A 112,204-nucleotide genomic window follows, 5' to 3' on the forward strand; every position below is an offset into this window, starting at 1 on the left:
GTCTAGCGCGCCGAGATCCGCGAACTCACCCATCCAAGTAGTGCCGACCATGGCGGCGTCTGGCAGCGACTGGGCCGTGATCGCGGTAGTGAACTTGTTGTGCGCGGCATCCCACGGAATCGCCGTCACCTTCACCTTGGCGCCCGGATTCTGCTCCTCGAAGGTCTTCACCAGCTTGGGCAGGTGCTCGCCCTCGGTACCCATCGCCCAGACGGTGATATCGCCGGTGGCGGGCCCTTCGGAGATCGTGGTGCTGGCTTGTGGTGCTTCACCGGTGTCCTCCGCGCGCCCACAGGCGGCGAGGGCCAGCGTGGTGGCAAGGAAAATGCTGACTAGCCGGGCGGATTGCGTGACCATCATGTCTCCTCGTTCGATGCCTCTGATTCCCCCGGTTGCGTGCCACAGCTGGTGCGCAGCACGATCTGCGTCGCCAGTACGTCGTTGCGGGTGCGGTTCCGCTCCCCGGTGATGCGTTCATGCAGGCGTTGCGCGGCCAGCCGGCCCAACTCGGCCATCGGCTGACGAACCGTGGTCAGCCCGGGCGAGACGTACCGCGCGGCCATCACGTCGTCCCACCCCGTCACCACGACTTCACCCGGTACGCCGATCCCCTTGGCCTGCAGGGTTTTGATCGCCGCCAGCGCGAGCTCGTCGTTAGCGCAGACAAGCCCGTCCGGCCGGCTTTTGAGGGTCAGCCAGTGCTCCGCCATGGCAGCACCGGCCTCCTCGGTGAGCGGCAACTGCTCGGGCTTGGGCGCCGGCAAATCGCGCTTGCGATGTGCCGCGGAAAAGCCCTTGTACCGCTCAGCGACGTCGTACCCGCTGTTCGGATCCCCGACGAAGACCAGGTCTTTCCGGCCACTCGCGAGCAGCCGACGCGTGAGCTTCTCGGCACTACCGGCGCTCTCGGTGCGGACCGAGTCGCATCCGCTGACCGGGGGATGAGCCAGCAGTACGACGGGCACGCCCGCCTGGCGCAGGCCTTTGACCGCGTCGAGGTTCAACGCGTTGCCGTGCACGACGATCCCGTCGACGCGGCCGGCGAGTTCCCGCAGGGCCCGGCCGGCCTCGTCGCTGCGCCCATGCGTGACGGTGATGATGACGGATTGCCCGCGCTCACCGGCCCAGCGCTCGTACCCCATCAGGAGATCGCCGTAGAACGGACCGGCCAGGTCGGGCAGCACCAGCCCGTGCGCCTCATGCCGGTGGACCGCGAGGCTCCGAGCGGCTCGCAGGGGAACGTAGTTCAGCTCCCGGGCGGCCTCGGCCACCTTGAGCCGCGCCTTCTCCGACACCGGCCCGGTGCCCTGCAACACCCGCGACACCGTGGCGATCGAGAGCTTCGCCAACGCTGCCACGTCATAGATCGTCGCCGGGCGGGACGGCATGTTTCTCCTTCTGGGGCAGGAGTGGAAGCGCTTACAGTTTTCGACCTTGCCCGTTTCCGCGCCATTGGTCAAGGCTTCGGCGCGAATCATGCGACGATGGCTCGGTGACCTCAGGCGAACGCGACGACAGACTTTGGCTGGTCCGCCACGGCGAGACCGAGTGGAGCAAGAACGGCCGCCACACGTCCACCACGGACCTGCCGCTGACCCCGGAAGGCGAGAAGACCGCGGCCACGTTGCGCGAGCGATTGGCCGGGCACAGCTTCGATTTGGTCCTCACCAGTCCACGGGTGCGCGCGCGTCATACCGCCGAGCTCGCGGGCTTCCCCGACGCCGAGGTCGACGAGGATCTGGTCGAGTGGGACTACGGCTCGTACGAGGGCATCACCACGGCCGAGATCCGCAAAACCGTGCCGGGCTGGACCGTCTGGTCATCGCCGGTGCCGGGTGGCGAGACTGCTGCCCAGATCGCGACCCGCCTCGACCGCGTCAACCGCCGCATCGCCTCGGTCGACGGCGACGTACTCGTCTTCGGCCACTCCCACGCCCTGCGCGCCCTCACCGCCCGCTGGCTCGAACTAGACGTCACCGAAGGCCGCCACTTCGTCCTCAACACCGCCACCATCTCCACCCTCGGCTGGGACCGCGGCTCCCCCGTCGTCCATCACTGGAACATGTAAGTCAGCCCGGGAGGGCGTTCCACTGGGCGAGGGTGCTGGCCAGGAGGGTGGCGGTGGGGAGGGCGTCGAACTCGTCGCGGTTGACGAAGCGGGCGTCGCGGGCGTCGTCGCCGGGTGTCAGGGTGCCACCGGTTCGCTCCGCTTCGTAGTCGCGGATGACGTAGAGCACGCCGTTGGGGCCGTCGCGCTCGACGGTGCCGACCAGCTCGCCGACCTCGATCGTGATTCCGGTCTCTTCGGCCACTTCGCGGGCGACGGCGACCGGATCCGACTCGCCCGGTTCGACCCGGCCGCCGGGCAGCGACCAACGGCCCTCATCCGGGGCGTGACCTCGCTGAATGAGCAGTAGCCGGCGCTGGTCGTCGTATACCAGGGCGCCGACGCAGTCGACCGACGGGCGGTCCGGATCCGTGTCCATGGTGGAAAAGGGTAAATGTCGTCGGTGCGCGCCGATAGCATTAGAGCTGACACTTGTCCATAGAAGGGCTGCGACCTCCTCGTGCGCATCGACCTGCACACCCATTCGAACCGCTCGGACGGTACCGCGCCGGTCGCTGACCTGATCGCGAAGGCCAAACGGGAGGGCCTGGACGTGATCGCGGTGACCGATCACGACACGGCCGACGGCTGGGTCGAGGGGCGCATGGCCGCGGAGGAGGTCGGAGTCGGCTTCGTGCCGGGGATCGAGATCTCCTGCAAGCTCAACGGCACCAGCGTGCATCTTTTGGGGTACATGCCTGATCCGTCGTTCGGGCCGCTGTCCGACGAGCTGACCTTGGTTCGCGAGGGCCGGACCGACCGGGTGCCCGCGATCGTTGCCCGCCTCAACGCGGTCGGCGTCAGCCTGACGGTCGACGAGGTGCTGGCCCAGGCGACCGGGACGCCGTCCGTCGGGCGGCCGCACGTCGCGGACGCGCTCGTCGCGAACGGCACGGTCGCGAACCGTGGCGAGGCGTTCGACCGGTTCCTGGCCGACGGACGTCCCGGACATGTCACGCACTATGCGATCGAGCCGGGCCGGGCCATCGAGATCGTGCGCGCCGCCGGTGGTGTGCCGGTGATCGCGCATCCGTGGGGCCGGTCGAGCCATCGGGTGCTCAAACCCGAGGTGATCGAGCGGCTCGTCACCGACCACGGCCTGGCAGGGTTGGAGGTCGACCATCAGGACCATTCACCCTCGTCGCGCGAGATGTTGCGCGGGATCGCGAAAGAGCTCGGCCTGATCGTGACCGGGTCCAGCGACCACCACGGCCTGGGCAAGGTCGATCACGAGCTCGGCGTGAACACCACCGCATTGGATCAGTTCGAGTTGCTGCTCGCGCTGGCCAAGTCGAATGCCGCGGCGAGTGCGGCCAACCCACCAGAGGCCTATCTGCCGTGAACGACGTCATCAACCTCGGCCTGCTGTCGGAGGTCTTCGTCACGCTGTTCGTGATCATGGACCCGCCTGGCACCGTGCCGGTCTTCATCTCGCTGACCGCCGGTCAGTCCCGCGCGGTGCGTAAAAAGGCCGCCTGGCAGGCCGTATCCGTCGCCTTCGGCGTGATCGTGGTCTTCGCCGCCTTCGGCCAGCAGATCCTGCACAACATGGGCATCACGCTGCCCGCCCTGCAGGCCGCCGGCGGTCTGCTGCTCCTGCTGATCGCGCTGCAACTGCTGACCGACACCGCCGAGGACCCGGTCCAGACCAAGAACGTCAACATCGCTTTCGTTCCCTTGGGTACGCCGTTGCTGGCCGGTCCTGGTGCGATCGTTGCCACGATGGTCTTCGTGCAGCGAGCCGACGGGTCGTTGCCGGACGTGGTCGCCATTTCGGTTGGCATCGTGCTGATCCACTTCGTGATGTGGCTGACGCTGCGCTTCTCCGGCCTGATCATGAAGGTGCTCGGCGAGAACGGCGTTCTCCTGGTCACCCGGATCGCCGGTTTGTTGCTGAGCGCAATCGCCGTCCAGTTGGTCGCCGACGCGGTCGCCGACTTCATCCGGGCGGGCTGAGGCATGCTGCCCGGGATGCCGGCACGGCTCTTCGTCGCCACCCCGACCAAACTGCTGAACTTCGCCGACTGCAAGCGGAAATACCGCTACACGTACCTCGAGACCCCGCGTCCGCCCAAAGGTCCCGCGTGGGCGCACAACACGGTGGGCGCCACGGTGCATGAGACCCTCGCGGACTTTTGGCGTTGGCCTTCCGGACGACGTACGGCGGTCGAAGCGGTCAACCGGCTCCGGTCGAGTTGGCGGCACGAGGGCTTCCGCGACGAGGACCAGTCGGCCCGTTGGCGCGAGCGTGCCGCGGACATGGTCGGCCTCTACCTCAAGGACATCGACCCGTACTTCGAGCCAAGAGGCGTCGAGCGCACGGTCTCGTTCACGACTGCCCGCGCCAGCCTGCGCGGCCGGGTCGACCGGATCGACGAGCGGCCCGCCCGCGACGGTAGTGGCGGCACGGAGCTGGCGATCGTCGACTACAAGACGGGCCGTCGCCCGCTGACGCCGACCGACGCGCGGTCTTCTTTGGCGATGGCGCTGTACGTCCTTGGCGCGCGCCGCGTCCTCCGCCGAGCGTGTACGCGCGTGGAGCTGCACCACCTCCCGACCAACACGATCGCCGCCGCCGACCACGACGACGAGTCGCTCGCCCGGCACCAGCGCCGCGCCGAGTCCATCGCCGACGACGCGGCCGCCGCCGAAGCCCGCTGGCACGCCGGCCTCACCCCAGCCGAAGCCGACGAGCTCTTCCCACCCGAGCCGTCCGCTCTGTGCGGCTGGTGCGATTTCGCCCGCATCTGTCCCCAAGGCCGCCGAGCCGCCCCCACCAAAGAGCCGTGGGCCGGCCTCGACGAGGGCGACGGCCCACCCCTCATCACCGACGACCTCTGACCACCTCAGCGGTCTTCGGAATCGGGTTGACGGGTTTGTGCGGGCGGGCGTAGCGTCCCAGGTCTTCCTTTGACAATTGGCACGGCCGCCATCCGTGCCGCAACAGTGGTGTCCTAACCCCCGGGTCCTGACGGATTCGGGGTATTCGCGCGTGCTCTTATTTCCTTGGGAAGGAGGTTTTGATGGGGTTGTACTGGTCGATCGCGACACGCTCGTTTCGCCGCTTCTCGACCTACCGGATCGCGACGGCGTCCGGGATCTTCACGAATACCGTGTTCGGCTTCATCTTCTGCGGGGTCTACCTGACCCTGTGGGATCTGCGGCCTGGCCTAGGTGGGTACGACGTCTCCAACGCGATCACCTTCGTCTGGCTGCAACAAGGTTTGCTGATGCCAGTGGGAATCTTCGGCGCCTCCACCACGAGCGAGCTGGGTGAGCGGGTCCGGACCGGCGAGATTGCCGTGGACCTCTACCGGCCGGCACACCTGATGGCCTGGTGGATGTCGATCGACGCGGGCCGGGCGGGCTTCCAGTTGCTGGTGCGCGGGGGAGTGCCGTTGCTGGTCGGCGGACTCGTCTTCGACCTGACCTTCCCATCCGAACTGCTGCAGTGGCTCGGGTTCGTCGTGGCGGTGTCCTTCGGGATCACGGTGAGCTTCGGTCTGCGGTATCTGGTGGCGTTGTCGGGCTTCTGGATCACCGATTCCAGGGGCGTGGAGAACTTCGCGATGGTGCTCTCGCTGTTCTTCTCCGGCAGCATTCTGCCGCTGGTGGTCTTTCCCGGCTGGATCGGTGAAGTGGCCCGCTCGAGTCCATGGGCGGCGACTCTGCAGGTGCCGGTCGACGTCTGGCTCGGGCGGAATCCGGGTGGTCTCGCCAGCGCGTTGTGGTTCCAGCTCGGCTGGATCGCCGTACTGCTGACGGCCGGTTGGCTGGTCACGTCGGTCGCGACGCGCCGGGTGGTGATCCAGGGTGGCTGAGCCTCGAGCACTTCGGCGTTGGTCGCAGCAGGTGCTGCTCTGGCCGGCGCAGTACTGGATGCTGATTCGGATGTGGGTTCGCTCCGCGCTGGCCTATCCGTTGTCGTTCGTGCTGATGCTGATCAGCGGCATGCTCATCACCGGTACGGACTTCTTCGCGGTGCTGATGATGTTCTCGCACATCACTGCATTCGGTGGGTTCACGCTCGGCGAGATGGCTCTGCTCTACGCGACGGCCGCGATGGCCCTCGGTATCGCGGACCTCGTCACCGGCTCGATCGAACGCGTCGGCCAGCGGATCCGAAGCGGCGAACTCGACGTCTACCTGATCCGCCCGGTGCCGGCCTTCATCCAGGCCGCCGCGGACAACTTCGCGCTGCGCCGGCTCGGCCGTCCGATGCAGGCGAGTGGCGTACTGATCTTCGCCCTGGTGAGTCTTGACCTGGATTGGACCCTGGCCAAGATCGCCCTGCTCGTCTTGTCGATGATCACCGGCAGCATCATCTTCGCCACGATCTTCGTGCTGGGAGCGGCATTCCAGTTCGTGGCGATCGACTCGGCGGAGCTGGCGAACTCGTTCACCTATGGCGGCCAGCAGCTGACGCAGTACCCGCTGGCCATCTTCGGCAAGGAGATCCTGCGCGCGGTCACCTTCGTCGTACCGCTTGCCTTCGTCAACTACTACCCGGTGCTGTATGTCCTCGGGAAGCCGGCGCCACTCGGCCTGCCCTCCTGGACCGGACTGCTGGCAGCACCCGTCGCCGCGCTGATGGTCGTGGTGGCATCACTGGCCTGGCGGGGCGGACTCCGTCGATACCGAAGCACCGGGAGCTGACCATGCCAACCAATGAACCTGTGATCGAGCTCGATAACGTGTCGCGGGCGTTCACCGTCCGGTCCCGGGTGGGGTTGCGCCGGACCAGCCGTGAGGTCCGGGCCGTCGACGGCCTGTCCTTCTCGGTCCAACCCGGCGAGATCGTCGGCTATATCGGCCCGAACGGTGCCGGCAAATCCACCACCATCAAAATGCTCACGGGCATCCTCGTACCGTCCGGCGGCTCGATCCGCGTGGCAGGAGTCGACCCGTCACGGCACCGGCTGAAGCTGGCCAAACGCATCGGCGTGGTCTTCGGGCAGCGCACGACCTTGTGGTGGGACCTGCCCCTGCGCGACTCGTTCGCCGTGCTGCGCAAGCTGTACGACGTCCCGAAGGCGCGCCACGAGGAGAACCTGGCCACCTTCGTCGAACTGCTCGACCTCGGCGACCTCCTCGACGTACCCGTGCGGCAGTTGTCCCTCGGCCAGCGCATGCGCGGCGACATCGCGGCCGCCCTGCTGCACGACCCGGAGATCGTCTACCTGGACGAACCGACGATCGGCCTTGACATCATCAGCAAGGCCCGATTGCGCGAATTCCTCAACCAGGTCAACGCCGAACGCCGTACCACTGTCATCCTCACCACCCACGACCTCGACGACATCGAGGCCCTCTGCACCCGGGTGATGGTGATCGACCACGGGCACAAGGTGTACGACGGCACGCTCGAAGGCCTTCGAGCCAGCCAAGGCGCCCCGCGAACGCTGGTGGTCGATCTAGCCGCCTCGACCGATCCGATCAGCATCGACGGCGCCACCGTGATCAAGGTCGATGGTCCTCGCCAATGGCTCTCCTTCCCGGCCGGCACCTCCGCCGCCCCACTCGTAGCCCAGGTAGCCGCCAACTACCCCCTCGTCGACCTCTCCGTAGCCGAACCCAGCATCGAAGAAGTAATCGCCCGCATCTACGCCTCCTAGCCCAAGTCGCCCCCACCCGAGTCGCCCCACCCGAGTCGGCTCGGCCCGAGTCGGCTCGCCCGAGTGGGCACGGACCAAGTCGGCTCGGCCCGAGTCGGGTCTAGTTCAGGTCGGCGACTGAGGCGGCGAAGACGGTCTCGGGGGAGAGGGCGTCCGGGTCCGATCGCCATTTGGCCAGTACGTCGGCGTCGGTCTTCTCGTCGAGCAGGCCGACGTTGTCGGCGATGAGGCGGGTGGCTTCGCCGACGCCGATCTCGGTGTAGCTGTAGTCGCTGATGAAGAAGTAGTCGTGCCGAAGGCCTTCGTTGCGGTGGAACTTGCCGGTGTTGACCACGTAGGACCAGATGTCCTCATCGATCAGCGCCAGCACCCAGACCGACCGCTCGTCTTCCTTGGCGAGATAGAGCTTCGTCATGTGATCATCCTGCCGTCCTGTACGTCACCTCGTGGCCTTCGGGTCGCCCGGTCCGCGGATGGATCCGGGGATCGGCCGCTGAATCCGGCGGACCGCTCGGCGGATTGCCCAGCAGACTGCCTGGCAGATTGCTCTGCAGACTGGGTGGGGGATTGTGCGGGAGGTCGCTCGGCTCGCGAGGTTGCTTGCTTGCCGTAGCACCGCGCCGCAACGGCCACACCGTGGAGCTCGGTGAGCTGCTCGATACCCGTCGGCGTCGCCATCTCGGCGGACAGCCGGATGCACTCCGCCCGCGCCTCGCTGCGCCGTTGCCCGGGTTGTCGCGGATCACGCTCCACCTCGTACAGCCTGGTCGTTCGCGCTTTCACCTCAGCCGATTCGGGCGTGTGGAACTGAACCTCCACCTGCTGCCGAGTCGGGTCTCGCATCACGACGTGCACCCCTTTGTACCGGCTGCCGTCGAGGTAGGAGTGGTGCGCCGAATCGACCGTCCAGCCGCGGTCGACCAACCGATCGACGGTCTGGCGGGTCGAGTCCACCAGCGTGTCCGGTGAGGTGGCCAGGACGGTATAACGCAGGACGTCATCGGTCAGCGCCGGGCGTTTTCGCTGGGACGCCGTCCAGAACTTACGCGCCAGCGACTCCGGCCCCTTGACCCGATGATCGAGCTGGTGGGCTTTGTCGCCAGGCTGGATCGCCGCGACGAGATCCGCGGTGACCTGGTCATGCCGCCCGATGGCGGATCGCAGCAGTCCGAGTGCTTGTCCTGTCGCACGCGGGCCGAAGGCGGTCACAAGCTCCGCCTTCGTAGGCAGCGGATCACCCCAATCGAGCGGATGGTGCCGGGACATCAAGGTATGCAGCGCCGCCGGCTCGGGCAGCTGGTGGAATGGCTCGGACATCGGACCCCCTTGGTCGTCTGGTACAGAAAAAATACGAGGATTCGGCCTGCTGCCGTGGGGCTTTCTCGCGATCTGTGGATAACTCGCTTCCTGATCAGGGACTGGAAAAGTGTGGGAGTGGCCCAACCGGATGGAGGTTCGCGGGGTAGATAGGGTGTGGCGACGATGATCGATGAGCCGAGCGCATTGACGGCTCCGCCCGATGACGGACCGGAGTTCGTCGAATGGGTCCGGCCGCACCTTCCCGCGATGGCCCGGTTGGCCGCGCGGCTGGCGGTTGGAGCGGACCGGGACGACATCGTTCAGGAGGCGCTCGCGCGGGCCTGGTCGAAGCGGCAGCAGTACGACGCCACCCGCGGTTCGGCTTCGGCCTGGTTGATGGCGATCACGGCGGATCAGGCCCGGAAGGCGGCGCGACGGTTACGACCGATCGCCGAGCTCGATGACGAGCGCGCCGAGGCCGAGGGCGATCCCGTCCGGCTCGCGGATCCGGATGCCCGGATGGACGTCGCCAACGCCTTGACCGGGTTGTCGGAGCGGCAACGGCTCGCGGTCGACTGTTTCTACTTCGCGGACTTGTCGGTGGCCGACACCGCCGCGGTGATGGGTTGCTCCGAGGGCACCGTCAAATCCACTCTTTCCGACGCGCGGGCCCGCCTGCGCTCGATGCTGGAGGTCACCGAATGAACAGGTCCGACGAGGTCGATGACCTGCTCCGGCAGGCTGGTGCGCACTGGCGTGCGGAACAACCCTCGGCACCTGAGCCGGATCTCGCCCGCATCACCGGTACGACGCGTGCTCGCGGGCCGCGGCGTTGGGTGCCGGCCCTTGCGGCGGCGAGTGTTGCCGCCATCGCGGCCGGCGCGCTGATCGTCCTGCCCGGCAACAAACCCGCCGACCCGGCCGCCGTGCCGCCCAACGCGTCCGCGAGCAACGGCAGTAACGGAAGCAACGCGAGCAACGGCAACAACGACCTGCGGGTCCGGGACGGGGATCTGGTCGAGGCCGAGGGCAGGGTCATCGCCGCGCCGGGACAGCCGGTGATCTTCTGCGCGCCGTTCGCCGAGATCCTGATCGGCAAGAAGCCGGGTGACGAGGCTCCGTCGTGCCCGCTCGGCAACCGGGTGGTGCTGACCGGTCTCGACGTCAGCAAGCTGACCGATCTGGTCAAGGGCGTGCGGTTCGACTCGATTCGTGTCACCGGTTTGTGGCTCGGCGGCACGATCGCGGTCCAGCAGCAGCTGCCGATCCCCGGCGTCACCACCGAGGATCCGACTCAGCCCGACTTCCTCACCGACGTACCGTGTGCGCCGCCGGTCGGAGGCTGGAAACCTGGCACCGGCGAGCAGTTCCCGACGGCCATGACCTCGTATGTGAGCAGCCGGCCGGATCAGTTGGCGGAGCTGTGGCTCGGCTGGCCGGACGGTGTTCCGGGTGGCACAGGCGCCACCGCCGGGAACAAGCCCAGCGTGGCGGTGGTCGAGGTCGTGCAGGGTGACGTCGATCAGGTGCGGACCGATCTGGCCAAGGTGTACCGCGGCAACCTCTGCGTCGCGCGGGGGAAGTACAGCCAGACTGTCAGTAGGAGCGTGCAGACCCAGCTGGACGCTCTGGTGGGGGACCCGAGCCTCGGGATCAGCAGCGCCGGATCGGTGATGGGCAGTCGGCGGGCCGAGATCGACCTGACCGTCGTCACCGAGAAGGTGTGGGCGGCGCTGAGCAAGGTTGGCATCGACAAACTCGACCTGCGACCCGCCGTCCGCCGCATTCGCTGACGGCTCGAACAACGCACAGAGCAACGAGCGGCGGCAAGCTGCTCGACCTGGATCTAACGGTCGGGCCTTGCTGTCGCTCACCCCATTCGAGGCTCGTCGAAACAATGCCGTCGCATTAGCACCCCGTGCAATCGTGATTCCGGACTCGGCTCGGGGCCGCTAGTGAGGGCGACGGTGAACGTTGTGCGTAGAGGCAAATCCCTATTGCAAGGATCACTGGCGGCGCTGATCGCGCTATCAGTGACGGCGATCGCCAACACGACTGACCACCCGCAAGCTGTTCCGGCCGTCAGGGCTGCAGTCGCAACACAGACAGTCCTGGACCTTCCAGCCAAGCCGAACACGTTGCGGAACCCACTCCGAGAAAACGCCGCTGATCCCTGGATGGTCTACGACAACGGCACCTACCACCTCCTCTACACCCACGGCGACAAGCTGGTAGGTGCAAGCGCCACCTCCGTCACAGGCCTGTCGACGGCACCACAGCAGACACTGTGGACGCCAACCGCCGGAGAGTCCTGCTGCAACCTCTGGGCGCCAGAGATCCACAAGCTGAACGGCAAGTGGTACCTCTACTACACAGCCGACAACGGCACCGACGCCAACCACCGGATGTTCGTCCTGGAGTCGGACCAGCCCATGGGCCCGTACGTCTTCAAGGCGAAACTCGACACCGGCCCGTTCCACTCGATCGACGGCTCGGTCCTGAAGCTTCCCGACGGCCGGCTCTTCCAGGTCTGGTCGAGCGGCCGCTCCGACGGGCAGCACCTCTACATCGCACCGATGAGTGATCCCTGGACGATCAGCGGTCCGCCCGTGCTCCTGGCGAAGGCGGATCAGCCATGGGAGCGCAACGGCCGCCTCGTCGTCGAGGGCCCGGTCGCCCTCATCCGGGACGGCCGGGTCTTCCTCTACTACTCCGGCAGCGCCTGCGAGACGCCCGACTACGCCCTCGGCGTACTCGAGCTGACCGGCCCCGACGTACTCGGGCGATCATCCTGGACCAAGTCGCCCGCACCGGAGTTCCGCCGGAACGACGCCGGCTGGGTGTTCGGCACCGGGCACAACGGCTTCTTCACCTCGCCGGACGGCAAGGAGACGTGGATCGTCTACCACGGGGTGACCAGCTCGTCGGGTGCCGTGGTCGGGAGCTGCAGCACCGGTCGCTCGATCCGGATCGGCAAGGTCACCTTCGACGCGTCCGGCCGTCCCCAGCTCGGACAGCCCAAGGCTGCCTGGCAGACGATCTCCTTGCCTTCCGGCGATCCAGGTGCCGAGATCGTTGCCGACAGCACCTTCAAACTGCTGCCCAAGAACAACACGGGCAATGCGCTCGATGTCGTCGACTGCTCGACAGCGGACGCCGCGAACGTACGGCTTTGGCTGGACGTCGGAAGCGCCTGCCAGAAGTGGCGGCTCGAATACGTGGGAGACAGCTCGTACAAGTTGCTGGCAAGTCATAGCGGCAAGGCCCTCGATGTCGCGGGCTGCTCGGCGGACAACAACGCGGACGTCATCCAATGGCCGTACTGGGGTGGCGACTGCCAGGAGTGGTACCTGGACGCCCTGCCCGACGGCTACTACAAGATCACGTCGAAGGTCGGCGGTAAGGCTCTCGACGTTGCCGGATGCTCAACGGCACACGGAGCCGACGTGCGGGTGTGGCCGTACTGGGGCGGCGCCTGCCAGCAGTGGAAGTTGGTGCGGGTATGAAGCGCCTCGCCGCTGCCCTGACCGGGTTCGCCGTTCTCGTCCTCGGCCAGCAACTCCCGGCCGCCGTTCCCGCCGTTCCCGAAGCCCCAGCTCACGTCGAGCAGGTAAACCCGGACGTCAAGACGCGCAAGAAGGGCATCATTCCGCCTGGCGGCATCACGTCGTCGAAGACCGGCGGCAATACGATCGACAGCGAGTTGCGCGAGGAAACGCCGCGCGCGGACGGCTGGCGGCATTACGACTCGCGCAAGCTGGTCGAGCGCCTGAAGGCGATGAACGTGAACACCTATCTCTTCGGTATCTGGGAGGCGCCGACCGACTGGGACGACCTGCGCAAGGAGTTCGCCCCGCTCGCGAAGGCGGCCGGCATCGACGTCTGGGTGGACCTGGTCCCACCGTCGGAGTGCCAGGCTGATCGACCCGAAGGCCCTTATCTGGAAGGGTATTGCTCGCGTCCGTACAAGCTCGACTTCATCGCCTGGGCGCGGAATATCGCCACCTTGTCGCTGCAGTATCCGAATATCAAGGCCTGGCAGATCGACGACTTCCTCGTCGCGTAGAACAGCGACCTGTTCACCGAGCCGTACCTTGCCCGGATCAAGGCGACCCAGGACGCGATCAACCCCAACCTCGGCTTCCTCACCACCATGTACCTGTGGGACTACACCCCGGCGCACCTCACCAAGCTCGCGCCGTACATCGACGGCGTGCTCTTCCCCTACCTCGGTGGTTCGCAGAGCACGACGGACCCGCGGTACGTCGAGGCGCAAATGGACGAGCTGCTCGGCAAGCTGACACCGCTCAACCTCGACCTGATCCTGCTGGCATACACCGATCGGTTCCTCGACGCAGCCCTGCCGCCAAGCCCGGAGTACGTCGCGGAGGTGCTGCGTCGAGCCGCGCCGTACGCCGCTGACGGGCGGATCGGTGGTGTGGTGGCCTACGGCGCGCCCGTCAACTACGACCGCCGGCCGACCATCGCGTCGAACAACCTCGCGCAGACCGGCAATGGACGCCTGAGCTTTGCCCAAGGCAACTACGCGCACGCCGCGGAGGGGAGCTTCTCGGAGGTCTACCAGCAGGTCGACGTCGATCCGGCGGCCGCGTCGTACAAGCTGTCGCTCTCGACGTACGACCAGGTCAGCCGTACGCCGGCGAAGTCGGGCCAGCTCTTCAAGGAGGTGCTGGTCGATGACCAGGTCGTCTGGCGGTCGGACGTCGCCGACGAATTCGGGTGGACCTGGGCGCCGGCCGAGATCGACCTCACGAACGCGCTGCGCGGCAAGAGCACGGCCAAACTGAGCCTCAAGTTGTACGCCGAGAAGGCGACTCAGCATTTCCCGATCGACGTCGGGTTCGACAGTCTCAAAGCGACGGGCTTCACCGTAAGCAACCCGGGTTTCGAGGACAACAACCCGGACACGCGCGTCTGGCAGTTCAAGCAGCTCAGTCAGACCATCTACGGCTCGATCGACCGGTGGAGCGAACACCAGGCCAAGGACGTGTACGACGTCATTGCCGCGCACTTCGGCGGTCTACCCGTGCCTGGCATTCCGTCGACGCCGTCGGCGCCTATCCCGGCGCTGCCGCGCACTGGTGCGCCGTACCGGCCTGGAGCTGCTAATGCCGTTCGTAACAGCGCGATGTACGGCAAGGGCCGGTTGAGCTTGTTCGTGCCTGAACGGACTGCGACGGGCACCTCCACCTGTGTCTGGGCAGAGCAGTGGGCGACGGTCGATCCCAACTCGCCGCGGTATGAGGTGTCTTGGCACGACTTCGACCAGTACGTCGGCGGGCTGCCTGACTACCACCTCAAGCAGGTGACGATCACCAACAGCAAGGGCAAGAAGCTGCTGACCAGTATGGACGTCACGATCGATCCGAACCTGTGGATGAACGGCCAAGGGCTGTGGGGTCCGGTGGACGTCACGCAGTTCGCCAAGGGCGAGTCGAAGGTCCTGCTGCAATTCGCTCTCTGCGAGGCGAAGGGGGTCGGCGACTACATGGTCGACGTCGGCTACGACAACATCGAGACCGTCGGCCTTTCCCTGGTCAACGGCGACTTCGAACGAGGCACCACCGGCTGGACCATCATCGACCCCCACCCGGGTATGGAAGCAGCGGTCATCACCGCCCCATAAGTCGAGTCTCACCAGCGGCGGACGCGCCAGATCGCGAGCAGAACGAGGACGAGAGCCAATCCGAGGAAGATCCCGGTCTCGATGAGCTGGAAGTCCCAGAAGCGGGATGCGGGGTGGTAGCTGACGGCTTGTCGGAGACCGTGCTGGGCAAGTGTCGCGTCGTCGACGAGGCCGCCGCCGAAGAGGTGGAATTCGTCAGCGTCAGTGAGCCGGTTCCCGTTGGGTCCGACGAGAAACGAGTCGAGCACCCAGTTGTTACCGTTCCTGATCTCTTCGGTGAGGGTTCCGGTGCCCGGTGCCGGATCGACTGTGGTGGTAGGTGTCATGTACCGCGGCCGCAACCAGAACTCAACGAAGAGCCTGGTAGGAAGGAAGACGGCGAGAGCCACGGCCATCGCTGGAATGATGCGCCTGATGACCGCGCCGGCCAGGATGCCGACAGCCATGGCCAGCAGGAAGTAGCCGGCCAGAACCGGGGCGGTGTAGTTGAATCGCTCGACGCTGAACGCGGAGGTCACCACGGGCCGCAGCCACCAGCCGAGCACAACGCTGAGAGCTATCGCGGCGGCGGCCACCCCGCTGAGGACGAGTGCGAGTGTGCTGACGACCCAGCGGGTCCGTGGAACGGCCTGAGTCCACGCCAGCTGCCAGGTCCCACGCTCGTACTCGCGGGCAAGCAAGGGCGCGCCGATCAGAACTGCGACCAGCACGGGCAGGAAGTTCAGTTGACCAGCTGCCTGCATCGGGAGCCCTGCGAACTCGCTGCGGAAGGCGTCGATGAGGCGCGCGCAGGCGTCGGTTGTGTCGCCGGCCTCGTGGCAACCGGCGACGCCCTGTTGGTGGTAAGCGTCGTACATCGGAATGCCGGTGATCAGGGCGACGGCGCCGAGCACGGCCAGGACAGCGCCGATAGCGGCCGCTTCGGCTCTGTGCTGGCGCCACGTGAACCACGTCATGTCAGTGCCTCCCGTTGCTCATGAGGTCGCGAGCGCCGGGCGGAGGCCGCCTGGTGGAGATAGGCCAGCACGAGCTCCTCCAGGCCGATCGGATGGGATTCCCATCCGGGCAGCACCGGGCTCCCGTCGGTCCGGACAATGGCGGTGGAGTGCCGATCGCCGCGGGTCACCTGCACCACCTCCGGCGCCGTGTCCACTAGTCGATCGGACGGGCCCGTCAGCAGTCGGTGTGCGGCCAGCAGGTCATCGATCTCTCCGGCGACCTCGATCTGCCCGCCGGCGAGAACGATCAGGTAGTCGCAGACCTGCTCGAGCTCGGCGACGATGTGGGACGACAGCAATACCGTGAGGCTGCCCTCGGCGACGGCGGCCATCAATGTTTGCAGGAACGCATGCCGTGCGAGCGGATCCAGTCCGGCGGCGGGTTCGTCGAGGATCAGCAGGGCCGGCCGCTTCGCCAGAGCCAAGGTCAGGGCGACCTGGGCATGCTGACCGCCGGAGAGCGCCTCGGCCCGTTGGCCGAGTGGAATTCCGAGGCTGTCGAGTCGCGACTCCGCGAAGTCCTGATCCCAGCCGAGATTTAGCGACCGTCCCATCCGCAACAGTTCCCGCACCCGGAGACGGTCGTAGAGCGGGTGTTCCTGGGCGACAAAGCCGACCTGGGCGAGGGACGCCGGCGAGTCCGCCCTGGCCGGCGCTCCCAGCACCGTGATGGTCCCTTCGGTCGGCCGGAGCAGCCCAGCGGCCAACCGAAGGAACGTGGTCTTTCCCGCTGCGTTCGGCCCGACCAGCGCGATCACCCGCCCTGCGGGCAGGGCCAGCTCGCAGTCACGAAGAGCCCACAACGATCGGTAGCGTTTGCCAAGACCGGACGCCTCCAGCACAGGGGCGCTCATGCCACACCCTCTTGTGCCAGCTCATGGTTGGCGGTTGAGAAAAGCGCCACAATCGCCTCCTCGTCCAGACCTGCCTCGTACGCGCTCCGCAGCCATTTCTCCAGTCCGCGGCGCAACGATGTGTACGTCGCGGGTGTCACAGTCACAGCGGGCGCGGCGGTGATGAAGGTGCCGACGCCCGGCCGGGACGCCGCCAACCCTTCCTGCTCGAGCTGTCGATACGCCTTGGAGACCGTGTTGGGGTTGATCGCCAACTGCTCCACGGCCTCCCGGATCAGCGGCAGCTGGTCGCCCTGCTGGAGATACCCCAGCAGCACGCCCTGCCTGACCTGGTGAACGAGCTGCAGATACGGCGGCACCCCTGATCGTCTGTCCAGCCGAAACGCGAACACCGGTACCTCCAGAGCCACTATCGCTATTCTCCTACGAAGATAGTAGAACTATCGCGAAGTGATCCGTCAAGGGTTCGGGGTTGGGTCAGGACGTGAGGCGGGGGAGCGCTTTTTCCAGCAGGGTGGTCAGTTCGGCGCAGAGGTCGCCGCGGGGTTCGTCGACGGCCAGGGTCATGCGGAGGGCGTCCTTGTCGTGTTGGGTGACGGAGCTGCACTCGATGACCGGGCCGCCGGGTTCGGTGAAGCCGCGGGCGGCGACGTACACCTCGCGGTCGGCGATGGTGCGCGGGGACGCGTTCCAGACTTCGCCGAGGGCGCTCGCCTGGCCGTATGCCATCAGGTCGGTGCGCAGGGAGGTGCCGTCGGACGTCTCCCAGCGGCAGGCCTTGTCCTCGCCATCACCGGGCTTCGGGAATCCTTCCTCCAGTTGCCCGGGGAGTTCGCCGGTCTGGATGAGGGAGCAGAGGTCCGCCGCCTTCGGCTTCGAGCAACCGGCGCTGAGCACCACCGATGCCGTCGCGATTGCCGTCAACAGGACCACTCCGAGCCGCCGCATGTTCGCCTTTCCGTCGGACGCTGACCGGGACGACCTTAATGACCGACTACTCGCCGCCTTGACGCGACCCGGTCTGCAATCCCGGCCGGAGGCTAGCGCCGTAGGCCGTGACGGGAAGCGAGCAGATTCGAGGAGCTTCGAAAGGATATCGATTTCCCGAGCGTGCTGAGAGGGTTCATTCGACCCTGGTTCTCTCCCGGAGGCAGCCTGATGGAACGACCTGGACGGATCATCCTGACCGCGCTGGCGGCGACGCTGGGCCTACTGGTGCCGGCCACGCCGACCGCACCCGCCTTAGCCGCGGACCAGACGGCCGCCACGACCCAGCAGCTGGAGAAACCGGTCGGGTGGGATGCCCTGCGCAAACTCGACCGGCTGCCGTATCTGGAGCCGGGCGTGAGTGCGCGGCAGTTCTCCAGTTTCGGCCGGGACGGGACCAACGACGACGGCTTTGTCGGCACCTACTCCTGCCTACGGCCGATCGCCGCCGGCTGCGTGATCGCCGAGGACAGCGGTCCGGGCCAGGTGGACTCGATCTGGTTCACCCGGATCCGCAACGACCAGCCCGACGTGACCGATACCGGCACGATCAAGATCACCCTGGACGACCACGTCGTGCTCAACCGATCGCTGACGGACGTCACCAACGGCGCCGCGGGTGCGCCGTTCGTCCATCCGCTGGTGGCGAACAACGCCCAGTCCTCGGGTGGGTTCCAGATCAAGGTCCCGATGCCGTATCGCCAGTCCATGCAGGTGGTCGTGCAGCACAACCCGCTCTTCTACCACGTGAACTACCGGCACTTCCCCGACGCGGAGGGCGTGACGACGTTCAACCCGGCCGACCCGGCGAACGACGTACTCGCCAAACTGCGCGCGGCCGGTACGGCGGATCCGAAGCCGACGTTGCCCGGGGCAACTATCGCGGACGCGACGAAGGCTCTTGCGGCCGGGCAGGAGGTGCCGTTCGCGGCGCTTACCGGGCCGGGGTCGATCAGCCAGTTGCGGCTGCGGTTCGCCGGGGTGGTGCCGTCCGACGCGACGCTGGCGGGCCTTCGGCTTCGGGTCAGGTTCGACGGGCGGACGCTGGTCGATTCGCCGGTCGGGGAGTTCTTCGGCACCGGGCTCGGGGCGTACGACGTGCGCTCGCTGATGTTCGCCGTCGACCCGGCCGCGGGTGGCTGGTTCACCACCTGGTGGCCGATGCCGTATCGGGAAGGCGCGACCGTCAGCCTGGTCAACACCACTGGCCAATCCATCGCAAACGTCCAGCTCCAGGTGACGAGTGCGTCCGACAGCAAGTGGACGAACGACCTCGCGCCCGGCGGCCCCGCGGCGTATTTCACGACCGTCTCGAAGGCCGGGCGGACCACGTTCGGCGAGGACTGGCAGGTGGCGGACGAGATTGGCCGCGGAAAGTTCGTCGGCGTCACGCAGACGATGGCGGCGGCGCCCGAGGCGGGGAGGACGCGCGGATACCTCGAGGGTGACGAGCGGATCCACGTTGATGGCGCGGCCGGTCCGGTCCAGCACGGCACGGGTACGGAGGACTTCTACGAGGGCGGCTGGTACTTCGGGTCAGGCCGGTTCAGCGCGCCCTTCAACGGCAACACCGGGCACGAGGTCGGGCAGTTGGGTTGTCCGCAGGAGTGCGATGGCGTCTATCGGTTGATGCTGGTCGACTCCGTGCCGTACAACTCGGCCTTCCGGTTCGGCATCGAGCACGGCCAGTCGAACGACATCGCCGGCGACTACGGCTCCACCGCCTACCTCTACACCCAGCCGACTCCCAGCACCCGGCAGACCGACGTACTCGATGTCGGCGATGCGGCGGCCCGGGCGGCGCACGCGTACGGCGACAACGGCACGCAGGCGGAGCTCACCACGGCGTACGAAGGGGATCTCGACGACCTCCAGGTCTGCGACCAGGTCCGTTCGGGCACCGGGCCGATTTCGTTCAAAGTCGCGGTCGATGCGGCCAATGCGGGTGTGCTGCTGAAAAGAACGAGCGACCAGGCCCGGGCGTACCAGGAGGCCGCGGTGAGTGTGGACGGCACGCCCGTCGGCACTTGGCGGCAGCCGCTCGGCAATGGCGGCTTCCGCTGGCTGTCCGACGAGTTCGCACTCCCGGCCTCGGCCACCGCGCGCAAGACCAGCATCACCGTGCAACTGACGCCGGCCGGGGCAGTGCCGTGGACCGCCGCCCGGTACGTCGCCGCCAGCCTCGTCACGCCGTACGTCGACAGCGTGGCGCCGACCGCGGTGAACGGGCTCACGGCCGCCGCGCGTGAGCGGTCGATCCGGCTCGACTGGCAGCCTGCGGGCGATGACTCGGGCGTTCCGTCGTACCAGGTGCAGTCGGCGACAAGTGCGACCGGTCCGTGGCAGACGATCGGCCGGACAACCGTGACAGTCTTTATCCACAAGGCCTTACCGGACGCGCAGCAACGGTTCTACCGGATCGTCGCAGTCGATGCCGCAGGCAACAATGGGCCAGCAGGCGAGGTCGTGACCGCGACGGTCAAGCGCTCGACCAGTACGGACGCCAACGGCGACGGCAAGGACGATGTGGTGACCTTCACCCGGGGATCGCTCGGGGACGTCTACGTCTCGCGGTCGGACGGCACGCGGTTCATCGACAACGGGGTCGCCTGGAACGACTGGTTCGCGCCGTGGAACGAGGTCCCGCTGACCGGTGACTTCAACGGCGACGGACTGGACGACATCGTCACGTTCACCCGAGGCGCTGCCGGGGACGTCTTCGTGGCGCTGTCGGATGGCGGCCGCTTTGTCGGGGACAGCTGGAAGTGGCACGGGGACTTCGCCTTCGACGCGGAGGTGCCGGACGTCGGGGACTTCGACGGCGACGGTCGCGACGACCTGGTCGTGTTCACCGGTGGCACCAAGGCGAGCGCGTTCGTGGCGCTGTCGAACGGCCGTGGCTTCGTCGGTACGGCGTGGAAGTGGCACGGGCATTTCGCCCTCGGCGGGGAGATCCCGGCGGTGGCCGACGCGAATGGCGATGGGCGCGACGACATCGTCACGTTCACCCGGGGCGATCAGGCCGATGTGTTCGTCGGCAAGTCGACCGGCGCCGGGTTCGAGGCCGCACCGAAGTGGCACGACCACTTCGCCATGGGGACGGAGTGGCCGCAGCCTGGGACACTCCGTCCCTGACGATCACTTGTCGTGGAAGAACTCCACCAGCAATCGAGCGGTCGCCTTCGGCTGGTCGATTGCCGGGGAGTGCCCGGCGTCCGGCACCACCTGCGGGCTGATACCGAGGACCTCCGCCATCGTGTCCTGGATCGGCCGCGGCCAGCCGTCGTCCGTCTCGCCGTACACGACCTGCGCGCGGACTCCGCTCTTCGCGAGCTGGTCGGTGCGGTCCTCGGAGTCGAGTAGCCGTCGGGTGATGCTCGCCAGGCTGACCGGCGCGTTCGCGGTGAACCGGCGGCGCAGCCAAGCGGCGATGTCGGCCGGCGGCTCGACCCACGACGGGTCCTTGCGGTCGTGCTCGAGCTTCAGGCTGTACACCTGGTCGATCGGCAGGTTGTCCAGGCCGTACGCCAGCATCTCCAGGCCTTGGCGCTTCGCCTCGTCGGCGAAAGCGGCCGGGCCCGAGCAGAGCAGCGTGATCGTCGAGAACACCGAGGGGTCGGTCAGCACGGCCTCGCGCGCGACCAGCCCGCCGAACGAGTGCCCGACCAGCTGGCTGTAGCCGCCGAGCGCCTTGCTCATCGCGACCACGTCCGCGCCGAACTCCGCCAGCGTGTACGACGCGGGGTCGTCCGGGCCGGGCGTCTCGTGCTGTCCGCGCTGGTCCACCGCGACCGCGCGCCAACCCCAGGCGGCCAGCTCGGCGACCAACGGGGTGAAGTCCTCCTTGCTGCCGGTCCATCCCGGCACCAGCAGCACCGTGCCCAGCGGAATGCCGATATCCGGCACGGCCTGGAGGGTCGCGAACGAACCCCGATCGGTATCGAGCGTGGCGGGAACGACCCCACCCGGCAACGTCAGACTGCGCGGCGTACTCACGGGGACAACCGTAGCCGGTCGTTCCGGCGCGCTGACGTACACCGGGGCGGGTTCCGTACGGCAGAATGTGGCGCGATGGCCCGGGTGCTCGCGGTAGCGAACCAGAAGGGCGGCGTGGCCAAGACCACGACCGTCGCTTCGCTCGGTGCTGCGCTCTCGGCCATGGGGCAGCGCGTGCTGCTGGTGGACCTCGATCCGCAGGCCTGCCTGACGTTCTCCCTCGGCTTCGACCCCGAGGACCTCGAGACCTCGGCCTACGAGGTGCTGCTCGGCTCGGCCCGGCTGAAAGACGTCGTGGTCACCTGTGAGGAAGGGCCCGACCTGCTGCCGGCGACGATCCAGCTCGCCACGGCCGAGGTCAAACTCGCGGGTGAGAGCGGCCGCGAGCACGTGTTGCGTACGGCGCTACGGCCCGTCTCCCCGGCGTACGACTGGATCATCGTGGACTGCCCGCCCACCCTCGGCCTGCTCACGGTTGCCGGGCTGTCGACCGCGACCGACGTACTGATCCCGCTGCAGTGCGAGACCCTCGCGCATCGCGGCGTCGGCCAACTGCTCGACACGATCCACGACGTCAAACGCCTGACGAACCCGGCCCTGCGCGTCCTCGGTGTCCTGCCCACCTTGTACGACGGACGCACCAACCACGCCCGGGTGGTGCTCGACACGATCGCCGAGTCGTACGGCCTGCCGGTGCTGTCGCCGGCCATCCCCAAGTCGATCCGCTTCGCCGAAGCACCAGCGGTTGGGCGAAGCATCCTCACCACGTCGAGCCGCTCGGCAGGGGCCGCGGCCTATCGTGAGGTCGCGGCCGGCCTGCTGTGAGCTACTGGGTCTCTTGGGGAACCACAGGTTGAGTGGCGGGACGGCGGTTGCGGCGGATGACGAACCAGAGGGGTATCCCGATGAGGGCGACGGTCGCCACGAAGGGCAGCACGGCGCCGACGGCGGTGAGTAGGCCGGAAACCGTTGTGGTGAAGGCGTTCCAGCCCTTGCTGAGGCCGGCCAGGAAGCCACGGTCGTCCTTGTTCTCGGGCGGCACCTCGCCGGGACGGACCAGGGTGACGGTGATGGTGGCGAGTTCGGTCTGACCTTCGAGCGCCTTCTGCTTGGCCAGCAGGGCTTCGAGATCGGACTCGCGGCGGGTCAGCTCGGCCTCGACCGAGACGATCTCGCCGATGGTGTTCGCCTTGGTGAGCAGTGTGCGCATCCGGTTGAGCGCGGCCCGCTGGGTGGAGATCCGGCTCTCGACGTCGACGACCTGTTCGGTCACGTCGGTCGACTCCTGGCGGACCTCTTTGACCTTGCCGACCTCGGCCGTCAGCCGCCGCACGGTCGCGTCGTACGCCGAGGACGGAACGCGCACGACCAGCTGAGCGGTGCCCGCCTTGCTGTCCGGATCGAAGCCGCCGTGTTCGGAGGCGATCATGCCGCGTTGACCCGCGACGATCGCGGCGACCTTCTCGCGAGCGGGCGTGATTTCGCCGGCCTCGATCGTGAGGAAGCCGGTGCGCACGATGGATCGCGTGAACGCGGGCTGGGAGCCGCCCTTACCGGCGGTGTCGGGTTTGCCGGCTTCGGTGTTGCCGGTCGTATCACCGTTCGTTCTGCCGCCGGCCTGGTCGGACTGGGGCTGGGCGGCGGTGCCGCTGTCCGCGGTCGACTCGCGGTCCGAGCCACCACCGCAACCGGACAGCAGCACGGCCGCGGTGAGCATCAGCCCGGCTACCGCGGCCGGATATCTCGTCAGTTTCATGGCCGACCTCCGGGTCTCACTCGAATGGTGCTTTCGAATGAGGACGCACGGAGGTGCCCGGTTCGTTGCAGTGCTGCCGAATTACTCCGGAGCGGTGAAGGTGACCTCGGTTGCGGCCTTCTTCCGGATCCGCTTCGGCTTCTCCGCCGGAGCGTCCGCGGCCGCACTGTCAGCCGCCTCGGTGTCAGCCGCTGAGGTGTCAGGCGCCGCATCGGTCTGTGCTGCCTTAGCCGGTGCCTTCTTCGCCCGCGAACGCTTTGCCGGTGCCTTCTTGGCGGGCGCGGCCTCAGCCTCGGCCTCGGCCTCGGCCTTGCTCGGCTCGGCTTCGGTGAAGGCGGGCTCCGCCTTTGCCTTGGCGGCCTTCGCCTTGGGCTTGGTCGTCTTCGCCGCGGCCTTCTTCGGCTTCGTCGGCTCGGCCTCGGCCGCAACTGGCTCGGTGACAACCGGCTCGGTCGCGACAACTTCGGCCGGTGCCTCAGCTGCGGGCGCGGTCGATGCCGCCGTACGGCGAGAGCGGGTCCGCGGCTTGCGGGCGGGCTGCTCCTCCGTGGGCGCGTCCTGCGTCACCACGGCCTCGTCGGTCGCCGGCTTGGCGTCCTCGGTGACCGGCGTGGCGTCGGTGGCCGGAACGGCGTCGGTTGCCTCGGTCTTGCGGCGGCGACTACGGGTGCGCTTGGGCTTGACCTCGCCGTTCTCGCTGGTCACCTGGGCCGGAGCCTCGGTCACCACGCTGGCTGCGGGAGCGTCCGTGGTCGTCGTGGTGCCCTCGAGCGGCTCGCCGGCACGAAGGCGGCGACGGGTGCGGTTGCGATTGCGGGACGGACGATCCGACTTCTTCTCGCCCTGATCCGCCTGCTTCTCAACGCGCTCGCCACGGTCCGAACGATCGCCGCGACCGGACCGGTCCGAACGAGCGGAGCGGTCAGAGCGGTCAGAACGATCAGAGCGGGCGGGCCGCTCCTCGACCTTGGCCGGCACGATCCGGCCCTTGGCCTCGGTCGGGATGCCGAGGTCGTGGTAGAGCTCCGGAGAGGTGGAGTACATCTCCTGCGGCTCGTCGTACGGCAGGTCGAGGGCCTTGTTGATCGTCTTCCAGCGAACCAGATCCGCCCAGTCGACGAAGGTGACCGCGATACCGCTCGCACCGGCGCGACCGGTCCGGCCGATCCGGTGCACGTACGCCTTCTCGTCCTCAGGGCACGTGTTGTTGATGACGTGGGTGACGCCCTCGACGTCGATACCGCGAGCGGCGACGTCGGTGCAGACCAGTACGTCGATCTTGTCGCCGCGGAATCGGGTCAGCGCACGCTCACGGGCCTGCTGGTTCAGGTCGCCGTGAATCGCGGCGGCCTGGAAACCACGCTCGATCAGATCGTCGGTCAGCCGCGAGGCTTCGCGCTTGGTCCGGCAGAAGATCATCACCCGGCCGCGGTCCTCGGCCTGCAGGATGCGGGCCACCACCTCGGGCTTGTCCAGCTCGTGCGCCCGGTAGACGAACTGCGCCGTGGTCGGCACCATCTCGGTGGAGTCGTGCGACTCGGCCCGGATGTTGAGCGGGTGGCGCATGTGGGTGCGGGCCAGCCCGATCACCGCGGACGGCATGGTCGCGGAGAACAGCATCGTCTGGCGCAGCTCCGGCGTCTTGCGCAGAATGCGCTCCACGTCGGGCAGGAAGCCCAGGTCGAGCATCTCGTCGGCCTCGTCCAGCACCAGCACCTTGATGTGGCTCAGGTCGAGCACACCGCGGTTGGCCAGGTCGAGCAGCCGGCCGGGCGTCCCGACCACTACGTCGACACCCGACTTCAGCTTGTCCAGCTGCGGGTCGTAGGCGACACCGCCGTAGATCGTCAGGACGCGCACGGTCCGGACGGTCGACGCCGTCTCGAGGTCCTTGGCGACCTGGATCGTCAGCTCACGGGTCGGGGTGACCACCAGCGCCTGCGGCTTGCCGGGGGCGGCCAGTTCCTCGTAGTCGGCCTCGCCGGGGGAGATGGTCCGCTGCAGCAGCGGGATGCCGAAGCCGAGGGTCTTGCCGGTACCGGTCCGAGCCTGGCCGATCAGGTCGGTCCCCATCAGCGCGATGGGGAGCGTCATTTCCTGGATCGGGAACGGCTCGATGATGCCGACGCGATCGAGCGCGTCACAGATCTCGGGCAACACCCCGAGCTCTCTAAAGGTGGTCAGGCTGATCGCCTCTCACATCTCTGTTCGGGCCTATTCAGCCCATTTTTCGGATACAGCGTTCGGACACAAAAAACATGGGCCGGGAGCAGCCGCGCAGGCGCGTCACCGGCGAATCACCGTCCAGTGTACCGGGACCAGCGTCGCGTCCGGCCGATAGTGTGCTCGCCATGACCGAAACGACGGCCTTCGACGACCCCGCCTACCGGGCCGCGGCGGTGGATCTCCTGGGTGTTCTCGCGTACGGCGAGCTGACCGCCTTCGAGCGGATCGCCGAGGACGCCAAACTCGCCCCGACCCTGAATGACAAGGCCCAGCTGGCCGCCCTGGCCACCACGGAGTTCGGCCATTTCCAGCAGTTGCGGGACCGTCTGGTGGAGCTCGGCGTCGACCCGATGGAGGCCATGCAGCCGTTCCAGGTGCCCCTCGACGCCTTCCACGACCACACCGCGCCGTCCGACTGGCTCGAGGGCCTGGTCAAGGCGTACGTCGGTGATGGTCTGGCGAACGACTTCTATCGCGAGGTCGCGGCGTACGTCGATGCCGGCACGCGGGCGCTGGTGCTGGAGGTGTTCGCCGAGTCGGGTCAGGCCGAGTTCGTGGTGGACCGCGTCCGCGCCGCCATCGAGGAGGACCCGAAGGTGGGCGGACGCCTCGCGCTCTGGGGCCGCCGCCTGGTCGGCGAAGCGCTCAGCCAGGCCCAGCGCATCGCCGCCGACCGCGATCCGCTGGCCGCCCTGCTGGCCGGCAGCGTCGACCGCCCTGGCCTGGACCTGGCCGCCATCGGCCGCATGTTCACCCGCCTGACCGAAGCCCACACCGCCCGCATGAACGCCCTCGGCCTGCAGGCCTGATCAAAAGCCAACCGGCCGCCACCCGTAAGGGCAGCGGCCGGTTCGTTCGTTCAAACAGCCAAATTCAGACGGTTAAATCGGCTAAGCCTTCTTCGACCGGCCGGTGACCGCGGCGGCGACCATGACCAGTACAGCGGCGGCCAGCACGCTGATCACCCATCGCCACCAGTCGATGCCCTTGGTATCCGTCCCGCCCAGGGCGTCCCACAGCCAGTAACCGATCAAGGCACCGCCGACGCCGCAGATCAGAGTCAGCCAGATCGGGATGTTGTCCCGGCCCTTAGGTGCGACCCACTTGCCGAGCAGACCGATGATGAAACCAAAGATGATGGTCCCGATGATCTCTCCCATGGGGAGCCTCCTTGCGAGTGAAGTTCAGGTCACCCTCACAGGTGGCCACTCAACCTCATCGTGCCCGCTCAGTGGCACAGAGCAACAGGGACACGCCAACTGGTTTGGCCTCAATCCGGCTGAGTCAGGAGGCGCCGAAACCCACCGGGCGGACGGTCTCCGCGCCGATCTCGACGTAGGCCAGCCGGTCGGCCGGGACGATGATCCGGCGACCCTTGTCATCGGTGAGCGCCAGCAGACCTTCCTTGCCGCTGAACGCGTCCCCTACCGCCTGCTCGATCTCCGACGCGCTCTGTCCGCTCTCCAGCACCAATTCACGATTGCTGTGCTGGACACCGATCTTGACCTCCACGAAACCCTCCGGGCACGTCATCACCGGCGGCTCTCGCCGGTCCTGAAAATGAGCCTATCCGGTGCCACGGACGGAACCCGCACGCGTCCGCCCAGAGCAGAAGCCCGGGCAGAAGCACGGCGCTAGATCGGGTCAGCCTTCAGTACGCGGGAAGCCGCGGATGCCGCGCCAGGCCAGTGCCGAGACGAGGTCGGCGGCCTGCTGCTGCGCGAGTGACGGGTTGTCCGACGCGAGCCAGTAGCGGGCGCTGACCTGGGCCATGCCGACGAGGCTGACCGCGAGCACCATCGACTGCTCCTTGTTCAGCCCGGCGTCCGCGCTGATCACCTCGGAACAGGCCTCGGCGCACGCGTGGGTGACCCGGTCGACCCGCTCGCGCACGGCCGGCTCGTTGGTCAGGTCGGACTCGAACACGAGCCGGAACGCGCCCTGCGCGTTCGCGACGTACTCGTAGAAGGCGTGGATGGTGGCCGCCACCCGTTGCTTGTTGTCCTCGGTCGAACGCAGCGCTTCCCGCACGGAGGCCACGATCGCCTCGCACGAGGTGTCCAGCAGCGCGAGGTAGAGGTCCAGTTTGCCGGGGAAGTGCTGGTAGAGCACGGGCTTGGAGACCCCGGCCCGTTCGGCGATGTCGTCCATCGCGGCGGCGTGATAGCCGTTCGCGACGAACACTTCCTGGGCGGCCTCGAGCAGCTGGGCGCGGCGGGCCAGACGAGGCAGGCGGCTGCCACGCCTAGGCGCGGTCTCCGGTGACGTCGACACGACGTGCTCCTTCAGTGGTCGGACCGGCGAGGTCGGTCACCGGGTCGTTCCGGCGAATCCTACCTAGCGGTAGACGTCCGGTCATCCGCCCAGGTCAGGAAGTGGTCATTCCGGTAGTGGGCGAGGGTCGTCGTACAGGCCCTCGAGCACGTCGCCATGCTGCTCGATCCGGGCCAGTACGTCGCCCGGGAGGAAGACCAGATCGCCCGGATCCGACGCTTGCGCGACCTCGTCCCAGTCCAGCGGCGTGGAGACCCGCGGCTCGTCGCTGCCGCGCAGGGAGTACGGCGCGAGCGTGGTCTTCGCGGAGTGGTTCTGACTCCAGTCGATGAACACCTTGCCCGGCCGCAACGCCTTGGTCATGGTCGAGGTGACGGTCTCGGGAATGGCCTCGGCCAGCTGGTCGGCGATCAGTTTGGCGAATTCGCTGGTCTTGCGCGACGAGGCCGGCTTGATCGGGACGTAGAGGTGCATGCCCTTGTTCCCGGACGTCTTCGCCCAGCACTCCAGCCCGAAATGATCGAGCAGATCCCGCACGGTCTGGGCCACGTCGCAGCAGTCGATGATCGTCGCACCCGGTCCCGGGTCAAGGTCGAAGACGATCAGGTCCGCTGTCGGCGATTTGCCGTCGGCCGAGTCGCCGATCCGCCATTGCGGCACGTGCAACTCGAGCGCGGCCAGATTCGCCAGCCAGACGATCGTGGCGATGTCGTCGGCCACCACGAAGTCGGCCTCGTCGCGGCCGGTGGAACTACCCGGCGTCGGCAGGGTCACGGTCCGCACCCAGTTCGGCGTACCGCGGGGTGCGTTCTTCTCGAAGAAGTACGCCGCGCCGGTTCCGTCGGGCCAGCGTTTCCGGGTCAGCGGGCGATCGCGCAGGTGGGGGAGCAGCACGGGCGCGGCCTGGAGGTAATAGTCGATCACCTCGGCCTTGGTGAAACCCGTCTCGGGATAGATGACCTTGCCGAGATTGGTCAGCTTGAGCAGCTGGCCGTCCACTTCGGTCGTGAGTTGCTGCGGCATACCCCCAGTCTTGCCCACCCAAAGCCAAGTGGTCAGCACCGGAGGTTCGTCGGCGCCGACCACTTTGGCGTGGGGTTAATCTGGACGAGTGGCAAGTTACTCCGAGGTAGTGGGGCGCGAATCCGTCGCGCTCGCGGCGCGGGAATGGCCGACGCGTTCGGTCCAGGTTTCGGGCGTGCCGATGCTGGTTCGGGACGTGCCGCAGGACACGCAAACTGAAGACACCGCGCTGTTCGTCCACGGGCTCGGCGGTTCTTCCACGAACTGGACGGCTCTCGGTTTGCTGCTGGCCGACAGGGTCCGCGGTGTCGCGATCGACCTGCCGGGCTTTGGCCGTACGCCGCCACTAGGTGGTCCGGCCGGTATCGCGGAACATGCCGAGACGCTGCTGGAATTCATGGACGGCGAGTTCGACCGACCGGTGCACCTGTTCGGCAATTCGATGGGCGGCTCGATCGCGGTCATGATCGCGGCCCGCCATCCGGAGAAGGTCGCCTCCCTCACGCTGGTATCACCCGCGATGCCGAATCCGCGGCCGTCCGTGGTGTCGGCCTGGTTCATCGCGTTGTCGGCGCCGCGGTTGGGGCCGGCCGTGTTGCGGCGTTCGGCGCAGTTGCCGTTCGACCGGCGGGTGAAGGCCGCGATGTCGATGGTCTTCGGCGACCCGCGTTCGCTGCCGCCCGAGTTCGTCGCGATGTACGAGGCCGAGTTGCGTCGCCGCGACGAGCAACCCTGGATCACGGACGCCGTACTGGCTGGAGCCCGGAGCATCGTGCAGTCGCAGTTGGTGCCGTCCAAGCGATCGTTGTGGGCCGATGCGGCTCGGGTGACCTGCCCGACCGTGCTGGTGTACGGCGGCCGCGACCGGCTCGTCGACGCGGGGATCCGGGTCCGTGCCCAGCAGACCTTCCCGAACGCGCGTCTGCTCTATCTGCCGCAATCGGGCCACGTCGCGCAGATGGAACACCCGGACCAGGTCGCGACGGCCTTCCGGCAGCTCATCCGGTCCTGAGTGCTCATCCGGTCTTGAGTAACGGGCCCGAGCGATAACCGAGGGCCAATCGAGACGTTCACGGACAACTTTCACTCGACGCTTGGAGTCCTTCCAAGGACGCACAAGTACAGAGCTGAAAGTGAGGCACACCTGTGGGTGTTTTCGGCAGATCCGCTGGTGGGGTGGCGATCGTTATCGCCGCTCTGCTCGGCACCACTTTGACCACTCCGGCGGCCGCCGCGCCGGGGCCTGGCGGTGGCACCAACCAGGAGAGCAAGGCCTGGTCGATCGATGCCAGTGGCAACGGTCTTCGCATCACCCTGCGGCTGCCCGAGGCGATCGGGCTGCGCGCCGCGCTGCCGTTGCTCGCGGTGGACGGCCGCCCGATCGGTGTGGCCCGCCAGTCCGCCGACGGCAAGACGCTGACCCTGGTCACGACTGACTCGTCGGTGCTGGGCGCTAAGAAGGTGGAGCTGGTCTGGTCGACCGAGCTCGGCAAGGACGGCGCCGCCCGCCGTTCGCCGCAGACCGGTGCCGACTGGTCCAAGGCAGCGCAGGGCAAACCGCTGCCGGTCGATCCCGGTTCCACTGGCAAGTTCAAGGTCGACACCTCGGAGTACAACCTGGGTGACGAGGCCGTCTACCTGTCCGGGATCAAGGCGAAATCCGAGCTCCGCGGCAAGGTCTACACCCCGCGCGGCGCCACCGGGAAGCGTCCGCTGGTGGTGTTCCTGCACGGCCGGCACGGCTTCTGCCACGGCACCTGGCCCGATCCCGAACCGGCCAAGCCGTGGCCGTGTCCTGCCGGGACGAAGGCCACGCCGAGCTACCGGGGGTACGACGCACCAGCGAAGGCCCTCGCCAGTCACGGCTACCAGGTCGTCTCGATCAGCTCGAACGCGATCAACGCGTACGACGGTGACGCCTTCGACTCCGGCGCGTTCGCCCGGGCGGAGCTGATCCTGAAACACCTCGACCTGTGGCGGAAATGGTCCACGATCGGCGGCAGCCCGTTCGGCAAGAAGTACGTCGGCAAGGTCAACCTGGCGAACGTCGGGCTGATGGGCCACTCCCGCGGCGGCGAGGGCGTCGTACGGGCCGCCTTGCTGAACGCCGAGCGCGGGGCCAAGTACGGCATTCGCGCGGTGCTGCCGTTGGCGCCGGTCGATTTCGCGCGGGCCACGCTGCCGGGTACGGCGATGAGCGTGATCCTGCCGTACTGCGATGGCGACGTGTCCGACCTGCAGGGGCAGCACTTCCACGACGACACGATGTACGCCGCCGGCGGTGACCGGGCCGCCCGGTCGACCGTGCTGGTGATGGGCGCGAACCACAACTTCTTCAACACCGAGTGGACGCCGGGGCAGTCCGAGGCGCCATCGGGTGACGACTGGTGGGGTGAGGAAAAGGCCGAGCCGTGTGGCGGTAAGGCCGCGGCCAGGCTCAAACCGCTCGAGCAGCAGGCGGTCGGGCGGGCGTACATCGCGGGCTTCTTCCGGCTCGAGCTTGGTCGCGAGACCGCGTTGCTGCCGCTGCTGGATGGCTCGAGCACCCGCGCGGCGTCGGCCGGCCGGGCGATCACGCGAGTCGTTGCGCAGGCTCCGGCCACCAACCGGTACGACCTGGCTCGGCTCGACCGGCCGTTGCCGGCGGGCTCGATCACTGGCAAGGCGACCGCGAAGGTCTGCACCGGGATGGCGTATCCGCCGCCGTCGCCGTTGAAGGCCATGAGCAAAGCGCCAGCCAGCCCATGTCTGGTGCATGAGAACAGCTCGCTCTTCCCGCACTGGACGCCCGCGGCCTATTCGCCCGAGGCGCCGACCACTTCGGTCACACAGCTCAAGTGGACCGGCACGGATGGCGTCATGCGGTTCGCCCTGCCCGTCGGGAAGCGCGACGTCCGGCGGTTCGCGGCGTTGAGCTTCCGGACGGCGCCGGGGCTGGAGGTCAAGCAGAAGACGGACTTCACGGTTCGGATCGTGGATGGCAAGGGCAAGTTGGTCGACCTGCCGGTGTCCGCGTTGAGCGATGCCTTGGTGCAACTGCCGGGCAACGAGGGCTCGATTCCGAAGACGATGTTACGCACTGTGCGGATCGCGCTCGCGGGGCTGAAAGGCCTTGATCTGAAGGACATCCGGTCCATCGAGTTCCGGACGAACAAGGCTGCCACGGGTTCGGCGTACATCTCGAATCTGGCCTTATCCAAGGCCGCGCTGAGTGTCTCGGCGCCGTCGACGTTGCCGCGCCTTTCGGTGAACGACCTGGGCACGATCAAGGAAGGCGATACCGGCAGCCAGACCCTGACGTACACCGTCAAGCTGTCGCGGCCGAGCGCCGTACCGGTCACGGTCAACGCCGAGGCGGCAGCGGACTCGATCTACCGCAGTGCCGGGGACGAGCCCGTGTACAGAAAGCTCGTGTTCAAGCCGGGACAGACGACTCAGCAGGTCTCAGTGCGAGTGGACGGCAACACCCGCGACGGCTATGACCAGCGGCTGAGTCTGGTGTTGTCGGCACCGACGGGCGCCATCGTCGGGCAGTCGTTCGGTCAGACTCTGGTCCTGGACGACGATCCGGACGCGGTCCTGACGGTCGGCGACGGCGTGGGAACGGAAGGCGGCATGATCCGGTTCCCGATGAAGCTGTCCGGGCCGAGCGACAAGTTCATCTACGCCGCCGGGCGCCTGGCCAGCGGTACGGCGATCCTGGGCAAGGACTTCCGTAGCTCGCAGGACCAGGGTGGAACGCCGCCGGAGACCCAGGAGTTCGGCAGCCTTCAGCAGGGCGAGACCGAGGGCTGGGTGGAGGTGCCGGCGCTCGCCGATACCGAGGCCGAGCCGGACGAGAAGTTCACCTTCACGGTCACCGAAATGAACGGCAAGCAACTGCCGAAGCCCCTGGTGCTGACGGGGACCATCCACAACAAACCCTGACGCTTGCGCCTTCCGGACGGAACGCAATTGAACCGAAGGCCAATCGAGATGTGCGGTGGCAACTTTCTCACCAGTCTGAGAGTCCCTTATAACGAACCATTCAGGCTGAGAGAGAGGCACACCTGTGGGTGTTTTCGGCAGATCCGTCCGGGGGGTGGCAGCGGGCGTCGTCGCCGTGCTGCTGACTTCGCTGGCCGTGCCGGTGGCGGGGGCCACCAGCACGGCGTCGGCGAGGTCGAACAGTCAGGTGGGGCAAGGTGACGACTGGACGGTGAAGCCGGCAGCCGGGGGATTTCTGATCACCAAGCGCCTCGATGCGCCGGTGCGGATGCGTGCCGCGCTGCCGCTGCTGGCCATCGACGGCGTGCCGGTCGGGGTGGCCCGCCAGTCGCCCGACGGCCGGACCCTGACCGTGCTCAGCACCAACCCGGCCGTGACGACCGCCAAGTCCGTCGAGCTGATGTGGTCGAGCGAGATCAACGAGCAGGCTGGCCGTTCGACCGCGTCGACCGAGAGCCCGGATTGGTCGAAGGCCGCGCTGGGCAAAGCGCTCGCCGTGGACCCAGGGTCGACCGGTCGGTTCAAGGTCGACATCTCGGAGTACAACCTCGGCAACGAGGCGCTCTTCCTGTCCGGCATCAAGGCGAAGAGCGAAGTGGCCGGCCGGGTCTACACCCCGCGCGGCGCGACCGGGAAGCGTCCGCTCGTCGTCTTTCTGCACGGGCGCCACTCGGTCTGCTACGGCAAACAGTCCGGCCCGGATCCCGTAAAGCCGTGGCCATGCCCGAAGGGCCAGAAGGCCATTCCGAGCTACAAGGGGTACGACGCACCCGCGAAGGCTCTCGCCAGTCACGGCTACCTGGTCGTTTCGATCAGCGCGAACGCGATCAACGCCTACGACGGTGAGGTCTTCGACGCCGGCGCACTCGCCCGCGGGCAGTTGGTGCTCGCTCACCTAGACCTGTTCAACAAGTGGTCGACCGTTGGCGGCGGCCCGTTCGGCAAGCGCTATGTCGGCAAGGTCGACCTGCGCCGGGTCGGGTTGATGGGCCACTCCCGCGGCGGCGAAGGCGTCGTACGGGCCGCTTTGCTGAACTCCGAGCGCGGCCGGAAGTACGGCATTCGCGCGGTGCTGCCGCTGGCGCCGGTCGACTTCGCGCGGGCCACGCTGCCCGACACCGCGATGAGCGTCATCCTGCCGTACTGCGATGGCGACGTGTCCGACCTGCAGGGGCAGCACTTCTACGACGACACCCGTTACTCCGTGACCGGCGACCGCGCGGCGCGATCGACCGTGCTCGTGATGGGCGCGAACCACAACTACTTCAACACCCAATGGACGCCGGGCCGATCGGTCGCGCCCTCGTGGGACGACTGGGGTGGCGCGAGTAAGACGGCTCCGTGCGGTTCGGCGTCCGCGCCGCGGCTCAAGCCGACCGAGCAGGAGGCGGTCGGCAGGGCGTACATCGGGGGCTTCTTCCGGCTCGAGCTCGGTGGTGAGTCGGCGCTGCTGCCGCTGTTCGACGGTTCGACGACTCGGGCCGCCTCGGCCGGGCGAGCTGTTGTGCGCGTCGTTTCGCAGGCGCCGGCCAACCGGCGGTATGACCTGGCTCGGCTCGACCGCGCGCTCCCGGCGGGTTCGGTGACGGGCAAGGCGGTTGCCCGGTTGTGCACGGGGCTCAAGTTCACCGAGCCGCGAGGCGGGCATCTGGCGGCCAACACGGCCAGCACGGCCAGCACGGCCAGCACGGCTTGCCGTACGACGGACGACCCGTCGCAATTCCCGCACTGGACTCCGGCGGCGATCGCGGCCGTGGCGCCGACCACGACGGTGACCAACCTGAGCTGGACCGGGACCACCGGGTCGATGCGGATCAACCTCGCGCCGAAGCTGCGGGATGTCCGTCGCTTCTCGGCGTTGTCGTTCCGCGCGGCGCCGGATGCGAGTGTCCGGCTGAAAACGGACCTGACCGTCCGGGTTCGCGACGGCAAGGGCCGCGTGGTCGACGTACCGGTGTCCTCCGTCAGCGACGCGTTGTCGAAGCTGCCGGGGCAGAACCGTGGCGGTCTGCCGAAGATGATGTTGCGCACGGTCCGGATCCCGCTCACGTCGCTGGCCAAACTCGACCTGCGCGATATCCGGTCGGTTGAGTTCGTCACCAACAAGGCCGCCACCGGCTCGGTCTTCCTGTCCGACGTGGTCTTCTCGAAGCCGTGGATGAGCCGTCCGCAGCCGCCCGCGCAGCCGATCGCCTCGGTGAACGACGTGACCATGAAGGAAGGCGACAGCGGTACCAAGTCGGCCGTCTTCACGATCAGGCTGTCGAAGGCATCGCGCGTGCCGGTGACCGTCTTCGCCGAGACCGCCGGATGGTTCACCGACGTGGTCGGCGCGACGGCTCGCCGGGTGGTGTTCGCTCCAGGCGTGACCACGGTGAAGTTCGCCGTGCCGATCCACCCGAACAAGCACGATGGCGAGGACCAGCGCTTCGACGTACTGCTGTCGAACCCGACCCAGGCGATCGTCGGCGACTCGTTCGGCGCGGGCAAGGTGCTCGACGACGACCCGCCGCCGATGGTCCAGATCGGCCCGGGCGTGGGCACCGAGGGACCGGAGAAGACGGTCAGCTTCCCGGTCAAGCTGTCGCTGCCGTCCGACCGCGGCGTGCAACTCACCGGTGAGCTGATCAGCGGCACGGCCACCCTCGGCAAGGACTTCACCAGCCCCGAGGACGACGGGGCGGGCGTTCCGGAGAAGCCCATCTACGGTTTCGTCGCCGAGGGCAGCACCACCGGCGAGATCCTGGTCCCGATCACCGACGACCGCCTCGCCGAACCCGACGAAACCCTCACCCTCAAGATCACCGCCGTCGACGGCGGCATCCTCAAAGTCCCCACCACCTACCCAGGCACCATCCACGACAACGACTGACCCGGTATATCCAGTGCCTGCGCCGGAAGCACCGAAGAATTTCCGGCGCAGGACACCGACGACGGCACCGGCTGACTGACTAGGCTACTGGCCATGCCATCGGACCTTGAGCGGATCGCCCAGGGACTGATCGACTACCTCGACGCGAACCCGCGCCTGGCCGCGGAGCTTGGCGCCGCGGCAGCACAATGCCAGCAGTTGGCAGTGGAGGTCGCTGAGCTGGCGGTGATACTGCCTGAGGCGGCTGCTGCAGCCGAGTACCTCCAGCAGGCCGCGAATGACTGCGGCGAGGCAGCACAACTGTCCTCCCGTGCGACTGTGATCGGGCACAACTGGGCGGTTGAGGCGGTCGGCGCCAGTGGCCCGACCGTAGGTGATCGACCGGGCTCGCAGGATGCAGCGGCCGGCAACAAGCCTGAGTCTGCATCGCCACCACAGAGCCCGGACGCCGCGGACTCACCGTCGCAGCCTGAGCAGATTGAGCTGAACTTCGGCGACCTGCTGGTACCCGATCCTGGTGCGGCAGACGATAAGGCCCAACCTTCGACAATCGAGTTGTCGACCAGCGACCTGGAGCACCGACGCGTTCTGAATCATCCGCCAGGCAACGCGACGATCGTGGTGGACGGCCGATTCACCTATAGAACTGATGAGCGTGGCCGTGTCATCAGCGCTAACGCGATTCTCGACATTGTCGACGTGAAGCATCCTCGGGACGTGGCAGCGCAGCGCAAGCTGATTGGGAAGCTACCCGGCGACCACGCGGGTCATATCTTCGCCCGCATCTTCCAGGGACCGCTAGGTTCGCTGAACCTGACAGCGATGGAAGGCGCGAAGGTCAACCAAAGTGCATACAAAACCTTGGAAAACCGATGGCGACAATTGATCGAGAGCGGCAACGAAGTCGAGGTCTTCATCGAACTGAAGTACCTAGGCGATAGCGTTCGGCCTGACCGCATCCAGGTCGGCTACAGCCAAGACGGCAAGGTCCGATGGACCACGATCCGTAACACCCCACGACAGCAAGGAGGCCGCGACGGTGGACAGCGAATCTAACGAGCGCCTGGTCGCCGTGGGCAAAGCCCTGGTGCGGGCCGCCCCAACCGCATGGACGAAGCTTGAGCTGCACGTGACCGGAGCGGGCGGAATGACCGAGACAGCCCTTGACATCCACCATCCCGACAACACGATTGACCAATCAGGGGCACTGGATAGCGACGGCCGCGAAGCGGTTCACGACCTTCGGGAATCGATGTTCCAGCCCGGCAAGGGAACCTGGTTCAACGCCACGTTGACCCTCGATCGAACCGGCAAGTTCAACGCCGAGTTCGACTACGACAACGCCCCGTTCGATGGTGTTGCCGACGCTGAGCTGCTTGTCGAAGACCAACAGTTGTTCCCACGCGATCCGGCGAACCTCCCAAACTGGCATCCGTCCGCAAACAGCTGACCTTAGCCGGTCACGCGTCTAGGCCGCGCCTGACCGCGGCCGACGGCACGCCGCTCTGCTGGACGCCGCTCAAGGCAAGTGGGCGGGCACGGTACGGAGTCCGGGATTTGGGCTGGAAACGTCCGGGATGTGCACCATGTGGACGGGTGCGGGGGAGGGTTGGGGAGTGGGGGACTATGGGGGTATGACACTTCCACCCCTGGTTGAGCCGGCTGACGAGCTGACCATTGACGAGGTGCGGCGGTATTCGCGGCACCTGATCATTCCCGAGGTCGGGATGGCCGGGCAGAAGCGGCTGAAGAACGCCAAGGTGCTGGTGATCGGCGCCGGTGGGCTCGGCAGCCCCGCTCTGCTCTACCTGGCGGCGGCCGGAGTCGGCACGTTGGGCATCGTCGAATTCGACACCGTCGACGAGTCGAACCTGCAGCGCCAGATCATTCACGGCCAGTCCGACGTCGGTAAGTCCAAGGCCCAGTCGGCCAAGGACTCGATCCTCGAGACGAACCCGTACACCAATGTCGTTCTGCACGAGGTCCGGCTGGACAACGACAACGTCTTCGAGATCTTCGAGCAGTACGACCTGATCGTCGACGGCACCGACAACTTCGCCACCCGGTATCTGGTGAACGACGCCGCGGTGCTGCTCGGCAAGCCGTACGTGTGGGGCTCGATCTTCCGGTTCGACGGGCAGATCAGCGTGTTCTGGGCCGAGCATGGCCCTTGCTACCGCTGCCTCTACCCCGAGCCGCCGCCTCCCGGCATGGTGCCGTCGTGCGCCGAGGGCGGCGTCCTCGGTGTGCTCTGCGCCTCCGTCGGCGCGGCCCAGGTCACCGAGGCGATCAAGCTGCTCACCGGTATCGGCGACCCGTCGCTCGGCCGGCTGAACATCTACGAGGCCCTCGACCTGAACTGGCGCACCCTGAAGGTTCGCAAGGACCCGAACTGCGCCATCTGCGGCGAGAACCCGACCGTCACCGAGCTGATCGACTACGAGAGCTTCTGCGGTGCGATCACCGAGGAGGCGGCCGACGCCGCGGCGGGCTCGACAATCTCGGTCAAGCAGCTGAGCGAGTGGATCAAGCTCAAGGACAACGGCGAGAAGGACTTCCTGCTGGTCGACGTCCGCGAGCCCAACGAGTACGAGATCAACCGGATCCCGGGCGCGGTGCTGATCCCCAAGGCCGACTTCCAGACCGGCGTCGCGCTGGAGAAGCTGCCGCAGGACAAGCAGCTCGTCTTCCACTGCAAGTCCGGCGTGCGGTCGGCGGAGGTGCTGGCCATCGCCAAGGGCGCAGGCTTCTCCGACGCCGTGCACGTCGGCGGTGGCGTGGTGGCCTGGGTCGACCAGATCGACCCGTCCCAGCCGTCGTACTGACCCTGCATCAACCGAAGAAGGGCGCCGCGGATCTCCTTCCGCGGCGCCCTTTCTTTCTGTACGTCGTACGTCGCTTAGCGGAGCAGGCGGTTTGCCTCCCGCAGGGTGTTCGCGGCGACCTGGCGGCCGAGGGTGACGCCGGTCGTATCAGCGGTGCGGGTGTGGATGCCGGACCAGACCCGGGCGTCGACGTTTTCCTCGGTGAGCTTGCGCCACGTCGTGTAGGTCCGGGTGACGCCCGGCGCCGACGGGCTGCCGATCGTGTACGGCTTGGCCGTCCGCGGCCCGACCAGCGTGGTCAGCACCTGCTCGGCTGATCCGGAATACGTGGTGTGGCCGCTGGGGTAGTCCGGGTGGGCAGGAGTGGTGTGGTGCGGCGTCCAGGTGGCGTCGCCGCCGGCCCGGATGGCTGTGACGGGACGCCAGCGCAGGTAGGCGTACTTGGTGTCAGAGGTGGCGATTTGCGTGTCCACCGCTGCCACGTGGAAGAGCGCGACGAGCTTGGCCCGGTCGGCTGGGGACTTACCGGTGGTCTCGGTTAGCGCTACTCGCACGGGCTCGGTGTAGAGGACGTACGACGAACCGAGCCAGAAGACGGCCGTGTCCGTCTGGGCTTGCGTGCGGGTGGTGCTTCCGGCTGAGCCGACCGTACGTACCTCGGTGAGGTCGCGGTTGTAGCGAGCCGACCCGAGTGCCGGAGGCGGCCCTGGTCGGTACTGGTTCGCACTACGCAGCAGGAAGGGCTTGGCGACCCTGTTGCCGTACTGCGTGGCTGGAGAGTTTGCGGGCGGTGTGGGCTGCCAAATGCCTGGAGCAGCGGGTGGTGGGGTGAAGGGCGCGTTCACCGAGGCCGGGTCTAGCCCGTCACCTGTTCTTGAGGTCAGCACCGCCTTGGCTTGTCGCCGTCCTTCCGCGAGACCGGTGGACTCGGCGGAGCCGTCGGGGATCCGCGCCAGCGTGGTGGCGAGGGCCTGGTCGAGTTGGGCGGCGCGGGCCGGGATGAGCGTGACCAGCGTTTCGTGTACGGCGCCGGCGAGTGCGGCGTCCTGGTAGTCGCGCGTAGCGGCCGGTTTGTGCAGCAGGGCGCGGGTGGCGGCGAGCCAGCCGATCGCCCAGGTCCGGTTGTTGGTGACCTGGGTGGGCGCGCCGGCGGTGGAGATCGTGCTCGCGGTGACGTCGTACCACTCGAGTGCGACGTCGGTGCGGGCCGTGGGGTTGGCCGCGGCGGGGGTGATGGCGATGGCTGTGGAGAGGGCAAGGGACGTGAAGATGCCCAGCGGGCGGTGACTCATGAATGCTCCTTGGAAAGGCGGGACGAGCAGGCGGGGCTGAAGGTGCTTGGGCACGGTCAACAGCTGGCACTGCACGTGCGCATCAGGTCGATGTGGCGACGGGCCACTAACCAGACGGCTGCACTCATGGCCGAAATCATGGCATGCCGACGACACTGCGTGATGGGCGTTTTACTTGATGGACAAACTTGACTTTGGAAATCTCCAGTTGGACTGTCGGTGCGGCCGCGTAATCTCGGAACATGTGCAGAAACATCACTCCGCTCCGGGGCCTTGAGCCGGCCGCCACCCCGGAAGAGATTCAGGCGGCCGCGATGCAGTTCGTTCGCAAGGTGGCCGGTGTGAGCAGCATCAGCGCCACCACCAGGGAGCCGCTGGAGCGTGCCGCGGCCGAGATCGCGAAGATCACCACCGCGCTGCTGGAGGAGTTGCCCGAGCGCCGGGTGCCACCGCAGACCGTGCCGCCGCTGCGCCGTCCCGAGGTCAGAGCACGCCTCGGCCTGAGCTAGGCGTTTTTGGAACGGGGTTCCACCAGGCGGCCGGGCGGTATACGTTTTCCGCATGCGCTTCGCGATCAAGACCCGGCCCGAACACACCACCTGGGAGCAGCTCCGCGATGTGTGGATCGCTGCCGACGAGTTCGAGATCTTCGAGTCCGCCTGGAACTGGGACCACTTCTACCCGCTGACCGGTGATCTGACCGGCCCGAACCTCGAGGGCTGGACGACGCTCGCGGCGCTGGCGCAGGCCACGAAGCGGATCCGCCTGGGCTGTCAGGTCAGCGGCATGATCTACCGGCATCCCGCGGTGCTGGCCAACATGGCGGCGACCGTCGACATCATCTCCGCGGGTCGGCTGGAGCTCGGCGTCGGCGCGGGCTGGAACCAGCTCGAGTGCGACGCGTACGGGATCGAGCTGCCGCCGCTGAAGGAGCGGTTCGACCGGTTCGACGAAGGCGTCGAGGCGATCGTCGGCCTGCTCAGCGACACCGTCACGAACTACGACGGCCGGTACGTCAAACTCACCGATGCTCGATGCGAGCCCAAACCCGTGCAGCGCCCGCATCCGCCCATCACGATCGGCGGCAAGGGCCCGAAGCGAACGCTGCGAGCCGCCGCCCGATGGGCCCAGCAGTGGAACGTGATCGTGCCGAGCGTCGACGAATGGCTGCCGCTGAAGGAGATCCTGGTCGGCCACTGCGACGACATCGGCCGCGATCCCAGCGAGATCACGTGCTCGGTGAATGTCCGGATCGACCCGGAGCAGCCGCTCGAGAACGCCGTCGCGGAAGCAGCGACGTACCAAAAGGCGGGTGTCGACCTGATCGTCATGAACCTCCCGCACCGGGCTGCCCCCGAGACACTGGAGCCGCTCGCGAAGGCGCTCGCGACCCTGTCCTAAAGGACAGGTTTTCCCTGCGGAGCAAGGGATGGCGGGCATCGGCACGCGTTGACAGGATTCGTCGCAACCTCGACGAAAGGGTTCCCGTCATGCGACGTTTCCTCGCCGGTCTCGCCATCACCGGTGCTTTGCTCTCGACGACCGCGATCACGGCTGACGCAGCACCCGCGCGGGTGTACGGCGAGCAGGCCGTAACCGCTTGCGAATACTGGAACGCGGCGAAGTCGAACTACGTGAACATCCGGTCCTGGCACTCGACGTCATCCTCGATCAACGGGCAACTCCAGAAGGGCCAGCGGTTCTGCCTGGTCGGTACGCAGACCTGGCCCGAGCAAGACGGCCACATCTGGGTCTACGGCTACAGCTACTCGTCAGGCATTCGCGGTTGGGTGGCGTCGGACCTGCTTGCCTGGCCGTGAGGAGTGCCCCTTCGGCACTAGTCTCAGGTGGGTGGAGATCAGTCCTGAGGACCTAAGCCGCTGGCATAGCGCACTGGCCGATCTGGCCGACGTGCGCGACTGGAGCCGGCTGTGGGGGCCTGACGGCGACGTGCTGGTACTGCGCGACAGAGTTGCCGCTGCGACCGGCTGGCTACCCATGCCACCCGGGCCGTCCATCGACGATCGCCAGCGCTCCTGGGGCTTCGACACGCCCAGGAGCACGGTGATCGACGTACATCCGCAGAACGCGCTGGTCCGGCTCAAGCAGGCATTGGTGGCTCGGGACGTTAGTGACGAGCAGGAGTTCGCAGAGGCTGTAGCAGTCGCTCTACCCCGCTGGAGCCGCCTTGTCGCGGCTGCAGCAGTTGTACTTGGGCAAGAGCCATTCCTGTCCGAACCAGCTCTCGAAGACACCAGAAGGCTGGCTGTTTGGCAGCGACCGGGTGCCGAGATCCGCCTGGCCTGCAAGGCGCCCGAGTGGTACGACGAGGAACTGCCGGGTATTACGTTCGCGCTCTCCGTCCACGCCTCGGCTCGATGACCACCCGCCTGGCCGACGGTTCGGAGATCCGGACCCGGGCGAAGGCCTTGCAATGGCTGGCCGAGGGGATCGAGGCGAGCCGGTCCGGGCGGCCGCCGTTCGACCTGGGTGCGCCCGACGGCACGCGGCGGTTGCTGTACTCGGGCAACGTGATCGACCCGGCGACGAACCAGACCGTGCCAGTCGATCCGTCCAGGCCCGCCGAGCCGGGCAACGAACTGCACTCCGGCGCCGTGGCCCGCGCGATCACCAACGAACTGCCAGACACGATGACGCTGGAGCAGACCCGGGACGGTGGCCTGGCGGACGGCCTGCGCCTGTACGAGGACGGCACGCATGCGCCGTTGCCGGGTGGGCGGACCGATACCGACCTGCGCGAACGCGGTCGTAGTGTCGCGGGCGGTCAGTTGCGGGTGCTGGACGGATTGGCGCCGCCCGGAAGCAGCGCCGTACCGGCGACGAACGGCGAACGTCCGGCCGCGTATCAGCGTGGTGCCGGGCGGAGCCAAGGGATCGAGAGAGGCTGAACGGGTGGATCGGGAGGAGTACATCGAGGCGGTGCTGGTCGCGGTGGAGTCGATTCCGCCCGGCCAGGTGGCGACCTACGGCGACATCGCGGCGTACGTCGGGCAGGGTGGACCGCGGCAGGTCGGCGCGATCATGCGGGAGTACGGCGGCGGGGTGCCGTGGTGGCGCGTGATCCGGGCCAGCGGCGTACCGGCCGAGGAGGTCGGCGACGAGCAGATCCAACGCCTGCGCGGCGATGGCGTGCGGGTCACCAACGGCAAGGTCGACCTGAAAAGCACCCGTTGGCGGCCGTCCTCCTGAGAGTCTGTCGGCCATTGTCGGTGGCGGATGATGGGATGTCCTGGTGACCGCCCGAACCAGCTCCCGCTATCGCCTGGTCCGGCCGTCCGCGCGTCCGGCCGGCGGCCTCGTGCAGGCGCCGGTGCTCGATGCCGACCAGCAGTCCGTCGTCGACCATCCAGGCGGGCCGTTGCTGGTGCTGGCCGGTCCCGGCACGGGCAAGACCACCACCCTGGTCGAGGCCGTGGTGGACCGGGTCGCCAACCGGGGCCTGAATCCGGATGACGTGCTCGTGCTCACCTTCGGGCGCAAGGCCGCGACCGAGTTGCGCGACCGGATCACCGCGCGCCTCGGGCGGACCACGCGCGTGATGCCGTCGTTGACGTTCCACTCGTTCTGCTACGCGTTGCTCCGTAGGTTCACGCCGGCCGACGCGTTCGACGTACCACTGCGGTTGCCGTCCGGGCCCGAGCAGTCGTCCCGCTTGAGCGAGGCCCTCGGCGGCAGCCGCGAGGTGGGTGCGGTGCGTTGGCCGTCCAGCCTGCATGCCGCGCTGAAGACGCGCGGTTTCACCGACGAGGTGCAGGCGGTGATCGGCCGCGCGCGCCAGCTCGGGCTCGACCCGGAGGACCTGTCCGCGCTCGGCCGGTCGGCGGATCGGGCCGAGTGGGTGGCGGTCGGCGACTTCTTCGAGGAGTACTTGCAGATCCTCGACCACGAGCAGGTGCTGGACTACTCCGAGCTGATTCATCGCGCGGTGATCCTGGCGCAGCAGCCGGAGGTCCAGGCTCGGTTGCGGCAGGAGTTCAAGGTCGTTTTCGTCGACGAGTACCAGGACACCGATCCCGGTCAGACCCAGCTGCTGCAGGCCATCGCGGGGGACGGGCGCGATCTAGTGGTCGTGGGCGATCCGGATCAGTCGATCTACACGTTCCGTGGTGCCGATGTGCGCGGGCTGATGCGATTCACCGACGAGTTCCGCACGACCTCGGGTGGGCCCGCAGCTCAGATCGCGCTCGGGACAACTCGCCGCTTTGGTACGACGCTGCAGCGCGTCTCGCGCAACGTGGTGAACCGCCTCGGCGTGCCGGGCACGCTCGATCGCGAGACGTTCGAGCGGTTCCGTGATCCCGACGCGAGTGGCTGCGTTTATGGCCCGGGCAAGGTCGAGGCCAACCTCTACTCGACCAGTGGCGCCGAGCTCGAGCACATCGCCGACCTGCTTCGCCGGGCGCACGTGCAAGACGGAGTCGGCTGGCACGAGATGGCCGTGCTGGTCCGTTCCGGGAAGCACTCGATTCCGCCGTTGCGTCGGGCGCTCGCGGCCGCGGGGATTCCGGTCGACGTGGCGGGCGACGAGTTGCCGCTATCGCGCGAGCCCGCCGTACGGCCGATGCTGCTCGCGCTTCGGGCCGTCGCGGACCCGGCCACGCTGACCGTCGACGTAGTGCGGGCGCTTGCCTTGTCGCCGTTGGGCGCGATGGACGCCGGCCAGCTGCGGCGATTGGCCCGGGACCTGCGCAAACACGATCGCGAGCGGGCCGCCGGGCAGCGCCTGCCCCGACCGTCGGACGAGTTGTTGCGCGAGGCGCTGCTCGAGCCGTTGCTGCTGGACGAGCAGGCGTCGACCGCCGCGGCCCGATTTGTGGCGCTGGGTGAAAGGTTGCTCAAGGCAAGGAATATCGTGACCGCCGGTGCCGCGCCGGATGAGGTGATGTGGTCGCTGTGGTCGGAGTCGCCCTGGCTGCGCAAACTCCGCGCCCAGTCGAACAGCGGTGGCGAGGTGGCCCGCGCGGCGAACCGGGATCTCGACTCGCTCTGCGCGTTGTTCGACGCGGCGAGCCGGGCCGAGGAGCAGGTCGGGTTCAAGGGCGTGAGCGCGTTCCTGGCCGAGCTGGAATCCCTCGACATCGCGGGTGACAACCGATACGACGCGACGTACCGCGAGGCCGGCGTACAGCTCATGACCGCCCATCGGTCCAAAGGCCTGCAATGGCGATTGGTCGTGGTGGCCGGTGTGCAGGAGGGGCAGTGGCCCAACCTGCGTCGGCGCGGGTCGTTGCTGGAGCCGGATCGCCTTGGTCGCGAGGGCTTGATCGAGCCGCTGTCGGCGGGGGCGTTGCTGGCGGAGGAGCGGCGGCTGTTCTATGTCGCGATCACGCGGGCGAGGCAGCGGTTGATCGTGACGGCGGTGCAGGCGCCCGAGGCCGACGGCGACCAGCCATCGCGGTTGCTCGCCGAGCTGGACATCCCGTTGAAGCTCGTGCCCGGGCGACCGCGCCGGCCGCTGTCGCTGTCGGGTCTGGTGGCGGATCTGCGCTGCGTGCTGGCGGATCCGGCGTCGTCCCCGGCGCTTCGCCGTGCGGCCGCGGATCGCCTTGCCCAGTTGGCCGGGGCCTTCGACGAGCGAGGGCATGCCCTGGTGCCGACGGCCGATCCGTCCCGCTGGTGGGGTGTGCGCGATCGGACCGAGGCCGAGCGCCCGGTGGTGGATCCGGATCTGCCGGTGCCGTTGTCGGGCAGTGCGCTGACCACGATCGTGGATTGCCCGCTGCGTTGGTTCCTGGAGCGCCGGGCCGGTGGGGAGACCGCTGGTACGACGGCGATCGGGTTCGGCATGGTCCTGCATACGCTCGCGGACGCGGTCGCCACCGGCACGCTGCCGGCCGACGCGAACGAGTTGAGCGGATGGCTCGACAAGGTGTGGAGTCAGCTCGACTTCGAATCCAGCTGGATCTCCGATCGCGAGCGAGGTGAGGCCGAGCTGGCGCTGCGCCGGTTCGTCGCCTGGCACAAGGCGCGGCCGGATCGGACGCTGCTCGGATCCGAGGTGCCGTTCGAGGTGCTGTTGCCGGATGCGGACAAACCCGAGGTCCTGGTGAAGGGCCGGATGGACCGGGTCGAGGCGGATTCCGACGAGGCGATCCGCGTGATCGACCTGAAGACGGGTCGTACGACGCCGACCAAGCCCGCGCTCGCGCGACACGTTCAGCTCGCGATCTACCAGCGCGCGATCGAGTCCCGCCAGTTGAAGCACCTCCCCGAGGACGCGCGCAGCGGTGGTGCGGAGCTGGTCCAGTTGCGGCATGACGACAGCGGTCTGCCGAAGGTGCAGGGGCAGGCGCCGCTGGAGCCCGACGAGAACGGCAAGACCTGGCTGGACGAGGCGGTGGACGAGGCGGCCGCGATGGTGCGCAAGGAGGAGTTCGTGGCCAAGCGGAATGACGGCTGCGCCCGGTGCCAGGTGCGGCCGATGTGCCCGATTCAGCCCGAAGGCCGGGAGATCGTCTGATGCGGGTGACGTTGACGACGCCGGCGGAGCTCTGCGATCTGCTCGGCATTCCCTTCAGCGATCAGCAGTTGCAAGCCATCACCGCACCACTCTCGCCAGGCGTGATCGTGGCCGGTGCGGGTTCGGGAAAGACGACGGCGATGGCCGCACGCGTGGTCTGGCTGATCTGCACCGGACAGGTCAAACCCGAGGAAGTGCTCGGTCTGACCTTCACGAAGAAGGCGGCCAACGAGCTCGACGTGCGGATCCGCGACGATCTGACCAAGGCCGGCGTACTGGGTCTGCCGCTGCGGTCCGACGTCCCGCCCGTGCTGGCCGCCCATCTGCGCAGCGGCCTGGACGAGGTGGAGGAAGCAGGCGAGCCGGTCGTGTCGACGTACCACGCCTTCGCGGGCGCGCTGATCGCCGAACACGGGCTGCGGTTGGGCCTCGAACCGGATGTGCGCGTCCTCGCCGACGCGACGCGATTCCAATTGGCGGGTCGGGTCGTACGGCGATCTGATGGGCCGATTCGCTTTGCCTCACACCATGTGCCGACCCTCGTGAACAGCCTGCTCGCGCTCGACGGCGAGCTGGCGGATCACCTCGTGCGCGCGGAGGACATCCGGTCGCATGACGAGGCTGTCCGGTCCGAGGTGGCTGCCGCGCGGAAGCAGACCGTCGAGGTGAAGAAGCTGGCCGAGACCGCGTTGAAGCGTGGGGAGATCCTGCAGCTCGTCGAGGAGTATCAGGCGTACAAGGTCGAGCGGGGTGTGGTCGACTTCGCGGACCAGATGGCGCTGGGGGCGCGGCTGGCGGAGGAGTGTCCTGAGGTGCCGGTGATCGAGCGGGCGCGGTTCAAGGTCGTGCTGCTGGACGAGTATCAGGACACTTCGGTTTCGCAGCGGCGGATGTTGACGGCTTTGTTCACGGGTCCGTCTTCTGAGGCGGGTCGCGGGCATGCGGTCACGGCGGTGGGTGATCCGTGTCAGGCGATTTACGGCTGGCGTGGCGCGTCGGTCGCCAACCTGGACGAGTTCCCCTTGCACTTCCCGCAAGTGGACGGGTCGCCTGCCCATCGGTACGTCCTGAGCGTGAACAGGCGATCCGGCAGCGCCATCCTGGCCGCCGCGAACCAGCACGCCACCGAGTTGTACGAGCGTCACCCCGGCGTCATCCCGCTTGAGGCGCCGTCTAACGCGCCGACTGGTGCCATCACCGTTGGGTTGTTCGAGACGCGCTCGCAGGAGATCGAGTGGGTCGCGGACTCGATCGTCGCCGCGCACAAGACGACGGGCCGCCGGTGGAAGGACATCGGTATCCTGATGCGGACGAACGTCGATCTGTCCGCGGTGCACGAAGCCTTGATCTCGCGGCGGGTCCCGGTCGAGGTCGTCGGTCTTGGCGGACTGCTGGCGCTGCCCGAGGTGGTCGACGTCGTCGCCACCTTGCAGGCGGTCAACGACTTGACGGCGAATGCGGCGATGCTGCGCATCCTCACCGGACCGCGCTATCGGATCGGTCATCGCGACCTCGCGCTTTTGGCCAACCGGGCACGAAGGCTGGCCGACTCGGGAGATCGTCCGGCCGCGGATGACCTGGTGGCGGCGCTCGACGCGGCCGTCGCCGGGATGGACTCGACCGAGGTCATCTCGCTCGCGGAAGCCGTCGACGATCCGGGCCCGGAGACGTGGGGGTATTCGGCCGAGGCGTTGGTCCGGTTCAAGGAGCTCTCTCTTGAACTGCGCGAGTTGCGCGCGCATGCGGGGGAGCCGTTGCTGGACCTGGTCCGCCGGGTGATCTCGACGATCGGGCTCGACGTCGAGCTGACCGCCACCCCGGCGCACGTGGACGCGGGTCGCCGGGATCATCTCGCCGCCTTCCTCGATGCGGTCGGGAGTTTCGTCTCCACGGACTCGAGTGGTTCGCTCGACGGCCTGCTCGCGTATCTCGCGGCCGAGGAGGAGTACGCAGCCGGGCTCGACCTCGCCGTGCCGAGCGAGGCGGACTCGGTCAAGCTGCTCACCACCCATCGGTCCAAGGGGTTGGAGTGGCCGGTCGTCTTCGTACCGACTTTGGTGAACAAGGTCTTCCCGAGCGACCGCGGCCGGGAGAAGTGGACCACCAACGCGAAGGTGCTGCCGTGGCCGTTGCGCGGTGACGCCGACACGTTGCCTGAGATTGGGGATTTGTCGAACGCTGGACTGAAGGACTTCGCCGAGGCGTGCAAGGAGGTCAACTCGCTGGAGGAGCGCCGCCTTGGGTATGTCGCGTTCACGCGTGCCAAGGAAGTGCTGATCGCCACGGGCCACTGGTGGGGACCCACGCAAAAACGCCCGCGCGGCCCCTCGTCGTACCTGGAATTGCTGCGTCGGCACGCGGGCGATCGCGTCGTCGCTTGGGCGGAGACGCCGGACCCCGAGGTGGAGAACCCCGAGCTCGCCGAGCAGACCCAGGCCGCGTGGCCCGCGCCGTTGGACGTCGATGCTCGGGCGCGTCGGCTCGAGGCCGTGGAGCTGGTGCGGCACGCCCAGGCGTACGGGCCGGACGAGGACAACGAGGCGGACCTCCTCCTCGACGAGGCCGCGACCGTGGCCCGGTGGGACTCCGAGATCGAGCGCCTGCTGTCGGAAGCTCGGGAAAGCCGGAGCCGCAAGGCGTACGACGTGGAGCTGCCCGCCGCGTTGTCGGCGACCCAGGTGATGCGCCTCGCGAAAGACCCGGACGGCCTCGCCGCCGAACTCGCCCGCCCGATGCCGCGAAAGCCCAACCGGGCGGCACGATTCGGCACGCGCTTCCATGCCTGGGTCGAGACGTACTTCGGCCAGCAACTACTACTCGATCCGGACGACCTCCCAGGCGCGGCCGACGAGGACATCGTCGACGACACGGACCTCACCGAACTGATGGACGCCTTCCGCGACGGCCCATACGGCGAGTTGATGCCCCACGAGATCGAGGCCCCCTTCGCGTTGGCCATCGGCGGACGAATGATCCGCGGCCGCATCGACGCCGTCTACCGCGTAACCCGGCCGGACGGCTCCCGCGGCTACGACGTCATCGACTGGAAAACCTCCCGCAGCGAAACCGCCGACCCCCTCCAACTAGCCATCTACCGAATCGCCTGGGCCGAACTAGTAGGCATCCCCGTCGACCAGGTCGGCGCCGCCTTCTACTACGTCCGCACCGGCGACGTAATCCGCCACCCCAACCTCCCCAACCGCCCCCAGTTGGTCGCGCTGTTGGACGGCGCGTCGTCACCGCACTAGTCCGCCGCCACCTCGCCGTACGCCTCACGCCGCCGCCCCACGCCATACGCCATTGACGCTCGGCGCCCTTCTTTTGCGTTCATTCGTCGGAATCCGCCCTCGCCAGCACAGTGGACCGGTGCCCGACCGCGGCGGGACGAGGGCGGATTCCGACGAATGAACGCGAAGGACGTTGGCGGACGCGTCCCGGATCACGAGCAACGCGGACGGTTCCCATGGAACTTGCACACCCTCGACCAATTTGGGGATAACAATCCCGCGAAGTGCCTCGAAGCGCTGCCTGTGGAAGCCCTTCCGCGAGTGGTCATGTCATGACGCGACCAGTCGCGGAAGGGGCTTAGCGCACTAGGTCGGCTGGGACGAGGCGTATGTCGTACGGGGTGGTTGTTTTGAAGGCGTCCTGGCCCTTGACGTTGGCTCGCTCGACGTAGGTGTCGTTCTCGAGTTCTAGGACGGTCAGTTCTTCGGCGGCGGGGTCGAACAGCCAGTACGACGGCACGCCCGCTTCTTTGTACAGGCTGCGTTTGAGTAGCAGGTCTGATGATCGCGTCACCGATGACACGACCTCCACCAGGAGCAGCGGTGGCTTGTCGATGTAGAGCAGGCCGACGTCGGTCCGGTGCAGCACCATCAGGTCTGGCAGTAGCGAGCGTCCATACGTCGGGCGGTAGGACAAAGGTGAGGTGAAGAGCTCGAGCTCGGCCGGCAGATTGCGATCCAGCCAGCGGAACATCTGGGCTACCGCGCGCTGATGTTCTGGCAACGGCGTTGGTGTCACGATCCGCATGCCGTCGACCAGTTCGTAGTACGCGCCGTTGCCGGCCGGGTCGGCGATGGGTGGGGCGATGTCGCTTGGGGGAGGTGTGTGCACGTCCCGAGGTTGCCTGCGGCGACGGCGTTGGGGGAGGGCAGGTCGACGATCTGCCCGCGCGTTCCCCTGGTTGCCCCCGCGCGGACAGATCGTCGGGTCAGGTGGTGGTGAGGGGGTTGTCGAGGGTGCCGATGAACTGGAGGCTGCCGGCTACGTCGGTGAGGTCGACCATCTGCTGGTTGTTGCGCAGTTGCAGGCGGTTCAGGCAGGACAGGGCGAACTCGGGCGCGAAGATGTCGTAGCGGGCGAAGGCCTCGGCGAGATCGGGATTGGCCTGCTGGTAGTCGCGGATCGCGTCGGTCACCACCGACCAGAAGGCCTCGGGAGTGAGCAGGCCTTCGGCATCGAGTTGCGGGCTGAGGAACCGGAAGATGCAGTCGACGACATCGGTGAAGATGCTCAGCAACTTCTCGTCCTCGGGCACCTCGGCGCGAACCCGTTCGGCCGCTTCGGGCAGTGGCGTGTCCGGGCTGAGGACGGCGATCTCCTCCGCGATGTCCTTCATGATCACGCGGGTCGGGACGGCGTCTTTGAGTACGAGGATGAGGTTCTCGCCGTGCGGCATGAACACCAGCTCGTAGTTGTAGAAGCAGTGCAGCAGCGGCACCAGATACGCGTCGACGTACGTCCGGAACCACGCCTGCGGGGTCAGACCCGATTCGCGGATCAGCGCGGCGGCGAGGGACTTGCCGTGGCGGTCGACGTGCAAGAGGCTCGTCATCGAGGCCAGCCGCTCGCCCTCGCCGAGCTGGGGGACCGGGCTCTCGCGCCAAAGCGCCGACAGCATCTTGCGGTACGGCGAGGTCTTCTCGGTCGCCGCCTCGTAGTAGCTGTTGTGGTAGCCGATGGCGGCGATCTCGCGAAGCACCGTGAAGCCGTACCGCTTGAGCACCAGGTCGTTCTCGACGAGGCCGTAGACCCAGTCGTTGATCGCCGGAGTGGCCTGCATGTACGTCGGGCTGAGGCCGCGCATGAACCCCATGTTCAGCACGGACAACGCCGTCTTCACGTAGTTGCGCTCGGGATGCGAACGGTTGAAGAAGGTCCGGATCGACTGCTGCGCCTGGTAGTCGTCGTCGCTCTCGCCGAGGTAGATGATGTGCCGCTGGGCCACATCCGCCGCGAACGTGATGGAGGTCTTGTTCTCCCACTGCCAGGGATGCACCGGCATCAGGTGGTAGTCGGCCGGGTTGCCGCCGGCCTCGGTGATGCGTGCCGCGAATCGGCCCAGCACCTCGGGCCCGAGCTCGGAACGCAACAGCTGCTCATAATCGAGAGCACTGCTCACGGAAACGCTCGTCCGGTCTCGCCGTACGCCGATCCAGACCAGCCGCACGGCCGCACCGGCCTCGGGCGCGAAGGCCCGGTAGTCGGTCACCCCGAAGCCGAGCCGCCCGTTGTTAGCGACGAAACACGGGTGGCCCTCGGTCATCGCCGACTCGATCGTCTGGAAGTCGGCCGTCGCCAGCTCCGCCGCGGTCAGATCGGCTTTCGCCAGCTTGTACGCCGAACTGGCCAGCGTGCTGGAGATCTCCTCCAGATAGACCGGCAACATCTCCGTGCCGATCCCGAGCTGCTCGTGGAACTCCGTGATGAAGTCCAGCGCGTCGATCCGCGCGGGCTGCCCGTCCACCGTGCGGGTGATGCTCGCCGCCGAGACCTCCCAGTGGTTGAGCGGATAACGCCCCGCGCTGAACCGGTAGACGCTGGCCGGCCCGGTCACGACGTACTCCTCACCATCGACCACCGGCTCGAACAGCCGCTCATGGATGAACTCGGCGAGCGCCTTGCGGACCAGCGCCCGGTTCGCGATCGCCCAGTTGTCCGGCGTCAGGTGACCGGTGTCGGTCGCGCTGGCGGTTTCGGTGAAGGTCATCAACCTGCCTCGTTCATCCGTACGGCGTTCAGGTACTGCTCGCGGGTGCAGAAGCTCAACCAGGCCTTCTTGTCACCGGGCAGCTCGACGATGCTGTCCTTGCGGAAGCCCATCCGGTCATTGAGAGCGTGGATCTTGGTGTTGTGCACGTCGGGCTCGACCACCACCCGCGCGACCGTCGGGTCGCAGAACAGGTAGTCCATGATCGTGGCGAACACCGCCGTGGTGAACCCGGCGATCGGCTGCTCCGCGGGCCCCACCAGCACGTGCATGCCGATATCGCCGGGCTGCACGTCGTACGTCAGCCCGACCGGGTCGTGAGCCGGTGCATAGCGCTCCATCAGGAATGCCGGCCGCCCGTCGTGCTCACCGATGAAGGCGTGGTGATGCCCCGACTGCTCGATCCGCTCGTACTCCGCGCGAACCTCGTCGAGGCCGGCCGTCAGCAGGCCCCAGTACTTCGCATACGGCTGCGTCACCCACCCGTGCAGCAGCTCGGTGTGCTGGTCCAGGTCGAAAGGTCGAAGACTGAGCGAACCGACCCCGGCCACATAGTGGCGGAAGAGCGGCTCGTGCTGGGCGGCGCGAGGCATCATCGTCTGCTTTCGAGGTAGGCGGTACCCGGTTAGCTAAGGCTTACCTTAGTTGATGCTCGCCACCCCGGCCAAACCGCTCAGGTTTCTTGGTTCTGTGATCTGACCGGGCAGACGCGGGGGCGGGCGCTGGTCGAAGGTGGGATACGTGTTGCTGGCCCGGTGAGTGAGGCCGCTGTGAGGACGGGCGCTGTGAGCGTTCTGACCCAGTGCCTCAGAAGGGTGTGGTGACCGATGACCGAGACAGCATCCATCGCCTGGACAAGACCCCAGCGCCGCCACGGACCGGCGGCGCCTCAGCGACCTCGGGGGTCGCTGAGCGTCGTGCCTCCCGCCGCGGCGCCGCCAGAGCCCTTGCTCACCCCGCCGAGCCCCGCCGCCATGCCCGGTCCGATCGCCGACACCATGCCCGGTCTGAGCCCCGACACCATGCCTGGTCCGATCGCCGACTCCATGCCCGGTCCGAGGCCCGGCACCATCACCGGTCCGATCACCGACATGATCGCGAGGCTGGAGTTCGATCCGAGGGCGTTCACGCGGTTGGAGTTGCCGGCGCACGTCAGTGCCTGGGTGCAGGGCACCTGCTGCCGCGCCTGGCTGATCGGCCGTGTCCATTGTGCCGACGGCTGGATCGGCCTGGTTCAGTACGAGGACGGCACCGGCCGCGAGATCACCACTCGAATCCCCGCCGACCTCATCACCCTCCCCACCCCGCTGCGATGAGCACGTGTCTCCCAGCTGGACAACCTGGCTTGGAGCACCTGCCGACCGGCCGTCGGGTAAGGCTTGCGGGTGATGCCGGAGGTAACCCGTGGGGTTGATGTCGGGCGAGGTTGTCGCGGGTTAGCGTCGGAGCATGTTGCTCGCCGAGGACCTGCTGCTGCTGATGTACGACGACGAGTCAGGGAAGCCGCTGACCGGTAACCCCGGGCTCGACTATGCGCTGGCCGGCGCCGTACTGATCGAGTTGACCATGCTCGGCAAGGTCGACGTGGCGGGCGCGGGGGAGGCGGTCAAGAAGGATCGGCTGATCGTGCGGGACGGCACGCCCACTGGCGACCCGCTGCTCGACGCCCGGCTGGCGCTGCTGACCGACCGCGAGGGCGCCAAGCCCAAGAACGTGCTCGACAAGGTTTCGAAGAAGCTTCGTGGCGAACTGCTGGCCAGGTTGAGTGAGAAGGGCGTGTTGCAGGCCGAGAAGGACAAGGTGCTCGGGCTGTTCCCGGTCACCCGCTGGCCGGCCAATGACGCGACCCACGAACTGCAGGTGCGCGCGGGGCTCGAGAGCGCCCTGAAGCTCGGCACGCAGCCGGACGACCGTACGGCGGCGCTGATCGCGTTGCTCCATGCCCTGAACGTCGTACCGAAGGTGGTCGCGGACTCGGTCGACAAGAAAGCCCTGAAGCGTCGCGCCAAGGAGATCGCCGAGTCGGCGTGGGCGGCCGACGCCGTTCGCCAAGCGGTCCAGGCAGTGCAGGCGGCGCTCACGGCCGCGATCGTGGTGAGCGCATCAGCGGGCGCGTCGTCTGGTTCGTGAACCCTGAGCCGGTCTTCTTGTGCGCCGCCACGGTGTTTTCGGCCCCTCAGGCAGTAGCGTCGGTCACATGCTGATCGCGGAGGACCTGCTGTTGCTGCTGCACGACGACGACAGCGATAGGCCGGTCGGGGGATCGCCAAGTGCCGACTACGCGTTGGCGGGCGCGATCCTGATCGAGCTGGCGATGCGCGGCCGGGTCGGCATGCTCTCGAGCGACGAGACGGGCGGCGACACGGGCGAGACGGGCGAGACGGGCGGCAAGACGAGAGGCGAGACAGGTCGCGACCTGGGCAAGAACGGCCGCCTGGTCGCGATCGACGATTCGCCGACGGGGGACGAGCTGCTGGATCGCCGGCTGGCCATCCTGACCGCCAAGGGCCGCACGGTCACCAAAGGCAAGGTGACCAAGAACGGCCTGCGCCCGGTGAACCTGGTGCCGAAGGTCGCCAAGGAGCTGCGCGCGGAGTTGCTGGATCGCCTTACCGATAAGGGGATTCTGCAGGCCGATCGCGAACGCGTGTTGCCCGTCACGCGCTGGACCGCACGCGATGCCGGTCACGGTCTGGAGGTTCGCGCCGGGCTGGAGAGTGCGCTCAAGTTCGGCAATACGCCGAGCGATCGGACCGGCGTACTCATCACGCTGCTGCACGCCCAGCACGTCGTACCGAAGGTGCTCACCGGCCCGATGGGGCGCAAGGCGTTGCGCCGCCGGGCCGCGGAGATCGCCACCGAGAACGCTGCCGCCGAGGGTGTACTCGGCGCGATCCAGACCGGCGTGACCGCGGCCATCGCGGTGGCCGGCACGAACCCGCCCGACGCCGCCAGCGCCTGACCAAGACGAGCGCCTGACCAAGACGAGCGCCTGACCAAGACGAGCGCCTGACCAAGGCGTTGACGGCTGTGGGCGGTGTTCGGCCAGGTGTTACCGAACTACTCGGCCTGACAGTTCGCCGTACAGAACTTGTCCGTCAGCGTCAGGTGCACACCTGGCTCCTCGGAATCGGCCTCGGCGGAGAGGTCGACCTTCCAGTCGCCGATCGTGGTCTTGGTCGCGGTCTTGCCGGCCTGCTTGCCGAACCAGTCCGCGACCAGCCAGACCTCGTTCACATGCGCGGTTTCCAGCGCCTTCGGCAGGTCCTTCGCGATCGCGGCATGCGCCTGGTCGACCTTGCCGATCGAGTGCAACGAGACGACCGGCACCCGCTTGTGCTTTCCGGTCAGCACCCAGACCGAGATCGGGCCCGACTCACAGATGGCGTACGTCGAGTCCTTGCCGCACGTATAACCGGCCCCGGTCAGACCGGTCACGACCTGGGCGGCGGTCAGCTGCGCCATCGGTGGCGTCACCAGCGCCGGCTTGCCGCTAGGCGTACTCACCGGCTCAGTGCTGGTGGAACTCGAGGCGGCCGGAGGCGTGGAACCAGCGCTGGGCTTGTCCGAGGAGCCGGAGCAGGCCGTCGCGGCGAGCAGGACAACACTCAGGCACGCGACGGCGGAGCGCTTCAGACCGGCACCTCGATCGCAGCGTCCAGGGCGATCGTGATCATCTCCGAGAAGGTGGTCTGACGCTCTTCGGCAGAGGTCTCCTCCTTCGTGATGAGGTGGTCCGACACGGTCATGATGCCGAGCGCGCGGCGGCCGAACTTGGCGGCCAGCGTGTACAGCGCGGAGGCCTCCATCTCGATCGCGAGCACGCCGTACTCCGCGGTGCGGTTCACCAGATCCGGGCGGTCGTTGTAGAACAGGTCGCCCGAGAAGACGCCACCGACGTGCACGTTGAGCCCGGCGGCCTCGGCGTTGTCGACGGCGGCGCGCAGCAGCTTGTAGTCGGCCGTCGGCGCGTAGTCGATGCCGTGGAAGCGCAGCCGGTTCATCTGCGAGTCGGTGCTGGCCGACATCGCGATGATGACGTCGCGAATCCGCACGCTCTCCGAGATCGCGCCACAGGTACCGACCCGGATCAGCGTCTGTACGTCGTACTCGGTGAACAGCTCGTTGGCGTAGATCGCGGCCGACGGCTGGCCCATGCCGGAGCCCTGCACGGAGATCCGCTCACCCTTGTACGTGCCGGTGAACCCGAACATGTTCCGGATCTCGGTGTAGCAGGTGACGTCGGACAGATAGGTCTCGGCGATCCACTTGGCCCGCAGGGGATCCCCGGGGAACAGCACTCGCGGTGCGATCTGCCCCTTCGAAGCGGCGATATGAACACTCATGCACGCGATGCTCTCACGCAGCGGTGCCGAGAACGCAGCGGTGCCGAGCTCCCAGGCGTGCCGAGCATGCAGGCGTGCCGAGATAGGTTGATGGTGTGCCGTACTCGATCGACCACTCCTCCCTTGCCTTGTCCCGATCCGCGCTCGACCGCGCGGCCGACCGTCGCCGCGACACCGCCTGGCTGAGTCAGGCCTGGGAGCTCCCGGACACCCAGGTCGCACTCGTCGCCGGCAAACCTGGTGACCAGCGCGTGGCAGTGAACGACGACCGCACCGCGCTCGCCTTCGTCAGCCCGGCCGACGCGCCCGACGGCGAACGCATCTTCCTCGGCATCGACCGGGTAGCCGGTGCCGGCCAGACCGCGGAGGGTCGAGCGGTGTTCGCGATCATGCTTGCGGAGGCCACCGACAGTTTTGCGTCACTGCGCGAAGCCGGCGCCGTACTGGACGATCGGGAGGCCGGGATCGCGGTCAACCTGGTCGGCCTGGCGAACTGGCACGGCACCCACCCGCACTGCGCCCGCTGTGGCGCGCGCACGGAGATCATCGACGCGGGCCACGTCCGCCGCTGCCCGGCCTGCGGAGCGAGCCATTTCCCGCGCAGCGACCCGGCGGTCATCGTGCTGGTCACGGACGACCAGGACCGCGCGCTGCTCGGCCGGGGCGTGGGCTGGCCCGAAGGCAGGTACTCGACGCTCGCGGGATTCGTCGAGCCGGGGGAGAGCCTCGAGTCCGCCGTACGGCGTGAGGTGCTGGAGGAGTCGGGCGTGGTCGTCGGGAACGACGTGCGGTACGTCGGCAGCCAGCCGTGGCCGATGCCGTCGAGCCTGATGCTCGGGTTCTACGCGGTGGCCACGGAGACGACGATCGACGTCGACGAAGACGAGATCGTCGACGCGCGCTGGTTCAGCCGGGAGGACCTGAAGGCGGCCGCCGACACCGGGGAGGTCGTCATCCCCGGCTCGGTCAGCATCTCCCGGCGGTTGATCGAAGGCTGGTACGGCTCGGATCTACCCGGTTCCTGGTAAGTCCGAGAGTAAGACTCAGGCCGCGAGCTTGTCGGCGATCTGGGCCAGGCTCGGGTTGGTCATCGCGGTGCCGTCGGGGAAGACCACGGTCGGCACCGTCTGGTTGCCGTTGTTGACCTTCTCGACGATCTTGGCGGCCTCCGGCTGCTGCTCGATGTCGACCTCGCTGAACTTGATCCCGGCCCGCTTGAGCTGGCCCTTCAGGCGGTGGCAGTAACCACACCACGGGGTCGAGTACATCGTGAAGGCGGCCATCGAGGCATCTCCGTCTCTGAGCTGTCGGGCACTGTCGGTCGGCCCGTCTACTGTTGCTCTCGAAGTATCCGAACCAAGCCCCTGGTGGTGCTGTTCCCGTATGTCTCAGTCCGTGAGCGATCTCACACAGAATGCTGTCATGCAGTCGGCCGACGCCCTGCTGGCAGCCCTCGACCCGGAGCAGCGCGCCGTCGCGATGGCGCTGCACGGGCCGGTCTGCGTGATGGCCGGAGCAGGTACCGGCAAGACCCGCGCGATCACCCACCGGATCGCGTACGGCGTTCGCACCGGGACGTATGACCCGGCCCGGGTGCTGGCGGTGACGTTCACCCAGCGGGCCGCCGGCGAGATGCGCGGGCGGCTGGCCCAGCTCGGTGCGACCGGCGTACAGGCGCGGACGTTCCACTCGGCGGCGTTGCGACAGGCGCGCTTCTTCTGGCCGAAGGTGTTCGGTGGTGAGCTGCCGCCGATCATCGACCGGAAGTTCCCGCTGCTGACCGAGGCGGCCTCGCGCTGCCGGGTCCGGGTCGACACCCCGGCCCTGCGGGACCTGGCCGGTGAGATCGAGTGGGCCAAGGTGAGCAACGTCCGGCCCGACGACTACGCGAGGGTGGCGCCCGCCTCGGCGCGAGCGCTGGCCGCGTTCGACCCGCAGACGATCTCGCACATCTTCGCCGCCTACGAGGACGTGAAGCACGAGCGCGGCCGGATCGACCTGGAGGACGTGCTGCTCTGCGCGGTCGCCCTGCTCGCGGAGGACGAGCGGACCGCCGCCGAGGTGCGTAAGCAGTACCGCCACTTCGTCGTGGACGAGTATCAGGACGTCTCGCCGCTGCAGCAGACCCTGCTCGAGCTGTGGCTCGGCGGCCGCCAAGAGGTCTGCGTGGTCGGCGACCCGGCTCAGACCATCTACTCCTGGGCCGGCGCCGACCCGGCGAACCTGGTGCAGTTCGCCGGCCGCCATCCCGACGCGGCCGTGATCAAGCTGGTCCGCGACTACCGCTCTACCCCGCAGATCGTCGAAGTGGCGAACAAGGTGCTCGACGCGACCGGGGCCGCCGGGCTGCCCGGCCGGGTCCAGCTCCGCAGCCAGCGTGAGGCCGGGGCGGAGCCGACGTTCCGGGAGTTCTCCGACGAGGTGGCCGAGGCCGGGTCGATCGCGCGGGCGATCGAGCGGCTGCGCGACGGTGGCGTGCCGCTGCGGGAGATCGCCATCCTGTTCCGGATCAACGCCCAGTCGGAGAACTTCGAGCAGGCCCTCGCCGAGCGACGTATCCCGGCCGTGCTGAAGGGCGCCGAGCGCTTCTTCGAGCGGGCCGAGATCCGCCAGGCCGCCGTGCTGCTCCGCGGCCAGGCCAAGTCGGGGGACAACCGCGACTCCTTGCCCGAGACGGTCAAGGCGGTGCTGAGCGGCGCAGGCTGGAGCGCCGAGGCGCCGGCCGGGATAGGGGCAGTGCGGGATCGCTGGGAGTCCCTGGCGGCCCTGGTGACCATGACCGAGGACTTCGCCGCGCAACACCCGGCCGCCGGGCTGCCCGAGTTGATGGCCGAGCTGGACCGCCGGGCCGCGATTCAGCACGCCCCGGTCGCCGAGGGCGTCACGCTGGCGACACTGCACGCGGCGAAGGGCCTCGAGTGGGGGCACGTCTTCATCGTCGGAGCGCATGAGGGCACGCTGCCGATCAGCTACGCCCAGACGCCGGCCCAGGTGGAGGAGGAGCGGCGGCTGTTCTATGTAGGCGTCACTCGGGCGAAGGACGGCCTCTGCATCAGCTGGTCGCTGGCCCGGTCGCCAGGTGGCCGGGGGCAGCGCGGGCCGAGCCGGTTCCTGGATCCGATCGGCGTGCGCAGTTCGAAACCGGCTGCGGCGAGTGAGTCCCGGTTCACCCGTGGCTCGCGCGACGAGCGGAAGACGGTGGCACGCTGCCGGATCTGCGGGCGCGGGCTGGTCGAACCGGCCGCCCGCAAGCTGGGCCGCTGCGAGGACTGCCCGTCGACGATCGACCAGGAGCTGTTCGACCGGCTGCACGCCTGGCGGGCCGAGCGCGCTGACGCGGATCGGGTGCCCGCCTTCGTCGTACTGACTGATGCCACGCTCACGGCGGTGGCCGAGATCCGGCCTACCGATGAGTTGTCCTTGTTGCGGATCGCCGGGATCGGCCGTGTGAAGGTCGACAAGTACGGCGAGGACGTGCTCAGGATCTGTTCTCTTTAATGCCTTTCGCGCCTGGGCCGCCGCCGATAGAGTGACGAGGCAACGATCGCCCAGCGTGGTCGTTCAGTTGCCCAAAAGGGCAACGTGACGGCATCTTTCGGCCTTGGCCGGAAGTTCCCAGAAGTTCTGCGATAAATAGTTTGCGGCCTCCTCGAAGGTCGGCGTAGTCTTCTTGCTGCGGCCGCGGTTTGGCCGAAAACTTCATTCGAACCATAGCGACGAGCTTCACCGCCCGTTTGCCACAACGAGAGGAGGTGCCCCGGAAATGATCACTCAGAAGGCGATGCAGATGACGACGAACGTTTGCTTTAACGATGCGTTGGTGAAGCACGCCCTGATCCAGGGTGCCTCGTCGCCGCGTCTGCGCGTCGCGACCGTTGTGAAGCCGCTCCTGCAGGACACCCAGGTTCTGGGCGCTCCGATCACGGACGGCGGCTACGGCGGTTTGGGTTCTCGAGCATGGAGTCCACCGGTCTGACTTTCACAAGTCAGCCGGCACCTCCAAGGCCGCGGAACCCGCTCAGGGTCCCGCGGCCCTTTTGTTTGTCGGCCACCAGCCGGTGGTCGGTACCGACGACAAGAGACAAGCAACAACAGCAAGAAAGTCACTAGGAGGTGACCGGAATGAGTATCAGCTTCCTCGATGCGTTTACCGAGGTTGCAACGGAGCAGGACCTGCCCTGTCGGTCCTACGCACCGGAGCTCTTCTTCGCCGAATCCCCGGCGGACGTTGAGTACGCGAAGTCCCTCTGCACCACCTGCCCCTTGATGGAGCAGTGCCTCGCCGGAGCGCTCGAGCGTTCCGAGCCGTGGGGCGTGTGGGGCGGTCAGCTGTTCGTCCAGGGCGTGGTGGTTCCACGCAAGCGGCCCCGTGGCCGTCCACGTAAGAGCGACAGCATCGCCGCCGCCTGATCATCCGCCCGAATCGAGACGACTTCCAATGACGACTTTGAAAACACAGACTTTCACCAGGAGAAACGAAATGCATTTACTTCAAGAAGATCTCGCGCGTGCCCACTGTCGGCAGGTGCTGATCGACGCCGAGCAGAGCCGCCGCATGCACCTGGCCAACCAGCTGGCCCGTGCACAGCGACAGCTCGACCGGGCCAGGCGACGCGCTGACCGCGCCTCCGCCAAAGCGAGGCTCGCAGTAGCCCGTCTGGTCTGATCCACCGGCACCCGCGAGGGTCCGGCATTCATCACGAGTCCAAGGGGCGGCATCCCATCGCGGGATGCCGCCCCTTGGCGTTTTCGGTGCAGAATGGATTTATGGAACAAGTGGTATGTGGGTTCTGCGGGCAGACCGCGGCCGAACTCCCGCTCACCTGGATCGCCTCGGTCGAGAACGGCCGCAAGGTCCTCTTCTGCGACCGCTGCGCCCGCGAACACCTCCGCGCGATCGAGAGCAAGCTAGACCCCGCCTGGTGGTGACCCCGCAGGAGGGTCTGCTGGGGCCCGCGCCGGTCAGTCCTGGAAGCCGGGGAGGAACTCCTCGAGCACGGAGCGGAACGGCGCCTGGGCCTCCAGCTGGGAGAGCACGGCCACACCGCCGATCCAGACCCGGTGGATCAGCAGGTACGACGGGGGCAGGTTCAGCTTGAGCGCGAGGGACGCGTTGGGGGAGCGGAAGTCGCTCGTCCGGCTGGCCTGTTCGCGCATCCAGGCCCGGCTGAACTGGAACTCCGCGGCCCGGGCCGGCTCGGCGAAGGGCGCCAGGTAGTCGATCAGCTGCTGCGGGTCGACCTCCATCCGCGGCTTGATGAAGCCGACCTCGCGCAGCCCGGCCACCACCTGGTCGCCGTCACCCTTGAGCGAGATCCGCAGCAACCGGCCGATCTCGGGCGGCAGGCCGTCGGGCAGGCGGGCGCAGAGGCCGAAATCGACCACGCCGAGCCGTCCGTCCGCCATCACCCGGTAGTTGCCGGGATGCGGGTCCGAATGCAGCAGGCCGGCCAGTTTCGGACCGCTGAACATGAACCGGACGTACTTCAGGCCGATCTCGTCCCGCTCGGTCTTCGTCCCGTTCGCGATGACGCCGGACAGCGGTGAACCCTCGATCCACTCGCTCACGATGGCCTTCGGGGAGTGCTTGATCACCCGCGGTACGACGAACTCGGGGTGGTCGGCGAACGCGATGGCATACGCCTGCTGGGCCTGCGCCTCGCGGTCGTAGTCGAGCTCCTCACCGATCCGCTCCTGCAATTCGGCGATCAGCGGTTTGAGGTCGAGCCCGGGCACCCAGGAGCCGAAGGTCCGGGCGACCCGGCCGAGCTGGCGCAGATCCGCCCGCAGCGCTTCCGCGGCACCCGGATACTGCAGTTTGACCGCGACCTCGCGGCCGTCCTTGAGCACCCCGCGATGGACCTGGCCGATCGACGCCGCGGCCGCCGGGATGTCGTCGAACTCGGTGAACCGGTCGCGCCATTTGGAGCCCAGCTCGCGGGACAGGATCGTGTGCACGGTCGAGGCCGGCATCGGTGGTGCGGAGTCCTGCAGCTTGGTCAGAGTCGCCCGGTACGGCGCGGCGAACTCCTCGGGCATCGCCGACTCCATCAGGCTCAGCATCTGCCCGAATTTCATCGCGCCGCCCTTGAGCTCACCAAGGACGGAGAACAACTGGTCGGCCGTCCGGCGCTGGAACTCGGCCAGCACGGTCTCGGCCGGAGCTCCGCCGATCCGCTTGCCCAGGCCGACGGTGGCACGCCCGGCCGCACCTAGCGGAAGGGAGGCCAATTTCGCGGTTCGGCTGAGTGCCTTGCGGGGGAGGTCGGACACAGGGTTCATTCTGTCGTCCCGCACAAGCCGGTATTGAGGCAGGGGCGGCGGAGGCCCGTTTCCGGTTCTTCCGCCGCCCCTGTCAGCCGTGCGTCAGGCCTTACCGAGGATCCGGTTCAGGTTCGTACCGCACTCGGGGCACTTGGCCTTGGCCATGCGCGTGCCCTTGTCGTTGACCTTGACCTCGCCGTCGGCGGTGCGCTTGGCCTTGCACTTGACGCAGTAGAACTCGCCGCTCCAGGTCTCTGCCATGAGGGCCCTCTCCTTGCTCTGATACCAGCCGGGGCACCAGGCCCCTGGCCGTTGTGGATGCTAACGGCAGACCGTCCTGCCGTAGGCCGTTCGGCCCAGTCGGGAATCACCCTACGGCAGGCGGGGAGCCGCTCAAGCGCAAGTCAGCGCCTGCGTGCCGTGCCCTGGCCGTTTCCGATCCAGCACACAGGCCCCCGACCAGCCGCCGGGAAACCGCTCGCCTTCCCCTGCGAGCAGCCCCTGGAGGCGGGCCGGGAGCCTGTCTGAATCGACGCTAGGCAGGTCCGTGCCCGCTGGCAAGGCAGAGTTGTCCACCCCTGTGGATAACTCTGTGAACAAACTGTGCGCCACGCCGGATCAAGGTGTGGACGGGTGGGGGACAACGGTGTGAACAAAAGGTGTCCAGATTTCGGCGAATAGGCCTCTGACCTGCGAAAACGTCCGTACACAGGCTGTGGAGGGAAAAAATCTGGGGGTGCCGGGCGGTACCGTCGACTCATGGCCGATTCCCCCCTGCTGCCGATCCCGCCCTATGTGGATATCCGGCGGAGCAAGCGGCGCAAGCGGACGGTGAGCGCCTACCGTGACGGCGAGCGGGTGGTCGTCCTGATGCCGGACCGGTTGTCCGCCGCGGAGGAGGCGCGCTGGGTGGAGACCATGCTCCAGCGGCTGGACAAGCAGCGCAGCAGATCCCGCGTGTCGGACGAGAAATTGTTGGCTAGAGCACGTGATTTGGCGTGTCGCCACCTGCCTGAGGCGCCCGAACCGGCCTCCGTGCGCTGGGTCGGCAACCAGAATCGCCGCTGGGGCTCCTGCACCCCCGCGGACCGCTCGATCCGGCTCTCCACCCGGCTGCAGACGATGCCGCAGTGGGTGATCGACTACGTGATCGTGCACGAGCTGGCCCATCTGCTGGAGCCCTCGCACTCCGCCCGGTTCTGGAAATTGGTGCACCGCTACCCCAAGTCCGAGCGTGCCGAGGGCTATCTGGAGGGCGTCTCCGCGGCCGCCCACCTGGAGATGGAAGACGACTCACTCCAGGCCTGACCCGGGGCTTAGTGGTCTGCGCCGTGAGTTCTTCGGTGCTTGCGGCGCCCAGGCACGCACCTCGCGGCACTGGAGAACCATCCACGATGCTCCGCATCGAGGACGCTTCTCCAGCACCGCGATGCACGCACCTGAACACCGCAATCACTCGAACAACTCACGGCGCAGACCACTAGGTGGTGTTTACCCCAGGGCAGGGGTGGGGTTTTCCTCAGGGGAAGTCGGGTGTTTCCTGCATTACGCCGGCCTACCTCCATGCCCAAGGCTTGAGCCCATGACCAGCGACCGGCGGAGGGGCCGCGCTGGCAGGGTGCGCCAGGATCGGCGCGGAGGGGTAGGACGGATGTCCAAGTCCAGAACCGGGGGAGCACCAACAGTGCGGGTGGCGCGCTGGAGTGCCACTCATCCCTGGCGGGCTATCGCCGGGTGGCTCGTGTTCGTGATCGCCTGTTTCGCACTCGGCTCGGTGACGAGTGTGAACGAGGCGGATGGCAACGACGAGAACATCGGCGAGGTCAGTCGTGCGGACGCGATCAACGAGGCGGGTAAGTTCAACGACCCGGACGTCGAGAGTGTGCTGATCACCTCGCCGTCGGGCCGGTTCGACCGGGCCGAGGCGGACAAGGCGGCGAAGGTCGTCACCCAGCGGATGAAGTCCGTGTCCGGGGTGGCGGAGGTCGCCCCGGCGATCCCGTCCCCTAAGGGTCAGGCCCTGATCGTGCGGGTCACCCTCAAGGACTCCGAGGCGGATGCGGCCGAGCGGGTTCAGCCGTTGCTCGACACGACCGCGGCCGTGCAAGGGCAGTTCCCGGAGCTGCGGGTCGAGCAGGTCGGTGGCGAGTCCATCGACAAGGCACTGAGCGAGACCCTCGGCGACGACTTCAGGCGGGCCGAGCTCTTCAGCCTGCCGGTGACACTGGTCATTCTGCTGATCGCTTTCGGCGCGCTGATCGCGGCCGCGGTCCCGATCCTGCTCGCGCTGTCGGCTGTGGCCGCGGCGATCGGGCTATCGGCGGCCGCTTCCCATCTGGTGCCTGCGGTCGAGGCCGGTAACAGCGTGATCCTGCTGATCGGTATGGCCGTCGGCGTCGACTACTCGCTGTTCTACCTTCGACGCGAGCGGGAAGAGCGTGCCCGCGGCCGGAACCACCTGGACGCGGTCGAGCTCGCCGCCGCGACTTCAGGCCATGCCGTGGTCGTCTCGGGTATCGCCGTGATCATCTCGATGGGCGGTCTGTTCCTCGCCCAGGACGCGACCTTCTCGTCCTTCGCCGTCGGCTCGATCCTCGTGGTCGCGGTGGCCGTGATCGGTTCGCTGACCGTGCTGCCCGCCATCCTCGGCAAGCTCGGCCGATGGGTCGACCGTCCCCGCGTGCCGCTGCTGTGGCGCCTTTCGGCCCGCAACGGCGAGCCGCGCTTCTGGCCGGCCGTGCTCAAGCCCGCGCTCAAGCGTCCGGCCGCCACGCTGATCGTCTCGGTCGTGGCCCTGCTCGCGGTGGCATCACCCGCACTCGGGATGACGCTGAAGTTCCCGGGCACGGAGGATCTGCCGCGCGACACCGCGGTGATGCAGGCGTATGACCGGCTGACCGAGCAGTTCCCGAGCACGGGCACGAGCCACCAGCTCGCCGTCCAGGCTCCGGCCGATCAGCAGCCGGCGGTCGCGGCAGCGCTGACCGACCTGGTCAACCGGACGAAGTCCAGCGACCTGTTCGCCCAAGACGGTCTGACCGAGCCGCGCGTCTCGGCCGACAAGACGGTCACCGTGCTCGAGGTCGCCACGCCGTACGACGGGGGTAGCCAGCAAGCGCGGGATGCCCTTGCCAAGTTGAGGTCTGAGCTCATGCCGCAGACCGTCGGCCAGGTGCCAGGAGCGTCGTACGCCGTGGGTGGGTTCGTGGCGGCCGATGTCGACTACGCCGCGCACATCCGGTCGAAGCTGCCGCTGGTGATCGGGTTCGTCCTGCTGCTGACGTTCATCGTGATGGTGGTGACGTTCCGCTCGGTGGTGGTCGCGTTCACCGCGATCGGGCTCAACCTGCTCTCGGCCGGCGCGGCGTAGGCGTCGTCACGGCCGTCTTCGAGGGGACCTGGGCCGAGGGTCTGCTGGACTTCCGGTCGAACGGCGCGGTCGTCTCATGGCTGCCGCTCTTCCTGTTCGTGGTGTTGTTCGGGCTATCGATGGATTACCACGTCTTCGTGGTGAGCCGGATCCGTGAGGCCGTGCTGCGAGGGGTTCCCACGAAGCAGGCGGTTGCGGAGGGCATCACCGGTTCGGCGGGTGTCGTCACCAGCGCGGCCGCGGTGATGATCGGCGTGTTCGCGGTGTTCGCCACCTTGAGCACGCTCGACATGAAGCAACTGGGTGTCGGGTTGGCCGCGGCCATCCTGATCGACGCGACCATCATCCGGGCGGTCGTCTTGCCCGCGGCGATGACCTTGCTCGGCGACGCCAACTGGTGGGCGCCGAAGTTCATGCGGCCCAAGACCGCACCGCGTCACGCAGTGCAAACGGAAGCGCCGGAAGCCGAGCCCGAGCGCGAGCTCACCTCGGTCTGACGCCACCAACGTCCGACGCACCTTGCGACAGGGGCCGCAAGGTGCGTCGGCACGTTATAAGGCGAGCTACAGAAGCCGAGCAACATAAGGCGAGCTACGGCTCGAGGCGGATGGTGAGGCCCTTGGCGACGGGGGTCTTGCTGCCTTTGGCGAGGTCGTCGGCTGACATCAGCACGTTGGTCTCGGGGTAGTACGCCGCCGCGCAGCCGCGGGCCGTCGGGTACGACACGACGCGGAAGCCGTTCGCCCGTCGTTCCATCCCGGCGAACTCGCTGACGATGTCGACGGTCTGCCCGTCGCTCAGGCCCAGCTCGGCGATGTCGTCGGGATTGACGAACACGACCTGCCGCGTCCCGTGCACCCCGCGATACCGGTCTTCCAGCCCGTAGATCGTGGTGTTGAACTGGTCGTGGCTGCGCATCGTCTGCAACAGCAACCGCCCAGCCGGTACGTCGAGCCAGCGCAACTCGTTCGCACTGAACTGCGCCCGCGCATCCGACGTACGGAACTCGCGGTGATCCCGGGCGGCGTGCGCCAGCAGGAACCCGCCCTTCACCGACACCCGCTCGTCGTAGTCCTCATAGCCGTCGGCGACCCGGCCGATGCGATGCCGGATCAGGCTGTAGTCCCGGGCGAAGTCGGTCCACGGGATCTCCCCGACCTCGGGTACAACCGCCTCGGCGATACCGCACACGATCGCGATCTCGGAGCGCAGGTCCGCGGCCGGAGGCAGCAGCTTGCCGGTGGACAGATGTACGGCGCCTTGGGAGTCCTCGACGCTGACCGACTGGACCCCGGCCTCGGTGGTATCGCGATCGGTCCGGCCGAGCGTCGGCAGGATGAGCGCCTCCCGCCCTGTCACGGTGTGGGACCGGTTGAGCTTGGTCGACACGTGCACCGTCAGATCGCACTTGCGCAGACCCGCGTGTACGACGGGAGTGTCAGGCGTCGCCATCGCGAAGTTGCCGCCCATGCCGAGGAAGACCCGGACCGTGCCGTCGCGCAGTTTGTGCACGGTCTCGGCCGCGTCCACCCCGTGCTTGCGCGGCGCGATGAAGGCGAACTCCGTCTCCAGCCGATCGAGGAAGGCGTCGGGCATCCGCTCCCAGATGCCCATACTGCGATCGCCTTGCACGTTCGAGTGGCCGCGGACCGGACATGGGCCGGCGCCGGGCTTGCCGATGTTCCCCTGCAGAAGCAGGACGTTGACGACCTCGGTGATGGTGGCGACGGCCTCGCGGTGCTGGGTCAGACCCATCGCCCACGCGATCACGGTCGCCTTCGACTCGATGAATCGCTGGGCGAAGCGCTCGATCTCGGCCCGCGTCAGTCCGGTGGCTCGCTCGATCGTCGGCCAGTCCAGCTCGGCCATTTGCGAGGCGTACGCCTCGAAGCCGCTGGTGTGATCGGCGATGAAGGTCTGGTCGACGACCGTGCCGGGCGCGGCGGCCTCGGCCTGCAACAGGAGATGGCCGACCGCCTGGAAGAGGGCCTGGTCGCCGCCGATCCGGATTTGCAGGTGCTGTTCCGCGAGCGGCGTGCCCTTGCCGATCCAGCCGGAGACGTGCTGCGGATTCTTGAAGGTCATCAGGCCCGGCTCGGGTAGCGGGTTGACCGCGACGATGGTCGCACCTTTGCGCCGGGCAACTTCCAGATGGCTGAGCATGCGTGGTGCGTTGGTGCCCGGGTTCTGCCCGACCACCACGATCAGTTCGGCCTCTTCCAGCATGTCCAGGGTAACGGCGCCCTTGCCGCTGCCGATCACCTTGGTCAGCGCGGTGCCGGATGACTCGTGGCACATGTTCGAGCAGTCGGGCAGATTGTTGGTGCCGTAGGCCCGCACGAACAGCTGGTAGAGGAAAGCCGCCTCGTTACTGGTCCGGCCCGACGTATAGAAGACCGCGTCCTCGCGTCGTTCCAGACCCTTGAGATGGCGGGCCACCACGCGGAAGGCCTCGTCCCAGCCGATCGCCTCGTAGTGGGAGGCGCCCTCGCGCAGGTACATCGGCTCGGTGATGCGGCCGAGTTTGCCGAGCTCGAACTCGGAGATCTCGTTCAGCTGGTCGATCGAGTGCTCGGCGAAGAAGGACCGTGGCACGCGTTTGCGGGTGGCCTCCCACGCGACGGCCTTCGCGCCGTTCTCGCAGAACTCGGCGCTGTGCTTGTCCTTGCCGTGCGGATCCGGCCAGGCGCACGACGGGCAGTCGAAGCCGCCGTCCTGGTTCAGCGCGGTGAAGACCCGGGTGGTGCGGGCCAGTCCCATCTCGCTGAGACCGTGCTTGAAGGACGAGACCACAGCCGGAGCGCCGGCCGCCTTCCGCTTGGGTGGGTCGATCTCAACCATGGCCCCAGCGTAGGTCGTCCCCACCCCGCAACGGTCGTCGGTCCGAATACGGCCTGTATACAAGCCGTATTCGGACCGATGAATTACCAGTTGTCGCCCGAGATCACTGTCCGAAGAAGAAGGAGTCGACGTTCACGTAGTCGGACGGCTGGCCGCTGGTGAAGGTGAGATAGACGTCCTGCTTACCGGTCAGACCGCTCACGTTGGCGGGAATGGTCTTCCAGGTCTGCCAGCCGCCGGTGTTCGCCAGCGCGAAGGAGCCTGCCACCGCCGCGGTCGGACTACCGATCCGGACCTCGACCAGCCCGCTGATACCGCCGGCGGCACCACTAGCCACCTTGGCGCTGAACTGCCGGCCGGTCTGCGTACCGAAGTCGACACCCTTGTACAACGCCCAGTCGCCGTTGCCGATCGACCCGATGTGCTGACCGCCGTCGCCGCCGGTCCCGGTGGTGATGCCGTTCTGCTGGTCGAACGACTCCGCCTGGATCGCCGCGAAGGCGTTCCGGCTGGTCGGAGGAGGTGTCGTGGGCGGAGTCGTCGGCGGCGTGGTGGGCGGCGTGACGCCCGTGCCCGCGTCGACGCCCGAACCCGAAGGCCCGTTCCACGCCGTCGAGCCGGCCGGGACCGAGAGCGAACCGCCGTCGCTGAAGTTGACCGTGGCGGTCGCCGTGCCCGGGTTATAGGCGACGTACGTCTTGGCGCCCGACTTGTTCAGTACGGCGTACGTCGGGGTGTTCGCCGTGACCGAGTGGTCGGGAGTGCCGAACCTGTTGAGCGAGGTGATCCAGTGGTACGTATGCGCTCGCGACTCACCGGTCTCAGGTTCGATACCGCCGCCGTACAGGTTCTGCGCCTGTGCCGGGTCGGCGATCGCCAGGTAGTTCCAGATGATGTCGCGCCACTCGACCTCCGGACCGCCATTGCTGGCCCGCAGTTCGTTGATGTTCTGGGTGATGTCGCTCTTCCAGGCGCCGTGGTAAAGCGATCCACCGGTGATCGGCAGCATGTTGATGCCGTGGATCTCCTCCGGGTTGGCGGTCCACCAGGTGCCGTACGTCGCGCCGCCGCCCCAGACGATGCCGACCGTGTCGTGGCCGAAGGAGGACGGGAAGACCGCGTTGTCCTTGTCGAACCAGTACTGGCCGATCGCCTGCTGCTGGGTGGTGTAGAGGTAGATACCCGAGTCGCGCAGTGCGGTGTCCCCGACAGCCTGGCCGAACAGGATCGTGGCCGTCGCGTACATCATCGACTCCGAGGACGACTCCTCGTTGTTGCCGTGGGCGAAGCCCTGGTGGCCCGAGGCCCAGCCCTGTCCGGCGTACGCGTCGAAGCTGCGCAGGAACGGGAACTGCGTGTCACCGCGGACGTGGCTGTTCGCATCACGGGCCAGCAGCTTGAGCATGCCGCCGTATCGCGCGTCGGAGGCCCAGGCAGTGTCGTGCTGAGCGACTACTGATGCCGCAAGCAAGTAGTAGCCGTAGTGGAAGTGGTGGTCGTTCAGTTCCTGGTCAGACCCGAAGCCGGCGGGGTAACCGATCAGAGTCGTCCACGTCGAGTCGTACGCGAACATCCGGCTGCCCTCGCCACTACTCGCGGTAAGCCAGTCGGTAAGCCTGTCGCGTACCAAGGTGATCAGGCGATCCCTACCAGCCGTGTAGCCGATCTGATTCGCCACTCGAGCCAGAGCCGCTAGACGCCACATGGCCTTGCCAGTCCAGTAGGTGTCAGCTGCGCCCTTCCACGGGTCTGCTGCGTTCAACTCGGCGTCGATGTCGGCACGGAGCCTGTTTGCGTCAGCCTGGTTAGAGAGCGGCAGAGCCGGCAGTACGCCGCTGAAGTTCGACCGAGTGGTGAACGCCCCTCCCTCGCGCAGACGCATCTCCCCGCGCGGCGAGGTATACCTGTACGCCGTAGTCGCGTCAGTCGAGTTGAGCCACTGGTGCCGGTACAACGCCTGCAGGGTGCCGGTCTGACTTCCCTGCTTAGCAACGGTTGTAGCCGTATACGTGGACGAAATACGCGCGGCCCCGGCGTCGTACGACCAGGAGACCTTGGTATCAGTCACAAACGAGTATGCGTACTTCTGGAACAACGAGAGCGCGTCCCGCGACGGAAGCAGTGCAACCGAGTAGAAGCTCGCGGGAGCCGTCGCCTCGGAGGTGCCGTTGAGGGTCCAGTTCACCCCGCTAGGTGCGAACAGGGCGTACTCGTGGCCGTTGATCGTCACGCCGAGCGTGCTGCCGGTGTTGCTCCACACCGTCGTGGGGCCGTTGAACCCGACACGGGCGTTGCCACCGGAGGCTTCGGCGTAGACGAACGGGAGACCGTGGCCGATCGTCGTACGCAACGTGCGTGCGCCGTCGTTCCAGTACGGCGTGACACTCCAGTCGGACCAGCCGTCGACCTTGGTATCGGGCGAGTTCAGCCCGCTGATCCCGACGAAGAGGTCGTCCTTGTGCAACATCTCGTACATCCGGCCGTCGGTTGTGACCGTCGCGGTGTTGGGATAGCCGACGCCGAGCCCTTGCGCATAAGCGTGGTACGTCATCGGATGGCCGTACAGATTCTCGGAGTACGGGTTGCCGGGGTAGCGCTTCCAGATCAGGGAGCTCCACCACTCGTTCGTAGGTACGGGCTTGCCGGCCATCCGGGCAGTGACCTTCGGCGTGACGGGCGCACCGTTCTGGTCGGTCGGACCGTTGGTACCGGCAGGCCTGCTGTCGGCATAACTACCGGCCCCGACGGGTACGGCGCTGGCGGCCGTCGGCAGCACCAGCGGAACGGCGAGAACAGCGGCGAGAGCACCTGCGATCAGGGCCATTCGCTTGTTCGAGCGGGGGATTGGGGAGCGCACGAAACACCTCCAGGGCGGCGGAGTGGGGCAAGGTTAAGTGAGAGCGCTCTCACATGTGCACGAAAGGTAACCCGGCCGTAGCACCCTGTCCATAGCTCCGTGATACGCGGGACCGGTTCCGCAACTAACGCGAGCAACTAACGCAGGTAGCTAACGCGTGTAGCTGCTCAGATGCACCACGCTGGTGAAGCCCACCCGGTGGTACATCGCGATCGCCGCACTGCGCCCGCGATCGTCGTCGGCCGCGAGGTTGTGGTCGTCGACATGGCAGACCAGCTGATCCGCTCCCAGCGACCGCGCGTGCTGCAGGCAGGCGTGCAGTAGCCGCCGGCCGTGACCGCGCCGGCGATGCTCGGGATCCACCCCGATCCAGTGCAGTACGGCGTGCCGTGGGTGCGGCACCGAAATGGTGGCATCGGCAACGACCGTTCCAGCCGGCCCGAGCATCTTCAACTGGTGCAGGCCATCGAAGATCTCGTAGCTGATCCCGTCATTCCGCACGGCCGTGGCCGCGGGCAACCGCCTGTGCAGGTAGCGCCCGCACGGCCGGCTCGTGAATCCGCGCTTCGCCAAAGCGCCTGCCGTCACGGGCCGGCGAATGGTGGCGAGGCCGGGCACCGCGAGTGGATCCAGCACCGTGGGCAGGTCGAAGGCCTCGATCACCGCGCAGTCGGCCAGTTGGTGCAACGCGTGGTCCAGCAGTCGGCCGACGACGCCGGGCTGTTCGCCGCCGTGCAGCCAGAGGATCAGGCCCACGTCCTCGCTGCGCCGGCGGGCATACGCGATCACGCCCTTGATGCCGCCGTTGCCGATGACATCGATACACGTGTCGAGATCGTTGCGCCCGAGCGGATCCGGGTCGACCCTGCCGATCAGTGCGTCGAAGAGGGCCTGCACCGTGCAAGGCGGTTGGCCGGGTAGGCCGTCGGCGTTGATCAAACCTGCCGCCGCCGCGAGATGGCCCACCACCATGCGCCGTACGAAAAGCTGACCGACCGTCAAACCGTGCCTCCCCAGGGTCGGGAAAACCCTGGGGCGCAGAGCATCGCCGTGGATGTCTTCTTAGCGACATTGGCGTCAACTGGCTATCCGGCCATGGTCTGTCCGGGCTACCGTCCAGGCATGAGTCATCTGCTCGAGCCGGTCGGTCTTTCCCAGGCCGACAGTGAGATCTACCTGCGGTTGCTCGGCCAGGGCGCCAGCACGGCGGCGGATCTGTCCGAGCAGACGCGGGTGCCGGTCGCGCGACTGCGACGCTCGCTGCAGCGCCTCACCGAGGCGGGCCTGGCGAACCGGATCGTGAGCTCACCGCCGCGCTATGTGCCGACGCCGCCCGAGGTGGCGGTTGACGCGCTCGTCCTGCACCGCCAGCAGACCCTGGACGAACTAAGGGCGCGGGCGCGCGACCTGGCGCTGAACCTGCACAACGAGCCGATCCGGCCGGCCGAACTGGTCGAGCTGATCGAGGGACACGACGCGCTCTTCAGCACGTTGACCCGGCTGGAGCTCGGCGCCCGCGACGAGGTGGTGATGATCGACGCGCCGCCGTACATCAACTCCGCGGTGGTGCTGAACGAGCGCGAGATCAAGGCGCTGGAACGCGGCGTGACCTATCGCTGCATCTACCACGCGCCGATCCTGACCCAGTCCGATCGCATCTTCCATCTGGCCAAGTACCTGGCCGCCGGCGAGAAGGCCCGGGTGCTGCCCGAGATCCGGATGAAGATGATGATCGCCGACCGGCGGCGGGCGCTGATCCCGCTGAGCTTCCAGGGCGCGCAGCAGTCGACCCATCTGCTGGTCCATCCGTCGCCGCTGCTCGACGCGCTGGTCATGTGTTTCGAGAGCCTTTGGGAGCGGGCGACACCGATGGCCTCCGACGGTGCCGTGCTGACCACGCCCGAGCGGATCGACGACCGCGATCGGGCGATCCTGCGATTGCTCGCGGCCGGGCAGAAGGACGCCGCCATCGGCCGCGCGATCGGGGTCACCCAGCGCACCGTCGTACGACGGATCGCCGAGCTGATGCGAACGCTTGATGCCGACACCCGGTTCCAGGCGGGCGTGCAGGCAGCCCGCCGCGGCTGGCTCTGAATGGACGACGGCTGTCGGCCATTTGGACGACAGGTGTCATCCGTTCACCCGCTGTGACGAGCTGCTCTGAGCGGTCAGTCTGGTCGGGCGGAGCGGTACCGACGGTGACGAAAGGTACCCGCTGCGCTGTGGTCCGAAGGGGTCCGGGCCGCGTCAGGTGAACCCTGTCTCCGGCCAGCCGGAGCATCTGCGAAGGACGGACCATGATCGAGCGCATCCGCGCGAACCGCCGCGAAGCCAGGCGGACCGAATCCGGCTTCACCCTGATCGAGCTGCTGATCGTCATCGTCATCCTCGGCGTGCTGTCCGGCATCGTCGTGTTCGCCGTCGGCGGTATCCAGGACCGCGGTAACGCGGCCGCCTGCAAGACGGACAAGAAGACCGTGCAGGTCGCGGTCGAGGCCTACTTCGCCAAGAACAGCGTCTATCCCGACGCCGGAGCGGCCGGCTGGACCCAGCTCACCACCGGCGTCAACCAGTTGCTCCGCGAACAACCGAGCGGATCGGGCTACACGATCACGCTCGGCGCGAACGGTTCGGTCACCGCGAGCGGCGCCTGCACCTAAGCCATGGACATTCCAGTCAGGGGCAGCAGGGTCGACCTGTTGCTGGAAGAACTGTGGAACTCCGGCGGCACGGACTTGCTGCTGACCGTTGGCATGGCACCCCAGATCCGGGTGCACGGGGATCTACGGCCGGTCAAGAACGGCATCCCGCTCACCCGTACGGATACCGACGCGATGCTGGCGGAGGTGCTGCATCCGCATCGGTCGAACGTCTGGCAGACGACGTACGAGCACGATTTCTCGTTCTCGTGGCGCAACGACGCCAGGATCCGGGCGAACGCCTTCACCCAGCGGGGTGATACCGCGATCGCATTGCGGATCATCCCGCGCAGTATCCCGACGATGACCGAGCTCGGGCTGCCCAAGACGCTCGCCCGGTTCACCCGGTTGCACCAGGGCCTGGTGCTGGTCACCGGGCCGACCGGGTCGGGTAAGTCGACCACCCTCGCGTCGCTGATCCACCAGATCAACACCGAGCGGGCCTGCCACGTCATCACCATCGAGGACCCGATCGAGTATGTGCACGAGCACCGTCGTTCCGCGGTCAATCAGCGCGAGGTCGGTAGTGATACGGCGTCCTTCCCCGATGCCCTGCGGGCCGCGCTGCGGGAGGACCCGGATGTGCTGCTGGTGGGGGAGATGCGGGATCTGGAGTCGATCCGGTTCGCGCTGACCATCGCCGAGACCGGGCACCTGGTCTTCGCGACCCTGCACACCAACGACACCGCGCAATCGCTGGCCCGGATCATCGACGTGTTCCCACCGGAGCAGCAATCGCAGGTCCGGGTGCAGCTCGCGGCGGCACTGAGCGGGGTCGTCTACCAGCGATTGTTGCCTCGGACAACTGGTGGGGTGGTGGCCGCGTTCGAGGTGATGCTGGCGAACGCGGCCGTGCGCAACCTGATCAAGGAGGGCAAGACCCATCAGCTGCGCAACGCCCTGGTGACCGGCCGCCGCGATGGCATGGTCACGCTCGAACAGTCCTTGTCGGCGCTGGTCCAGGCCGGTGAGGTGACGTACGGCGATGCCGTCGGGCGCAGCCTCTATCCGAAGGAGATCGAGACGCGATCGCGGCCCCGGGCGGTATCGCCGGTATGAAGCACCGGGCTCGCACGCTCACCCCTGAGGACCTGCGGATCGAGCGCCATCGGGCCAGGCGGCTGGCCGGGCAGCACGGGCTGCCGACCGCCGACCTGCGTTCGGTCACGCCGGCGGCGGAGGCCACGGCCCTGATCGACGAGGCGGCGGCCCGGTCGCTGACCGCCATCCCGCTCGAGCTCCGGGGCGAGGCAGTGCTGGTCGCGGTGGCCGATCCGGCGGTGGGAACCCAGGTCGCGACCGCGATCGGGCGGCCGGTGCTGCTGACGATCGCGTCCACGCCGGATATCCAGCACGCCATCGGCAACTCCTATCGGGCCCTGGCCGGCGTCGACTCGCGCGTCCGTCAGTTCGAGGCGATGTTCCGGCAGGAGTCCACCCAGGCGCGCGTCGCCGTCGCGAACGAGGGCGCTCCCGTCGTCCAGGTCGTCCAGCTGATCATCACCCAAGGCCTGCGCGACCGTGCCTCGGATATCCACATCGAGCCGCACGACGACCGGGTCCGGGTGCGCTTCCGGGTCGACGGTGCGCTGCGGGACCAGCTCGAACTGCCCGGGTCGATCGGACCCGCGGTGGTCAGCCGGATCAAGGTGCTCGCGAACCTGAACATCGTCGAACGCCGCCGGGCGCAGGACGGTCAGATCCGGATGGAGGTCGAAGGCCGTTCGGTCGACATCCGGGTCTCGACCGCCGCGGTGGTGGGCGGCGAGAAGGTGGTCTTGCGGCTGCTCGACCGGAGTCGTCCGCTGTACCGGCTGGAACAGCTCGGCATGCCCCCCGAGTTGGCCACCCGGTACGCCGGGCTCCTGCGGACGCCGTACGGCATGGTGATCTGCGCGGGTCCGACCGGCAGCGGCAAGACCACCACCTTGTACGGATCGCTCGGGGAGCTGGACAGTCCCGAGCGGAACATCATGACGATCGAGGATCCGGTGGAGTACTCGTACGCCTCGATCAACCAGATCCAGATCAACGAGGCGGCCGGGATCACGTTCGCGGCCGGGCTGCGGTCGATCCTGCGGCAGGACCCCGACGTGATCCTGGTCGGCGAGGTGCGTGATGTCGAGACGGCCCGGATCGCCGTACAGGCCGCGCTGACCGGGCACTTCGTGCTCTCCTCGTTGCACGCGACGGACGCGGCGGCGGCGCTGTACCGCCTGCTGGACATGGGGATCGAGAACTTCCTGGTCGCGTCGTCGGTGCTGGCGGTGATGTCGCAGCGGCTGGTTCGGCGGATCTGCCCGGACTGCCGTGAGTACTACGAACCACCTGCCGAGGAGATCGCCTTCCTGCGGGAGGCGGGCGGCGAGGTGCCGATCGAAGGGCTGGTCCGCGGAGCCGGTTGCAACTTCTGTGCCCGGACGGGCTATCTGGAACGGACCGGCGTCTACGAGTTGATGCCGGTGTCCGACGCGATCCGCGAGCTGGTGGTGGATCGCGCGCCACATGACGAGATTCGCAAGACCGCCCGGTACGAGGGCATGCGCACGTTGCCGGAGGAGGCCGCCCGGTTGGTCCAGTCCGGTGTCACCACGGTGGCCGAGGTCGTGCGGTCGATCTACCTGGCCGGGAGCTGAGTTGACCAGATACTCGTACGTCGCAATCGATGCCTCGGGCAACGCCGCCCGCGGCACGACCCGGGCCGAGAGTCGTGAGGATGCCGAACTCGCCTTGTACGAAAGGGAATTGCGCGACATCCGGGTCACCGAGAAGCCCGGGCTGTTGCAACTGGAGCTGACCGCGCGACGGGTCAAGCGGGAGGAGGTGATGCACCTTTCGCGTCAGCTCGGGGCCTTCGTCCGGGCCGGGCTGCCGCTGACCGAGGCCGTGCAGAGTCTGGCAAAGGACGCGAACAATCTCGCCGTACGACGCATGCTGATCGCGGTCGAGGACGGGTTACGTGATGGCGAGAAACTCTCGGACTGCCTCGATCGGCATCCGCGCGTCTTTCCCGAGTACTACCGGGGCATCCTGCGATCGGCCGAGCTGAGCGGACGCCTCGACACCGTGCTGGCCCAGCTCGCGGCCTATCTCGAACGCGATCTGGAGGCCCGGCGCAAGATCAAGCAGGCGCTGATCTATCCGAGCGTGGTGGCGGGGATGTCGCTGGTGACGATGATCGTGCTGGCCGGGTTCGTGCTGCCGCGGTTCAAGGACTTCTTCGCCGGGCTCGGGGCGGATCTGCCGTTGCCGACGAGGATCCTGCTCGGGTTCACGGACTTCCTGACGACCTGGTGGTGGGCCTTGATGGCCGGGACCGGGCTCGTCGTACTCGTGCTTGCCGTCGTGATCGGGACCATCCCGGGGCGATACCTGCGCGACCGCGTCTTCCTGTCCCTTCCGGTGGTCGGTAAGACAGTGCGGTTCGCGTTGATCGAGCGGTTCTGCCGGATCCTCTCGTCGATGGTGTCGGCCGGGGTGCAACTGCCCGAGGCGTTGCGGGTCGCGACCGGGTCGTTGCCGAACCTGGTCTACCGCCGGTCGCTGTCCCGCGTCGGCGAGGCCTTGCTCGAAGGTGAGGGACTGGCGCGGCCGCTCGCGGCGACCGGGTTGTTCCCGGGTGCCGCCGGGCAGATGATCCGCGTCGGCGAGGACACCGGCACGTTGGAGGCCCAACTGGTGGTCACCGCCGAGTTCTACGAGAGCGAACTGGACCACAAACTGAAGAAGCTGATCGGGTTGTTCGAACCGGCCGTGATCCTGCTGATGGGCGGCGTGGTCGGGTTCGTCGCGATCGCGCTGGTCTCGGCGATGTACGGGATCTTCCGGCAGGTGCAATGAACGAGCGTGGCGAGAGCCTGCTGGAACTGATGATCGCGATCGCGTTGATGGGGGTGGCCGTGGTCGCGCTGATGGCGGGAGTGGCGACGACCATCACGATCTCGGACACCCAGCGCAAACAGGCGACGGCCGCTCTGACCGTGCGGGACTACGCCGAGGCGTTGCAGGAATACGTTGCCGACGGCCACTACACGACCTGTGCCACGACGTACGCCGTACCGGGGTTCACGCCGCCGGCCGGATTCACCGCGCGGGTGGTGCCGGGGTCGGTGCAGTTCTGGACGGGGCTGCTCTGGCTGCCGCTTTGCCTGCCGGACCAGGGGTTGCAGCGGCTGCGCGTGTCCGTGGTGAGCCAGGACGGGCGGGTGGAGGAACGGCTGGATCTGGTGCTACGGAAGCCCTGCCGGGTGGAGGACCCGTTATGCGGGTGAAGGGTGACAGAGGTTTCACCATGCTGGAGTTGCTGGTCACGATCGCGATCATGGGCGTGGTGACGTTGCCGTTGGCGGACCTGTTGATCGGCGCCTTGAAACAGATGACGGCGACCTCCGAGCGGATGGACCGTACGGACGATGCGCGGCTGGCGTCGGCGTACTTCGCGCGCGATGTCGCGTCGGTCGGGCTGCGGGACTACGGCGCGGCCGTGCCTGGAGGGTCCTTACCGTTCAAGCAGTCTGTGGACGTTTTGGCGGTCTCGAGCATCGTCTGCGGGCCACTGCCGGCTGCGGCCGTGCGGTTGTTCTCGGACAGCTGGGACGTGTCGGTGGATCCTCCCGTCCGGCGTACTGACGTGGTCGTCTACTACCTCGCTTCGGGCGACTTGCACCGGGCGGTGTGCCGTGGGCCGGCGACTACGCCTGTGACGGATGTAGTGGTGGCACACAAGGTTCAATCGGGCAGCGTGGCCGTGAGTTGTTCTACTCCTTGTGAGGCTCTTGCCGTGCCCGAGCGGATCACCCTGCGGTTCGTCAGCGGGACGGATCACCCGGTCACGCTCGTCGGGCAGAGGCGGCAGTCGTGAGGCGCCGGGATGAGCGCGGCTCGAGTCTGCTGCTGGTCCTCGTGACGATCACGATCATCTCGATCGGGCTCGGCGCTTTGCTGAGCCGGTCGGACGCGTCCATCCGGGCGACGGCCGCGCTCCGGGAGCAGGCTGTCGCGACGTACGAGGCGGAGGCGGCCATGCAGGCGGCGATCAACAACCTCCGCAACAGCTCGTTTCGGAACGCGCCCGGGCAGCTCTGCTTCGGTCTGAGTGATTCGTTGAGCTTTCCCGCCTTCAATGGTCTTCGCTCGGCGGCAGTGAGCTGTTCGGCGGATTCACTCGGCGCTGTGTTCCAGTGCGGGTCGCCCTGCAACAAACCACTGAACGCGATCCTCACCCGCGGTACGACGGCCGATGACGGGCTCCACGTCGTACAGCCGCCGGGGTCCGTCCTCTCGGTCGACGGGCCGGTCTTCTCGAACGCCGGCATCGACGTGCCTGCGGGGGAGCTACGGGCTGTTGGAGGTCTTTGGGCCCGTTCTTCCTGTGCAGGGACCATACTTTCGGCTGTTTGCGACTACGGGTCCGTCCTGAACCCTCGAGGCGATGACCCCGGCTACTCACCTTCGTTGTCGTCTGCGCCGGCTAAAGCCGTGTTGCCGGGCTGTACGACGCCGGGCTCGGTTGTGACCTTCCAGCCGGGCTATTACGACGATGCGGTCGCACTGTCGAGCATGATGAGTAGTGCCAGCCCTTGCCATAGCAGCACTTGGTGGTTCAAGCCCGGCGCCTACTACTTCGATTTCCACAACAGTGGGCCCAATGCGAACCCACTGCTGCCAGCGGTGGCGAATGAGTGGACTGTCGGCAGTGGCCGGGTAGTCGCGGGCACGCGGTCTGGAACCACGTGTATCGACCCGACCATCGACACGTCGGCTCCGGGAGCTCAGTTCATCTTTGGCGGTAGTAGTCGGCTGAAGATCGAAGGCGCGGCTCTAGACCTCTGTGGCACCTACTCGACGACGGAACCGCCTATAGCGCTGTACGGGCTTGGCAGTGGCAGTGAATCCGACACGTCCGTCCTGCTCAAACCAACGGGCGTTGCGCTCCTGGGCGACTTCGGACTCTCTGCCACACCTAGCAGGCTCGCCAACGTTGACGGAGTGGCGGCGACTTGGAGGAGCGCGACGGTTGGGGATACGGCTGTGCTGACCGTCAACGGCTTCGGCCAGGCAGGGGCGATCCCGCCTGGTTCGGTGTTGCAGTCGGCCGCCGTACGCCTCACCCACCGGCACAGCGCGCCTGAATCCGAGCAGCTGGACATCTCGGTGGCCACCAGTACCGGGCCCAACCTCAGCGCCTCGGTGATGGGAGGCCCAGGCGGTACGGCGTTCCGGACGGACGTCATCCCCTTGGACCCGGACCGGATCGGCACGTTGGCGAAGGCCATCCACGACGGCACGTTCGGTGGTGCCACGATCGCCGTCACGACAACGCTCGCGGCGGCCGGTGATACCGAGGACATCGATGCGATCCAGCTCGAGCTGACGTACACCAAACCGGCCTTTCGTGCCGTGAGCGGCTGCCTCACGATGGGCCCTTACACCGCCGCCGCGGGCTCACCCGGGTGCGCGTTGGTCGCCGGAGATCAGGTCCGGATCAAGGGAACGGCCTACGCGCCGGACGCCGTCCTGGATGTCGGGAATGGTTCGGCCTTCCGGGCCGGGGTGATCGCCCGGTCGTTGTGGTTGCGCCGCTCGGGCACTGGCGCCGGTCCGGTGATCTCAGTGCCGGGCGACTCGCCGGGTTTCACGTTCGCGGTGTATCTGAGCGTCTATCGCTGCCCGAACGCCTTGCTGTGTCTGCCGTCGGGACAACCCGTACTGCGGGCCAAAGTGGCGCTCATCGACGCCGATCCGGCCCGTCCTGATCCCGGTGCGAGGCGGGTAAGCGTTCTCAGCTGGTGGCGACCCGGATAGCCACTACTTTCCTTGACAGTTGCCCTATACCGAGACCGCCCGGCTCCGTAACGTGGCCCCCGGAGGGGTAGGGGTGGAAATGGGGCAGGCGGTCAGGGTCATCGTCGTCGATGGCCAGACACTCACCAGATACGGGTTACACCGACTGGTCGGCAGCGAGCCGGATATCGAGATCGTGGGAGAGACGGGGTTCGGGGCGCGGGCGGCGCCGATGGTGGCCTCCGCGCGGCCGGACGTCGTCGTACTGGACGCGGTGCTGCCGGACGCGGACGGCCTCGGCGTGGCTCGCGAACTGCGCGGGAGGTATTCCGAGCTCGGCCTGGTCCTGCTGGCCACGGGCGGGCGGGACGACATGCTCTTCCGTGCGCTCGACTCCGGCGTCTCCGCCTTCGTCAGCAAGAGCGCGCCCACCACGGAACTGCTCGCGGCCATCCGGCATGCGGCGGTCGCGGCGGCCTCGTTCACGGCGACCGACCTGGCTCCGGCCGTGGCCCGGCGGGAGCAACATGCCACCGGGCCGCTGCTGAGTCCCAGGGAGACCCAGGTCTTGCGCCTACTCGGCCAGGGGCTGTCGGTGCGCGCGATCGCCCACGCCCTCTCGGTGAGCACCTCGACCGCCAAGACCTACGTGGCCAGGCTGTACGAGAAGCTCGGCGCCTCCAATCGGGCGCAGGCGATCATGGCCGCGATGCGCCTCGGCCTACTCGCTACCGAGCTCCAGGTGTAGAACGACGCGTCCGCGGACACCGCCTTGGGCTAGGTGCTTGTAGGCGGTGTCGGCATCTTCCAGCCGGTAGGTGGCTGCGACACGGGTGCTGAGCACGTTGGCTTCTACCAGGGCGACTAGTTGGTCCAGCTGCTTGCGGTTGGCTGCCGCGAAGATGGGGTGAACGTCGATGCCGCGCAGAGGGGTGGGGGGAGTGCCGGCTACTACATGGGCATGGACGCCGTTGGTTCGTACAGCCTCCTGAGCCGCCACGCCGATGACTGCCGCGTCTACGAGGCCGTCGACGCCTTGCGGGAATTCGGCCCGTACGGCGGTCGCGAGGTCTGCGGAGCGTGGGACGAAGTGGTCCGCCCCCATCGCGCGTACGTCGCTCTCGTCGGTGTCACTCGCTGTGGCGATGACTGTCAGGCCTAGGTGTTTGCCGAGCTCTACCGCGTATCCGCCGACGCCGCCGGCTGCACCCGTCACAAGTACCGTCTGGCCTTTGGTGAGGCTCAGAGCGTCGTACGCCTGCAGAGCGGTGAGGGCGTTCAGTCCGAAGGTGGAGGCCTCGGCCGCTGGTAGGTCGCGTGGGGCTTTTGCGACGGCGTCGGCATCCAGTACGACGTACTCGGCGTGCGTCTTCAGGGAACGGCCGAGGAGGTCCGCTACCCCGATGACGGGCGTGCCCGGTGTGAGGTCGACGTCCGCGCCGACGCTGTCGATCGTGCCGGCGACGTCCCAGCCCAGGCCGAACTGCTCGCGTGGTGCCGTGATGCCATACGTGAGCAGGGTGCCATCGGTCGCGGCGAGGTCGACCGGGTTGACCCCGGCGGCCCCGACCTTGATCCGGACCTGGCCGGCTGCTGGTTCCGGCAGGTCTGCCTCGATCAACTCGGGGCCTTCGAGCCGTCGGGACACCAGTGCGCGCATATTCGTCTCTCCCTCTTGAGTGCTTGGCCTTATCACTGTGGGAGAGTTGCTCTCTGCTGGGAAGTACGCACTTTCGAGTGCCTACCGAACTCCGAGGAGAGCCATGACCCGTACCGCCGCGCAGCTCCGCGAAGAGGCCGCCCGGTCGTACGACGCCTATCTCGCGTCGTGCCCGGCCCGCCAGCTGGTCGATCGGATCAGCGACAAGTGGGTGACGCTCATCCTGCCCGCGTTGGCGGATGGGCCCCAGCGCTACTCGGATCTGGGCCGCCGCATCGCCGGGGTCAGCCAGAAGATGCTCACGCAGACGTTGCGATCCCTGGAACGCGACGGCCTGATCACGCGACAGGTGACACCATCAGTGCCTGTGCGAGTCGACTACGAACTGACCGAGCTCGGGATGAGCCTGATGCCACTGATCAGCTGCATCAAGGGCTGGGCCGAGACCAACATGGACGCGGTTACCGAGGCCCGTGCCGCCTATGACGCGAATGCGGCCACATGACAGATCGCAGGGTGGTCGTGCTGGTGGTGCCGGCGTCAGGGGACTGGGCCCCACCCGGTCGCGACCCCGAGGCCTGGCGACTTGCGCTGGCCGAAGACACGTACGAGGTCTTGGCCGGCTTGGACCGGGTTGAGGTCGCAGTGGCTGTTGTAGGCGCTGACGCGGCGGCACTCGCGGAGATTGCGGCCCTGACCTGGCCGGGCACACCGGTTTACGCGGCCGATCCCGATCGCCCGGTGCTCTCCGCGATCGAACAAGCCGGTACGGCGGCCGCGGTGGTTGCGGTCAGCCACGACGTGCCGGACCTGCCGGGTCTCCTCGTCGGCAAGCTCTTCCGGGCGCTCGGTTCGGCCGATATCGCCGTCTGCCCGGCGACCGATGGCACGCTGGCGGCCATCGGGGTCAACCGGCCGACGGCTGAGTGGGTCGAGGCGTTCTCGCCTGGATTCGGGACGCGCCTCGCCGAGCTGGAGGTGGTCAAGCCCCGGCGGCACGCGGTGGGCGTCGGGCCGGGTTGGCACCGGTTGCAGGGGCTCGCGGACATCGCGCGGCTGGACCCGGGACTCGAGGGCTGGGACGTGACCCGCTCGATGCTGTCCGGGTAAGGGCTGTCCGGATATTTGCTGACTGGGTAACCTTCCGCCGCCAGGCTCGTTTGACTGATCAACGGGACAGATCCTGGCCATCGTCGCCGGGGCGCCTGCCGGTGCCGTTCAGGGGCGGTGATATCGGCAGACGCTTGCGGCGATGGCTCAGGGGACCTGGCCCGTTATCGCCGGATTCGCCATCGATCAGTTGACGAGCAGCCGGGCCGTCCGGGTGAGCTCCGCGACACTGTCGTCGATCCCGGCCGGAAGCTGCCCGATCGGGAACCAGGCCAGGTCTTTCGACTCGGCACTCAGCACGAACGCCTCGTCGGCACCCGAACGGACCAGATACTGCACATCCAGGTGGTACGCGTCGTCCCGGCCGCCGCAACGAACCTGATGCCGGGACAACAGCAACGGCTCGGCCCCGATGGCCAGACCGGGCAGGCCGGACTCCTCGGTTGCCTCGCGCAACGCCGCACCCGCGAGCGTCTCGTCACCCGGCTCGCAATGCCCACCGAGTTGCAGCCAGCGGTGGATCTTGCCGTGCAGGGTCAACAACACCCGCTCGCCGGCCTGATCCACGACGAGCGCGGAGGCGGTCAGATGCTCCGGCAACCGCGCCCGCGTCATGGCATCGTCGTACGTCGCGAGGTGGTGCAGGTAGTACTCCCGGAGTCGGCCCTGCTCGGTGTCAGGTGCCGCCCACCGGGTGAGTACGTCGACCGCGTCCGCGTGGAGCGGCCAGGTCATCGAGTCGGGCCGTCCGGCTTGCCCTCGTCCGTGTTGTCGCCATCCTCGCCCGGGGTGCCGCCCTCCGACTTGCCCTCCGGAGTTGTGCCTTCCGGGCTAGTCGCCTCGCCGTCGAGACCCTTGCGGTCGTTCTCGTCGAAGAAGTCGCTGATATCGATGTCGAGCTCAGCGGCCTGACCGGACGTGGTGGCGAAACCGATCGGGTCGTCCAGGTCGGTGGCCGTGGGCAACAAGTCCGGGTGGGACCAGTGCTCATCGCGACCCTCGATACCCCGGGCGTCGCGCACAGCCGCCCACAGGTTGGCGGCGTCGCGCAACCGGCGCGGCCGCAACTGCAGCCCGACCAGGGTGGCGAAGGTCTGCTCGGCCGGACCACCCGCGGCCCGGCGCCGCCGCACGGTCTCGGCGAGCTGCACCGCGGCCGGCATCCGGTCCTTGGTGGCCTCGCGGACCACATCGTCGACCCAGCCCTCGACCAGCGCGAGCGCGGTCTCGAGCCGGACCAGCGCCGCCTTCTGCTGCTCGGAGTCCTCCGGCTCGAACAGGCCGTCGGCGAGCGCGGCCTGCATGGCCTCCGGGTTCTGCATGTCGACGTCGGCCATCGCGCGCTCGATCTTGCCCGGGTCGACCTCGATCCCCGCGGCGTAGTCGGCCACAGTGGCGAGCAGGTGCTGCCGCAGCCACGGCACACCGGCGAAAAGTCGCTGATGCGCGCACTCGCGAAGAGCGAGATACAGCCGGACGTCCTCGTCGGTCAGGCCCAGACCTTCGGCGAACTTGGCGATGTTGTCCGGCACCAGCACGGCCTGACCGACCGGGCCGAGCGGCAGGCCGATATCGCCCGCACTGACCACCTCGCCGGCCAGCTCACCGAGTGCCTGACCCACCTGGGCACCGAAGATCGAGCCGCCGAGCTGACGCATCATGCCCGCCATCGGCCCGGCCAGCTGCTGGGCCTCGGCCGGTAGCGCGCTGCCCATCGCACCCGCGACGTGCTCGGCGACCGGATCCACGAGCGTCTGCCAGACCGGCAGGGTGTTCTCGATCCACTCCGCGCGACTCCACGCGGCGGAGGTGGCCGAGGCCTCGGGCAGGGTGGTGACCGGGTCGAGCCAGTGCTCCGCCAGCCGGACGGCGTCAGCCACCTGCTCCTGGTCGGTGGCCGTCATCGACCGGTCTCCGGCGGCGGCCGCGGTCTTACGGGCGATGTCCTTGGCGAGGTCCCAGTTCACCGGCTTGCCGTCGGCCGAACCGCTCAGCAGCTGCTGCACCTGCTGGAAGATCGCGTTCAGGTCGGGCATACCGCCCTGGCCGGCCTGACCGGCGGAGAACTGCTGGAACATGGCCTCGAACGGAGTTCCCTTGAACGGGTTGTCCGGTTCGTCGCTCATCGGTCGGGCCTTTCTGCTCTTACCTCTACGTGGCCGGCTGCTGCCTGCGGTCCGGGGCTACACCTCCTAACGTACTGCCCACCGCGTACGGTTCTTCTCTGGGCGAAGAACTGAGAGAAGATCTCAGTGAAGATTCAGGTAGACGCAATATCGTCGACCGGTTCGTCCAGCCGGCTAGTCCAGCTAGTCAGTCCAGCCAGTTCGTCCAGCTCGCCGAAGGGAGCAGGCAGATGACGCAGACGGTGATCAGGCTGCTCGACATCCGTGCGGAGGCGCTGTCCGCGGACGAGGTGCTGGCCGCGATCGCGGATCCGGCCGCCGGTGGCACCGCGTTGTTCATCGGCACGGTCCGCAACCACGACCACGACCAGTCGGTCGACGCGCTCGGTTATGAGGCCCACCCGGACGCCCTGGCGCGACTGCGCGAGGTCGCCGAGGAGATCGCCGCCGACTCCCGGGTGATCGCGCTGGCCGCCATCCACCGCACCGGTGATCTGGCCATCGGCGACGCCGCGGTGATCGTCGGGGTGTCCGCGGCACATCGCGACGCGGCCTTCGAGGCGAGCCGCCGGTTGATCGACGACCTGAAGGCCAAGGTCCCGATTTGGAAACACCAACGCTTCTCCGATGGTGCGACCGAGTGGGTCGGCGCTTGCTGACCCGTACGCTGGGCGCATGAAGGTACTGGCCTGGCTGGCGTTCCCCGTGATCGCCACCGTGCTCGCGATGTGCTGGGCGGCCTGGCGTGGCCGTGGCCGCGGACCTCGCCGGTCCGGTGGTGCCTTCGCGTCGGTGGACGATTTCCGCCGGTTCAGCGAGGCCATGATGGCGCCCGGCCCGCAGGCCACCCCGGTCAAGCGCGGGCTGTTCGGCCGTCGTAGTAAGGACAATCCGATCGTGGGGCAGGGGTCGTGACACGTCGTACCGCCACGTTGGTCACCTCGATCGTCACCCTGGTTCTCACCCTCGGCCTGGTGTCGCTCTTCCCGGTGAACTTCGTCTCCTTCAGTCCCGGCCCGGTCAAGGACACTCTCGGCCAGGCCAAGAACCAGCCCGTCATCGAGGTGAAGGGGTATGCGACCTTCCCGACCGACGGCCGGCTCGACCTGACCACGGTCTCGGTGACCTCCCCGGGCCGCGACCTGACTTTGCCGCAGGCGATGCGCAACTGGCTCGACCCACATCGCGACCTGTTCCCGCGTGACGTGATCTATCCGCCGGAGCAGACCGCCGACGAGGCCGAGCAGGAGAGCACGGCCGAGATGACCGGCTCGCAGGACAGCGCCGTCGCGGCCGCTCTGCAAGAGGCCGACGTGCCGTTCCACCCGAAGGTCTCGACGGTGTCGAAGGGCAGCCCGGCCGACGGCAAACTCAAGCCGAACGACGTGATCCTCACTGTGGACGGCGTTGCCGCGACCAAGGTCCCGCAGGTGGGTGAGCTGGTCCGGAAGAACAAGGTCGGCGACGCGGTCGTCTTCGGCATCCGCCGCAGCGGCACGGAACAGAGCATCACCGTGAAGGCGGCGGCCACGCCGGGCGACCCCAACCGCCCGATGGTCGGTATCTCGGTCGGCGTCGACTCGCCGGTCAAGGTCACCGTCAACCTCGGCCAGGACATCGGCGGACCCAGCGCGGGTCTGGCCTTCGCCCTGGCCATCTACGACAAGCTGACACCTGGTGGCTTGCTGGCCGGCAAACACGTCGCCAGCACAGGCACCATCGACGCACTCGGACAGGTCGGCCCGATCGGCGGTATCCAGCAGAAGATCGCGGGTGCCCGCAATGCCGGTGCGACCGTGTTCCTGGTGCCGGGGTCGAACTGCGATGCCGCCCTGCACGCCGGTGTCGACGGCATCCAGCTGGTGAAGGTCGAGACTCTGCATCAGGCCGTCACCGCCCTCACCGCACTCGCCAAGGGAAGTGGAGACGTCCCCGCATGCACCCCGTAGTCCCACCCGCGGACGACGCCGCCCGCCCAACCGTCGACCCCGATCCGGTCTCGCTCGGTGCCGAGGCACGGGCGCTGGCCGATGCCGTGGTCGAGATCGAGCGCCATGTCAGTGGCTCCGGCTGGGACCAGCCGGTGCAGTTGTTCGCCCTGGTGCCGACCGCGGAGCTGCTGGCCGCCGAGCCGGGCCTGGCCGACCAGCTCGGCGTCGACCCGGCTTCGTCGCCGTTGACGCCGGTCGCCCAGGGCGATCTTCCTGACGGCATGGACGATGACCACCTGGCCGAAGCGCTGGCCGGGATCGAATGGCCCGAGAGCGTGAGCGGTTGTGCCGTCGCCGTTGAGCGGATCGTCTTGCCCGCCACGGTCGAGGAGGACCTGCCCGAGGGCGCCGAGGCACGTGACGAGGAGATCCGCCGGATGGCCGGCAGCGACCCGCGCCGGCACGAGGTCCGGATGGTCGCCGGCGTGCTGCGGGACGGCGAACGATTCGGCGCGGTCCGGTTGCGCAATCATGATGAGGATTCCGCGGTGCTCACCGGCACCGAGTTGGTACCGACCCTGTGCGAGGTGCTGGCCCTGACCTTCGCGCCGTCGGCCGAGGGTGAAGAGTCGTACATCGACGAGGAGAGAAAAGCATGAGCGAGGGCATATACGACATGCCGGAGGAGCGTCGGCGACCGCCGCGCGGCTCCGGCCAGCGGCCCAGGGCGCTGGTGCCCACCATCGCCACGCTGGTCTTGTTGGTGATCCTGTTCAGCGTCTTCACCGACATCTGGACCCAGCGACTCTGGTACAAGTCGATCGAGCTCGGCTCGGTCTTCTCCACCGTGCTCGGCACCCGGGTGCTGCTGTTCGCGGTGATCGGTGTGCTGATGTCGGCCGCCGTGGTGGCGAACGTGATCATCGCCTACCGCACCCGGCCGCGGGTCGCCCTCGCGCCTTCGCCCAGCCCGGGCTTCGAGCGCTACGGCGAACTGCTGCAGCTGCGCCGCAAACTGACCATCGGCGTGCTGGCCGCGTTGATGCTCGTCTTCGGTGGCTCGGCCGCCTCGGGTGAGTGGAAGGTCTTCCTCGCCTGGCGCAACCGCACGCCGTTCGGGGTGAACGACCAGCACTTCGGCAAGGACATCTCGTTCTTCGTCTTCGACTATCCGTGGATGCGGGTGCTGCTCGGCTTCGGCTACTCGATCGTGCTGCTGTCGATCGTCGCCGCCGTCGTCACCCACTACCTGTACGGCGGCTTCCGTCCGTCGGCCAAGGGCCAGAAGGCCTCGGCTGCGGCGCAGGTCCAGTTCTCCGTATTGCTGGGTGTGCTCGTCCTGCTGAAGGCCTTCAGCTACTGGCTCGACCGGTATGGCCAGACCACCACGGACAGCCGGTTGTTCACAGGTATCTCCTACACAGGTGACAACGCGATCCTGCCCAGCAAGGAGATTCTCGCGGTCATAGCCCTGCTCTGCGCCGGGTTGTTCTTCGCGAACGTCGTGCGCAAGACGTGGCTGCTGCCCGGTGTCGGCACCGTCGTGCTGATCCTGTCGGCCGTCCTGCTCGGCGCGCTCTGGCCGGCCGCACTGCAGCAGATCCGGGTTCGCCCGAGCGAGCCGGACCGCGAAGGCCCGTACATCACCAAGAACATCACCGCCACGCGCCAGGCGTACGGCTTGGAGAATGTGAAGGTCGACACCTACGCGGCGACGACCAACACCACGCCGAACCAGCTGGCCAAGGACGCCGAGGTGCTGCCCGGTATCCGGCTGATCGACCCGAGCGTGGTCGGCCCGGCCTTCGAGCAGCTCCAGCAGGTCCGTGGCTTCTACGCGTTCCCGGCAGTGCTCGACGTGGACCGCTACAAGATCGGCACGAAGGTCGTCGACACCGTCATCGGTGTCCGCGAGGTGCAGATCAGCGGCCTGCCGCAAGGCCAGCGCAACTGGAACAACGACCACACGGTCTACACCCACGGCTACGGCGTGGTCTCGGCCGACGGCAACAAGCGCGATGCCGAAGGTGAGCCGGTTTGGTCCTCGCAAGACATCCCGCCGAAGAGCCAGCTCGGTACCTACGAACCCCGGATCTACTTCGGCGAGCAGTCTCCGGACTACTCGATCGTCGGTGGCAACAAGGCCGCGCCGGTCGAGCTGGACACCCCGGAGGGCTCGGCCACCGACCAGCCGAAGATGTTCAACTACGAGGGCAAGGGTGGTGTGCCGGTCGGCTCGTTCTTCAACCAGCTGCTCTTCGCCACCAAGTTCCGCGACCTGAACGTGATGCTGTCCGGTCGTGTCACCGACACCTCGAAGATCCTCTTCGACCGTCACCCGCGTGACCGGGTCGAGAAGGCCGCGCCGTGGCTGACGGTCGACGGTGACCCGTACCCCGCGGTCGTCGACGGCCGGGTGGTCTGGATCCTCGACGGCTACACCACCAGCGCGAACTACCCGTACTCGCAGAAGGTCTCGCTGGAGGACAGCACCGATGACGCGCTGACCGACCGTGGCGCCGTCGCCGTGCAGGCCAGTGAGGACATCAACTACATCCGCAACTCGGTCAAGGCCGTGGTCGACGCCTACGACGGCTCGGTCGACCTGTATGGCTGGGACGAGTCGGACCCGCTGCTGAAGACCTGGTCGAAGGCGTTCCCGGGCACGATCAAGCCGCGCTCGGAGATCTCGCCCGGACTGATGTCGCACCTGCGCTACCCGGAGGACATGTTCAAGGTCCAGCGGGATCTGCTCGCGAAGTACCACGTGACCAACCCCGGCACCTGGTACTCCAACAGCGACCTGTGGCGCGTCCCCGTCGACCCGACCCAGGGCAGCGCCGCGGAGAACGCGCGGAAGCAGCCGCCGTTCTACCTGTCGCTGCGGATGCCGGATCAGACGGAGTCGAGATTCTCGCTGACCTCGGTCTATGTGCCCAACCAACGGGATAACCTCGCTTCCTTCCTGGCAGTGGATGCCGAGGCCTCTTCCGAGGACTACGGCCAATTCCGGATCCTGCGATTGCCCGATACCAACCAGATCGACGGTCCGGGCCAGGTGGCGAACCAGTTCCAGACCAACGAACAGATCCGGCAGGCCCTGTTGCCGTACACCGGGCCGACGTCCGGCGCTCGCGCCGAATACGGCAACCTGCTGACCCTCCCGGTCGGCGGTGGTCTGCTCTATGTCCAGCCGGTCTACTCCAGCCGGGCAGCGGCCTCAGGTTCATACCCGGTGCTGCGGTTCGTCCTGGTCGGTTTCGGTAACAAGGTGGCGTTCGGTACGACGCTGCAGGAGGCGCTCGACAAGGTCTTCAGTGGTAACGCCGGCGTCGACGACCCGAACGACCCGAAGCCGGATCCGGATCCGGAGAACCAGACCGTCAAGGCAGCACTCGCCGAGGCACAAGCCGCCTTCGTCGAGGCGGACGCGGCACTGAAGAAGGGCGACCTGGCCGGCTACCAGGCAGCGATCCGCAAGGCGCAGGCCGCCATCGCGCGGGCTACCAGCGCCAACAACGCGACGCCGCCGCCCACCCCGGGCACGCCCAATCCGACGGCAACCCCGACGGGTGGTGGCGGCACCACGCCGTCCGCACCTCCGTCCACCCCGACGGGTGGGGGAGGCCCGGCCGCCGTACCGCCGCCATTCCCGCAACCAAGTGGCGGCCGCCCCTTGGCCCCGCCCCTGGTCACCCCATCAGGAGGCTGAGCAGCATCTGATCACCCGACGCCCGGGAAACCTGCGCAAGACCGGCAGGTCTCCCGGGCGTCGCTGCTTCGTTGGCCGGGCCGGCGTCAGGCGCTGGTCTCCGGGCGGAAGCCGGCGGCGGTTTGCAGGAGGTCGTCCTCGGTGAACCGGTCGCGGTCGATGCTCACCTCGGCGGCCAGGCCGGGGGAGAGGAACCAGAACACCTGGTTGTCGACCGTGTAACCGCTGTAAGGCCCGACCTGCACGGCCGTGAGCTTCCAGTCGGCCGGATCCTTCTCGTGGTACTCGGTCAGGAATGTGCGCAGCGCCTCGAGGTCGGTGATACCGGCACCGCGCACGGTCTTCACGGTCAGATCGACCTTGGTCGCACCCTCGGGATCCGGCCCGGTTTCCCAGACCCGACTATGGAAGCTGACGTCCTCCCACTCGTACTCGAAGTCGCTCGGCGAGCCGAGGCCCGCAGGCAGATGGGTGATCGCGAAGCCGTCCAAAGGTCTCACCGGTTCCGATAGGTGGGCACTCGACTGCGCCCAGTGCGGGACTGCTGATGCTGGAGCCACCGGCCCGGTTGCCAAGGCGGCGAAGACGGTCACACCGAGCACGATGCCGGTCACAATACGGCGACGAGGACTGATTCTCATGGCACTACCTCCTCCGAGTTGGCGGCCACCTGCCCCGATGCCGGTGGACCGCCGTGCAGAGAAGGTGCCGTCATCCCGTCAGCTGTGCGCAGACAACTTTCGGCTGTGGACAAAGGGCGAATCAGTAGCCGAGGTGCCGGTGCAGGCGGAGGAACGTCTCGCGATAGCCGAGTTTCGGCCAGGTCCGGGAGGAAAGCAGATTCGTCACCCGCCAGTCGGTCACCAGCGCCTCGAAACCATCGCCGGCAGCCCAACTCCCGACCGCTCGCGCCAACGCTTGCCCGGCGCCCGACCCGCGCGCATCCGGGAAGACCGCCGCGAAAGCGAGAATCGCCGCGTGATCCGGCCGGGCAAGTCCGACATGGGTGGACGACTTCTCCAACGGACAACCGATCGCCGATCCGATCACGCGCCCATCGTGCTCGGCGACAAAGCTGGCGTAGTACTCGCTGTCGATGTCCTCCTCCCACTCCTTCCGAGCCTCCTCCAGCGTTCCGACCTGGCCGGCCGAGAAGACGGGGGACAACCCTTGGTGGGCGGGCAGTGCGAGGTCCAGTTCCGCAAGGACATCGATGTCGTCGCGCTCGGCTCGACGTACGACTAGACCATCCGGCACCACCAGCGGTTCGGTAGGCGGCGCCATGACCGCATGCGCGTGCTGCGCACCAAAGCCGAGGCGGAACCACGCGTCGACCAGCGCGACGTCGTCGGACGGTACGAGCGCGTAGTGCGCCAGCTTGCCCTCGTCGTACCAACGAGTGGCAGCGACGCCGTACAAGTCGCGCATCGTCTCGGCATCACCCGCGGCCATGCCGGCGGCCTCGACCCAGACATTCGGGCCCCAGACGGGCGAGGCCTTCGGAGCGCCGAGGACGTAGCCGACGACCTCAGTCCCGTCGACCGCGACGGCCCCTGAGGCGCCTTCGGACTGCCAGACCGTGGTGACCTCGGCCAAAGTAGTTGCCTCGTCCTCGTATCTCGGCGACAGCAACGGACTGGTACGACGGTGCTTCGCGTGCCGGTCAGCGAGAAGCCGTGCGGCAGCAGGAAGATCGGCCGCCGCGAACGGCCGGATGTTCGGATACGCCATAGTCGTGAACGTACGCCGACCACGCTTTCGCGGCACCGGGTTTTCCGGCCCGCACGGGTATTCGATTTGGTTGCGCCCCACGGATCGACTAGGCTGAAGCCGTAAGACAGCGGCGCGGGGTGGAGCAGCTCGGTAGCTCGCTGGGCTCATAACCCAGAGGTCGCAGGTTCAAATCCTGCCCCCGCTACTTCATTCAGGCCCGGAATCCACGGATTCCGGGCCTGAATGCATTTGAGACTTGACCCGGTCGTCAGACGGTCGCCGTCACCACTTCTGCAAGATGAGGAGGTGGCGCATGGCGTCGTCGCCGAAGCTGCTCCTGCACTCCGCGCCCTGCGTTTGGAACTCGCCACGGTTTGGCAGTGAGCCCCAGGTCTGACCGTCGAAGTGGTAGATGATGCTGAAGAACACCTGGCTCGCGGTCAGAAGGTCCCCGTCGAGGCCCCCTCGGAACGCGGCCGTGCCGTCGGAACCTGCCACGAAGGACGAGGCGTCCGGCAGTTGGCCCGGGTCGACGCTGGGCAGGGCCAGTGTCCGTTCGACGCCGGGACACAGGGGATTCTCCGAATCGGGGTTGAGCGTACCCCAGAAGACGGAGTAGACCCCTCCCGGGACCAAACCGCTGAACCTCAGTCGGACGTCCGTGCGGGCGTTCGACTTGCCACTCGTGCGCACCGCTGAGGTCGCCGATGCCGCGGACCAGGCCCCCCAGGTGAGGTTCAGGTTCACGCCTGCGTTGTTGAACAGTGGGGCGGACGGGTCGGTCGTCGCGTCCGGGTTCCGTAGCGTCGACCCGACGATGACGAACACGTCGCCCTCGTAGACCTCCACGGCGTCGGCCTGATCCGGTGGTGCCGCCCAGGCAGGCGGTGCTGCGGCGACGAGCGCGAGGGTCGCGGTCATGGCAACGGCCGCGAACAGGGTCCTCCATTTGGTTGTCTTCGTCATGGTCCCTCCCAGATCTGATCGTCCTGGTCTGACCATCCGCCTGCGGTGCGGTCGTTGGGAACAGCACGGCCCGGACGTCCACGAACCGTAAGAACTCGCGGTCAGCCCGAAACATCGCCTCAGCCGTCGCCGCGAGGGCGCAGGCCAGGAGGGGGGCGGCCACATTTGGTTCACCGATTGACAGCGTGCGGGCGAGTGAGATGCTGGAAGGTGCTTGACGGCTCGCTCCGCTCCGGCGGGACCAAGTCAGTTCGTGACGTGGTCAGGGGGCGGGGAAGATGCGCAGAGTTCTGTTCGCCGCGAGTGCTCTTGGCAGCATGGCGGTGGCTCAGGTGTTCGTTGCAGCCGGACCTTCGGCGGCGACATTTCCGGCGGACAACGGCGGCCGCATTGCGTTCGTCAGCAATAGCCCGGGCAACTACGACATCTTCACGATGAGCCCCGGCGGGACCACTAAGCGCAATCTCACGAACAGCCCGGGATCCGACACCGGACCGCGCTGGTCGCCCGACGGCAGCAAGATTGTCTTCAGCAGCCTCCGCGACGGCCAGCGCGAGATCTACTTGATGAACCACGACGGTTCGAACCCCACCCGGCTGACCAACCACCCGGCCAGCGACACCTTCCCCGATTGGTCCCCCGATGGTTCGAAGCTCGTCTTCACCAGCACCCGGGACGGGACCCCGCCCTGTGATCCCAGCACCACGGTCCTGCCCCCCTTCCATCTGTTCGTGATGGACGCCGACGGCACCGACGTCACGCCGTTGACCTCCGACCCTGCGTTTATCGATCTGCAGGCGCACATCTCGCCGGACGGCCTTCGGGTCGTGTTCACCCGGACCCGCGGCTGCTTCCCCGACGACCAGCGGGCCATCCACGTGATGAACCTGGATGGGTCGGGCCTGCAGCAGCTGACCCCGTGGGAGATGCAGGCTGTCGAGCCGGACTGGTCACCGTCCGGACACCAGATCGCGTTCAACGACAATGTCTGCCCGATCTGCGTCCAGCTGGCCAACCTCTGGATCATGAATGCTGACGGGACGCAGAAGAAGCAGCTCACCGCGGACTCCGGCGACAACGTCCGGCCGACGTTCTCGCCGGACGGCACCAGGCTCACGTTCACGAAGGATCCGCCGCCGGGCGGAGAACTCGCGCCCGAGGACATCTACGTGATGAACCTCGACGGCACCGGCGCGAAGAACCTGACCAACACGCCCGCCGTGGACGACTTGGCTTCGGTTTGGCGTCCCAAGCCCCGCTGAAGTGGCCGGCGGGTGAGCTCGATTTGGTTGCGCAACGGCCATCCCATAGACTCCTGGTTGTAAGACAGCGGCGCGGGGTGGAGCAGCTCGGTAGCTCGCTGGGCTCATAACCCAGAGGTCACAGGTTCAAATCCTGTCCCCGCTACAAAGGAAGGCCCGGACCACACGGTCCGGGCCTTCGTCTTTAGGTAGACCTTGATCTCATCTGCCGAGCACGTCGCGTTCTCCTGGATCGCGGGCCGGGTCCTGCGCGGGCAGCGCGTCGATCGCCCAGTCTGAGCGCTTCCACTCCGGGACCGGCGTCAGGCAGTCGTTGTGTGGCACAAACCGGGACCGCCGTACGAGCTCGTAGCGGTGGATGTAGCGCGGACAGTTCGGATAGACGGCTCGCGGACGGACCCGTACGACGAACTGGGCCTCGGGATAGTCGTCCCGAAGCGGGTCAGCCAGGTCGATACTCGCCACGCCGTCCAGTCGCATCCGGTGGCCTCGCTCGAAGTCGATGAACAGCATCCCGACGTCTGGATTCACCAGGATGTTGCCGGCGGACAGGTACATGCCGTTCCCGTCGTAGTTGGGAAAGACCACCGTTTGCGGATCCAGCACGCGGACGAACCCCGGCTCGCCGCCCTTGTAGGAACACGTCGGTCGTCCCTCGGCGTCGGCCGTCGCGAGGAAGAACATGTCGCGAGCCTCGATGAAGGCACGATCGCCCTCGCTGATGGTGTCGCCAACGAGCAGCCCATCGATACGGTCCGCCAGCGCCCGCGTATCGAACCGATCCTGCAGCGACCGACTGCCGTCATGAAACCCGGACGCCATCTCCCCTCCAGACGAGGCAAGGTCACCCAAACCGATCGGTCAACGCGCCCACCCTCAGCCACAGTGTTACCCCCACACCGGCCCCCGTCGAGACGAGTGACGACGCGGTCCGAGCGGGCAAGTGGGAATAGAGGGTCCGCTATTCCCACTTATGCTTACTAAGTGGGAATAGCGGCTACCCTGTTTTCATGAAAGATGGCCTCTTCGAGCCGTCCCGGCGCCTCCGTGCCGGGTCGCCGGACCCGTCCGATCCAGGCGAGCTCACCGGCCGGCTCGACATTCCACCGCACCTTGCCCACAAGGTCGCTTGGCATCAGGTGACCCGTGGCGGCTCGATCGAGGACCGGAAGGTGCGCAGTGTCGTCACGTCGATCCCACCAGACATCGACGCGCTCTCGTTGGCGATCCCCGGCGAGCTCACCTCGGAATGTGACGACGCGGTCCGAGCTATCGCGGCGCTGGATGCCACCCGTGGCGAACATCTCCGCCCGCTCGCGACGCTCCTGCTCCGCGCCGAGTCTGTGGCGTCGTCAAAGATCGAGCACGAAGAGGCCACGGTCGAGGACTACGCCCGGGCTCTGCACGGCATCAAGTCGAACGCGTCGGCCACTTCCATGGTGGCAGCGGGTGGAGCAATGGATCGGCTTCTCGGCGGACCTATCGACGCAGAGGGAATCACCAGCGCCCATGCTCAGCTAATGGCTGAGGACCTTCACGAGGCCAGGTATGCCGGGCGATGGCGCGAGGTGCAGAACTGGATCGGTGGATCCGATTTCTCGCCGCGCGGCGCTTTGTACGTGCCGCCGCCGGCCGAGTTGGTCGAGGAAAAGATGGCGGACCTCATCCGCTTCTCGAACCGGACCGACGTGCCGGTGATCGCACAGGCCGCAGTCGCTCACGCGCAGTTCGAGTCGATCCACCCCTTCACTGACGGCAACGGCCGGATCGGCCGCGCCCTCGCCGCCACGATCATTCGTTATCGCGGCGTAGCCCGGAACATCGTCGTGCCCATTGCTTCAGCGTTGGTCGCTCAGCGGGACCGCTACTTCGATTCCCTCAACGCCTACCGTCGCGGCGATGGCGCCTCCATCGTCGACGCCTTTGCTCGGTCAGCTTTGATCGCCGCCGAGGAAGCCAACACCACGGCAGATCGCCTGGCTGTCATGCCGGAACAATGGCACGACCAGGTCGGCCACCCCCGCCGGTCCAGCGCGACCGCGTTGGTCATCGCGAGCCTCGCGACCGAGCCGATCTTCACCGCCGGCGACCTAGAGCGCCGCCTCGGCATCTCGACGACATCGGCCTATCGCGCGATCGAACGGTTGAGCGCGGCGGAGGTCGTTCGACCCCTGACGAACCGCAAGCGGGATCAGGTGTGGGGCGCGGGAAGTCTGCTGGCCGAGCTGGATGACCTCGGAGTGCGGATTGCGATGCGCGCCCGCACGGACTGGTAGCTGGCAGCATCTTCCGCCCCAAGTCCTGTCCTCGCTAGTAAGCGTCGGCGTTCGGTGTTCGGTCAGGACCGAACACCGAACGTTGACATGAGGTCGGGCAGGGCGCTTAGGTCTGGGATGTGGTGGGTTGGTAGGTGGTTGTCGGGGGCGTCGCGGAAGGCCGCCGCGCCGGGGTAGTGGGCGTTGGTGACCAGGATTGGGGTTAGGCCGGCTTGGGCGGAGCCGTAAATCTCACGTCCGCCGCCGTCGCCGACGTACCAGCAGTCCTCCCGGGACAGACCCAGTCGGTCGACGGCAGTGGTGAACATTCGCGCATCCGGCTTGCGATAGCCCTGTTCCCAGGAGAAGACGGCCTCATCGAGCAGAGGCGCCAGCGGGTGGTGCGGCCACAGTTCGACCAGTTCGCTGCTGCAGTCGGAGACCAGCGCCGTACGGAGACCGCGCGCCCGGACCCACGAGAGGACGTCGTACGCCTTGGGGTGTGGGCGTTGCACGAGAGCGGCGTTCGCCAGTTGCAGTACGACGGCCTCGGCGAGGTTCTCCGGACTCGGGCTGCCGCCACAGCGTGCGGCGACTTCCGCGAGGGTGGCGTTGGTGTCGCCCAGGCGTCCGGTGATTCGGTCCGCGAAACTGGCGGACATCTCGGTCCAGAACTTCGCCGGGTCGACGCCGAGGACCTGGCCTGTGGCGCGGTAGAGCTCCTCGCGGCCGGATTCGGCGCTCGGGTCGCTCAGGGTGCCGAAGAAGTCGAAGACGACGGCTTTCACGAAACGAGGTTCAGGGTGTAGGTGAGGCCGGGGGTGCCGCTTAGGGTGGTTTCGCCGGTGGGGGTGAAGCCTAGGCGGGTTAGGACGGCCTGGGAGGCGGTGTTGGTGACGGTGGTGCCGGCGCGGAGTGAGGTCAGGCCGTAGTCGCGGACGGCCAGGTCGCAGAGAGAGCGGACTGTGGTCGTCGCGAGGCCTTTGCCGGTGGCCTTTTCGGCTAGGCGGAAGCCGAGTTCGGCAGAGCCGTCTGCGAGGTCTACCAGGTTGAAGCGGCCGATGATCTCGTCGGCTTCCACCAGCACATGGAACTGGCATACGCCCGTGGCCTGCTCAGCGAGAAGGGCAGCGAGCCGTACGTCGAACTCGGCGAAGTACGCATCGCCGCGGTCGGGGACGGTCTTGGCGAAGTACGCCCGGTTCTCCCGTTCGAAGGCGAGCACGGCCGGGCCATGGTCTAGTCGGAGGCGTTGCAACTCAGGCATGGGTAAACCGTATGTGGAGCCGCAACCGAGTTAGTTGACCTTGAACTCGCCCAGTTCGGACCAGGTGTCTTGGGGGAGCTTGAAGTTGACGATGCGCGGGGTGGCGGCGAGGTATTGGGGGAGTTCCTGCTGGGCGGTCTTGAAGTGCTCGGACGTGACGTGGGCGACGGCGGCCTCGTCGTCGCGGAAGGCCTCGACGATGACGTACTCGTTCGGGTCGTCGACACTGCGCGACCACTCGAACCACAGGCAGCCGGGCTCGGACCGGGTGCCTTCGGTGAACGAGGCGGCGAGCGCCGGCCAGTCGTCGGCATGCTCGGGCTTGAGGGGGAACTTGGCCGTAATGAAGATCATTCGAACCAGGTTAGGGGAATCGCGCAGCCCAGGTCTCCCGAGGCAGTTCGGCGGACAGGATCATCGTCGACAACGTCCGGTACCACCCGGCGAGTAGAAGTAGTTCCAGCACTTGGGCCTCGGTGTAGACGGCTCTGAGCGCAGTAAGCGTTGCAGGGGTCAAAGCCGGTTGGGGCGACAGCAGTTCGTCTACGGCATCTACTAGTAGCCGGTCGTGACCGTCGAAGGCTGTGGCCTCCTCGGACGCCAATGCGTCCAGGAATTCTGGCGAGAGTCCGACGACCGGTCCGTAGATGACCGCGTGGATACCCCATTCGTATTCCGCGCCGGACCGGGCCGTCGTACGGCAGATCACGATCTCGCGGTCCCGAGCCGGCAGCAGGCCCTTGTTGAGCAGGCCTGACGCCATTGGGCGGACCCGGTCGGCCAGGTCGCGGTGGACGGCCAGCAGGCGGAACAGCCTTAGCGGCTCGAACCCGCTACCCGGCGGCATCAGCTTCGCCAGCAGCGCTTCCGTGTCGGGGTCGTACGGCGGTGCAAGTGGCGACAGTAGGTCAGACAAGGCGGCCTCCTCCATAAACGTGATACGGAAAACGTAGCGCTACGCTTCCAGTAGCACAAGGAGGAAAAATATGGTGAGACCAGGCAAGCCGGTCAGGGGATCGACCACTGGTCGGCCGATCATGGCGGCCCTGGATCTCCTGGGCCGCCGGTGGACTCTGCGGATCCTCTGGGAGCTGCAAGGTGGTCCGGTCGGATTCCGTGCGCTCCAGCAACGGTGTGGCGACTTATCGCCGACTGTGCTGAACACCAGACTCGGTGAGCTGCGTGAGGCCGGGATTGTCGAGCAGGACGACTCGAAGGCTCACCAGCTCACGCCACTCGGCAGAGACCTCTACGAAGCTCTGAGCCCGCTCCAAACTTGGGCGAACCGCTGGGCGGAACAAGCCGCAGAGAGTAGTTAGGCGGCTGCTGCCCGGTAGACGGCCGTACGCAGCTTGGCGCGGTCCGGGTAGCCGGCGGAGCGGCCGATCACGTAGACCTCGTGGCTGCTCTTGTGCACCATTCCCGCGACGAACCAGACGGGGTTTCCTTCGGCCAGCATGGTGATGATCATCTGGCGCTCTGTGTTCTCGGACATGCTGACCTCTCCCTGGCTAGTACCGTTTCTTGCTCTTACTGGTACGTCGAAGCAGCCATCCCGTTTTAGACATCAACCGCCGAGGAAATATGCCGACTTCCCAGAATCAGGCTCAAGCTCAGCCAAAACTGCCGTACCGAACAACCGGCACCGACGGGAAGCCCGCCTGGCTGATCACCCGGTACGACGAAGTCCGGCAGGCCCTCGCAGACCCGCGTCTGTCGCTCGACAAGAGCAACGCGCTCCCAGGCATGTACAGCGGGCTATCCCTGCCACCGGCACTAGACGTGAACCTGCTCAACATGGATCCGCCCGACCACACACGGATCCGCAAACTCGTCACTAAAGCCTTCACCGCCGGCCGAGTCGAGCAGCTCCGCGAGCCGATCCACCAGATCGCCAACGACCTATTGGACGACCTAGTCACCAAGGACCACGCAGACCTGGTCGGCGAGTTCGCGGCGCCACTGCCGATCATGGTCATCTGCGACCTGCTCGGGATTCCCGCCGAGGATCGGACCGACTTCCGCGCCTGGACCGACGCGCTGGTGGCACCGGATCCCGCGAAGCCTCAGCAGGCCAAAGAGGCGATCGGCGCGATGATGCGCTTCTACCCGGCCCTGATCGCGCGCAAGCGAGCCGAGCCCGGCGACGACCTGCTGACCGCGATGATCGCCGCCCGCGACGAAGACGATCGGCTGAGCGAAGACGAGCTGACCTCGCTCGCGTTCCTCATCCTGTTCGCCGGTTACGAGAACGTCGTACACCTCATCGGCAACGCGATCCTGGGCTTGCTGGACAACCCGGAGCAGCTGAAGGCGTTGCAGGCCGAGAGGTCGCTGCTACCGGCGGCGATCGAGGAGTTCGCGCGGTACGACGGGCCGGCGCCGCTGGCCGTCCGCCGCTTTCCGCTGAGCGATGTCGAGATCGGTGGCGTGACGATTCCGCAGGGCGAGACCGTGCTGCTCTCGCTCGGCGGGGCGAATCACGACCCGAGCCGATTCGCCGAACCCGAACGCCTCGATCTGCGACGCAACGCGACCGGCCACCTAGCGCTCGGTCACGGCATCCACTACTGCGTTGGTGCACCCCTCGCGCGGCTCGAGACCGAGATGGCACTCGCTGCAGTGCTCGACCGACTGCCCGCACTCGCGCTCGCCGTACCGCGCGACGAGATCCGTTGGCGCCCGTCGATGCGGACGAGGGGATTGCTCGCACTGCCTGTCACCTATGGGAAGAGCGGAAAAACTGAACGCCCCGGTCCGTAGACCGGGGCGTTCAGGTGTGGGTCCCGGGGGGATGGGACGATCCACACTTTGGGGGGGACTTAGAACGTAACCCGGGAAACGGGTCATGTCAGCTGCTGACACCACGATCGAATAGGCACTGTAATGATCTTGCCGCATGCGGCCCCTGCCAGAACCTGCCGCGGCCTACGATCCGGAGCATGGGAATCTTCTCGCGCAAGCCAAAGGTCGACGTGGTGGTCGACCGATCCTGGGATGATCCCGAGCTCGATTCGGCCTTTCAGGCAACGCGAGACGGTGATCTCGAGGCCGGCCGGGCGCTGCTGAAGGCGACCCCGCAATGTACGGATCTGCGCTGCCTGCGGGTCACTGGTCTAGGCCGGGCGGCGGTCGGTCATGGCGAACAGCTCGAGACCCAGTTGATGGAATCGCCACAGGATCCGGACCTGTTGCTCTGGCTCGCGCAGACGAAGGTGTTCGAGGCCTGGGCGGCTCGTCGTCGTCCGATAGCCGAGGCCGCAACGTTCCGCACGCTGCTCGAATCGGCCCGCCTGATTCTGTGGGACGCGGTCGAGGCGGCGCAGGACGACTCGGCGCCCTGGGCGGTGCTGCAATCGGTCGCGCTCGGTCTGGAGGTACCGCTCGAGGACAAGCAGTACGTCTTCAACCAGGGCCTCGTCCGTCAGCCCGACTGCTACGCCGTACACGCCGGCCGGGTCCAAGTGCTCGCGCCGCGTTCGGGCGGCAGCCTCGACGACTTGATCCGGTTCGGCCAGGAGGCGGCCAACAGGGCGAAGCCGGGCCGGGCGCTGAACGCGATCAACGCGCTGGTCCAGGCAGAGCTGAACGCGGACCCGCAGGGACAACACAAGGTGGATCAGTTCAAACCCGCAGTGCTCGCCGCCCGCGCCGCCTGGCTGCAACCCGACCGGCAGGCCGAGCCGTACGACCTCGAAGCCCACAGCGCGTTCGCCTACGTGCTGCGGCTCTACCGTGAGCCGGAGCTCGCGATGGAACACGTCGACGCGATGCAGGGCCGGATCACTACGCAGCCCTGGGGCTACGAAGGCGACGAGTCCGTGGTGTTCAGCGAGGCGTTCGCCAAGGGCATGCGCGTCTGATCACCGACCTGGAGTACGGCGTCCGCGCGCGAGGCCGTCGCGGCGATGAGGCGGGCGTTCGTCTCGTCGCTGCCCATCGTCCGCTCGTGCGCCTGCTCCGGCGTACGGCCGAATCGGCGATGTCTGGCCTCGAGCCGTCGATGGCGTTCGGCCTCGTCGAGATCGACATACCAGCACTCGTCGAGCAAGGGCCGAACCGTTGCCCAGGGCCCCTTTTCGTACAGCAGGTAGTTCCCTTCGGTCACCACCAGCGTCACGTCGGGCCCGATCGGGATACTCGCCGCGATCGGATCCTCCAGCCCCCGGTCGAACCGTGGCGCCCACACCACCGAGTCGTCCGGATCGCGCAGGCGCCGCAGCAGAGCGACGTACCCACTGGCGTCGAAGGTCTGCGGCGCGCCCTTGACCGGCCCGAGACCGCGCTCGTCCAAGGCGGCCTGCGACAGGTGGAACCCGTCCATCGGCACCAGTGCCACCTTGTGCCCGAGGATGGTCAGGTCGCGCACCAGCTCCTCGGCGTACGTCGATTTGCCGGCGCCGGGTGATCCGGTGATGCCGAGAATCGCCCGGCCGCGGGTCAGTCCGACCGCCCGCGGAAACGCCGTGGACAGGTCGAGTCGCAAGGTCATCGCAGAGCCGCCTCGGAGTAGGTCAACGCGTAGCCGCCTCTCAACGGGTAGCCGCCTCGGGATGGGTTGATCCGGCCGATCGGCAGCCGCAGCTTTCGCGGTGCTCGATCTCGGCAGGCAGTCTCTCAGTACGGCGCGGCGCGAACGGATCGGCCAGTCGCCGGAGCAGCAACTGCACCGCCCGCGCGCCCATCGCGTGGAACGGCTGGGCCACCGCGGTGAGCGCGGGCGAGATCGCCGACGCCCACTCGAAGTCGTCGAACGTGACCAGCGCGAGGTCCGCCGGAATCCGCAGGCCCGTCTCCTTGAGCGCGAGCAACGCGCCGATCGTCATCGCGTTGTTCGCGCTGAAGATCGCGGTCGGTGGGACCGGTTGCCGCAGCAGCGATCGCACGCCGGCCCGGCCGCCGTCGACCGTGGACTGCGCCGAGACGACCAGCCGGTCATCGCGGGGAATCCCCGAATGCTCCAGCGCCCGGGCATACCCGTTGATGCGTTCGCTGGTGGTCGACAGACCGGCCAGACCCGCGAGCATGCCGATCCGGCGATGGCCCGTCTCGATCAGATGGTCGACCAGGGCGAAGGAGACGGACTCGTTCTCCGTACCGACTTGGTCGCACCGCACATCGCTCATCCGGTCGACCAGCACGAACGGCGTCTGGTGTTTCCGCAAGGCCGGCAAGGTCGCCGCCTCCCAGCCGGCCGTCGGCGCGAGGATGACCGCCTCCACGTTGTGCGAGAGCAGCGTGGTGACCGCGTTCGCCTCGAGCGCGGAATCGTCGTGGGTGTCGCAGAGCAACAACGCGAACCCGGCCCGGCTCGCCTCGGACTCGACGCCCGCGATCAGATCGCCGAAGTACGGGTTGGAGGCGCCGGTGATGGCGAGCCCGATGGCCCGGCCGGACGACTTCGCGGTGACCGGCGCGGGTGGTGCGTAATCCAGCGACGCGAGCGCCTCCCGGACCCGCTCACGCGTCGCGGGTGCGACGTACCGGGTGCCGTTGACGACATGCGAAACGGTGGTGATGGACACGCCTGCGAGGCCGGCCACATCGGCCAGCCGAGCTCGCCGGCGTGGATCGGTCATGAGTGGAGGATGCCCAGCCCGGACGAATTGCGCAACGGTTTGCGCAAATCCTTCCGCGACCCCGCCGCCGTTCCTAGCGTTGCACCGATACACGGCTCATCTCTCTGGAGGTCCCACCCATGAAACGGTCCAGCATCGTGGCGTCGGCGCTCGTCTGCGCCGGAGCGCTCGCGCTGAGCGCCTGTACGACGACCAAGACCTCGGGGCCCGGGTCGGCGTCGGATACCGCTGACAGCGGTCCGGTGAAGATCGGCCTGGTCACCAAGACCGAGTCCAACCCGTACTTCGTGAAGTTGCGCGAGTCGGCGAAGGCCGCGGCCGAGGCCAAGGGCGCGACCCTGATCGCGCTGGCCGGGAAGTTCGACGGCGACAACGAGGGTCAGGTCACCGCCATCCAGAACCTCGTACAGCAAGGCGTCAAGGGCATCCTGATCACCCCGAGCAACTCCGCCGGTGTGATCGGTGCGGTCAAGCAGGCGGAGTCGCAGGGTGTACTGGTGATCGCCCTCGACACCGCGACCGTGCCCGCCGACGCCGTCTCCGCGACGTATGCGACCGACAACGAGCAGGCCGGCCGGCTGCTCGGCGCGTACGTGAAGGCGCGCCTCGGATCCACTCCGCCGCAGCTGCTGATGATGGACCTCGACCCGAGCGCGTCGGTCGGTATCGCCCGGCACAACGGTTTCCTCGAGGGCATGGGTCTGCCGCTGAAGACGCCGGCCGTGATCGGCAGTGCGCTGACCCAGGGCGACCAGACCAAGGCCCAGCAGGCGATGGAGAACCTCTTGCAGCGTGCCGGTAGCCAGGTCAACGCCGTCTACAACATCAACGAGCCGGCCGCGCGTGGTGCGTACCAGGCCCTGAAGGAGCGCGCTCTGACCGGCAAGGTGCTGGTCGGCGCGATCGACGGTGGCTGCCAGGGTGTGCAGGACGTCAAGAACGGGTTGTTCGTCGCGACCGTGATGCAGTTCCCGAAGAAGATGTCCGAGGACGGCGTCACCGCGGTGATCGACTACGCCAAGACGGGCAAGAAGCCGTCCGGATTCGTCGACACCGGCGCCACCTTGATCACCGACAAGCCGGTCGCCGGGCAGGAGTCGAAGGACACCACCTGGGGCGCGCAGAACTGCTGGGGCTGATATGTCGACAGCTTTGGCTCTGGATACGACGCGAGGAGATCGGGCCCGGGCGCTGTTCGCCCGGAACCCGGTCCTCGGGCCGACCGCGGCACTGGTGGTCGCGATCGTGTTCTTCTCGTTCGCGACCAGCACGTTCGCGAGTGTCGACAACTTCTCGATCATCATTCAGCAGTCGGTCGTCGTCGGCACGCTGGCACTCGGTCAGACCCTGGTGATCCTGACGGGCGGTATCGACCTGGCCAACGCGGCCATCGCCGTCTTCGGCACCGTGCTGATGACCAGGCTGGTGACCGGCGATCTGCCCGGGCCGGTCGGCCTGTTCGCGGGCCTGATCGGCTGTGCGGTGGTGGCGACGCTGTCCGGTCTGCTGGTCAGCCGGATCAAGTTGCCGCCGTTCATCGTCACGCTTGGCATGCTCGCGGTGATGACGGCCGTGACCAGCCTGTACAGCCAGGGCACCACGTGGCCTGTGCCGGACGGACTGCTCACTTGGCTCGGCACCTCGCTCTACCTGTTCGGCCGGGTCCAGTTCACGATGGGCATGGTGCTCGCGGCCATGCTGTTCGTGCTGCTCTGGTTCGTGCTCGCTAAGACCGCGTGGGGCCGTCATGTGTACGCCGTCGGTAACGAGCCCGAGGCCGCGCGGCTGACGGGTATCCACATCGACCGCACCCTGATCAGCGTGTACGCCGTGGCCGGCGTCGTCTACGCGTTCGCGGCCTGGATGGCCCTCGGACGTACGCCGACCGCCGATCCGAACGCGTACCAGACGGGCAATCTCGACAGCATCACCGCCGTGGTCATCGGTGGCACCAGCCTGTTCGGTGGGCGCGGTGGTGTGGTCGGCACGGTCGTCGGCGCGCTGATCGTGGCAGTGCTGCGCAGCGGGTTGACGCAGATGGGTATCGATTCGAACTACCAGAACCTCGCTACCGGCGTACTGGTGATCGCGGCCGTTGCCTTCGACCAGGCGACGCGAAGGAGGAGCGCATGAGCACGGTTCTGAGCGCGCGCGGTCTGGTCAAGCGGTACGGATTCGTCACCGCGCTGGACGGATCCGACTTCGACCTCGAAGCGGGCGAGGTGCTCGCGGTCGTCGGGGACAACGGCGCCGGCAAGTCGACCCTGATCAAGGCGTTGACCGGCGCGCTGATCCCGGACGCGGGCACGATCCAGCTCGACGGCCAGGAGATCCACTTCCATTCGCCGCTGGACGCGCGGAAGGCCGGGATCGAGACCGTCTACCAAACGCTGGCGGTCGCGCCGGCCCTCGATATCGCGACCAACCTGTTCCTCGGCCGGGAGATCCGCCGCGAGGGCCTGTTCGGGATGTTGCGGGTGCTGGACAAGAAGGCGATGCGGACCGAGGCGCGCAACCAGCTCGACTCGCTCGGTATCGCCACCATCCAGGACATCACCCAGACGGTCGAGACGTTGTCCGGTGGTCAGCGCCAGGCGGTCGCCGTCGCGCGGGCAGCCATGTTCGGCAGCAAGGTCGTGATCATGGACGAGCCGACCGCGGCCCTGGGCGTGCGCGAGACGGCGCAGGTGCTGGAGTTGATCAAGCGGATCAGCAATCGCGGCCTGCCGGTGGTCCTGATCAGCCACGACATGCCCGCCGTGTTCGAGGTGGCTGACCGGATCCACGTGCACCGCCTCGGCAAGCGCACCGGCATCGTCAAACCCGGCGACGTCTCGATGAGCGACGTCGTCTCCTTCATCACCGGCGCCACCCCGATCCCCGTTTGATCGATTGACATTCGATAGGAACTGAGCGACTCTCGATGTATGCTTACCGTGCATCGAGTGGTGCTGCCGCTCCGCGTTTTCCTGGTCGTGCTGTTCGGGGTGCTGGTCATGCTCCAGACCTTCTCGCTCCCCGGGCAGTTCGCCCACATGGCCGAGGAGTCGCCGGACATGGCTTACCTCAGGTGGCCGGCGACTGCCGTGTCCGTGTTCTGGGTGCTGTGCGCTCAGGTGGTGGTCGTGTCCACCTGGAAGTTGCTCTCGCTGGTCAAGAGCAACCGGATCTTCAGCGACGTGTCGATGAAGTGGGTGGACGCGATCGTGTGGGCGATCACCGCAGCCTGGGTGGTGCTGCTGGGCGTCTTTCTCTATGTCGGCTTCAACGCGTCGGATCCCGGGCTGCCGCTCTTGCTGTTCTTGTGGTTGGTCGGTGTCGCCGTGATCGGTCTCTTGATCGTGGTGCTGCGCGCCTTGCTGCGCCAGGCCACGACCCTGCAGACCGACATGGAAGCGGTGATCTGATGCCCATCGTGGTCCGGATCGATGTCGAGCTGGCCAAGCGCAAGATGAGTGTGGGCGACTTCGCCGAGCGGGTCGGCCTCACGCCGGCGAACGTGGCGGTGCTGAAGAACGGCCGGGCCAAAGCCGTTCGATTCAGCACTTTGGAGGCGATGTGCCGCGTGCTCGAGTGCCAGCCCGGCGACCTACTCGAGTGGGTCGACGAGGACTAGTTGCGGGTGCGGTGGCGGTAGAGGGTGGTGGCCAGTAGGAAGGAGGCGAGTAGGAGGGCGACGCACCAGGTCAGGGCGGTCCAGCCGCGAGTGCCGCGGGCGTCGGTCAGCAGCGACCGGACGGTCTCGATGACCGGCGTGATCGGCTGGTTCTCGCTGATGCCGCGCAGGAAGGACGGCATCGTGTTGGTCGGGACGAACGCGCTGCTCAGATACGGCAGGAAGAGCATCGCGAAGCTGAGCACGCTGGCTGATTCGACCGATCGCGCGATCACGCCGAGGCCGGCCGCGAGCCAGGACAGCGCGAGCACGTACAACAACAGCAGGCCCGCCGTCAGGATCCAGTCGAGCAGACTCGCGCTCGGCCGGAAACCCATCGCGATCGCGGCACCGATCACGATCGTGGTGGAGATGGCATTGCGGACCACGCTCGCGGTGACATGGCCGGTCAGTACGGCGAACGAGCGGATCGGCAGGGACCGAAGCCGGTCGATCATGCCCTTGTTCATGTCGTCCGCGACGGCCATCGCGGTCGACGCCGCGCCGTACCCGACGCAGAGCAGGATGATGCCGGGCACCACGTAGTTGATGTACGCCGTACCGGTGTCGATCGCGCCGCCGAAGACGTACACGAAAAGGGCCATCATGAGCAGCGGCAGCACCACTGACATCACCATCGTGTCGGCGTTGCGCCGGTTCAGCCGGATGCTGCGGCCGATCATCGTCAGGCTGTCGGTGACGGCGTTGATCGGGCGGTCGTGGTTGATCGTGCTCATGCGCTTACCTTCGCTTTGCTGGTCATGCTGAAGAAGACGTCGTCGAGGGTGGGGCGATGGGCCGAGACCCGATCGACTTCGATGCCAGCGGCAACGAATTCGCCGAGGATCTGGTGCAACTCCGCCGCCGTACCGTCCGTAGCCAGGCCGAGTTCGAGGTCGGCCAGGCGCTGAGCGTCCGGCCGGATCAGCGCGGCCTTCTCGAGTTGTTCCGGCTCCTGGAAATGCAAGGTCAATCGCTCGCCACCGACCTGGGCCTTGAGCGCGTCGGCGGTGCCGGCGGCCACGATCCGGCCGTGGTCGAGCAGCACGATCCGGTCCGCGAGGCGGTCGGCCTCCTCCAGGTATTGCGTGGTGAGCACGATGGTCGTACCGGCCCGGATGAGATCCCGGATGGCGTCCCACATCGTCGTACGGCTGACCGGATCGAGGCCCGTCGTCGGTTCGTCCAGGAATATCACCCGCGGCTGCGCGACCAGGCTCATGGCCAGATCGAGCCGCCGTTGCATACCTCCGGAGTACGTCGCGACGCGGCGGTCCATCGCGTCGGTCAGGTCGAACCGTTCCAGCAGGTCGAGCGCGCGCCGACGGGCGGCGGCCCGGCCGACGTGCATCAGCTGGCCGACCATGATCAGGTTCTCCCGGCCGGTCTGCTGGTCGTCGACCGCCGCGAACTGCCCGGTCAGACTGATCACCCCGCGGACCTTGGCGGGCTCCCGGTGTACGTCGAACCCGGCGACTTCGGCGCGGCCACCGTCCGCGCGGGTGAGTGTGGTCAGGATCCGCACGGTGGTGGTCTTGCCCGCGCCATTCGGCCCGAGCAGCGCCAGCACCGAACCTTCGGCCACCTCGAGATCCAGTCCTTCCAGCACCACGGTTGATCCGTAGGCCTTCCGGAGCCCTTCTGTCACGACGATCATGCTCTCCCCATCCCTTACTGCGTATGAGCTACGCTTTATAGCGTAGGCGCTACGCAGTAAGGAGCGCAAGCGGTAGTTCTCAGGGGGCCGTGGCCGACTTCCTAGACTGTGGCCGACGAGAGGTGCTGGATGACTGACGAAGCGGGCATGCTGCCGCAGGCCGAACTCCTGTGGGGGCTGCGCGATGGGCCGAGGCGTGGGCCGAAGCCGTCCTTGACCATCGAGGACATCACCCGGGCCGCGATCGCGATCGCCGATGCCGAAGGCCTGGCCGCGGTGTCGATGGCCCGGGTGGCGGCGGACCTCGGCAACTCGACGATGGCGCTCTACCGATACGTGAAGAGCAAGGACGAACTGCTCGCGCTGATGTCCGACGCAGCCCTGGAGCTACCGCCCGAGCCACCGCCCGGCCAGGAATGGCGCGAAGGCCTGACCCAATGGGCGCACAACGTGCTGACCGCCATCTACCGACACCCCTGGTATGCCCGGCTCCCGATCACCGCGCCGCCGATCGGCCCGCACAACCTCGCGTGGTTCGACAAGGCACTGGGCGCGCTCGGTGACACGGGTCTGAGCGAGCCGGACAAGGTCGGCGTTGTGATGGGACTGCTGACCCACGTGCACGGCGAGATCCGGCTCGGCCTCGAGCTCGCGCAGGGGTTCGCGGAGAATCCCGAGGCCTTCAGCTCTCAGTACGGCCAGGTCCTCGCACGCGTGGTCGATCCACGGAAGATGCCGGCCTTGTATGCGGTGATCGCGGCCGGCGTCTTCGAAGACGAGGTGCTGTACGACGAGGAGGAGCAGGCGGCCGAATTCGCCTTCAGCCTGAGCCTCTACCTCGACGGAGTGGAAGCCTTCATCGCCCGCCGCACGTCTTAGCGCCCTGCGCCGGAAGTTCTTCGGCGCTTGCGCACTACTCCTCGGGTGGGACCTCGGCGCCTTCCTTTTCGTCGCGGTCGGCCCATTCGAGCAGGGTGTCGAGGGAGTACGCCGAGTCGTCGATGGTGGCGTGCAGGTCGCCGAGCTCCGCGAACCGGGCCGGGACCGTCTCGATGGTGAAGGCCTTCGGGTCCACGTCGTCGACCTCGTCCCACCGGATCGGCGTCGAGACCGTCGCCTCGGGATTGCCGCGAACCGAGTAGGCGCTCGCGATCGTGTGGTCCCGGGCGTTCTGGTTGTAGTCGACGAAGAGCTTGGCCGGGTCCCGGTCCTTGCGCCACCACGTCGTCGTGACGTCATCGGGCGCGCGCCGCTCGACCTCGCGCGCGAAGGCCAGGGCGGCGCGTCGTACGTCGGAGAAGCCGTGCTCGGGTTTGATCCGGACGTAGACGTGCAGGCCGGAACCGCCCGAGGTCTTCGGATAGCCGGTGGCGCCGAGGTCGTCGAGCACCTCCTTGGCGACGCGGGCGACGCGCCGGACCCGGTCGAATGGGCAGTCGGGCATCGGGTCCAGGTCGATCCGCCACTCGTCGGGCTTCTCGGTATCGGCCTTGCGCGAGTTCCACGGGTGGAACTCGACGGTCGACATCTGCACCGCCCAGGCGACGTGCGCCACCTCGGTCACGCAGAGCTCGTCGGCGGTCCGGTTGTACCGCGGGAAGTGGACGCGGACCGTCTCCATCCACGGTGGTGCGCCCTGGGGCAGGCGTTTCTGGTGCACCTTCTCCCCGCTGACGCCCTCGGGGAATCGGTGCAGCATGCACGGGCGCTCGCGCAGCGCACGGACGATGCCGTCGCCCACGGACAGGTAGTAGTTGACCAGGTCGAGCTTGGTCTCGCCCCGGGCCGGGAAGTAGACCCGGTCCGGGTTCGAGATCCGCACGGTCCGGTCGCCGATCTCCAGCTCCACCGCCGGGGTCTTGCCCTTGGACGTCGCCATGCCCCTGAGACTAGCCGGACCCGTCGACAGTCCCCGGC

The 112,204-nt window shown here is 67.4% G+C and carries 111 protein-coding genes, 2 tRNA genes and 1 pseudogene (1 of these 114 cut by a window edge); 69 read left to right on the forward strand and 45 right to left on the reverse strand.

Translation table 11 applies throughout. The features are described from left to right. Together OG394_RS40180 and OG394_RS36045 are read right to left on the reverse strand one after the other, a co-directional pair. Positions 1-360: pseudogene (locus tag OG394_RS40180) on the reverse strand (sugar ABC transporter substrate-binding protein) (it extends 914 nt beyond the left edge of the window). Then, positions 357-1,388 (reverse strand): LacI family DNA-binding transcriptional regulator, encoded by a 1,032-nt coding sequence (locus tag OG394_RS36045; protein WP_328991736.1) that lies wholly within the window; start codon positions 1,386-1,388, stop codon positions 357-359. The pseudogene OG394_RS40180 and the gene OG394_RS36045 overlap by 4 nt, the downstream one beginning before the upstream one ends. A gap of 104 nt (positions 1,389-1,492) precedes the next feature. Here OG394_RS36045 and OG394_RS36050 point away from each other — a divergent pair, with 104 nt between their 5' ends. After that, the gene (locus tag OG394_RS36050; RefSeq protein WP_328991737.1) at positions 1,493-2,068 is read left to right on the forward strand and encodes a histidine phosphatase family protein; all 576 of its coding nucleotides are present in this window, start codon (positions 1,493-1,495) and stop codon (positions 2,066-2,068) included. A gap of 1 nt (position 2,069) precedes the next feature. Here OG394_RS36050 and OG394_RS36055 read toward each other — a convergent pair whose 3' ends face one another. After that, positions 2,070-2,486, reverse strand: a complete 417-nt coding sequence (locus OG394_RS36055; RefSeq protein WP_328991738.1) for an NUDIX hydrolase — start codon at positions 2,484-2,486, stop codon at positions 2,070-2,072. An 81-nt stretch (positions 2,487-2,567) separates the two neighbouring features. Here OG394_RS36055 and OG394_RS36060 point away from each other — a divergent pair, with 81 nt between their 5' ends. From OG394_RS36060 to OG394_RS36085, 6 genes are all read left to right on the forward strand, one after another. Beyond that, positions 2,568-3,449: a PHP domain-containing protein gene (locus OG394_RS36060; RefSeq protein ID WP_328991739.1), complete on the forward strand. Its 882-nt coding sequence runs from the start codon at positions 2,568-2,570 to the stop codon at positions 3,447-3,449. Continuing rightward, entirely contained in the window at positions 3,446-4,063 is a 618-nt protein-coding gene (locus tag OG394_RS36065) for a MarC family protein (RefSeq protein WP_328991740.1), read from the forward strand. The genes OG394_RS36060 and OG394_RS36065 overlap by 4 nt, the downstream gene beginning before the upstream one ends. A gap of 15 nt (positions 4,064-4,078) precedes the next feature. Next, positions 4,079-4,948: a RecB family exonuclease gene (locus OG394_RS36070; protein ID WP_328991741.1), complete on the forward strand. Its 870-nt coding sequence runs from the start codon at positions 4,079-4,081 to the stop codon at positions 4,946-4,948. A 182-nt stretch (positions 4,949-5,130) separates the two neighbouring features. After that, positions 5,131-5,928 carry an ABC transporter permease gene (locus OG394_RS36075; RefSeq protein WP_328991742.1) on the forward strand — a complete coding sequence of 266 codons (798 nt, stop codon included), beginning with the start codon at positions 5,131-5,133 and terminating at the stop codon, positions 5,926-5,928. Continuing rightward, positions 5,921-6,763, forward strand: coding sequence for an ABC transporter permease (locus OG394_RS36080; protein ID WP_328991744.1), 843 nt, complete (start codon positions 5,921-5,923; stop codon positions 6,761-6,763). The genes OG394_RS36075 and OG394_RS36080 overlap by 8 nt, the downstream gene beginning before the upstream one ends. Before the next feature lie 20 nt (positions 6,764-6,783). Next, complete coding sequence (locus OG394_RS36085; protein WP_328991746.1) at positions 6,784-7,722, forward strand: ABC transporter ATP-binding protein; 939 nt, start codon at positions 6,784-6,786, stop codon at positions 7,720-7,722. Positions 7,723-7,822: 100 nt separating this feature from the next. On the opposite strand, the gene OG394_RS36090 is transcribed toward OG394_RS36085, so the two are convergent. Both OG394_RS36090 and OG394_RS36095 read right to left on the reverse strand, forming a co-directional pair. Further along, positions 7,823-8,137 (reverse strand): hypothetical protein, encoded by a 315-nt coding sequence (locus tag OG394_RS36090; protein WP_328991747.1) that lies wholly within the window; start codon positions 8,135-8,137, stop codon positions 7,823-7,825. After that, positions 8,134-9,039: a hypothetical protein gene (locus tag OG394_RS36095; RefSeq protein ID WP_328991749.1), complete on the reverse strand. Its 906-nt coding sequence runs from the start codon at positions 9,037-9,039 to the stop codon at positions 8,134-8,136. Before OG394_RS36095 ends, OG394_RS36090 begins: the two co-directional genes overlap by 4 nt. Positions 9,040-9,204: 165 nt before the next feature. On the opposite strand from OG394_RS36095, the gene OG394_RS36100 reads away from it, so the two are divergent. The 5 genes from OG394_RS36100 to OG394_RS36120 all read left to right on the forward strand — a co-directional run bounded on the left by OG394_RS36100 (position 9,205) and on the right by OG394_RS36120 (position 14,668). Further along, a complete protein-coding gene (locus tag OG394_RS36100) occupies positions 9,205-9,726 on the forward strand; it encodes an RNA polymerase sigma factor (protein ID WP_328991750.1) in 522 nt (173 codons plus the stop codon). Beyond that, complete coding sequence (locus OG394_RS36105; RefSeq protein WP_328991751.1) at positions 9,723-10,814, forward strand: hypothetical protein; 1,092 nt, start codon at positions 9,723-9,725, stop codon at positions 10,812-10,814. Before OG394_RS36100 ends, OG394_RS36105 begins: the two co-directional genes overlap by 4 nt. A gap of 240 nt (positions 10,815-11,054) precedes the next feature. Then, the gene (locus tag OG394_RS36110) at positions 11,055-12,527 is read left to right on the forward strand and encodes a family 43 glycosylhydrolase (RefSeq protein ID WP_328996903.1); all 1,473 of its coding nucleotides are present in this window, start codon (positions 11,055-11,057) and stop codon (positions 12,525-12,527) included. Continuing rightward, positions 12,524-13,087 (forward strand): hypothetical protein, encoded by a 564-nt coding sequence (locus OG394_RS36115; protein WP_328991752.1) that lies wholly within the window; start codon positions 12,524-12,526, stop codon positions 13,085-13,087. The genes OG394_RS36110 and OG394_RS36115 overlap by 4 nt, the downstream gene beginning before the upstream one ends. Before the next feature lie 87 nt (positions 13,088-13,174). Next, positions 13,175-14,668 (forward strand): hypothetical protein, encoded by a 1,494-nt coding sequence (locus OG394_RS36120; RefSeq protein ID WP_328991753.1) that lies wholly within the window; start codon positions 13,175-13,177, stop codon positions 14,666-14,668. Between the two features lie 8 nt (positions 14,669-14,676). Here OG394_RS36120 and OG394_RS36125 read toward each other — a convergent pair whose 3' ends face one another. The 4 genes from OG394_RS36125 to OG394_RS36140 all read right to left on the reverse strand — a co-directional run bounded on the left by OG394_RS36125 (position 14,677) and on the right by OG394_RS36140 (position 17,468). Continuing rightward, the gene (locus OG394_RS36125) at positions 14,677-15,624 is read right to left on the reverse strand and encodes an ABC transporter permease (RefSeq protein ID WP_328991754.1); all 948 of its coding nucleotides are present in this window, start codon (positions 15,622-15,624) and stop codon (positions 14,677-14,679) included. After that, on the reverse strand, positions 15,621-16,520 hold the full coding sequence (locus OG394_RS36130; protein WP_328991755.1) for an ABC transporter ATP-binding protein: 900 nt from the start codon (positions 16,518-16,520) through the stop codon (positions 15,621-15,623). Before OG394_RS36130 ends, OG394_RS36125 begins: the two co-directional genes overlap by 4 nt. Then, positions 16,517-16,930 (reverse strand): GntR family transcriptional regulator, encoded by a 414-nt coding sequence (locus tag OG394_RS36135; RefSeq protein WP_328991756.1) that lies wholly within the window; start codon positions 16,928-16,930, stop codon positions 16,517-16,519. The genes OG394_RS36130 and OG394_RS36135 overlap by 4 nt, the downstream gene beginning before the upstream one ends. A 67-nt stretch (positions 16,931-16,997) precedes the next feature. After that, positions 16,998-17,468, reverse strand: coding sequence for a hypothetical protein (locus tag OG394_RS36140; protein ID WP_328991757.1), 471 nt, complete (start codon positions 17,466-17,468; stop codon positions 16,998-17,000). Between the two features lie 210 nt (positions 17,469-17,678). Between OG394_RS36140 and OG394_RS36145 the strand changes: the two genes are divergently transcribed. Then, complete coding sequence (locus OG394_RS36145; RefSeq protein WP_328991758.1) at positions 17,679-20,642, forward strand: DUF2961 domain-containing protein; 2,964 nt, start codon at positions 17,679-17,681, stop codon at positions 20,640-20,642. A gap of 3 nt (positions 20,643-20,645) precedes the next feature. Here OG394_RS36145 and OG394_RS36150 read toward each other — a convergent pair whose 3' ends face one another. Beyond that, positions 20,646-21,503, reverse strand: a complete 858-nt coding sequence (locus OG394_RS36150; RefSeq protein WP_328991760.1) for an alpha/beta fold hydrolase — start codon at positions 21,501-21,503, stop codon at positions 20,646-20,648. A gap of 75 nt (positions 21,504-21,578) precedes the next feature. On the opposite strand from OG394_RS36150, the gene OG394_RS36155 reads away from it, so the two are divergent. After that, complete coding sequence (locus OG394_RS36155) at positions 21,579-22,328, forward strand: ParA family protein (RefSeq protein ID WP_328991761.1); 750 nt, start codon at positions 21,579-21,581, stop codon at positions 22,326-22,328. A 1-nt stretch (position 22,329) separates the two neighbouring features. Here the strand turns inward: OG394_RS36155 and OG394_RS36160 are convergent, their stop codons facing one another. Continuing rightward, on the reverse strand, positions 22,330-23,259 hold the full coding sequence (locus OG394_RS36160) for a DUF4349 domain-containing protein (protein WP_328991762.1): 930 nt from the start codon (positions 23,257-23,259) through the stop codon (positions 22,330-22,332). A gap of 81 nt (positions 23,260-23,340) precedes the next feature. Beyond that, positions 23,341-25,419 (reverse strand): DEAD/DEAH box helicase, encoded by a 2,079-nt coding sequence (locus OG394_RS36165; protein WP_328991764.1) that lies wholly within the window; start codon positions 25,417-25,419, stop codon positions 23,341-23,343. A gap of 191 nt (positions 25,420-25,610) precedes the next feature. Here OG394_RS36165 and OG394_RS36170 point away from each other — a divergent pair, with 191 nt between their 5' ends. Next, on the forward strand, positions 25,611-26,294 hold the full coding sequence (locus tag OG394_RS36170) for a ferritin-like fold-containing protein (protein ID WP_328991766.1): 684 nt from the start codon (positions 25,611-25,613) through the stop codon (positions 26,292-26,294). Positions 26,295-26,375: 81 nt separating this feature from the next. On the opposite strand, the gene OG394_RS36175 is transcribed toward OG394_RS36170, so the two are convergent. From OG394_RS36175 to ligD (OG394_RS36190), 4 genes are all read right to left on the reverse strand, one after another. Then, positions 26,376-26,645: a GlsB/YeaQ/YmgE family stress response membrane protein gene (locus OG394_RS36175; protein ID WP_328991767.1), complete on the reverse strand. Its 270-nt coding sequence runs from the start codon at positions 26,643-26,645 to the stop codon at positions 26,376-26,378. 124 nt (positions 26,646-26,769) lie between these two features. Then, positions 26,770-26,997, reverse strand: coding sequence for a DUF3107 domain-containing protein (locus OG394_RS36180; RefSeq protein WP_328991768.1), 228 nt, complete (start codon positions 26,995-26,997; stop codon positions 26,770-26,772). Positions 26,998-27,129: 132 nt separating this feature from the next. Beyond that, positions 27,130-27,759, reverse strand: coding sequence for a TetR/AcrR family transcriptional regulator (locus tag OG394_RS36185; RefSeq protein WP_328991770.1), 630 nt, complete (start codon positions 27,757-27,759; stop codon positions 27,130-27,132). A gap of 105 nt (positions 27,760-27,864) precedes the next feature. Then, entirely contained in the window at positions 27,865-28,782 is a 918-nt protein-coding gene (gene ligD, locus OG394_RS36190; protein WP_328991771.1) for a non-homologous end-joining DNA ligase, read from the reverse strand. An 88-nt stretch (positions 28,783-28,870) separates the two neighbouring features. Here ligD (OG394_RS36190) and OG394_RS36195 point away from each other — a divergent pair, with 88 nt between their 5' ends. From OG394_RS36195 to moeZ, 6 genes are all read left to right on the forward strand, one after another. Beyond that, on the forward strand, positions 28,871-29,794 hold the full coding sequence (locus OG394_RS36195) for an alpha/beta fold hydrolase (protein WP_328991772.1): 924 nt from the start codon (positions 28,871-28,873) through the stop codon (positions 29,792-29,794). Positions 29,795-29,958: 164 nt separating this feature from the next. Next, entirely contained in the window at positions 29,959-32,709 is a 2,751-nt protein-coding gene (locus tag OG394_RS36200; RefSeq protein WP_328991773.1) for a hypothetical protein, read from the forward strand. A 154-nt stretch (positions 32,710-32,863) separates the two neighbouring features. Then, on the forward strand, positions 32,864-35,641 hold the full coding sequence (locus OG394_RS36205) for a hypothetical protein (RefSeq protein WP_328991775.1): 2,778 nt from the start codon (positions 32,864-32,866) through the stop codon (positions 35,639-35,641). Positions 35,642-35,734: 93 nt separating this feature from the next. Further along, positions 35,735-36,697 (forward strand): DNA/RNA non-specific endonuclease, encoded by a 963-nt coding sequence (locus tag OG394_RS36210; RefSeq protein ID WP_328991776.1) that lies wholly within the window; start codon positions 35,735-35,737, stop codon positions 36,695-36,697. Continuing rightward, positions 36,681-37,091: an immunity protein YezG family protein gene (locus OG394_RS36215; protein WP_328991778.1), complete on the forward strand. Its 411-nt coding sequence runs from the start codon at positions 36,681-36,683 to the stop codon at positions 37,089-37,091. Before OG394_RS36210 ends, OG394_RS36215 begins: the two co-directional genes overlap by 17 nt. 184 nt (positions 37,092-37,275) lie before the next feature. Next, positions 37,276-38,466, forward strand: coding sequence for an adenylyltransferase/sulfurtransferase MoeZ (gene moeZ / locus OG394_RS36220; RefSeq protein WP_328991779.1), 1,191 nt, complete (start codon positions 37,276-37,278; stop codon positions 38,464-38,466). A gap of 74 nt (positions 38,467-38,540) precedes the next feature. Here moeZ and OG394_RS36225 read toward each other — a convergent pair whose 3' ends face one another. Continuing rightward, positions 38,541-39,758, reverse strand: a complete 1,218-nt coding sequence (locus tag OG394_RS36225; RefSeq protein WP_328991780.1) for a vanadium-dependent haloperoxidase — start codon at positions 39,756-39,758, stop codon at positions 38,541-38,543. Between the two features lie 242 nt (positions 39,759-40,000). Between OG394_RS36225 and OG394_RS36230 the strand changes: the two genes are divergently transcribed. The 8 genes from OG394_RS36230 to OG394_RS36265 all read left to right on the forward strand — a co-directional run bounded on the left by OG394_RS36230 (position 40,001) and on the right by OG394_RS36265 (position 49,487). Beyond that, positions 40,001-40,267, forward strand: coding sequence for a DUF2277 domain-containing protein (locus OG394_RS36230; RefSeq protein WP_328991781.1), 267 nt, complete (start codon positions 40,001-40,003; stop codon positions 40,265-40,267). A gap of 52 nt (positions 40,268-40,319) precedes the next feature. Beyond that, positions 40,320-41,159 carry an LLM class F420-dependent oxidoreductase gene (locus OG394_RS36235; RefSeq protein ID WP_328991782.1) on the forward strand — a complete coding sequence of 280 codons (840 nt, stop codon included), beginning with the start codon at positions 40,320-40,322 and terminating at the stop codon, positions 41,157-41,159. An 89-nt stretch (positions 41,160-41,248) separates the two neighbouring features. Next, the gene (locus tag OG394_RS36240) at positions 41,249-41,578 is read left to right on the forward strand and encodes an SH3 domain-containing protein (protein ID WP_328991783.1); all 330 of its coding nucleotides are present in this window, start codon (positions 41,249-41,251) and stop codon (positions 41,576-41,578) included. A gap of 31 nt (positions 41,579-41,609) precedes the next feature. Beyond that, a complete protein-coding gene (locus OG394_RS36245; RefSeq protein ID WP_328991784.1) occupies positions 41,610-42,140 on the forward strand; it encodes a hypothetical protein in 531 nt (176 codons plus the stop codon). Beyond that, a complete protein-coding gene (locus OG394_RS36250) occupies positions 42,137-42,667 on the forward strand; it encodes a hypothetical protein (protein WP_328991785.1) in 531 nt (176 codons plus the stop codon). The genes OG394_RS36245 and OG394_RS36250 overlap by 4 nt, the downstream gene beginning before the upstream one ends. A 4-nt stretch (positions 42,668-42,671) precedes the next feature. Continuing rightward, entirely contained in the window at positions 42,672-42,968 is a 297-nt protein-coding gene (locus tag OG394_RS36255) for an MGMT family protein (protein WP_328991786.1), read from the forward strand. A gap of 43 nt (positions 42,969-43,011) precedes the next feature. After that, positions 43,012-46,239, forward strand: a complete 3,228-nt coding sequence (locus OG394_RS36260) for an ATP-dependent helicase (protein ID WP_328991787.1) — start codon at positions 43,012-43,014, stop codon at positions 46,237-46,239. Then, a complete protein-coding gene (locus tag OG394_RS36265) occupies positions 46,239-49,487 on the forward strand; it encodes an ATP-dependent DNA helicase (RefSeq protein WP_328991788.1) in 3,249 nt (1,082 codons plus the stop codon). The genes OG394_RS36260 and OG394_RS36265 overlap by 1 nt, the downstream gene beginning before the upstream one ends. A gap of 337 nt (positions 49,488-49,824) precedes the next feature. Here OG394_RS36265 and OG394_RS36270 read toward each other — a convergent pair whose 3' ends face one another. The 3 genes from OG394_RS36270 to OG394_RS36280 all read right to left on the reverse strand — a co-directional run bounded on the left by OG394_RS36270 (position 49,825) and on the right by OG394_RS36280 (position 52,827). Continuing rightward, entirely contained in the window at positions 49,825-50,358 is a 534-nt protein-coding gene (locus tag OG394_RS36270) for a Uma2 family endonuclease (RefSeq protein ID WP_328991789.1), read from the reverse strand. A 97-nt stretch (positions 50,359-50,455) separates the two neighbouring features. Then, positions 50,456-52,234, reverse strand: coding sequence for an IucA/IucC family protein (locus OG394_RS36275; protein ID WP_328991790.1), 1,779 nt, complete (start codon positions 52,232-52,234; stop codon positions 50,456-50,458). After that, on the reverse strand, positions 52,234-52,827 hold the full coding sequence (locus OG394_RS36280; RefSeq protein WP_328991791.1) for a GNAT family N-acetyltransferase: 594 nt from the start codon (positions 52,825-52,827) through the stop codon (positions 52,234-52,236). The genes OG394_RS36275 and OG394_RS36280 overlap by 1 nt, the downstream gene beginning before the upstream one ends. Before the next feature lie 381 nt (positions 52,828-53,208). Between OG394_RS36280 and OG394_RS36285 the strand changes: the two genes are divergently transcribed. The 3 genes from OG394_RS36285 (at position 53,209) to OG394_RS36295 (ending at position 55,196) form a co-directional block, all read left to right on the forward strand. Further along, the gene (locus OG394_RS36285; RefSeq protein WP_328991792.1) at positions 53,209-53,550 is read left to right on the forward strand and encodes a hypothetical protein; all 342 of its coding nucleotides are present in this window, start codon (positions 53,209-53,211) and stop codon (positions 53,548-53,550) included. Between the two features lie 133 nt (positions 53,551-53,683). After that, complete coding sequence (locus OG394_RS36290) at positions 53,684-54,364, forward strand: GOLPH3/VPS74 family protein (RefSeq protein WP_328991793.1); 681 nt, start codon at positions 53,684-53,686, stop codon at positions 54,362-54,364. A 67-nt stretch (positions 54,365-54,431) separates the two neighbouring features. Beyond that, positions 54,432-55,196, forward strand: a complete 765-nt coding sequence (locus OG394_RS36295; protein ID WP_328991794.1) for a GOLPH3/VPS74 family protein — start codon at positions 54,432-54,434, stop codon at positions 55,194-55,196. 98 nt (positions 55,197-55,294) lie between these two features. On the opposite strand, the gene OG394_RS36300 is transcribed toward OG394_RS36295, so the two are convergent. After that, positions 55,295-55,741 (reverse strand): hypothetical protein, encoded by a 447-nt coding sequence (locus OG394_RS36300; RefSeq protein WP_328991795.1) that lies wholly within the window; start codon positions 55,739-55,741, stop codon positions 55,295-55,297. A 125-nt stretch (positions 55,742-55,866) separates the two neighbouring features. Further along, positions 55,867-56,580: a purine-nucleoside phosphorylase gene (gene deoD / locus OG394_RS36305; RefSeq protein WP_328991796.1), complete on the reverse strand. Its 714-nt coding sequence runs from the start codon at positions 56,578-56,580 to the stop codon at positions 55,867-55,869. 95 nt (positions 56,581-56,675) lie between these two features. Between deoD and nudC the strand changes: the two genes are divergently transcribed. Then, positions 56,676-57,608, forward strand: coding sequence for an NAD(+) diphosphatase (nudC, locus tag OG394_RS36310; RefSeq protein ID WP_328991798.1), 933 nt, complete (start codon positions 56,676-56,678; stop codon positions 57,606-57,608). A gap of 15 nt (positions 57,609-57,623) precedes the next feature. Here the strand turns inward: nudC and OG394_RS36315 are convergent, their stop codons facing one another. Continuing rightward, positions 57,624-57,863 carry a mycoredoxin gene (locus OG394_RS36315; RefSeq protein WP_328991799.1) on the reverse strand — a complete coding sequence of 80 codons (240 nt, stop codon included), beginning with the start codon at positions 57,861-57,863 and terminating at the stop codon, positions 57,624-57,626. Between the two features lie 100 nt (positions 57,864-57,963). Between OG394_RS36315 and OG394_RS36320 the strand changes: the two genes are divergently transcribed. The 4 genes from OG394_RS36320 (at position 57,964) to OG394_RS36335 (ending at position 61,509) form a co-directional block, all read left to right on the forward strand. After that, a complete protein-coding gene (locus OG394_RS36320) occupies positions 57,964-60,078 on the forward strand; it encodes an ATP-dependent DNA helicase UvrD2 (protein WP_328991800.1) in 2,115 nt (704 codons plus the stop codon). Between the two features lie 265 nt (positions 60,079-60,343). Beyond that, positions 60,344-60,556, forward strand: coding sequence for a hypothetical protein (locus OG394_RS36325; RefSeq protein WP_328991801.1), 213 nt, complete (start codon positions 60,344-60,346; stop codon positions 60,554-60,556). Positions 60,557-60,702: 146 nt separating this feature from the next. Further along, positions 60,703-60,990 carry a WhiB family transcriptional regulator gene (locus tag OG394_RS36330; RefSeq protein ID WP_328991803.1) on the forward strand — a complete coding sequence of 96 codons (288 nt, stop codon included), beginning with the start codon at positions 60,703-60,705 and terminating at the stop codon, positions 60,988-60,990. Positions 60,991-61,347: 357 nt separating this feature from the next. Next, positions 61,348-61,509 (forward strand): hypothetical protein, encoded by a 162-nt coding sequence (locus OG394_RS36335; protein WP_328991804.1) that lies wholly within the window; start codon positions 61,348-61,350, stop codon positions 61,507-61,509. Between the two features lie 33 nt (positions 61,510-61,542). Here the strand turns inward: OG394_RS36335 and OG394_RS36340 are convergent, their stop codons facing one another. Together OG394_RS36340 and OG394_RS36345 are read right to left on the reverse strand one after the other, a co-directional pair. Next, positions 61,543-62,862: an ABC1 kinase family protein gene (locus tag OG394_RS36340; protein ID WP_328991806.1), complete on the reverse strand. Its 1,320-nt coding sequence runs from the start codon at positions 62,860-62,862 to the stop codon at positions 61,543-61,545. 84 nt (positions 62,863-62,946) lie between these two features. Continuing rightward, positions 62,947-63,105, reverse strand: coding sequence for a DUF5679 domain-containing protein (locus OG394_RS36345; RefSeq protein ID WP_012922897.1), 159 nt, complete (start codon positions 63,103-63,105; stop codon positions 62,947-62,949). 498 nt (positions 63,106-63,603) lie between these two features. On the opposite strand from OG394_RS36345, the gene OG394_RS36350 reads away from it, so the two are divergent. The 3 genes from OG394_RS36350 (at position 63,604) to OG394_RS36360 (ending at position 66,711) form a co-directional block, all read left to right on the forward strand. Next, a complete protein-coding gene (locus OG394_RS36350) occupies positions 63,604-64,152 on the forward strand; it encodes a M48 family metallopeptidase (protein ID WP_328991809.1) in 549 nt (182 codons plus the stop codon). 343 nt (positions 64,153-64,495) lie between these two features. Next, on the forward strand, positions 64,496-66,214 hold the full coding sequence (locus tag OG394_RS36355) for an MMPL family transporter (protein ID WP_328991811.1): 1,719 nt from the start codon (positions 64,496-64,498) through the stop codon (positions 66,212-66,214). A 44-nt stretch (positions 66,215-66,258) separates the two neighbouring features. Next, positions 66,259-66,711, forward strand: a complete 453-nt coding sequence (locus OG394_RS36360) for an MMPL family transporter (protein ID WP_328996904.1) — start codon at positions 66,259-66,261, stop codon at positions 66,709-66,711. A 94-nt stretch (positions 66,712-66,805) separates the two neighbouring features. Here the strand turns inward: OG394_RS36360 and OG394_RS36365 are convergent, their stop codons facing one another. From OG394_RS36365 to OG394_RS36375, 3 genes are all read right to left on the reverse strand, one after another. Then, a complete protein-coding gene (locus OG394_RS36365) occupies positions 66,806-69,055 on the reverse strand; it encodes an FdhF/YdeP family oxidoreductase (protein ID WP_328991812.1) in 2,250 nt (749 codons plus the stop codon). Between the two features lie 103 nt (positions 69,056-69,158). After that, positions 69,159-71,879 carry a glycosyl hydrolase gene (locus tag OG394_RS36370; protein ID WP_328991813.1) on the reverse strand — a complete coding sequence of 907 codons (2,721 nt, stop codon included), beginning with the start codon at positions 71,877-71,879 and terminating at the stop codon, positions 69,159-69,161. Positions 71,880-72,062: 183 nt separating this feature from the next. Then, positions 72,063-72,914 (reverse strand): GNAT family N-acetyltransferase, encoded by an 852-nt coding sequence (locus OG394_RS36375; protein WP_328991814.1) that lies wholly within the window; start codon positions 72,912-72,914, stop codon positions 72,063-72,065. A gap of 120 nt (positions 72,915-73,034) precedes the next feature. Here OG394_RS36375 and OG394_RS36380 point away from each other — a divergent pair, with 120 nt between their 5' ends. The 9 genes from OG394_RS36380 to OG394_RS36420 all read left to right on the forward strand — a co-directional run bounded on the left by OG394_RS36380 (position 73,035) and on the right by OG394_RS36420 (position 82,142). Continuing rightward, positions 73,035-74,006, forward strand: coding sequence for a helix-turn-helix transcriptional regulator (locus OG394_RS36380; protein WP_328991815.1), 972 nt, complete (start codon positions 73,035-73,037; stop codon positions 74,004-74,006). Positions 74,007-74,209: 203 nt separating this feature from the next. Next, the gene (locus OG394_RS36385) at positions 74,210-74,572 is read left to right on the forward strand and encodes a type II secretion system protein (RefSeq protein WP_328991816.1); all 363 of its coding nucleotides are present in this window, start codon (positions 74,210-74,212) and stop codon (positions 74,570-74,572) included. A gap of 3 nt (positions 74,573-74,575) precedes the next feature. Then, a complete protein-coding gene (locus OG394_RS36390) occupies positions 74,576-75,670 on the forward strand; it encodes a type IV pilus twitching motility protein PilT (RefSeq protein ID WP_328991817.1) in 1,095 nt (364 codons plus the stop codon). Further along, positions 75,667-77,247 carry a GspE/PulE family protein gene (locus OG394_RS36395; RefSeq protein ID WP_328991818.1) on the forward strand — a complete coding sequence of 527 codons (1,581 nt, stop codon included), beginning with the start codon at positions 75,667-75,669 and terminating at the stop codon, positions 77,245-77,247. Before OG394_RS36390 ends, OG394_RS36395 begins: the two co-directional genes overlap by 4 nt. 1 nt (position 77,248) lies before the next feature. Beyond that, entirely contained in the window at positions 77,249-78,451 is a 1,203-nt protein-coding gene (locus OG394_RS36400) for a type II secretion system F family protein (RefSeq protein WP_328991819.1), read from the forward strand. After that, positions 78,448-78,882, forward strand: coding sequence for a type IV pilus modification PilV family protein (locus OG394_RS36405; protein WP_328991820.1), 435 nt, complete (start codon positions 78,448-78,450; stop codon positions 78,880-78,882). Before OG394_RS36400 ends, OG394_RS36405 begins: the two co-directional genes overlap by 4 nt. Beyond that, positions 78,873-79,472, forward strand: a complete 600-nt coding sequence (locus OG394_RS36410; RefSeq protein WP_328991822.1) for a PilW family protein — start codon at positions 78,873-78,875, stop codon at positions 79,470-79,472. Before OG394_RS36405 ends, OG394_RS36410 begins: the two co-directional genes overlap by 10 nt. Beyond that, on the forward strand, positions 79,469-81,415 hold the full coding sequence (locus OG394_RS36415) for a type IV pilus modification PilV family protein (protein WP_328991824.1): 1,947 nt from the start codon (positions 79,469-79,471) through the stop codon (positions 81,413-81,415). The genes OG394_RS36410 and OG394_RS36415 overlap by 4 nt, the downstream gene beginning before the upstream one ends. Before the next feature lie 79 nt (positions 81,416-81,494). Further along, the gene (locus tag OG394_RS36420) at positions 81,495-82,142 is read left to right on the forward strand and encodes a response regulator transcription factor (RefSeq protein WP_328991825.1); all 648 of its coding nucleotides are present in this window, start codon (positions 81,495-81,497) and stop codon (positions 82,140-82,142) included. Here OG394_RS36420 and OG394_RS36425 read toward each other — a convergent pair. After that, positions 82,116-83,054, reverse strand: coding sequence for an NADP-dependent oxidoreductase (locus OG394_RS36425; protein ID WP_328991826.1), 939 nt, complete (start codon positions 83,052-83,054; stop codon positions 82,116-82,118). The two genes, OG394_RS36420 and OG394_RS36425, sit on opposite strands and share 27 nt — an antisense overlap. A 103-nt stretch (positions 83,055-83,157) precedes the next feature. Here OG394_RS36425 and OG394_RS36430 point away from each other — a divergent pair, with 103 nt between their 5' ends. Together OG394_RS36430 and OG394_RS36435 are read left to right on the forward strand one after the other, a co-directional pair. After that, on the forward strand, positions 83,158-83,559 hold the full coding sequence (locus tag OG394_RS36430; protein ID WP_328991827.1) for a winged helix-turn-helix transcriptional regulator: 402 nt from the start codon (positions 83,158-83,160) through the stop codon (positions 83,557-83,559). Further along, a complete protein-coding gene (locus tag OG394_RS36435) occupies positions 83,556-84,164 on the forward strand; it encodes a DUF2064 domain-containing protein (protein ID WP_328991828.1) in 609 nt (202 codons plus the stop codon). The genes OG394_RS36430 and OG394_RS36435 overlap by 4 nt, the downstream gene beginning before the upstream one ends. A gap of 186 nt (positions 84,165-84,350) precedes the next feature. On the opposite strand, the gene OG394_RS36440 is transcribed toward OG394_RS36435, so the two are convergent. Continuing rightward, entirely contained in the window at positions 84,351-84,899 is a 549-nt protein-coding gene (locus OG394_RS36440; RefSeq protein ID WP_328991829.1) for an NUDIX hydrolase, read from the reverse strand. After that, a complete protein-coding gene (locus OG394_RS36445) occupies positions 84,896-86,290 on the reverse strand; it encodes a zinc-dependent metalloprotease (RefSeq protein ID WP_328991830.1) in 1,395 nt (464 codons plus the stop codon). Before OG394_RS36445 ends, OG394_RS36440 begins: the two co-directional genes overlap by 4 nt. 230 nt (positions 86,291-86,520) lie before the next feature. Between OG394_RS36445 and OG394_RS36450 the strand changes: the two genes are divergently transcribed. The 5 genes from OG394_RS36450 to OG394_RS36470 are packed head-to-tail and all read left to right on the forward strand — an operon-like array spanning position 86,521 to position 91,933. Then, positions 86,521-86,949 carry a molybdenum cofactor biosynthesis protein MoaE gene (locus OG394_RS36450; RefSeq protein WP_328991831.1) on the forward strand — a complete coding sequence of 143 codons (429 nt, stop codon included), beginning with the start codon at positions 86,521-86,523 and terminating at the stop codon, positions 86,947-86,949. A gap of 16 nt (positions 86,950-86,965) precedes the next feature. After that, complete coding sequence (locus tag OG394_RS36455; protein ID WP_328991832.1) at positions 86,966-87,205, forward strand: hypothetical protein; 240 nt, start codon at positions 86,966-86,968, stop codon at positions 87,203-87,205. Beyond that, the gene (locus tag OG394_RS36460) at positions 87,202-88,239 is read left to right on the forward strand and encodes a YlbL family protein (protein ID WP_328991833.1); all 1,038 of its coding nucleotides are present in this window, start codon (positions 87,202-87,204) and stop codon (positions 88,237-88,239) included. Before OG394_RS36455 ends, OG394_RS36460 begins: the two co-directional genes overlap by 4 nt. Further along, positions 88,227-88,880, forward strand: a complete 654-nt coding sequence (locus tag OG394_RS36465) for a PPA1309 family protein (RefSeq protein ID WP_328991834.1) — start codon at positions 88,227-88,229, stop codon at positions 88,878-88,880. The genes OG394_RS36460 and OG394_RS36465 overlap by 13 nt, the downstream gene beginning before the upstream one ends. Beyond that, the gene (locus OG394_RS36470) at positions 88,877-91,933 is read left to right on the forward strand and encodes a UPF0182 family membrane protein (RefSeq protein ID WP_328991835.1); all 3,057 of its coding nucleotides are present in this window, start codon (positions 88,877-88,879) and stop codon (positions 91,931-91,933) included. Before OG394_RS36465 ends, OG394_RS36470 begins: the two co-directional genes overlap by 4 nt. A gap of 86 nt (positions 91,934-92,019) precedes the next feature. On the opposite strand, the gene OG394_RS36475 is transcribed toward OG394_RS36470, so the two are convergent. Both OG394_RS36475 and OG394_RS36480 read right to left on the reverse strand, forming a co-directional pair. After that, the gene (locus OG394_RS36475; protein WP_328991836.1) at positions 92,020-92,574 is read right to left on the reverse strand and encodes a hypothetical protein; all 555 of its coding nucleotides are present in this window, start codon (positions 92,572-92,574) and stop codon (positions 92,020-92,022) included. Between the two features lie 121 nt (positions 92,575-92,695). Then, entirely contained in the window at positions 92,696-93,664 is a 969-nt protein-coding gene (locus OG394_RS36480; protein WP_328991837.1) for a GNAT family N-acetyltransferase, read from the reverse strand. A 113-nt stretch (positions 93,665-93,777) separates the two neighbouring features. Between OG394_RS36480 and OG394_RS36485 the strand changes: the two genes are divergently transcribed. Beyond that, positions 93,778-93,851, forward strand: a tRNA-Met gene (locus tag OG394_RS36485). Positions 93,852-93,928: 77 nt separating this feature from the next. On the opposite strand, the gene OG394_RS36490 is transcribed toward OG394_RS36485, so the two are convergent. Beyond that, positions 93,929-94,612, reverse strand: a complete 684-nt coding sequence (locus tag OG394_RS36490) for a hypothetical protein (protein WP_328991838.1) — start codon at positions 94,610-94,612, stop codon at positions 93,929-93,931. A gap of 278 nt (positions 94,613-94,890) precedes the next feature. Here OG394_RS36490 and OG394_RS36495 point away from each other — a divergent pair, with 278 nt between their 5' ends. After that, positions 94,891-95,874, forward strand: coding sequence for a TolB family protein (locus OG394_RS36495; protein WP_328991840.1), 984 nt, complete (start codon positions 94,891-94,893; stop codon positions 95,872-95,874). 71 nt (positions 95,875-95,945) lie between these two features. Then, positions 95,946-96,019, forward strand: a tRNA-Met gene (locus OG394_RS36500). A 56-nt stretch (positions 96,020-96,075) separates the two neighbouring features. Here OG394_RS36500 and OG394_RS36505 read toward each other — a convergent pair. Further along, positions 96,076-96,696: a pyridoxamine 5'-phosphate oxidase family protein gene (locus OG394_RS36505; RefSeq protein ID WP_328991842.1), complete on the reverse strand. Its 621-nt coding sequence runs from the start codon at positions 96,694-96,696 to the stop codon at positions 96,076-96,078. A 188-nt stretch (positions 96,697-96,884) separates the two neighbouring features. On the opposite strand from OG394_RS36505, the gene OG394_RS36510 reads away from it, so the two are divergent. Next, complete coding sequence (locus OG394_RS36510; RefSeq protein ID WP_328991844.1) at positions 96,885-98,150, forward strand: Fic family protein; 1,266 nt, start codon at positions 96,885-96,887, stop codon at positions 98,148-98,150. A gap of 62 nt (positions 98,151-98,212) precedes the next feature. On the opposite strand, the gene OG394_RS36515 is transcribed toward OG394_RS36510, so the two are convergent. The 4 genes from OG394_RS36515 to OG394_RS36530 are packed head-to-tail and all read right to left on the reverse strand — an operon-like array spanning position 98,213 to position 100,312. Beyond that, positions 98,213-98,917, reverse strand: coding sequence for an HAD family hydrolase (locus OG394_RS36515; RefSeq protein WP_328991845.1), 705 nt, complete (start codon positions 98,915-98,917; stop codon positions 98,213-98,215). Continuing rightward, the gene (locus tag OG394_RS36520; protein WP_328991846.1) at positions 98,914-99,396 is read right to left on the reverse strand and encodes a GNAT family N-acetyltransferase; all 483 of its coding nucleotides are present in this window, start codon (positions 99,394-99,396) and stop codon (positions 98,914-98,916) included. The genes OG394_RS36515 and OG394_RS36520 overlap by 4 nt, the downstream gene beginning before the upstream one ends. Before the next feature lie 30 nt (positions 99,397-99,426). Continuing rightward, positions 99,427-99,750 (reverse strand): putative quinol monooxygenase, encoded by a 324-nt coding sequence (locus OG394_RS36525; protein WP_328991847.1) that lies wholly within the window; start codon positions 99,748-99,750, stop codon positions 99,427-99,429. 10 nt (positions 99,751-99,760) lie between these two features. Continuing rightward, positions 99,761-100,312, reverse strand: coding sequence for a carboxymuconolactone decarboxylase family protein (locus tag OG394_RS36530; RefSeq protein WP_328991848.1), 552 nt, complete (start codon positions 100,310-100,312; stop codon positions 99,761-99,763). Between the two features lie 70 nt (positions 100,313-100,382). Between OG394_RS36530 and OG394_RS36535 the strand changes: the two genes are divergently transcribed. Then, the gene (locus OG394_RS36535) at positions 100,383-100,715 is read left to right on the forward strand and encodes a winged helix-turn-helix transcriptional regulator (protein WP_328991849.1); all 333 of its coding nucleotides are present in this window, start codon (positions 100,383-100,385) and stop codon (positions 100,713-100,715) included. Here OG394_RS36535 and OG394_RS36540 read toward each other — a convergent pair. Continuing rightward, complete coding sequence (locus OG394_RS36540) at positions 100,712-100,891, reverse strand: hypothetical protein (protein ID WP_328991850.1); 180 nt, start codon at positions 100,889-100,891, stop codon at positions 100,712-100,714. The genes OG394_RS36535 and OG394_RS36540 overlap by 4 nt on opposite strands. A gap of 89 nt (positions 100,892-100,980) precedes the next feature. Between OG394_RS36540 and OG394_RS36545 the strand changes: the two genes are divergently transcribed. Continuing rightward, the gene (locus tag OG394_RS36545; RefSeq protein ID WP_328991851.1) at positions 100,981-102,159 is read left to right on the forward strand and encodes a cytochrome P450 family protein; all 1,179 of its coding nucleotides are present in this window, start codon (positions 100,981-100,983) and stop codon (positions 102,157-102,159) included. A 179-nt stretch (positions 102,160-102,338) separates the two neighbouring features. Further along, positions 102,339-103,259, forward strand: a complete 921-nt coding sequence (locus OG394_RS36550) for a hypothetical protein (protein WP_328991852.1) — start codon at positions 102,339-102,341, stop codon at positions 103,257-103,259. Here the strand turns inward: OG394_RS36550 and OG394_RS36555 are convergent. Then, positions 103,199-103,888 (reverse strand): nucleoside/nucleotide kinase family protein, encoded by a 690-nt coding sequence (locus tag OG394_RS36555; protein ID WP_328991854.1) that lies wholly within the window; start codon positions 103,886-103,888, stop codon positions 103,199-103,201. The two genes, OG394_RS36550 and OG394_RS36555, sit on opposite strands and share 61 nt — an antisense overlap. Before the next feature lie 40 nt (positions 103,889-103,928). Beyond that, positions 103,929-104,975 carry a LacI family DNA-binding transcriptional regulator gene (locus OG394_RS36560; RefSeq protein ID WP_328991855.1) on the reverse strand — a complete coding sequence of 349 codons (1,047 nt, stop codon included), beginning with the start codon at positions 104,973-104,975 and terminating at the stop codon, positions 103,929-103,931. 119 nt (positions 104,976-105,094) lie between these two features. Here OG394_RS36560 and OG394_RS36565 point away from each other — a divergent pair, with 119 nt between their 5' ends. Genes OG394_RS36565 through OG394_RS36585 form a run of 5 tightly spaced genes read left to right on the forward strand, consistent with a single transcriptional unit; the run spans position 105,095 to position 108,591 of the window. Beyond that, a complete protein-coding gene (locus tag OG394_RS36565; RefSeq protein ID WP_328991857.1) occupies positions 105,095-106,114 on the forward strand; it encodes a substrate-binding domain-containing protein in 1,020 nt (339 codons plus the stop codon). Between the two features lies 1 nt (position 106,115). Beyond that, complete coding sequence (locus OG394_RS36570; RefSeq protein WP_328991858.1) at positions 106,116-107,108, forward strand: ABC transporter permease; 993 nt, start codon at positions 106,116-106,118, stop codon at positions 107,106-107,108. Then, a complete protein-coding gene (locus OG394_RS36575) occupies positions 107,105-107,863 on the forward strand; it encodes an ATP-binding cassette domain-containing protein (RefSeq protein WP_328991860.1) in 759 nt (252 codons plus the stop codon). Before OG394_RS36570 ends, OG394_RS36575 begins: the two co-directional genes overlap by 4 nt. Positions 107,864-107,902: 39 nt before the next feature. Next, positions 107,903-108,382, forward strand: a complete 480-nt coding sequence (locus OG394_RS36580; RefSeq protein WP_328991861.1) for a DUF2975 domain-containing protein — start codon at positions 107,903-107,905, stop codon at positions 108,380-108,382. Then, a complete protein-coding gene (locus tag OG394_RS36585) occupies positions 108,382-108,591 on the forward strand; it encodes a helix-turn-helix domain-containing protein (RefSeq protein ID WP_328991862.1) in 210 nt (69 codons plus the stop codon). Before OG394_RS36580 ends, OG394_RS36585 begins: the two co-directional genes overlap by 1 nt. On the opposite strand, the gene OG394_RS36590 is transcribed toward OG394_RS36585, so the two are convergent. Both OG394_RS36590 and OG394_RS36595 read right to left on the reverse strand, forming a co-directional pair. Further along, entirely contained in the window at positions 108,588-109,367 is a 780-nt protein-coding gene (locus OG394_RS36590; RefSeq protein WP_328991863.1) for an ABC transporter permease, read from the reverse strand. The genes OG394_RS36585 and OG394_RS36590 overlap by 4 nt on opposite strands. Further along, positions 109,364-110,287: an ATP-binding cassette domain-containing protein gene (locus tag OG394_RS36595; RefSeq protein ID WP_328991864.1), complete on the reverse strand. Its 924-nt coding sequence runs from the start codon at positions 110,285-110,287 to the stop codon at positions 109,364-109,366. Before OG394_RS36595 ends, OG394_RS36590 begins: the two co-directional genes overlap by 4 nt. Before the next feature lie 129 nt (positions 110,288-110,416). Between OG394_RS36595 and OG394_RS36600 the strand changes: the two genes are divergently transcribed. Further along, entirely contained in the window at positions 110,417-111,166 is a 750-nt protein-coding gene (locus OG394_RS36600; RefSeq protein ID WP_328991865.1) for a TetR/AcrR family transcriptional regulator, read from the forward strand. Between the two features lie 34 nt (positions 111,167-111,200). Here OG394_RS36600 and ligD (OG394_RS36605) read toward each other — a convergent pair whose 3' ends face one another. Continuing rightward, a complete protein-coding gene (gene ligD / locus OG394_RS36605) occupies positions 111,201-112,166 on the reverse strand; it encodes a non-homologous end-joining DNA ligase (RefSeq protein ID WP_328991866.1) in 966 nt (321 codons plus the stop codon). Between the last annotated feature and the right edge of the window lie 38 nt (positions 112,167-112,204).

This window comes from Kribbella sp. NBC_01245 (genome assembly GCF_036226525.1).
GTDB lineage: Bacteria > Actinomycetota > Actinomycetes > Propionibacteriales > Kribbellaceae > Kribbella.

Excerpts from the sequence above, each read along its gene's own strand:
- OG394_RS36045 (WP_328991736.1), bottom strand. The coding sequence starts at position 1,388 with ATGCCGTCCCGCCCGGCGACGATCTATGACGTGGCAGCGTTGGCGAAG.
- OG394_RS36055 (WP_328991738.1), bottom strand. The coding sequence starts at position 2,486 with ATGGACACGGATCCGGACCGCCCGTCGGTCGACTGCGTCGGCGCCCTG.
- OG394_RS36070 (WP_328991741.1), top strand. The coding sequence starts at position 4,079 with ATGCCGGCACGGCTCTTCGTCGCCACCCCGACCAAACTGCTGAACTTC.
- OG394_RS36075 (WP_328991742.1), top strand. The coding sequence starts at position 5,131 with ATGGGGTTGTACTGGTCGATCGCGACACGCTCGTTTCGCCGCTTCTCG.
- OG394_RS36090 (WP_328991747.1), bottom strand. The coding sequence starts at position 8,137 with ATGACGAAGCTCTATCTCGCCAAGGAAGACGAGCGGTCGGTCTGGGTG.
- OG394_RS36095 (WP_328991749.1), bottom strand. The coding sequence starts at position 9,039 with ATGTCCGAGCCATTCCACCAGCTGCCCGAGCCGGCGGCGCTGCATACC.
- OG394_RS36100 (WP_328991750.1), top strand. The coding sequence starts at position 9,205 with ATGATCGATGAGCCGAGCGCATTGACGGCTCCGCCCGATGACGGACCG.
- OG394_RS36105 (WP_328991751.1), top strand. The coding sequence starts at position 9,723 with ATGAACAGGTCCGACGAGGTCGATGACCTGCTCCGGCAGGCTGGTGCG.
- OG394_RS36115 (WP_328991752.1), top strand. The coding sequence starts at position 12,524 with ATGAAGCGCCTCGCCGCTGCCCTGACCGGGTTCGCCGTTCTCGTCCTC.
- OG394_RS36120 (WP_328991753.1), top strand. The coding sequence starts at position 13,175 with ATGTACCTGTGGGACTACACCCCGGCGCACCTCACCAAGCTCGCGCCG.
- OG394_RS36125 (WP_328991754.1), bottom strand. The coding sequence starts at position 15,624 with ATGACGTGGTTCACGTGGCGCCAGCACAGAGCCGAAGCGGCCGCTATC.
- OG394_RS36130 (WP_328991755.1), bottom strand. The coding sequence starts at position 16,520 with ATGAGCGCCCCTGTGCTGGAGGCGTCCGGTCTTGGCAAACGCTACCGA.
- OG394_RS36140 (WP_328991757.1), bottom strand. The coding sequence starts at position 17,468 with ATGCGGCGGCTCGGAGTGGTCCTGTTGACGGCAATCGCGACGGCATCG.
- OG394_RS36145 (WP_328991758.1), top strand. The coding sequence starts at position 17,679 with ATGGAACGACCTGGACGGATCATCCTGACCGCGCTGGCGGCGACGCTG.
- OG394_RS36155 (WP_328991761.1), top strand. The coding sequence starts at position 21,579 with ATGGCCCGGGTGCTCGCGGTAGCGAACCAGAAGGGCGGCGTGGCCAAG.
- OG394_RS36160 (WP_328991762.1), bottom strand. The coding sequence starts at position 23,259 with ATGAAACTGACGAGATATCCGGCCGCGGTAGCCGGGCTGATGCTCACC.
- OG394_RS36170 (WP_328991766.1), top strand. The coding sequence starts at position 25,611 with ATGACCGAAACGACGGCCTTCGACGACCCCGCCTACCGGGCCGCGGCG.
- OG394_RS36175 (WP_328991767.1), bottom strand. The coding sequence starts at position 26,645 with ATGGGAGAGATCATCGGGACCATCATCTTTGGTTTCATCATCGGTCTG.
- ligD (WP_328991771.1), bottom strand. The coding sequence starts at position 28,782 with ATGCCGCAGCAACTCACGACCGAAGTGGACGGCCAGCTGCTCAAGCTG.
- OG394_RS36210 (WP_328991776.1), top strand. The coding sequence starts at position 35,735 with ATGCCATCGGACCTTGAGCGGATCGCCCAGGGACTGATCGACTACCTC.
- moeZ (WP_328991779.1), top strand. The coding sequence starts at position 37,276 with ATGACACTTCCACCCCTGGTTGAGCCGGCTGACGAGCTGACCATTGAC.
- OG394_RS36225 (WP_328991780.1), bottom strand. The coding sequence starts at position 39,758 with ATGAGTCACCGCCCGCTGGGCATCTTCACGTCCCTTGCCCTCTCCACA.
- OG394_RS36230 (WP_328991781.1), top strand. The coding sequence starts at position 40,001 with ATGTGCAGAAACATCACTCCGCTCCGGGGCCTTGAGCCGGCCGCCACC.
- OG394_RS36235 (WP_328991782.1), top strand. The coding sequence starts at position 40,320 with ATGCGCTTCGCGATCAAGACCCGGCCCGAACACACCACCTGGGAGCAG.
- OG394_RS36240 (WP_328991783.1), top strand. The coding sequence starts at position 41,249 with ATGCGACGTTTCCTCGCCGGTCTCGCCATCACCGGTGCTTTGCTCTCG.
- OG394_RS36250 (WP_328991785.1), top strand. The coding sequence starts at position 42,137 with ATGACCACCCGCCTGGCCGACGGTTCGGAGATCCGGACCCGGGCGAAG.
- OG394_RS36265 (WP_328991788.1), top strand. The coding sequence starts at position 46,239 with ATGCGGGTGACGTTGACGACGCCGGCGGAGCTCTGCGATCTGCTCGGC.
- OG394_RS36275 (WP_328991790.1), bottom strand. The coding sequence starts at position 52,234 with ATGACCTTCACCGAAACCGCCAGCGCGACCGACACCGGTCACCTGACG.
- OG394_RS36280 (WP_328991791.1), bottom strand. The coding sequence starts at position 52,827 with ATGCCTCGCGCCGCCCAGCACGAGCCGCTCTTCCGCCACTATGTGGCC.
- OG394_RS36285 (WP_328991792.1), top strand. The coding sequence starts at position 53,209 with ATGCCCGGTCCGATCGCCGACACCATGCCCGGTCTGAGCCCCGACACC.
- OG394_RS36290 (WP_328991793.1), top strand. The coding sequence starts at position 53,684 with ATGTTGCTCGCCGAGGACCTGCTGCTGCTGATGTACGACGACGAGTCA.
- OG394_RS36295 (WP_328991794.1), top strand. The coding sequence starts at position 54,432 with ATGCTGATCGCGGAGGACCTGCTGTTGCTGCTGCACGACGACGACAGC.
- deoD (WP_328991796.1), bottom strand. The coding sequence starts at position 56,580 with ATGAGTGTTCATATCGCCGCTTCGAAGGGGCAGATCGCACCGCGAGTG.
- OG394_RS36315 (WP_328991799.1), bottom strand. The coding sequence starts at position 57,863 with ATGGCCGCCTTCACGATGTACTCGACCCCGTGGTGTGGTTACTGCCAC.
- OG394_RS36320 (WP_328991800.1), top strand. The coding sequence starts at position 57,964 with ATGTCTCAGTCCGTGAGCGATCTCACACAGAATGCTGTCATGCAGTCG.
- OG394_RS36325 (WP_328991801.1), top strand. The coding sequence starts at position 60,344 with ATGATCACTCAGAAGGCGATGCAGATGACGACGAACGTTTGCTTTAAC.
- OG394_RS36330 (WP_328991803.1), top strand. The coding sequence starts at position 60,703 with ATGAGTATCAGCTTCCTCGATGCGTTTACCGAGGTTGCAACGGAGCAG.
- OG394_RS36335 (WP_328991804.1), top strand. The coding sequence starts at position 61,348 with ATGGAACAAGTGGTATGTGGGTTCTGCGGGCAGACCGCGGCCGAACTC.
- OG394_RS36340 (WP_328991806.1), bottom strand. The coding sequence starts at position 62,862 with ATGAACCCTGTGTCCGACCTCCCCCGCAAGGCACTCAGCCGAACCGCG.
- OG394_RS36345 (WP_012922897.1), bottom strand. The coding sequence starts at position 63,105 with ATGGCAGAGACCTGGAGCGGCGAGTTCTACTGCGTCAAGTGCAAGGCC.
- OG394_RS36350 (WP_328991809.1), top strand. The coding sequence starts at position 63,604 with ATGGCCGATTCCCCCCTGCTGCCGATCCCGCCCTATGTGGATATCCGG.
- OG394_RS36355 (WP_328991811.1), top strand. The coding sequence starts at position 64,496 with ATGTCCAAGTCCAGAACCGGGGGAGCACCAACAGTGCGGGTGGCGCGC.
- OG394_RS36365 (WP_328991812.1), bottom strand. The coding sequence starts at position 69,055 with ATGGTTGAGATCGACCCACCCAAGCGGAAGGCGGCCGGCGCTCCGGCT.
- OG394_RS36370 (WP_328991813.1), bottom strand. The coding sequence starts at position 71,879 with ATGGCCCTGATCGCAGGTGCTCTCGCCGCTGTTCTCGCCGTTCCGCTG.
- OG394_RS36380 (WP_328991815.1), top strand. The coding sequence starts at position 73,035 with ATGAGTCATCTGCTCGAGCCGGTCGGTCTTTCCCAGGCCGACAGTGAG.
- OG394_RS36385 (WP_328991816.1), top strand. The coding sequence starts at position 74,210 with ATGATCGAGCGCATCCGCGCGAACCGCCGCGAAGCCAGGCGGACCGAA.
- OG394_RS36390 (WP_328991817.1), top strand. The coding sequence starts at position 74,576 with ATGGACATTCCAGTCAGGGGCAGCAGGGTCGACCTGTTGCTGGAAGAA.
- OG394_RS36395 (WP_328991818.1), top strand. The coding sequence starts at position 75,667 with ATGAAGCACCGGGCTCGCACGCTCACCCCTGAGGACCTGCGGATCGAG.
- OG394_RS36405 (WP_328991820.1), top strand. The coding sequence starts at position 78,448 with ATGAACGAGCGTGGCGAGAGCCTGCTGGAACTGATGATCGCGATCGCG.
- OG394_RS36410 (WP_328991822.1), top strand. The coding sequence starts at position 78,873 with ATGCGGGTGAAGGGTGACAGAGGTTTCACCATGCTGGAGTTGCTGGTC.
- OG394_RS36420 (WP_328991825.1), top strand. The coding sequence starts at position 81,495 with ATGGGGCAGGCGGTCAGGGTCATCGTCGTCGATGGCCAGACACTCACC.
- OG394_RS36425 (WP_328991826.1), bottom strand. The coding sequence starts at position 83,054 with ATGCGCGCACTGGTGTCCCGACGGCTCGAAGGCCCCGAGTTGATCGAG.
- OG394_RS36430 (WP_328991827.1), top strand. The coding sequence starts at position 83,158 with ATGACCCGTACCGCCGCGCAGCTCCGCGAAGAGGCCGCCCGGTCGTAC.
- OG394_RS36435 (WP_328991828.1), top strand. The coding sequence starts at position 83,556 with ATGACAGATCGCAGGGTGGTCGTGCTGGTGGTGCCGGCGTCAGGGGAC.
- OG394_RS36440 (WP_328991829.1), bottom strand. The coding sequence starts at position 84,899 with ATGACCTGGCCGCTCCACGCGGACGCGGTCGACGTACTCACCCGGTGG.
- OG394_RS36445 (WP_328991830.1), bottom strand. The coding sequence starts at position 86,290 with ATGAGCGACGAACCGGACAACCCGTTCAAGGGAACTCCGTTCGAGGCC.
- OG394_RS36450 (WP_328991831.1), top strand. The coding sequence starts at position 86,521 with ATGACGCAGACGGTGATCAGGCTGCTCGACATCCGTGCGGAGGCGCTG.
- OG394_RS36455 (WP_328991832.1), top strand. The coding sequence starts at position 86,966 with ATGAAGGTACTGGCCTGGCTGGCGTTCCCCGTGATCGCCACCGTGCTC.
- OG394_RS36465 (WP_328991834.1), top strand. The coding sequence starts at position 88,227 with ATGCACCCCGTAGTCCCACCCGCGGACGACGCCGCCCGCCCAACCGTC.
- OG394_RS36470 (WP_328991835.1), top strand. The coding sequence starts at position 88,877 with ATGAGCGAGGGCATATACGACATGCCGGAGGAGCGTCGGCGACCGCCG.
- OG394_RS36475 (WP_328991836.1), bottom strand. The coding sequence starts at position 92,574 with ATGAGAATCAGTCCTCGTCGCCGTATTGTGACCGGCATCGTGCTCGGT.
- OG394_RS36480 (WP_328991837.1), bottom strand. The coding sequence starts at position 93,664 with ATGGCGTATCCGAACATCCGGCCGTTCGCGGCGGCCGATCTTCCTGCT.
- OG394_RS36490 (WP_328991838.1), bottom strand. The coding sequence starts at position 94,612 with ATGACGAAGACAACCAAATGGAGGACCCTGTTCGCGGCCGTTGCCATG.
- OG394_RS36495 (WP_328991840.1), top strand. The coding sequence starts at position 94,891 with ATGCGCAGAGTTCTGTTCGCCGCGAGTGCTCTTGGCAGCATGGCGGTG.
- OG394_RS36505 (WP_328991842.1), bottom strand. The coding sequence starts at position 96,696 with ATGGCGTCCGGGTTTCATGACGGCAGTCGGTCGCTGCAGGATCGGTTC.
- OG394_RS36510 (WP_328991844.1), top strand. The coding sequence starts at position 96,885 with ATGAAAGATGGCCTCTTCGAGCCGTCCCGGCGCCTCCGTGCCGGGTCG.
- OG394_RS36520 (WP_328991846.1), bottom strand. The coding sequence starts at position 99,396 with ATGCCTGAGTTGCAACGCCTCCGACTAGACCATGGCCCGGCCGTGCTC.
- OG394_RS36525 (WP_328991847.1), bottom strand. The coding sequence starts at position 99,750 with ATGATCTTCATTACGGCCAAGTTCCCCCTCAAGCCCGAGCATGCCGAC.
- OG394_RS36535 (WP_328991849.1), top strand. The coding sequence starts at position 100,383 with ATGGTGAGACCAGGCAAGCCGGTCAGGGGATCGACCACTGGTCGGCCG.
- OG394_RS36540 (WP_328991850.1), bottom strand. The coding sequence starts at position 100,891 with ATGTCCGAGAACACAGAGCGCCAGATGATCATCACCATGCTGGCCGAA.
- OG394_RS36545 (WP_328991851.1), top strand. The coding sequence starts at position 100,981 with ATGCCGACTTCCCAGAATCAGGCTCAAGCTCAGCCAAAACTGCCGTAC.
- OG394_RS36550 (WP_328991852.1), top strand. The coding sequence starts at position 102,339 with ATGGGAATCTTCTCGCGCAAGCCAAAGGTCGACGTGGTGGTCGACCGA.
- OG394_RS36555 (WP_328991854.1), bottom strand. The coding sequence starts at position 103,888 with ATGACCTTGCGACTCGACCTGTCCACGGCGTTTCCGCGGGCGGTCGGA.
- OG394_RS36560 (WP_328991855.1), bottom strand. The coding sequence starts at position 104,975 with ATGACCGATCCACGCCGGCGAGCTCGGCTGGCCGATGTGGCCGGCCTC.
- OG394_RS36565 (WP_328991857.1), top strand. The coding sequence starts at position 105,095 with ATGAAACGGTCCAGCATCGTGGCGTCGGCGCTCGTCTGCGCCGGAGCG.
- OG394_RS36570 (WP_328991858.1), top strand. The coding sequence starts at position 106,116 with ATGTCGACAGCTTTGGCTCTGGATACGACGCGAGGAGATCGGGCCCGG.
- OG394_RS36575 (WP_328991860.1), top strand. The coding sequence starts at position 107,105 with ATGAGCACGGTTCTGAGCGCGCGCGGTCTGGTCAAGCGGTACGGATTC.
- OG394_RS36580 (WP_328991861.1), top strand. The coding sequence starts at position 107,903 with ATGCTTACCGTGCATCGAGTGGTGCTGCCGCTCCGCGTTTTCCTGGTC.
- OG394_RS36585 (WP_328991862.1), top strand. The coding sequence starts at position 108,382 with ATGCCCATCGTGGTCCGGATCGATGTCGAGCTGGCCAAGCGCAAGATG.
- OG394_RS36590 (WP_328991863.1), bottom strand. The coding sequence starts at position 109,367 with ATGAGCACGATCAACCACGACCGCCCGATCAACGCCGTCACCGACAGC.
- OG394_RS36595 (WP_328991864.1), bottom strand. The coding sequence starts at position 110,287 with ATGATCGTCGTGACAGAAGGGCTCCGGAAGGCCTACGGATCAACCGTG.
- OG394_RS36600 (WP_328991865.1), top strand. The coding sequence starts at position 110,417 with ATGACTGACGAAGCGGGCATGCTGCCGCAGGCCGAACTCCTGTGGGGG.
- ligD (WP_328991866.1), bottom strand. The coding sequence starts at position 112,166 with ATGGCGACGTCCAAGGGCAAGACCCCGGCGGTGGAGCTGGAGATCGGC.